General features: G+C 50.6%; 72 protein-coding genes, 2 tRNA genes, 1 rRNA gene and 1 riboswitch (1 of these 76 only partly in view). Of the genes, 16 read left to right on the plus strand and 59 right to left on the minus strand.

Going from position 1 to position 97,262, the window contains the following annotated elements; all coding sequences use genetic code 11:
- The 3 genes from H8B09_RS15715 to H8B09_RS15725 form a co-directional block, all read right to left on the minus strand.
- Window positions 1-599 carry the 5' portion of a fumarylacetoacetate hydrolase family protein gene (locus H8B09_RS15715; RefSeq protein ID WP_191204439.1) on the minus strand. Its footprint begins 295 nt before the window's first position, so the window shows 599 of its 894 coding nt (coding positions 1-599); the start codon lies at window positions 597-599; the stop codon falls past the left edge of the window.
- Between the two features lie 21 nt (window positions 600-620).
- On the minus strand, window positions 621-1,397 hold the full coding sequence (locus tag H8B09_RS15720; protein ID WP_191204440.1) for an SDR family NAD(P)-dependent oxidoreductase: 777 nt from the start codon (window positions 1,395-1,397) through the stop codon (window positions 621-623).
- Between the two features lie 236 nt (window positions 1,398-1,633).
- Entirely contained in the window at window positions 1,634-2,386 is a 753-nt protein-coding gene (locus H8B09_RS15725; RefSeq protein ID WP_191204441.1) for an IclR family transcriptional regulator, read from the minus strand.
- Between the two features lie 264 nt (window positions 2,387-2,650).
- Here H8B09_RS15725 and H8B09_RS15730 point away from each other — a divergent pair, with 264 nt between their 5' ends.
- Together H8B09_RS15730 and H8B09_RS15735 are read left to right on the plus strand one after the other, a co-directional pair.
- Window positions 2,651-3,526 (plus strand): sugar phosphate isomerase/epimerase family protein, encoded by an 876-nt coding sequence (locus tag H8B09_RS15730; RefSeq protein ID WP_191204442.1) that lies wholly within the window; start codon window positions 2,651-2,653, stop codon window positions 3,524-3,526.
- Between the two features lie 88 nt (window positions 3,527-3,614).
- Window positions 3,615-4,484 carry a polysaccharide deacetylase family protein gene (locus H8B09_RS15735; RefSeq protein WP_191204443.1) on the plus strand — a complete coding sequence of 290 codons (870 nt, stop codon included), beginning with the start codon at window positions 3,615-3,617 and terminating at the stop codon, window positions 4,482-4,484.
- A gap of 166 nt (window positions 4,485-4,650) precedes the next feature.
- On the opposite strand, the gene H8B09_RS15740 is transcribed toward H8B09_RS15735, so the two are convergent.
- The gene (locus H8B09_RS15740) at window positions 4,651-5,337 is read right to left on the minus strand and encodes a 3D domain-containing protein (RefSeq protein ID WP_191204444.1); all 687 of its coding nucleotides are present in this window, start codon (window positions 5,335-5,337) and stop codon (window positions 4,651-4,653) included.
- Between the two features lie 9 nt (window positions 5,338-5,346).
- A riboswitch (cyclic di-AMP (ydaO/yuaA leader) is annotated at window positions 5,347-5,528 on the minus strand.
- Between the two features lie 292 nt (window positions 5,529-5,820).
- Between H8B09_RS15740 and H8B09_RS15745 the strand changes: the two genes are divergently transcribed.
- From H8B09_RS15745 to H8B09_RS15760, 4 genes are all read left to right on the plus strand, one after another.
- Complete coding sequence (locus H8B09_RS15745; protein WP_191204445.1) at window positions 5,821-6,846, plus strand: mannose-1-phosphate guanylyltransferase; 1,026 nt, start codon at window positions 5,821-5,823, stop codon at window positions 6,844-6,846.
- Between the two features lie 7 nt (window positions 6,847-6,853).
- Window positions 6,854-7,831 carry a GDP-mannose 4,6-dehydratase gene (locus tag H8B09_RS15750; protein WP_191204446.1) on the plus strand — a complete coding sequence of 326 codons (978 nt, stop codon included), beginning with the start codon at window positions 6,854-6,856 and terminating at the stop codon, window positions 7,829-7,831.
- A gap of 73 nt (window positions 7,832-7,904) precedes the next feature.
- Window positions 7,905-10,058: a glycosyltransferase gene (locus H8B09_RS15755; protein WP_191204447.1), complete on the plus strand. Its 2,154-nt coding sequence runs from the start codon at window positions 7,905-7,907 to the stop codon at window positions 10,056-10,058.
- Window positions 10,010-11,380 (plus strand): glycosyltransferase family 4 protein, encoded by a 1,371-nt coding sequence (locus H8B09_RS15760; RefSeq protein ID WP_191204448.1) that lies wholly within the window; start codon window positions 10,010-10,012, stop codon window positions 11,378-11,380. Before H8B09_RS15755 ends, H8B09_RS15760 begins: the two co-directional genes overlap by 49 nt.
- A 417-nt stretch (window positions 11,381-11,797) precedes the next feature.
- Here the strand turns inward: H8B09_RS15760 and H8B09_RS15765 are convergent, their stop codons facing one another.
- The 3 genes from H8B09_RS15765 to H8B09_RS15775 form a co-directional block, all read right to left on the minus strand.
- Window positions 11,798-12,595, minus strand: coding sequence for a CAP domain-containing protein (locus H8B09_RS15765; RefSeq protein ID WP_191204449.1), 798 nt, complete (start codon window positions 12,593-12,595; stop codon window positions 11,798-11,800).
- A 172-nt stretch (window positions 12,596-12,767) separates the two neighbouring features.
- Window positions 12,768-13,541 carry an FkbM family methyltransferase gene (locus H8B09_RS15770; RefSeq protein ID WP_191204450.1) on the minus strand — a complete coding sequence of 258 codons (774 nt, stop codon included), beginning with the start codon at window positions 13,539-13,541 and terminating at the stop codon, window positions 12,768-12,770.
- Between the two features lie 27 nt (window positions 13,542-13,568).
- Window positions 13,569-13,949 carry a hypothetical protein gene (locus H8B09_RS15775; RefSeq protein WP_191204451.1) on the minus strand — a complete coding sequence of 127 codons (381 nt, stop codon included), beginning with the start codon at window positions 13,947-13,949 and terminating at the stop codon, window positions 13,569-13,571.
- Between the two features lie 136 nt (window positions 13,950-14,085).
- Here H8B09_RS15775 and H8B09_RS15780 point away from each other — a divergent pair, with 136 nt between their 5' ends.
- Both H8B09_RS15780 and H8B09_RS15785 read left to right on the plus strand, forming a co-directional pair.
- Window positions 14,086-14,712: a DUF1796 family putative cysteine peptidase gene (locus H8B09_RS15780; RefSeq protein WP_191204452.1), complete on the plus strand. Its 627-nt coding sequence runs from the start codon at window positions 14,086-14,088 to the stop codon at window positions 14,710-14,712.
- A gap of 162 nt (window positions 14,713-14,874) precedes the next feature.
- A complete protein-coding gene (locus H8B09_RS15785) occupies window positions 14,875-15,426 on the plus strand; it encodes a hypothetical protein (RefSeq protein WP_191204453.1) in 552 nt (183 codons plus the stop codon).
- Window positions 15,427-15,480: 54 nt separating this feature from the next.
- On the opposite strand, the gene H8B09_RS15790 is transcribed toward H8B09_RS15785, so the two are convergent.
- From H8B09_RS15790 to H8B09_RS15865, 16 genes are all read right to left on the minus strand, one after another.
- Complete coding sequence (locus H8B09_RS15790; RefSeq protein ID WP_191204454.1) at window positions 15,481-16,722, minus strand: HNH endonuclease; 1,242 nt, start codon at window positions 16,720-16,722, stop codon at window positions 15,481-15,483.
- Between the two features lie 117 nt (window positions 16,723-16,839).
- Window positions 16,840-18,321, minus strand: a complete 1,482-nt coding sequence (locus tag H8B09_RS15795; protein ID WP_191204455.1) for an alpha-L-fucosidase — start codon at window positions 18,319-18,321, stop codon at window positions 16,840-16,842.
- Between the two features lie 186 nt (window positions 18,322-18,507).
- Window positions 18,508-18,957, minus strand: coding sequence for a UPF0158 family protein (locus H8B09_RS15800; protein WP_191204456.1), 450 nt, complete (start codon window positions 18,955-18,957; stop codon window positions 18,508-18,510).
- Window positions 18,958-19,098 (minus strand): hypothetical protein, encoded by a 141-nt coding sequence (locus H8B09_RS15805; protein ID WP_191204457.1) that lies wholly within the window; start codon window positions 19,096-19,098, stop codon window positions 18,958-18,960.
- 338 nt (window positions 19,099-19,436) lie between these two features.
- Window positions 19,437-22,028 (minus strand): J domain-containing protein, encoded by a 2,592-nt coding sequence (locus H8B09_RS15810; RefSeq protein ID WP_191204458.1) that lies wholly within the window; start codon window positions 22,026-22,028, stop codon window positions 19,437-19,439.
- On the minus strand, window positions 22,029-23,729 hold the full coding sequence (locus tag H8B09_RS15815) for a molecular chaperone HscC (RefSeq protein WP_191204459.1): 1,701 nt from the start codon (window positions 23,727-23,729) through the stop codon (window positions 22,029-22,031).
- 202 nt (window positions 23,730-23,931) lie between these two features.
- Window positions 23,932-24,561, minus strand: a complete 630-nt coding sequence (locus H8B09_RS15820; protein WP_191204460.1) for a hypothetical protein — start codon at window positions 24,559-24,561, stop codon at window positions 23,932-23,934.
- 929 nt (window positions 24,562-25,490) lie between these two features.
- Window positions 25,491-25,925, minus strand: a complete 435-nt coding sequence (locus H8B09_RS15825; protein ID WP_224753627.1) for a hypothetical protein — start codon at window positions 25,923-25,925, stop codon at window positions 25,491-25,493.
- A complete protein-coding gene (locus H8B09_RS15830; protein ID WP_191204462.1) occupies window positions 25,913-26,872 on the minus strand; it encodes a hypothetical protein in 960 nt (319 codons plus the stop codon). Before H8B09_RS15830 ends, H8B09_RS15825 begins: the two co-directional genes overlap by 13 nt.
- Before the next feature lie 181 nt (window positions 26,873-27,053).
- Entirely contained in the window at window positions 27,054-27,620 is a 567-nt protein-coding gene (locus tag H8B09_RS15835; RefSeq protein ID WP_191204463.1) for a suppressor of fused domain protein, read from the minus strand.
- Window positions 27,621-27,626: 6 nt separating this feature from the next.
- Window positions 27,627-29,183, minus strand: a complete 1,557-nt coding sequence (locus tag H8B09_RS15840; RefSeq protein WP_224753628.1) for an RHS repeat-associated core domain-containing protein — start codon at window positions 29,181-29,183, stop codon at window positions 27,627-27,629.
- Window positions 29,184-29,427: 244 nt separating this feature from the next.
- A complete protein-coding gene (locus H8B09_RS30520) occupies window positions 29,428-30,213 on the minus strand; it encodes a barstar family protein (protein ID WP_224753629.1) in 786 nt (261 codons plus the stop codon).
- A gap of 90 nt (window positions 30,214-30,303) precedes the next feature.
- Entirely contained in the window at window positions 30,304-39,096 is an 8,793-nt protein-coding gene (locus H8B09_RS15850; RefSeq protein WP_191204465.1) for a S8 family serine peptidase, read from the minus strand.
- 44 nt (window positions 39,097-39,140) lie between these two features.
- A complete protein-coding gene (locus H8B09_RS15855) occupies window positions 39,141-45,059 on the minus strand; it encodes an RCC1 domain-containing protein (protein WP_191204466.1) in 5,919 nt (1,972 codons plus the stop codon).
- Between the two features lie 62 nt (window positions 45,060-45,121).
- Window positions 45,122-46,312, minus strand: a complete 1,191-nt coding sequence (locus H8B09_RS15860) for an RCC1 domain-containing protein (RefSeq protein ID WP_191204467.1) — start codon at window positions 46,310-46,312, stop codon at window positions 45,122-45,124.
- A gap of 426 nt (window positions 46,313-46,738) precedes the next feature.
- Window positions 46,739-48,022 (minus strand): Gfo/Idh/MocA family oxidoreductase, encoded by a 1,284-nt coding sequence (locus tag H8B09_RS15865; RefSeq protein WP_191204468.1) that lies wholly within the window; start codon window positions 48,020-48,022, stop codon window positions 46,739-46,741.
- 336 nt (window positions 48,023-48,358) lie between these two features.
- On the opposite strand from H8B09_RS15865, the gene H8B09_RS15870 reads away from it, so the two are divergent.
- A complete protein-coding gene (locus H8B09_RS15870; RefSeq protein ID WP_191204469.1) occupies window positions 48,359-49,189 on the plus strand; it encodes an AraC family transcriptional regulator in 831 nt (276 codons plus the stop codon).
- A gap of 35 nt (window positions 49,190-49,224) precedes the next feature.
- On the plus strand, window positions 49,225-49,809 hold the full coding sequence (locus tag H8B09_RS15875; RefSeq protein ID WP_191204470.1) for a thioredoxin family protein: 585 nt from the start codon (window positions 49,225-49,227) through the stop codon (window positions 49,807-49,809).
- A 72-nt stretch (window positions 49,810-49,881) separates the two neighbouring features.
- On the opposite strand, the gene H8B09_RS15880 is transcribed toward H8B09_RS15875, so the two are convergent.
- From H8B09_RS15880 to H8B09_RS15960, 17 genes are all read right to left on the minus strand, one after another.
- On the minus strand, window positions 49,882-50,796 hold the full coding sequence (locus H8B09_RS15880; RefSeq protein ID WP_191204471.1) for a hypothetical protein: 915 nt from the start codon (window positions 50,794-50,796) through the stop codon (window positions 49,882-49,884).
- 420 nt (window positions 50,797-51,216) lie between these two features.
- Window positions 51,217-52,560 (minus strand): UDP-glucose 6-dehydrogenase TuaD, encoded by a 1,344-nt coding sequence (gene tuaD / locus H8B09_RS15885; protein ID WP_191204472.1) that lies wholly within the window; start codon window positions 52,558-52,560, stop codon window positions 51,217-51,219.
- Between the two features lie 2 nt (window positions 52,561-52,562).
- A complete protein-coding gene (gene galU / locus H8B09_RS15890) occupies window positions 52,563-53,465 on the minus strand; it encodes a UTP--glucose-1-phosphate uridylyltransferase GalU (RefSeq protein WP_191204473.1) in 903 nt (300 codons plus the stop codon).
- A 674-nt stretch (window positions 53,466-54,139) separates the two neighbouring features.
- Entirely contained in the window at window positions 54,140-55,327 is a 1,188-nt protein-coding gene (locus tag H8B09_RS15895) for a DegT/DnrJ/EryC1/StrS family aminotransferase (RefSeq protein ID WP_191204474.1), read from the minus strand.
- Between the two features lie 75 nt (window positions 55,328-55,402).
- On the minus strand, window positions 55,403-56,062 hold the full coding sequence (locus H8B09_RS15900; RefSeq protein WP_224753630.1) for an acetyltransferase: 660 nt from the start codon (window positions 56,060-56,062) through the stop codon (window positions 55,403-55,405).
- On the minus strand, window positions 56,056-57,846 hold the full coding sequence (locus tag H8B09_RS31285) for a sugar transferase (protein ID WP_191204475.1): 1,791 nt from the start codon (window positions 57,844-57,846) through the stop codon (window positions 56,056-56,058). Before H8B09_RS31285 ends, H8B09_RS15900 begins: the two co-directional genes overlap by 7 nt.
- The gene (locus tag H8B09_RS15910; protein ID WP_191204476.1) at window positions 57,843-58,874 is read right to left on the minus strand and encodes an NAD-dependent epimerase; all 1,032 of its coding nucleotides are present in this window, start codon (window positions 58,872-58,874) and stop codon (window positions 57,843-57,845) included. The genes H8B09_RS31285 and H8B09_RS15910 overlap by 4 nt, the downstream gene beginning before the upstream one ends.
- The gene (locus H8B09_RS15915) at window positions 58,874-60,100 is read right to left on the minus strand and encodes a glycosyltransferase (RefSeq protein ID WP_191204477.1); all 1,227 of its coding nucleotides are present in this window, start codon (window positions 60,098-60,100) and stop codon (window positions 58,874-58,876) included. Before H8B09_RS15915 ends, H8B09_RS15910 begins: the two co-directional genes overlap by 1 nt.
- Before the next feature lie 88 nt (window positions 60,101-60,188).
- A complete protein-coding gene (locus H8B09_RS15920) occupies window positions 60,189-60,815 on the minus strand; it encodes an acyltransferase (protein WP_224753631.1) in 627 nt (208 codons plus the stop codon).
- Window positions 60,805-62,115: a hypothetical protein gene (locus H8B09_RS15925; protein ID WP_191204478.1), complete on the minus strand. Its 1,311-nt coding sequence runs from the start codon at window positions 62,113-62,115 to the stop codon at window positions 60,805-60,807. The genes H8B09_RS15920 and H8B09_RS15925 overlap by 11 nt, the downstream gene beginning before the upstream one ends.
- A complete protein-coding gene (locus H8B09_RS15930) occupies window positions 62,105-63,235 on the minus strand; it encodes a glycosyltransferase family 1 protein (RefSeq protein WP_191204479.1) in 1,131 nt (376 codons plus the stop codon). The genes H8B09_RS15925 and H8B09_RS15930 overlap by 11 nt, the downstream gene beginning before the upstream one ends.
- The gene (locus H8B09_RS15935; RefSeq protein WP_191204480.1) at window positions 63,232-64,623 is read right to left on the minus strand and encodes a polysaccharide pyruvyl transferase family protein; all 1,392 of its coding nucleotides are present in this window, start codon (window positions 64,621-64,623) and stop codon (window positions 63,232-63,234) included. Before H8B09_RS15935 ends, H8B09_RS15930 begins: the two co-directional genes overlap by 4 nt.
- Before the next feature lie 78 nt (window positions 64,624-64,701).
- The gene (locus tag H8B09_RS15940; protein ID WP_191204481.1) at window positions 64,702-66,057 is read right to left on the minus strand and encodes a flippase; all 1,356 of its coding nucleotides are present in this window, start codon (window positions 66,055-66,057) and stop codon (window positions 64,702-64,704) included.
- A complete protein-coding gene (locus H8B09_RS15945) occupies window positions 66,054-67,883 on the minus strand; it encodes a polysaccharide biosynthesis protein (protein ID WP_191204482.1) in 1,830 nt (609 codons plus the stop codon). The genes H8B09_RS15940 and H8B09_RS15945 overlap by 4 nt, the downstream gene beginning before the upstream one ends.
- Before the next feature lie 220 nt (window positions 67,884-68,103).
- Window positions 68,104-68,787 carry a CpsD/CapB family tyrosine-protein kinase gene (locus tag H8B09_RS15950; RefSeq protein WP_318152634.1) on the minus strand — a complete coding sequence of 228 codons (684 nt, stop codon included), beginning with the start codon at window positions 68,785-68,787 and terminating at the stop codon, window positions 68,104-68,106.
- Window positions 68,777-69,538, minus strand: a complete 762-nt coding sequence (locus tag H8B09_RS15955) for a YveK family protein (RefSeq protein ID WP_191204483.1) — start codon at window positions 69,536-69,538, stop codon at window positions 68,777-68,779. The genes H8B09_RS15950 and H8B09_RS15955 overlap by 11 nt, the downstream gene beginning before the upstream one ends.
- A gap of 759 nt (window positions 69,539-70,297) precedes the next feature.
- The gene (locus tag H8B09_RS15960; RefSeq protein WP_191204484.1) at window positions 70,298-71,611 is read right to left on the minus strand and encodes a homocysteine synthase; all 1,314 of its coding nucleotides are present in this window, start codon (window positions 71,609-71,611) and stop codon (window positions 70,298-70,300) included.
- A 285-nt stretch (window positions 71,612-71,896) separates the two neighbouring features.
- Between H8B09_RS15960 and H8B09_RS15965 the strand changes: the two genes are divergently transcribed.
- Window positions 71,897-72,787 carry a helix-turn-helix transcriptional regulator gene (locus H8B09_RS15965; RefSeq protein ID WP_191204485.1) on the plus strand — a complete coding sequence of 297 codons (891 nt, stop codon included), beginning with the start codon at window positions 71,897-71,899 and terminating at the stop codon, window positions 72,785-72,787.
- Between the two features lie 64 nt (window positions 72,788-72,851).
- Here H8B09_RS15965 and H8B09_RS30875 read toward each other — a convergent pair whose 3' ends face one another.
- Both H8B09_RS30875 and H8B09_RS31290 read right to left on the minus strand, forming a co-directional pair.
- Window positions 72,852-72,986, minus strand: coding sequence for a hypothetical protein (locus H8B09_RS30875; RefSeq protein WP_263576136.1), 135 nt, complete (start codon window positions 72,984-72,986; stop codon window positions 72,852-72,854).
- 122 nt (window positions 72,987-73,108) lie between these two features.
- Entirely contained in the window at window positions 73,109-73,348 is a 240-nt protein-coding gene (locus tag H8B09_RS31290; RefSeq protein ID WP_191204584.1) for a MerR family transcriptional regulator, read from the minus strand.
- A 417-nt stretch (window positions 73,349-73,765) separates the two neighbouring features.
- On the opposite strand from H8B09_RS31290, the gene H8B09_RS15975 reads away from it, so the two are divergent.
- The gene (locus H8B09_RS15975; protein ID WP_191204585.1) at window positions 73,766-74,992 is read left to right on the plus strand and encodes a glycoside hydrolase family 27 protein; all 1,227 of its coding nucleotides are present in this window, start codon (window positions 73,766-73,768) and stop codon (window positions 74,990-74,992) included.
- Between the two features lie 354 nt (window positions 74,993-75,346).
- Here the strand turns inward: H8B09_RS15975 and H8B09_RS15980 are convergent, their stop codons facing one another.
- The 4 genes from H8B09_RS15980 to H8B09_RS15995 form a co-directional block, all read right to left on the minus strand.
- On the minus strand, window positions 75,347-76,252 hold the full coding sequence (locus H8B09_RS15980; protein WP_191204486.1) for a M15 family metallopeptidase: 906 nt from the start codon (window positions 76,250-76,252) through the stop codon (window positions 75,347-75,349).
- Window positions 76,253-76,362: 110 nt separating this feature from the next.
- Window positions 76,363-78,207, minus strand: a complete 1,845-nt coding sequence (locus H8B09_RS15985) for a UbiD family decarboxylase (protein ID WP_191204586.1) — start codon at window positions 78,205-78,207, stop codon at window positions 76,363-76,365.
- Window positions 78,208-78,390: 183 nt separating this feature from the next.
- Window positions 78,391-78,957 carry a DUF4362 domain-containing protein gene (locus tag H8B09_RS15990; RefSeq protein WP_191204487.1) on the minus strand — a complete coding sequence of 189 codons (567 nt, stop codon included), beginning with the start codon at window positions 78,955-78,957 and terminating at the stop codon, window positions 78,391-78,393.
- 107 nt (window positions 78,958-79,064) lie between these two features.
- The gene (locus H8B09_RS15995) at window positions 79,065-79,454 is read right to left on the minus strand and encodes a hypothetical protein (RefSeq protein WP_191204488.1); all 390 of its coding nucleotides are present in this window, start codon (window positions 79,452-79,454) and stop codon (window positions 79,065-79,067) included.
- 61 nt (window positions 79,455-79,515) lie between these two features.
- Here H8B09_RS15995 and H8B09_RS16000 point away from each other — a divergent pair, with 61 nt between their 5' ends.
- Entirely contained in the window at window positions 79,516-79,947 is a 432-nt protein-coding gene (locus H8B09_RS16000) for a DUF4362 domain-containing protein (protein WP_191204489.1), read from the plus strand.
- Between the two features lie 78 nt (window positions 79,948-80,025).
- On the opposite strand, the gene H8B09_RS16005 is transcribed toward H8B09_RS16000, so the two are convergent.
- The 8 genes from H8B09_RS16005 to H8B09_RS16040 all read right to left on the minus strand — a co-directional run bounded on the left by H8B09_RS16005 (window position 80,026) and on the right by H8B09_RS16040 (window position 90,457).
- Complete coding sequence (locus H8B09_RS16005; RefSeq protein WP_191204490.1) at window positions 80,026-80,199, minus strand: hypothetical protein; 174 nt, start codon at window positions 80,197-80,199, stop codon at window positions 80,026-80,028.
- A 220-nt stretch (window positions 80,200-80,419) separates the two neighbouring features.
- Complete coding sequence (locus H8B09_RS16010; RefSeq protein WP_191204491.1) at window positions 80,420-81,928, minus strand: copper amine oxidase N-terminal domain-containing protein; 1,509 nt, start codon at window positions 81,926-81,928, stop codon at window positions 80,420-80,422.
- Between the two features lie 182 nt (window positions 81,929-82,110).
- Window positions 82,111-83,823, minus strand: coding sequence for an ABC transporter substrate-binding protein (locus H8B09_RS16015; protein WP_191204492.1), 1,713 nt, complete (start codon window positions 83,821-83,823; stop codon window positions 82,111-82,113).
- A 99-nt stretch (window positions 83,824-83,922) separates the two neighbouring features.
- The gene (locus H8B09_RS16020; RefSeq protein WP_191204493.1) at window positions 83,923-84,828 is read right to left on the minus strand and encodes a carbohydrate ABC transporter permease; all 906 of its coding nucleotides are present in this window, start codon (window positions 84,826-84,828) and stop codon (window positions 83,923-83,925) included.
- Between the two features lie 18 nt (window positions 84,829-84,846).
- Window positions 84,847-85,818 carry an ABC transporter permease gene (locus H8B09_RS16025; RefSeq protein WP_191204494.1) on the minus strand — a complete coding sequence of 324 codons (972 nt, stop codon included), beginning with the start codon at window positions 85,816-85,818 and terminating at the stop codon, window positions 84,847-84,849.
- Window positions 85,819-86,133: 315 nt separating this feature from the next.
- Complete coding sequence (locus tag H8B09_RS16030) at window positions 86,134-87,669, minus strand: response regulator transcription factor (RefSeq protein WP_191204495.1); 1,536 nt, start codon at window positions 87,667-87,669, stop codon at window positions 86,134-86,136.
- Window positions 87,670-87,671: 2 nt separating this feature from the next.
- A complete protein-coding gene (locus H8B09_RS16035) occupies window positions 87,672-89,462 on the minus strand; it encodes a sensor histidine kinase (protein WP_191204496.1) in 1,791 nt (596 codons plus the stop codon).
- 113 nt (window positions 89,463-89,575) lie between these two features.
- The gene (locus tag H8B09_RS16040; protein WP_191204497.1) at window positions 89,576-90,457 is read right to left on the minus strand and encodes a helix-turn-helix transcriptional regulator; all 882 of its coding nucleotides are present in this window, start codon (window positions 90,455-90,457) and stop codon (window positions 89,576-89,578) included.
- Between the two features lie 175 nt (window positions 90,458-90,632).
- Between H8B09_RS16040 and H8B09_RS16045 the strand changes: the two genes are divergently transcribed.
- A complete protein-coding gene (locus H8B09_RS16045) occupies window positions 90,633-91,103 on the plus strand; it encodes a DUF2269 family protein (RefSeq protein WP_191204498.1) in 471 nt (156 codons plus the stop codon).
- A 110-nt stretch (window positions 91,104-91,213) separates the two neighbouring features.
- Here H8B09_RS16045 and arfA read toward each other — a convergent pair whose 3' ends face one another.
- Window positions 91,214-92,719 (minus strand): arabinosylfuranosidase ArfA, encoded by a 1,506-nt coding sequence (arfA, locus tag H8B09_RS16050; RefSeq protein ID WP_191204499.1) that lies wholly within the window; start codon window positions 92,717-92,719, stop codon window positions 91,214-91,216.
- A gap of 232 nt (window positions 92,720-92,951) precedes the next feature.
- Here arfA and H8B09_RS16055 point away from each other — a divergent pair, with 232 nt between their 5' ends.
- The gene (locus H8B09_RS16055; RefSeq protein ID WP_191204500.1) at window positions 92,952-93,863 is read left to right on the plus strand and encodes an ArsR/SmtB family transcription factor; all 912 of its coding nucleotides are present in this window, start codon (window positions 92,952-92,954) and stop codon (window positions 93,861-93,863) included.
- 146 nt (window positions 93,864-94,009) lie between these two features.
- Complete coding sequence (gene lplA / locus H8B09_RS16060; RefSeq protein ID WP_191204501.1) at window positions 94,010-95,017, plus strand: lipoate--protein ligase; 1,008 nt, start codon at window positions 94,010-94,012, stop codon at window positions 95,015-95,017.
- A gap of 126 nt (window positions 95,018-95,143) precedes the next feature.
- On the opposite strand, the gene H8B09_RS16065 is transcribed toward lplA, so the two are convergent.
- From H8B09_RS16065 to H8B09_RS16080, 4 genes are all read right to left on the minus strand, one after another.
- A complete protein-coding gene (locus tag H8B09_RS16065; protein WP_191204502.1) occupies window positions 95,144-96,421 on the minus strand; it encodes an MFS transporter in 1,278 nt (425 codons plus the stop codon).
- Between the two features lie 159 nt (window positions 96,422-96,580).
- A tRNA-Met gene (locus tag H8B09_RS16070) sits at window positions 96,581-96,657 on the minus strand.
- 9 nt (window positions 96,658-96,666) lie between these two features.
- Window positions 96,667-96,741, minus strand: a tRNA-Glu gene (locus tag H8B09_RS16075).
- A gap of 297 nt (window positions 96,742-97,038) precedes the next feature.
- Window positions 97,039-97,262 (minus strand): 23S ribosomal RNA (locus tag H8B09_RS16080); the annotation flags it as partial.

The raw sequence follows: 97,262 nt of genomic DNA on the forward strand, positions 1-97,262 counted from the left end.
ACGAGATAAGGACCAAGCGGCGAGAAGCCGTCGCAGCTCTTGCCGAGCAGCCATTGTTGCGTACGCATCTGCAGATCACGTGCCGACAGGTCATTCACGTTGCAGTAGCCGAACACGTGGTTCAGCGCCTTCTCTTCTTCAACATCCTTCGCTTGTTTGCCGATGACGATGACGAGCTCTGCCTCATAGTCAACCTTCGTGCTCACCTTCGGAAGAAGAACCGTATCCCCGTGAGCTGCAATCGTATTGTTGAATTTATTGAATAAAATCGGATATTGCGGAATCGGAGCGTTCGTCTCTTCCGCATGGCGGCGGTAGTTGAGGCCAACGCAAATGATTTTGCCTGGCTTCGTAACCGCCGAAGCGTAGGTCACATCCGATTCCGGAATGATATAATCGCTCGACTTCAACTCGACTGCCTGTGCTGCAACTGCGCTTGCAGCTGCCATAGCTGCCGATCCGCCCTCGATGAGCTCATGAATATCGGCCGGGGCATTGATCTCGAATACATTCGCAGCAGCCGCAACGTCCACAACACCTACCGAAGTCAATACGCCGAGCTTTACTTGTCCGTTTTGTTTGAAATTAAGAAGTTTCATAAATGAGTACCATTCCTTTCTCTATGCGTTTTTGCCGAACACTACGCCGCCGTCGATATAGAGCGGCGAGCCCATCATAAACTTCGATTCATCCGATGCTAGGAACAATGCTGCGCGTGCAACATCATCTGGTCTGCCAAGTTCGCCTGTCAGCTGTCTTTGCTTGATCGAAGCGAATGCTTCCTCCGGATCCGCATAGGAGCTGCGGAGGTAGTTCTCAACGAACGGCGTCATAATCGTGCCTGGCAGCAGAGCGTTCACACGAATATTATAAGGCGCGTAATCAACCTGCATCGACTTGGTCAATGCAAGAATAGCGCCTTTTGTTGCCGAATAGGACGCACGGCGTGCAAGCCCCATCTCTGCGATACATGACGACATGTTTATGATGTTGCCGCTTTGGCGCTCCATCATATGCGGGACGATGTATTTGCAAGGTAAATATACACCGCGGATGTTAACGTTGATAACCCGATCCCATGCATCTGGCTCTATCTCATGAATGGCGCCAACACCGCTGATGCCTGCATTGTTGAACAAGACGTCGATGCGGCCGAACTGCTCGATTGCCTTAGCCGTCAATTGCTGTACCGACTCCGGGTTCGTAACGTCCGCATGGATGAAAGCAGCAGTGCCGCCCGCTTCGACGATCGATGCTACCGTCTCTTCCCCTTTGGCCGCATCAATATCGTTAACGATTACTTCCGCACCTTCTGATGCGAACAGCTGCGCCGTACATTGACCGATACCGGAGCCTGCCCCCGTAATAAGAATTGCTTTACCTTTCAAGCGCGTCATTACAATACCTCCTAAAAGCAATTTGCTTCATCCTTGAAACTGCTGCTTGCTGGCAAATTGCTCGCTTCGGAAGCATATGCTTAGCAATTTGCTTTCTTCCTCGAATCCACTGCTTGCAAGCAAATTGCTTGCTTCGAAAGCATACTCTTAGCTATTTGCTTCATCCTTGAAACTGCTGCTTGCTGGCAAATTGCTCGCTTCGAAAGCATACGCTTAGCTATTTGCGATCTTCTTCGTTATGCGAGACCGGAAATACGGTTCGCTGCGGCGGCTACCGCTTCGCGGATCGCCTCGCGTCTGTTTTCCCATTCAAACACACTAATTGAGCAGCTTATGGCTGCAACGGCATGACCGTCCGGACGAAACACAGGCGCGGCCGCACAGCAAATGCCGACGACACCTTCCTGCATCTCCTCTGCAACGCCGCTCTGGCGGAACTGCTCGAGCTGACGGAACAACGTCTCTCGGTCTGTAATCGAATAAGGCGTCGCTGAATCGCCGATCATCGGTTCTGGAAACAGCTCATATAAAGTCTGCTCGTCCAATCTGGACAGCAATGCCTTACCAAGCGCGGTTACGTGAGCAGGAAGTCGCGCGCCTGGCGAAGATGCAAGCCGAAGCGGCGTCTTCGCTTCCTCCATTGCCAGATAGATCACTTCACGGCCTTCAAGCCTGGCAAGCTGGAAGGTTGCGCCAACTTGTGCCGCAGCGCTGCGAGCCTCCCGATGAAAAGCAGCTACAAAATCGAACTGCCTGAAAAAAGCATTGCCGATCGCTCCCGCCGTCGAGCCGAGCGAGTACGTATCATCCTCGTTCTTCTCGATCCATCGAAGCGTCTCAAGCGTATACAGCAGCGAGAACATGGAGCTCTTGTTCACATCGAGCCTTCTTACGAGATCGATCAGGCGAAGTCGTGCAGGCTCAGCCGCAACGAGAAGCATCACATCGTTCGCACGCCGGACTGCAGGAACCTGATATTTGTCCGTCAAACGGTACTAGCCTCCATTCCAATAAATCTTATTCAGGTTCTATATACAGAACCACGGTTTTATATATCGGTATTGTATCATGATTTTCACTAATGGAGCAATATCCATCCATGACTTTCGAATGATACTTTCGGTTGATACTTTCGATTGATTGCTGCTGCGTTCAACCGCTGAATCCTATGTTACAATGAGCAAGTAAACGTTTTCCTAATTCCTTACTGTTATTCATCCTTAACAAATCTTATCCGGAAGGGATGTTACTCGATGATTTGTTCTGTCTTTACCGTTGCTACGCCGGATTTGTCGCCGCAAGAACTGCTTATTACAGCGAAGAATGCTGGAATTGACGCCATTGAATGGCGCTGCACCCGCATCTCCGATAGCATAAAGAATGATCCGCCTTCCTTCTGGGGTAACAATCGCTGCACGTTAGACCCCGAGAGCTCGCCAGAATTACTGGCTGATCTCCGTGCGGCTACCGATGCTCATGGACTTCGATCATTAGCGGTTGTGCCTTATTTAACCTGCGGCGATCTAGAGGAAACAGAACGGATTCTGACGGTAGCGTCCGCACTGGGCGCATCGTATATCCGATTGGGCGTTCCTGGCTACAACGGCAGCCGTCCCTATGGGGAACTGCTTGAGGAGGGCCGTACCTATATCCGCGAGGCTGAGAAGCTCGCCCGCCGCTACGGCATCAAAGGGCTTGTCGAGACGCATCACAACACAATCGCACCAAGCGCTTCGCTTGCACATCGACTGGTCGAAGGCTGTAATCCTGATCATATCGGCGTATTGTATGATCCGGGCAATCTCATCCATGAAGGCTTCGAGCAATATCGGATGGGCCTCGAGCTGCTAGGACCTTATCTAGCGCATGTCCATGTGAAAAATGCGGGCTGGACGCCTGTTACCGACAGCACAGATCCGCTCGAACCTGCATCCTGGCGTTGTGCATGGCAGCCAGTTGCGGGCGGCATCGTGCCGTGGAAACAGGTGCTTGCTGACCTGAAAGCCGTTGGCTACCAAGGTGCTTTCGGCATTGAAGATTTCAGCGGCGCTTTGGGCAGCAGCGAAATGCTGCAGCTGTTCGTCCGCCAGATGCATGCTTGGTGGGAGGAATTGCACACCAGCGAATAATCGAATCGATGTATAACATTGGCGTTCCGCGGAGAAAACAACGAGGATTGTATCTTTTTCCGCCCTCCGTTTGAAGGGAGAACGTCCAATGAAACGACAAGCTAGAACCTGTCTGCTGGTCGTCCTTGCACTTATGCTCGCCTATCCGACCGAAGCCGCGGCCTCTCCTTCTGCAGCCAGACACGAAGTAGAAGACCGTGCAGCTGTTTCGATCGAGAACGGCGATGCCTTGCACTCGACCGAGCAGCGCAATTCGTACGCCCGCCCCCGCAAGAAACAGCGGAAGCAGGCTGCCATGAGCTGGGTCTCGCTGGAGAAGCGTTACCCAGGCGCATTCGTCACGCATGGTCCGCGCAGTGTTCGGCGCGCCGCGCTTACGTTCGACGATGTGCCGGATCCGCGCTATACAGGCAAAGTGCTCGATGTGCTCGCACGTCATAAGGTGAAAGCAACCTTCTTCGTGGTCGGTTCACTTGCATCACGCTATCCTGCGCTCGTACGCCGGATGGAACGAGAAGGACATACGGTTGGCAACCATTCTTACAACCATGCGGTATTCTCACAGTTGACAACCGAACAGTACCGCCGCCAAATCACGCGCACAGATGCCATTCTAGCGCCACTCGTCGGATATAGCCCACGCTATATTCGGCCTCCTTATGGCGAGATCCGATCGACTCAGGTGCAATGGGCCAAGCGCAATGGCTACGTGGTTGTGAACTGGGACGTCGACTCCGTCGATTGGCGCAGCCTGCGGAGCCGTTCCGTCATTATCAACGTCAAGAAGACGCTCCAGCCCGGCTCGATCATTCTCCAACACGCCGGAGGAGGCTCTACCCAGGATCTATCGGGCACCGTTGAGGCGCTGCCTGTCATTATCCGCATGCTTAGGAACAAAGGTTATGAGCTCGTGACGATACCCGAAATGCTAGGTTCATCAGACGGCAGACGGCAGTAACCTAAGGAGAGAATGTACGAGCTAAGCTACAAGACCAGTGAATGCCAGGCACTAGTAAAATGGTGAATCCGTAATGCATTCCATGTAAACAACAAGAAAGCGGAGATGCAGCATTGTGCATCTCCGCTTTCTTGTTGTTGTAATGCGAGCCAATAAACTTTTTGAATTAAGATTCCAGCACGTACACCTTTACATATTGAATGCCGAAATTACTCACCTGCGCTGCCGTTCCTGGGACAAACAGGTCAATGCGATTGCCTTTAATTGCACTTCCTACGTCCAATGCGGTAGCGATCATTCCCCCCGTTGGGAGTCCTGCGTAGTCGTAACCGACTATGTACAGCTTCGTACCTAATGCAATCTGGGATGGATCGACTGCTACTGTACCTACCTTAAGCGAATTACCGAAGTAATCAAGTCCGCCCCAACCGCCATTCTCTGCCGGGTCTGCAGAATAGGCTGTCGCCGTCATCTGAATCGTTCTAGCGACATCAAACTGTTTGCCGCTGACAGTTACGCTGTCGTTGCTAACTGCACTTGCTGCTGTTGATACTGTCGTTGAAGGCGCAGATGCCAGCTTAAACGTATTGTTGATTGTCGGAATCGTAAGCCGCTGACCTTCGATAATATTGTTCGGGTTTACATTCGGGTTAGCCGCGGCAATCTGCCCCACCGACAGCCCGTAATATTGGGACAGCGTCCAGAACGTCGTCGTCTTCGTCGCTACATGAACGGATGCTGCATCAGCAGATGCCGAGGACCATGCGATCGAGACGCCAATAACAACAGCTGCGGCTGTGCGCGCCCACTGCTTCAAACTTTGTGAAAACGGTTTCACTGAGAATTGCGTCATTATGATATATCCTCCTGTTGTATACGCCTACGAGGTTAGTTGTCGGATTCGGTTAAGGAGTCACCCTACGCATCGAACAGTGGCAATGCCAGCTGTTTATGCGATTCACCCCGAGGATTCAGCACAGCGATATATGGCTGTCCTGATCTCCATGAATCTCCCCCGCACGTTAGTTTCGGCTCGCGTAAAACAATACCACATTAAACTGGCGCATGAAACTGGTAATTCCCGCCACGACGTGTTCCGCGCATCTCTCGCCCGACTCCAAATGAGCCGTCGAACGCTGCTTTTGTGAACGCTTGAAGCACTTCAAATCCGTTGAAAAATAAGCGCTTCAGGAAGCATGAACTTGTAAAGTCTGATATTTGTACAAATGCCGTTGCAGGCACGATTCCTGCGTGAATACAATGGCATAGCATTTGTATATGGAAGCTGTTTGTCCCGTCACACGGGATGGCTCGTGATTGGAGGTCGTTGCATTACATGATGAACATCATGATCATGGCCGGCGGCAAAGGTACCCGGTTCTGGCCCCGCAGCGTCAAAACGATACCTAAGCAATTCCTGTCATTCGGCTCGGGACCTACGCTCATCCAGCAGACTGTTGACCGATTCCGGCGCCTTGTGCCTGATGAACGTCTATACATTGCAGCGCCAACCGCGCACGTCCCGCTAGTTATCAACCAATTGCCCTCTCTATCTACTAATCAAATCTTCACGGAGCCGGAGCAAAAAGGGACTGCCGCCTGCATCGCCTATGCCGCTTACAGCATGCTAGCCAAAGGCGATGATCATCCGATCGTATTCGTACCAGCCGACCAATATATCGCTGATGATGACATTTATCTTGCCGCCATCGAGCGTGCTGCGCAGGCGGCAGCAGCAGATAATGCCATCGTTACGCTCGGTATTCGTCCGGATCGCCCTGATACAGGCTTTGGTTACATGGAACTCGAAGCCGATGAAGCCGGGGCGGATGCGGGAGATGTACTGCATAAAGTGAAACGGTTCTTAGAGAAGCCGGATGCGTCAACGGCGGAGATGCTGATTAAGCAGCACAACGTATATTGGAACAGCGGCATTGTCGCCTGGCGTCCTTCCTCGATTATGCATCATGTTATCCTCAGGGAGCCCAAGTTATGGCAGCCGTTTATCGAACATGACGGCGATGCCACCTTGGCTTATGCGGCTATTCCCGAGCTGTCGATCGACTATGCCGTATTGGAGAAAACCGATGAAATCCGCTGCATTCCAATCGACTGCGGTTGGGACGATATCGGATCGTGGGCTGCATTCCGCCGGCGTCATGCATCCGACTCATTCGGCAATGTCGCGCAAGGCGCCATTCGGTTGTTTGAAAGCGAGGGCAATACCGTCTACTCCGAGACAGAGACGCTGCTTATCGGCGTATCAGACCTGATTGTCGTCTCTACTCCACATGGTTTGCTCGTCTGCCATCGTTCCGAGGAGCCGCGTTTGAAACATTGGCTGAACGAGTCTACGAGGTGATGCAAGCATGAAAGCACTCCTTACGGGCATCACCGGGTTTGTCGGCAGCCACCTTGCATCCTTGCTGCTCAATGATGGCGTGGAGGTCATCGGCACCTACCGCGCCCACAACAGTCAGCAAGACGGGAAACGATTTGACATACCGTCGATCAAGGACGTTCGTCATGTGGAATGCGAGCTTCGAGACGCCGCTGCAGTCGATGCACTCCTTGCGGCCGAACGTCCTGATTATTTGTTCCATCTGGCTGCCCAAAGCTTCGTCCCCGCCTCCTGGGCATCGCCCAGCGACACGATTCATAACAACGTAGCAGGCCAAGTGAACTTGCTGGATTCCATTCGTCAACAGGGGCTGCCCACCAAGGTGCTCATTGCAGGTTCAAGCGAAGAATACGGCGAGGTTCATGCAGACGAACTGCCCGTTACGGAGCTTAACCCGCTTCGACCAATGAATCCTTATGCAATCAGCAAAATCGCACAGGACTTTCTAGCCGTGCAATATTATCGGCAATACGGCGTACCCGTCGTTCGGATGCGGACGTTTAATCATATCGGCCCCCGGCAGAACGAACATTTCGTTACGTCCAGCTTTGCCAAGCAAATCGCAGAGATCGAGAAAGGCCTCCGTCCACCCGTTCTCTATGTCGGCAATCTGGACGCCGAGCGCGACTTCACTGACGTCCGGGACGTTGTACGCGCCTACTGGCTAGCGATACAGCACGGTACGCCAGGTGAATGCTATAACATCGCATCTGGACGCAGTTGGTCCATCGGCAGCCTGCTGCAGCTGCTGCTGTCGCTATCGCCGATCACAGTTACGATTGAACAAGATGCCGCGCGGATGCGTCCATCGGACGTACCGATCGTTATCGGCGATGCAGCCAAGTTCTCCAGCCTGACCGGCTGGCAGCCTGAGATTCCAATCGAGACGACCATGCGTGAGGTGCTCGACTATTGGCGAGATAAGCTCGAGCTCGATAAGGGCTAGTGCAAGACATGACAAGTTCCTCCTTCCGATAAGTTGTATCCCACTCCGATTCCAAGAGGGCAGGTGAATCCTCATGCCATCCCGTTCAGCGAGAAGCTCAGCCCGCGCCAAATCCCGTTCTTCCCGCACACGCAAACGATCGATCCGTTCCCGCTCGAAAGCTTCTAAATTTTCTAAGGCCTCCAAGCTGCGGCGCAAACGCGGCACGATTAGAAAGCGCCGACGGCGCATCATAAGCAAACGCAGAAAACGTGCCACGCACGTTAGAACAATGCCTTCGCAAGCCGCTGTCTCCGTCTGGGAGCGTTATGAACGCGATCCACAATACGGCACCTTCGATCCCGGTCATGCGAATGAGCCGGTTGTCATCGATAAGAAGCCGCTGATCCGTCCCATTACGATTATCATCCTGACATGGAACGGTATTGACTATACGCGCAAATGTCTGGATGCCCTTCAACCTTCCTTGCAAGCGGGGATGACCGAGGTGCTCGTATTCGACAACGGCAGCACGGATGGTACGGTCAGCTACTTACAATCGATTCCATGGGTGAAGCTCATTCCCCATCCTTTCAATATCGGCTTCGTAGCAGGCAATAATGCCGCACTCCCGTATGCAAGGCCCGACAGCGATATCGTCCTGCTCAACAACGATATTCTCGCCGAGCAGCATGATTGGCTGTCGAAGCTGCAGGAGACAGCCTACCGGTCGCGTGACATCGGCATTGTCGGCTGCCGTCTGCACGGACCTGAGGGCCAGCTGCATCATGCAGGCACCTACATCCTGCCTGATGATCTAACAGGCCAGCAGATCGGCGGCGAAGAACATGACCTGCGCCAATACACGAGTATTCGCGATGTGCAGGGCATTATCTTTGCAACAGCATACTTGAAAAGAGAACTTATCCAGCGCATCGGCTTCCTCGATCCCGAATATTTCTCCTACTTCGAAGATACGGACTACTGCTTGAAGGCGATTATGTCGGGCTATCGCGTCGTATGCGACGGACGTGTCACCTTGCATCACTACCACAACACGTCCACGCGCGTAAACGGGGTCAACTTCTGGGATATGTACAACAGGTCTCGTGAAATATTCCGGAGCAAGTGGGCTGCCCCGCTTGAATCGCGCTACGAGAGCCGGGTGAACTGGCAGTCGCTCGCATTCCTATCCTTGTACGGATATACCGAAACATCAAGAAACCTGATGCTTGCACTCGACCGCAGTCATGTGAAAGTATCCTACCGATATGTGTACGGTCCAGGAACGCCGCTGCCATTCGGCGAACCCGAAACAGGACCGGACAATCGGATTAATTTGTTCAAAAAGCGGTCCACAGCGGGCGATCGCATCCATATCGTTTATGGGCAGGGCGACGTGTTCTTCAGAAATGACGGCGACTACAAAATCGGTTACACGATGCTGGAGGTCGACGGCCTCCCTGCAGACTGGGTACAACAATGTAATGCGATGAACGAGGTATGGGTACCGTCCCGATTCAATCTTCAGACGTTCCGCGACAGCGGCGTCCGGGTGCCGATTCATGTGATGCCTCTCGGCGTAGATCCTGAATACTTTCACCCCGGGATTCGCGGCAAACGGTTCTTCGACGACAAGTTCACCTTCCTCTCCGTGTTCGAGTGGGGTGAGCGCAAATCGCCGGAAACGCTGTTCGAAGCATTCGCCGCAGCGTTCCACGGGCGGGACGATGTTCGGCTCGTCTGCAAAATCATTAACAATGATCCAACGATCGACGTCCCAACTGAAATTCGTAAGCTGAGACTAGGCTCTGCAGCAGACCGCATCCTTGTGCTGCATAACGATAAAATCCCTTCCCACTGGATGGGCAGCCTGTATCGCTCGGCGGACTGCTTCATTCTGCCGACTCGCGGCGAAGGCTGGGGCATGCCGATTCTAGAGGCGATGGCAAGCGGTCTCCCCGTCATCGCGACCAACTGGAGCGCGCAGACCGAGTTTATGAACGAATCGAACAGTTACCCGCTGCGCGTAAAACGACTCGTGCCTGCAGAAGCAAGATGCGTCTACTACCACGGCTTCAACTGGGCTGAACCCGATCTTGATCATATGATCGAATTAATGCGTTATGTCGCAGATCATCCGCAGGAAGCGGCAGAGAAAGGTCGAATCGCAGCCGCCGATATGCACAGCCGTTTCACATGGGACCACGCAGCCGCAAGAATGAAGAATCGGCTGCTGATGCTATGAGCAAGCGGGCCGCACGTCATAGGCGTACGCGGCGGGCGGCCTCTCGCGCGCGGAAAGGTTCCCGTACGCGATCCCAGTGGAATGGAGCAGTCCGCAAGAGCGGACGTACACGGCGCCGCTATACGAGCGGCAGAGCCCGTGTAGTTGCAGGCGGCGGTGCGCAGCTTGCTCCGCTGCCTGTCGCTCCACCGCCGCCTGAGCTTGAAGGTATGCCCGGTGTACAGATCGTCGGCTTCAGCCGTTCCGACTCTGGGCTTGGTGAAGCGTGCAGGCTTCAGGCAGCTTCTTTATTAAGCGCCGGTGTACCTGCCTCCATCATCAGTTGTGATTCGTTATCAATGGGCAATGCGTCCGATTTATCCTGGGCTCATCTGGAGATTGGCGCTCCCGTTCACAAGTGTACGATTATGCAATTCAATCCCGATTATATGCTCCATGTGCTCGGACGGCTTGGACATCAGCTCGTTGATCGCAAACACACAATTGGGTATTGGCACTGGGAAATGACTGATATTCCGGACAGTTGGTCGGATAGCTGGCCTTATGTACGAGAAATCTGGACACCTTCCCGGTTCGTTCGAGATGTCGTTGCGATGAAAAGTCCGGTGCCTGTGCTGACGATGCCATATGGCATCGCGGTCCCGGCAGCCCGAGGCGTTCAACAAAGCAGTCGTGCAGCATATGGCTTACCGGACGATAGCTTCTTGTTCTTAACGATGTTCGACACCCACAGCTTCGTCGAACGCAAGAACCCGATTGGCGCACTTGATGCGTTCCTCCACGCCTTCGGAGCAATTAATCCAGCCGTCGGGCTCGTTGTGAAAGCCAACCATGCGAATGCTGGCGGGGCCGCGTTAGAGCTCCTGAAGCAGCGAATAGCCGGCTGCCGCAATGTGTATTGGATCGAGGCACCTATGACAAGGCAGCAGACAGCCGGACTCCTTGCATGCTGTGACGCCTATGTATCGCTGCATCGTGCCGAAGGGTTCGGCCTTGCCATCGCAGAGGCAATGGCGATGAGTAAGCCCGTCATCGCGACAGACTGGTCCGGGAATACAGACTTCCTCCAACTGGGCAACGGGTGCCCTGTCCGCTATACGCTCGTGCCGAATCCGGTTACGGTTGGTCCTTATCAAGCGGGAGGCTGGTGGGCAGACCCCGACCTGCGCCACGCAGCGTCCTATATGGAGCAGCTTGTGTCCAATCGAGGCATTGGCTATCGGCTTGGCGCAGCAGCTTCTCATACCATTGCCTCTCTCTACAACCCGGCCGTACTTGGTGCTGCGATGCGAAGTCGTCTGACAGAGATCGGAGTACTGTAACGAGCATCCGGCGTTGTTATGTTCGCTGTTGGGCAGCGCAAGCAGGCGGTTCGTTAAGTGGAGATCATGCATGCTATTCGCTCGATGCCGAGAGACCTCGCTTGCTATCCACTTGAACTGACGAATTTCTCTTCATTAATAAACTTTAATGTATCTAATGAAGGCTGGCATAGAGCGCTGCTTCGTTAGCGTATTTTAATGTATTTTAATGTATCTAATGGATTCTCATATCCAGAACTTTTCTAAAGAACCAATACGACGCTAATAAACAACTAATCAGCGGTTTTCCCGGGTAACGAACGCAGGCGGCACTATTTGCGACTTTTTTCCCGTCGAGGTGAGGATGCTAAGCCCAACGTCAAAAAGGCGCCGCAGGTTACCCTGCAGCGCCTTTCTTCATTAATATATAGTTCGGAATTAGCCCGTGAATTCTTGTACCCACTCGCCGTTGTAATAGCCAACGCCAATCTTTTTGAAGTTCGGGCTCAGAATGTTCGCCTTGTGGCCTGCACTGTTCATCCATGCATTCATAACCTCTTGCGGCGTCTTCTGACCAGCTGCGATGTTCTCGCCCGCATACGAATATTTCACGCCGTACGCGGTCATCATATCAAATGGCGAGCCATATGTCGGCGAAGTATGGCTGAAGTAATTGTTAACCGCCATATCCTTCGCTTTATCATAAGCAACGGTGTTAAGAAGCGAATCGGTAGTCAGCGCGGACAAGCCCGCCTTCGCGCGTTCTTGGTTCACAAGCGTTACAACCTGCTGCGCATATGTGCTTGTGCTCGTGTTCGTACCCGTGCTGGTACCTGTACCTCCCGTCGACGTACCTGTGCTTGGTTTCGTCGTCGTCGTTGTACCGCTGCCAGTCCCCGTACTTGGCTTCGTCGTTGTCGTCGTGCCGCTGCCTGTTCCTGTTCCTGTGCTCGGCTTCGTCGTCGTCGTTGTACCACTGCCCGTTCCCGTGCTTGGCTTCGTTACCGTCACTGTACCATTGCCGATCTGGTTCCAGATCGAATTCCAATCTATCGTGATCCCATACTGGGATGCGAGCTTGCTAAGCTCGGAGCTGTTGCTTACTACAATCGTTTGAAACTGTGATGGATTAATCGTAGCAGCGGAAGCTTGGCCTGATGCTGCCCCGATGCCTGCGAACGCCATCCCAGCGATAACGGCGCCAACGACAGTCTTGCGAATATATTGCTTGTTCATGCATTCGTCCTCCTCGGATTGTCAAAGATGTCATTTCGAGAGAAGACTGACGACTTCCCTTCGATGCCATTCATCTTAACACGGGGAGTATTCATAATCATGACGCAGATACTGGGAAAGATTAGATTGTTCTCACAGAAACCTAATTGTTTTCATATTCATTCTCATCGAATTAGCCTTTAAATGTGCAATACAAATCGACAACTTCGCGGCCGCCATGAAACATTGCCATCAGCTGTTCGAAGCTGACCAGTCGAGGTGCGGTATAGTTAAAGTCGAGAATATACAGATTGGGATACAATCGATTCAGCGTATTATACAATAGTCGCGGCTCTTCATCGAAGATCGTTTGCTGCGCGGTCGGGTTGAATTCAACAATCAGGTCTGGCTTGAACGATGCGATTGTCTTCTCCATCCCTTTCAATGCCGGCACCTCCGCTCCTTCAACGTCCAGCTTGATCAGATCAAGCGCCTTCAGGTTCCGTTCCTTCACCCAGTCGTCAATACGGACGCATTGGACCGTTTCTTGAAATCCCCGCTCCGCATGCTCCGTCGTTATATGTGACCAACCGCCGCCAAAATCAATATATGAAAATTGCATTTCCGTATTTTGATCAAACACACCTAGCTTGAGCGGTTCGACATTCGTCTTCCGGTTCTGAGACATGTTGTAGGCCAAGTAGTTGAAGTTCTCGGCCGAAGGTTCGAAAGCAAATACCTTGCCCTTCGAAGCATAAGTACTCATCCCTAACGAAATCGCGCCAATATTAGCTCCAATATCGAGACAAACTGCATTGGTCTTCACAATATTCCGCAGTGCATTCATAATGTGAGGCTCATAATAGCCGCCGCTCTTCTCGATGCCAGCCAATATCATATCTCCGTCATTCGAGCTGAGCGCATAAGGGGTTGGATAATTGGGCATCCGCAGCCAAGTCGTCTTCATGATCATATCCCTCCTGATGTATTCAAGCTATGAGTTAGATGCCTCATACCAATAAATCGGTCCATTAAGAATGGCACGTCGGCCAACTGACACTGCATTCATGTAATACGTATAAGTCCCCGCGACTGGAATCGCAACCTCGCAATCCATCGTCATCATCGCGTTCCAATGACACATCTCCGATTCGCGAAACAACTCAGTACCTGCGCCCGACGATTGACGAATCACAATCTCAAGCTCGCCCAGATCAGCGGTATGCGGCCTGCTCCAGCCTATCTCGAAATCAAGCTTCACCCGTCTGTTCGGCTGTGTTGTTGTAATCGTAAGCCTCGCAATCGGCACCTCCCAGTCGGTGAGCAGAAAAGGTACCATTTGATGCTTCTCGATTCGATACTCCGCCTTCTTCATCTTCTGCCCCTATCTCCTCTCATCCGTGATGCGGCAACTAATCGTTCTATTATATGAGTGATAGAGTTCGCCCGTACGGGCGATCAATCGCATTCATAGAATAGAGTAAGAAGAATAAGAAAGAGTGGAGATATGCATGGAGCTTCGCGAGATTGCAGGACAATACGATGCCATATTCAGCTTAGGGATGAACTGTCTCCCTGCCATTCAACTGGAACGCAACGGGATTCGGCCCTACACCGGGGTGCTGGACTGGGTCGATGTCATGCATCTGCCGAACGTCACTCGAATGATTCGCAGCCGATTCTCGAATTTTGCCCATCGGCACAATCTGGTCTACCATACGACGCTGAACAACTTCATCCTCCTCCGGGATGTCGACAACGACATGATCATCGTTCATGATTTCCCTTTTCCACGCAATACAGCTGCACAATGGCCCGACTATGATGGTTTCCGTACCAAAATGGACCGTCGAATCGAACGCTTCTTAAGCAAGGCTGCCAGCTCGAAGCGTATTCTGTTCGTTCGTACAGGCGGGTTGCCAGAGGAGGCGCTTGAGTTGGAGAAGGCGTTAGCGTCCATCGTAACAGGAGAATTCCACATTCTGCTCGTTAACCATAACCCTGTACCCAGTCTTGTCGAGAACCACTGGCCCCACAAGCATACATGCGGGGTCATGCTGCCCAGCCAGAATGACATCTGGCACGACAATGATGCCTATTGGAGGCACATCCTTCAGCATGTAAAGTACAAATCTTAACTGTCATTGATCTACAATTTTTCCCATAATCAGACCAGCGACCTATCTTTTTTTAATAGAATAGTGATACTATAGTTGTCAAATGAAGGAATTGGAGGGTGAACAAACACAATATTTGCAGGCTCGTGATGACCATAATCGAAGAAGGAAAGGAAGAATTTGATGTACAGACAAGTAGAAACCGCTCATGACCTGGTGCAATTCAATCAAGTATGGGAAACTGTTTGGCGTGAGAAAGGGTACGAGCTCGAATATTCCCGCAGCGTGCTTGCCCGCTATGTGGTTGCTACACCCGAAGGCCAAGTTGTCGGTACATCCGAGATTAAACCCTATGTCCTAGGTCACAGCACGATTGACGAGATTGCTCCGTTCGCCGAACACCCATCCATTATTGCCAACCAAGGAAGCATTGGTGAAATCGACAAATTCGCACTGCTCCATCAGTTCCGGGGACTCCGCTATTCGGGCGAGCTTGTGTCGACCGCCGTCCACTGCTGCCAGACTTTCAACCTCAAATATTGTGTAACGCTGCTCGAGCCCGTATTCTGTCGAGCACTTCGTGTGTCGTTCAAAGTACCGATGCAGCAGATCGCTGAGAAAACATATTACAAGGGTGACTACGTCATTCCCATTGTGTTCGATCTAGAAGAAATCTATAACAACGCGCATCGTTACGACTGGCTTACACTGCCGGACCTTGCCAATGCGCGCTAACGAACAACGCCTTCATCTCCGCAGCAGAAGCGGGTATGAAGGCGTTAATTGTAATTATTCATCTAATTCGTCCAGATCGTCCGGATATGGAAAATCGAGCTTGTCAGCCTTCAGCAAATTGCAGTCGCTGCAAGCGCAAACGCAGTTCATCGGCGACGACAAGCCGCCTTTGGACTTCGGCATCACGTGGTCGATCGTATCGCCGAATTGGCCGCAGTAGCGGCATACATAGTTATCCCGCTGCAGAATGAGCAGTCGGAAATCGCTCTTCGTATACAGCTTATGAATAAGCCTTGGGTGGATAATGCCCGCGGCTCCTTCCTGCACCATTCGAACCGCAATCTCTTTGTCGATCTCCGTATGCCAGCGCTTGCCGGTCTCACGCCGCCCGCGAAGCCGGATCATCCCTGTGCCCTTATCATTCAGAATCGTTGCATCAAAGGTGAAAGGCCCTTTGAACGGAACGATTCGTTTGTTCGGCGGTCGGATGGCTGGCCGCTTCGGTGCTTCAACCTCCGGAATCGGCGCTTCTCCTTCTGCGTTCTGCTTCCCTTTGCGCCGCCGACGCTTTCGTTTCCGCTTGCGCTTGGCAGGAGCCTCTTCTTCATTGTACTCCGCAGATCGCCCCTCCGAGTCAGCAGAAGGGTTGGCGCTAGACAGCAGCTCTGACGAGTCTTCATTAGAGGATTGCAACTCCGCCGTATGATCCTCTTCATCGGAAATACTTGAGACGCTGATTGTGCCCTTCTTCTTGCTGCGGCGTCTCCGTTTGCGCTTTCGTTTGCGCTTGTCGCCGCTCTCTTGCTCTGAAACCGCCGCGTCTTCGTTGGACCCTTCATAAGCAGCAATCTCATGGTCGTTCCGATCGGCATTGATGGATTCGGCAAGGTCCTTCTCATGCTCCGTGTCTACTGTTGTCTCCGCGACCGATGTTAATTGCGTATCTGCCGCTTCATCTATTCTCGCTTCCAGCGCAGCTTTCTTCTTCGCCCGCTTGCCACGCCTGCGATTCCTCTTGCGTTTGCGCTTCGGCTGCTCGCCCGCAGTATCTGCGGTGACGCTGGCCGCGCCCGCGGCATCGGCTGCTTGGGCGCCCGACTCGCTGGCAGCGGCCTGCTCGCCGTAAAGCGTTTGCGCTGCGGGCGGTTCCGCGTGCTCATTGCCTAATGCACGCAGCCGCTTGCGCGAACGCAGACAAGCGCGGCAAACTCCGCGCCGTGTCTGTCGTCCCGACCGCTTCGGATACGCTTCCGGCGGTTTCTCGGCGCCGCAGCCGGCGCATTGAATATTCGACATGCCCATTTCCGCTCCGTTCCCTGTGTGCTGACTGGACAAAGGCTAGTAGCAAACTTTCCTTCATGTTACCCAAAATCTACACTTATCGCAAGGAATCAATGGAAATGGTCACGGCCGTTAAGCCTGTGTGATGCGGAAAACAACGGGAAGTACGCCCTCCGTCTCAACACCACGAATCGTCAATGCTTCCTGCCCGCGCACCCATTGCACTTCGCCTTCCCAGCCAAGCCGATCGATGCGCGCGATGCTTTCTTTATACAATCCAGCCGCTTCCCCAAGCGATTCGATCACGATATCTTCGGCACCTGGATTGCGCAGCGTGATTGCGTACAGCACGTTGTCTTTGACCGTGAAACGAATATCCCTATGCGTAAATTTGTCCCGCTTGCCATCCGAGAACGCACCTTCCGGTACATCCGTCGGACCTTCGCCGTAGATCGTCCAATGCTTCGAATCATAGATCGCTTCCCCGTTAAGGGACAGCCACTCGCCAATCGTCTCCAGCATCGCGATCTCTTCATCCGGCAGCGTTCCGTCTGCCTTCGGTCCAATGTTGAGCAGAAGCGAACCATTTTTGCTCACGATATCAACCAAGTCGCTCACAATGTCTTCAACCGGTTTGTAATGCTGCTCCTTCACATAACACCAGCTGTTGTACGACACGGCCGTATCCGTCTGCCAGAAAGGTTCGCGAATGCCCTTCAGTTGACCGCGTTCAACATCATAGATAGCCGTGCCTTCCGGGAAGCTCTTATATTTGTAGTTAATCGCAACCGGCTGGTTCCGCTCCGCACTTAGGTTATAGTAATAGGAAGCGAACTGCTGCAAGTACGGCTCGAATGCATGCTGTTGAATCCACCAGTCAAAATAGACGATGTCCGGCGCATACTTATCTGCTAGCTCGCACGTCCGTGCCAGCCAATCATCGAGGTAAGCGGCATCAGGAGGAGCCAGCGACGGATCATGATGGTCCTCCGGCCCCTCGGCTGCGGGTCCGTAGAACGATTCGAATGCCGGATCCTGCACATCCGAAGGGAACTTGCGGCCGCCATCGAAGAACCACCAGTGCTCTGCACGGTGACTCGATACGCCGAACTTCAAGCCGCGAGCGCGCGCCGCAGCGCCTAGCTCTGCAATAATATCTTTACGTGGTCCCATCTGCACGGCGTTCCATTCCGACAGCTCGCTGCCGTACATTTGGAACCCATCGTGATGCTCCGCTACAGGGATGACATAACGCGCACCCGACTTCACGAATAGATCGGTCCATTGATCGGCATCGAATTTCTCCGCTTGGAACATCGGAATGAAGTCCTTGTAGCCGAACTCCGTGTGAGGTCCAAACGTCTCCGCATGGTGCTTCCACTCCGGTGTTCCCTCTTGATACATGTTGCGTGAATACCATTCATTATTGAAGGCAGGCACGGCAAACAAGCCCCAGTGAATGAAAATGCCGAACTTCGCCCGCTCGTACCATTCCGGTACTTGGAATTGCTTCAGTGAATCCCATTCAGGCTGGAACGGTCCCTGCTTCGACACTTGACGCGCCTGCGATAGTATGGACTGCTGCTTCGATTGCTGGTGTTCCGATAGCTTCATATGGTCTGCAAACCTCCTGCATGTGTGATCGATATTGGATAGCTTCATTATATCCACTCCATCCTCGCTTCCGACAGAAGCGTTCTTTGCACAAGCGTGTCCAATCTTGATATTGTGATGATATGCGTAGAATGCGAAGACCCCGGTCAGCGGATGCTTAGGCGGGGTCTTCATTTTGAATCATATTTAATCCACTAGCATGAGCTGAATCCCAATCGCTTCTAACCAGTCGAGAATACGCTCGCGGTTCCGAGACTCCAGATAACGATAATAACGCTCCAACTCTTCTTTATTCGATGATAATTCATCCTTGAACCGACGGAATATTCGACGGCCGCCGTCTAGAACTTCATACAGCTCTGATTGCAGCGCTCGATCCTTGATGGTGTCTGTAAAATAAACCATTTCCTTATATCCTTCATGTGAATCCCGATGAGGCACTCGGAAATAGGTTATATTGAATCCCTCTTCAACCAACTCGTTTAACTGTTCTTGCTCCTCGTCATCGCCGTAGTCTGATAACATAACAATTTCGCCCGTCTCGATATTCAGGAAGAACTCCATGCCCTCGACATTGTCATCGTATGTATCTACCAGCTCTTTAAATTGCATCTTCGTTACTTTCAATAGTTTCATTCAGTTCTCTCCAGTTCCATCTAACTGAGCATGAAGATCAGCCAGCACCTCTTGAAACCCCCAGCCGATATCATACGTTCCTGAAACGATCGCTTCAAGCCGATCCTCGTATTCCTTGAACCATGACACCCATTTCAACATAGGCCAACTTTAGTTCAAGACTATGCTTCCTGCTTCCCGTCAACCTTTCGAAATCCGTGATCGCCTTCTTAGCTTCCTTAAGCCGCAGTTTACCGTGCCCCGGTCCGGGAAAAACTCCTGTTTAACTTTTTTGTAATGCTCCTCATACAAAGCGTCAATCGCTTGACTGCCCAGTATTCTAGCTGCAAGAAACTTCTCCATCTCTTTGCTTGAGCTATAGCATTCCTTAACTAGCTCGATAAGCTGCTCGTTGCTTAGTTGCTTTAAATGTTTATTAAGAGCGGATTTCGTTACTTCACCATCGTATAGCCTCCACTTGTTGATTTATCACCGTTTGCCTACTTGCTGATTAATCGTCTGAACAAGGAGCGGCCGCCTTTCTCTTCCTTCTCAGGCTCCTGAGGCTGCAAGCTTTCGATAATCTCATTCGTCTCCTTATGCTCCGGATCGATCTCCAGGATACGATCACAGACGATAAGCGCCTCGCGGGTAAGGCCATTCTCACGCAGCAGCACCGCTTTGAGATGAAGCAAGCTTACGAATCTGCCGTCCAACAGCAGACCTTCCTGTACGATACGCTGCGCTTCTTCCATGCTGCCAAGCTTGAACAGCGCCCATGCTTTGAAATCGATAGCGAACATATGCTCAGGCTCTAATTCCAGTACCGTATTGCATAGATCCAGACAACTCGAATAATCCTCTGTGATGAAAAAGTGTGCGTGTATCTTCGACTCATACGCCCTTACCATAGAAGGATCAAGCTCCAAAGCTGCATTCAACGCTTCGAAACATTCCTCTATTCGATCGAGACTGCCGCGCAGCAGCTCGCCAATCTGACAGTAATAAATCGCTCTATTCGGATTATAGGCGATTGCCATCCGATATTCGCGAACCGCATTGTCGCGCTGGTCCCAGTGGCGGTAGATATCGCCCATTAAATCATGGAAATGATCTTTATTGCCGATGTCGAGCGTAATCGCATGACGAGCCTCCTGCAATGCCGCCTCATCTTTATCGCTATAGTAGAGACTGAGCCCCTTGTGATAACGCGCCTCTTCCGATCCATTGGCCGCAATCACATCATCGAAGCTCGCACAAGCCTCCTCATACCGGTTGAGGTGGAAATAGCTCAGCGCAAGCGTGTAACGGATTTCTGCACGGCTTCCATCCGTCTCCAGCGCCTGCTCGCAATGGAGGATCGCCTCTTCATAGTTTCCGCCAAGACGAAGAGCCTCCGCCATTGCGCCTTGTAGCCGGACATCTTGAAGGCCCAGCTCCTGCGTCTTCTGATAGACAGCGTGCACGTCACCGAGCTGGCGTGCGCTGGTCAATATTTTCATTTTGGTAACGTAAGCATGCGTATATTGAGCGTTCAACCGCAGCGCTTCCTCGCAAGCCTCATAGCTTTCTTCCAATCGATTAAGCCCAAGAAGCGCTTCTGCCTTGGTCCGATACCCATTCGGCATGCTAGGTTCGATGGCTGATACCCGGATCGAATAGGCCAATGCTTCCTCGTATCGGCCAAGCCGATTAAGGGAGTATGCCTTGTTGTTAAGCAGCGTTGCGTGATCAGGCTGCACGGCTTCCGCCTTCTCGTAATAGCGGATCGCTTCCTCGACTTGTCCAATGTCGTCCAGATGGCCGCCATAGAAGAGATTCAGCTCGAAGTCGTCCGGGAATTGACGAATCGCTTCGGTCAATGTCTGCTGAGCCAGCTCTGGCTTGCCCAGTCGGTACAATACACTGCATAACATATCATATAGCTTAGCCGACCTACGTTTACGCTCCATTTGAACTAAGAGCTCATAGCACTCCTCGTTCCGGCCTGTTTCCAAATAAGCCGTTGCCAGAAGCATGGATTTGATCTCATCATCCGCGCCCTCATGAAGTTCCTTCTGAAGCTGACCGATTTGGAATTGGTAGGCAGACACTAGCAGCCATTGGACTTCTGAGTCATTAGGCAAAATTTTACGCAACCTGTTCAAGTATTCGATCGCTTTATCGTAAGCAGCTAGGCTAACGCCGCATTTGCCAAGCGAGAAAAGAATGTCCACCATGTCAGGACGAATCGGAATAATTTGCTCGAACAGTTCCATTGCCGCCTCGTATTGTCCCAGCCGATAATGCAGATTCGCTCTGTAATAACGGGTATAGAAGTCGTCTGCATCTCTCTCGATTTGTGCGGATAGCAGACTTTCTGCTTCCTCCAGCCTGCCGATCGCCATCAAATATCGAGCCATTAGAATCAATAAGTCCGCGTGATCCGGCTGTATCGCCTTCGCTTCCTCAATCGCGGCATATGCCCCATAATAGTCGAATGCTTCAAGCGCATTCGATCCCGTATGAATAGCCCGGATGAAAGCATCTGCTTGATCGGCAGAGAGACCGATCAACTGCTCGTAACGGAAGAAGTCGTCCCGTTCAATGCGACGGAACAAATAATCGATGAAATTCGAATTAAACCGTTGCACCAGCGCAGCACGCTGCCCGCTCCACTCGAAATGCTCATTCATAACGACCCACACCGATTGCGGCAAGAAATAGTTATCCATTAAGAAACCAAGCAATTGTTCGCTGATTTCACTCCGCGTATCTAGATGGTGGCAGATATCTTCCGCTAGAAGCCGCTCCCATACGCCGGCATCCATCCTTAGACGGTAGTTGTTGTAGATCGCTTTGACTCGTTCCACAAACTGCTCGACAGTCGTAATCGGACCGGCGGCTGCTTCTTCTGATTCTATTGTGTTTCGCGCTTCAGCAGAGGGCCGCTCCGTTACATGCTTGATCGCTGCCTCATAGGCGGTGCGCAATCGCTGAAAGCCTTCCCTATCATGCTCTGGCGAGTGCATCGGAAGCAAACGGGCGTAAGCTCGTTTAATCTCTTTCAAATCCGCACCTTCGCTAATGTTCAGTACCGAATAGAAATCCATCTACAATAAGCCTCCTCGCTCGATTTGATCCAAAGCTTCTTTGAACTGCACCCGTGCCTCTTGAATGCGACGCGGCTCCTGTCGGTCGAGCGTATCCTCGAACAAGCGAAGCAGCCGAGCGATCTCGTTGCGCTCCTCACCGATTCTTTCTTCGTACAGCCGCTCGCTGCGGGCGATTAACCAGCGGTTTTCCTGCTGATCCCTTGGATGCACCTTAAGCTTGGACAGCGCCTCGATTCGGCCTGCGATTTCCGCCTGCGACATATGACCCGGATGCTTCTCGATGATGATCGACTTCTTCGTGCCTGTAGAGAGGACCATCACTTCGACCTCCAACAGTCCATTCACGTCATACGTATATCGGACATCCACCGCTTCCTGGCCCGCGGGCTTAGGGGGCACAGGCACGTTCAGCTCGCCTAGCGAAATATTGTCTTTGGATAACCGCGATTCGCCTTGGAGAATATCGATCCGAATCCCCCGCTGGCCATCGTTCATCGTGAAGAAACGTTCCACCTTGCTCACCGGAATAATCGTATTGCGTTCGATGATCGGGAAGAAATGACCCTCTTCGATGAACCCTTGGCTCTTGCGGATGGAGATCGAAGTGCCAAGCGTATAGGGACAAACATCGGTCAGAATGATTTCCTTGAATGCAGCTTCCTGACCAAGGAGATGAGCTTGTACGCCGGCTCCCATCCCGACGATCTCATCTTGATGATTGTTCGAATAAGCCAGTTGACCGAACAGTCTGCTGACGAAGGAACGGATCAGCGGCATTTTGGTCGCACCGCCAACAAGCAGAATCGCCTCCAGATCCTTCACCTTAAGCGATGCATCGCGCAGCGCCCGTTCGATCGGCTCACGCAGCCGGTTCAGCAGAGGTTTGGCCGCATCCTCATATTGCTCCATTGTGACGGTGAATGACTTCTGCCCATCCTCGAACGCGCAAGTAAGCGTCGCTACGCGCTCGCTGCCGAGCGACCGCTTCGCCAGCTCCGCCTGCCGGTACAGCAGCGCAGATTGTTTAGGATCGAGCGATGCAGCCGTTAGCGAATGATGCTTCAAGTACAGCTGGACGAGCATCTCTGTAAAATCCTCGCCGCCTAAGTAATTGTCGCCCGCGACTGCACGAACCTCCATGACCTTGTCGAACATTTCGAGAACGGACACGTCAAACGTGCCGCCACCTAGATCGAATACAAGGAATTTCGTATCGGCATCCTTCAGATGGATGCCATAAGCCAGCGCCGCGGCAGTAGGCTCCGTTACTAACCGATCGACTCGCAGACCCGCAAGCTCGCCCGCTCGCTTAGTCGCCTTCCGCTGAGCATCGCTGAAGTAAGCAGGAACACTGATAACCGCCTCACGAACGGGATGCCCCAGATAATGCTCCGCATCCGCCTTCAGCGATTGAATGACGAGCGCCGACAATTCCTCCGGCACGAAATCGCGCGTACCGAGACGATACGTTTTCGAAGTTCCCATGTATCGCTTGAACACTGCTGCGCTCCGATCAGGATGCGTAATAAGCCGTTCAAGCGCGATTTGACCAACGATCACCTCGCCGTCATCGCCGAGACTAACCGCCGATGGCGTTAAGTGCGATCCAAGTGCATTCGGGATCAGCTGAATGCCTTGCTCCGTCCAACAAGAAACCAGACTATTCGTTGTTCCAAGATCGATGCCAATAACCGTCATATGTCCCTCCGCTACCTACCATTGTTCTATGATTAGAGACTGATTTCTATCTGATTCGACTAATTCCTTCCTACTGCAAGAGAGGATTACAGAGAAGTACCAAAAGATTAGGTAAAGAACACGTAATAGAACAAAAAGGCTGACCATGGCAGGACCATAATCAGCCTGTGCAGTCTTCACGAAGAAGCTTACTGGCTTAGCATCACTTATCAAGCTGCATCCGCTTCAAATACATCAGCACCTCAGCGACGTTATTCGTAATCCCTTTCTCATTAAGCTCCTCATCAATGCTGGCAACGGATGTGAATCCATCCTCCGTCTGGAAATACACGCCTGTAACCGGTAGATCGACTGCGCCGCTCTTCTCATCGCCAGTCTTATACTGTGCAATGACAATTACATCCTTAAGGGCATCCCCATTCACATCCCGCATATACACATGTGAAACGTGATCGAATCTACCGTATGATTCACCGATAAAATCAGGCAGTTCATCAACGATGTTCTCCTTTTCATCTACTATAATAAACTTCAACTCATCATAACCATTGTCCGAACGTTCGGCTGTTACGAACTTTACTGGCCCGTATCGGCTCATGATCAGGTCGTACGTGAAGTCAGAGTTGGTATAATACCCTTGTTGCTGAAGCTTCAAGCCATCTACAATTAGTCCATCTGGCTGTTCCAAGCTACTCGCCCTGCTAGTCGATTCATTCGTTCGCGGCGCATGAACAACCGTTGTTCCCTCTCCTTTAACCGGAAGCCATTGCACCACCGCTAATGTTACTGCAATGGTGATCACGAATGTGCCGATTGCCTTCAACACTTGCACTACTCCATCTCCTGACACTCTCTATATCTATATACCCTTGTAGGAACATTCTTCCATTATAACAGTTGGGTGTAAGAGGAGGCTATCGGAATGGGTTTTGGTACCCGAATAAAACCGTAGAATACGAAGCTAACAAAAAAACAGGTCGATCATGGTGAAATCTGACCATAATCGACCTGTTTGTGTATTGGCAAAGCGTTATTTAATTATAAAAATAAAGTATTGGCGTGCATACAGAGAGTTCGAAAAATCTTTATACGGGTAGAAGTCATTGAACTTGGGCGGGAATTGAATGATGCTCTCTAACGGAATCTTTTCAGCAGGTCTGTAAACCAATCCCACTCTCGTACATTCCCCCACTACTGCCACCCCTTTACTGAATTGTTCAGCCTTCTTATCGTAATTACGGCAAAAGGCATGAACCATGCTTTCCTCTTTCGTCCCGTAATATCGGCTACCCTCATAGACCTTCATATTCCGCCCGTATTGGATGCGATGAATACATTGCCCAACGGATATGGAGAGTCATATGCCAACTAATATTTTCAATTTAGACGTCCCTACTGTTAATTGTCGTGCCACACTTACTAAAAGTTGCGATTAGTTTCTCGTCCTTCCTATCGGGGTGGCATACTTTACAGTTGCGATGAATTTTAGAAAAACCGCAGAAAACGAAGATAACAAAAAACAGATCAATCATGGTGGTATCTGACCATAATCGACCTGTTCAATGTAGTATCGGCATAGCGTTGTTTAGGTAATAAAATTAAAGCGGCATTACGTGCGTACAGCGATTTCGAGAAATCTTTATACGGGTATTACATGGGTTAGATGTGTTATTGGTTGAATAGTGAGTTCATTCGGCACTGGGTTGCCCCCTCCAAAAAGAAAACCTCGAAAGGCACGAAGCCAATCAAGGTTCATTAATCCTAAGAAATATACGGATGAAAAGCTAGTTTTAATTTTTCTGCAACGATAGAATTTTTCAAATAAACTTCATAATAAGTTGTATCGAACGCACGAATCTCTATCTCTGCTTCATCAATTTGAAACCCTTCATCTTCTTCCGTCTTTGGAAGGTTCTGTAAATCCCACTTGGTGATATCATTCTCAGATGCAATAAATACCCCTGATAAAAATTGCTCAACGTTTCTCGTTGCAATTATTAAGTCCTTCGTATGTATAAATCTACTGATGGGAGTATTAAATATTCCGTTTGTAATTTCATAATAATCCACATCTAACCCATACCATAACAATGGCTTTGAATCCTCATTGATAACTGAAAGAATATCTTCCAATTGCTCACCTAGACATGAAAACTGTTGGGATTCTCTCGTTTTACTTATTCTCAAGATATCCATTTATCACCTCGAGGTTGCCCCTCCACGTTTTTTTCTTCCACCTGTTGGGTTATCTTCGTAGTAGTGGTCATGTGGATTAGTGTGGTCCTTTCTACCATGGTCTGTCCAGTCGGTATCCTTGGTATAATCACCATTTTCTCCCCACTCCCTTTTCTGACAATAATTCCCTTTTCGCCCTTCTTGCTCCCCAATTTGAGTGTGAGGATTTGGACTGTCGGGCTTTGGGTTCCATTTTCATTTCTTGGCAGTTCCCTATTAACTCTGTACTGACCACTACCCGCAGTTTCACCCGCACCCTGAGTATTGCTACTTGAACCAGAGCTACTAGAATACCTATAGTCATCACCTACTAAATGACCAAAACTATTAGTAAGTACAGCACCAGAAGCAGATGCTGCAGCAACTCCTGCTACAACTAAAGTAGTTGAAGCTCCAAAGGTAACGCCTTCTGCAGCCACCCCTACTCCTGTTAATGTTATTGACGCAGCCAACCCAATAAACGCTGCAGTTGTTGTAAGTATATTTCCAGCAAGCTTACCAACTTGATAAGACTTCGTCTGTTGCTGTGATAGAGGCGGTTGTCCTGCTATTATATGACCAATACCAAACGTGACGTCATTATCAATTGCCGTTAATCCACCTGCGACAAAATTTAAGCCCGCTGTGCTGGTATTCGCCAGAGTCGTGTTACTAGTCGTTGTAGCTTTCGCATTAACGGTCGTTGTAGATTTTGTTGTTGTTGTCGGTTTAGGTGTTGTTTTTACACCCGTAATCTGAACGGTATTATTAACAACCTTAGTCTGTACAACCGCATTTGACTTGGTTACCGACTCGACTTTTGCTCTCGTTTCTTCTATTTGACTAAGTGCTTTCTTAAAGGTTTCTCCAGACATTAAGATCGTATCGGAGCTAATATCATTTGATTTGGCTTTCTTCGCATCTGCCAACGCAGTCTGCTTCACGTAATCAGGTGCATTTGCGTACAGCGATTTCGAGAAATCTTTATACGAGAATTAATTGGTTAGATGTGTTATTGGCTGAATATGGGTCTATACGGCACTGGGTAGCCCCCACCAAAAAAGAAACCTTGAAAGGCACGTGAAGCCATTCAAGGTTTCTTTTTACATCCTAAGGGATAATACTAGAACGATTAAAATCTACCAGGTCAGGATTTATATCAACTAATTTATCCTCAAATTTATCCCAACCATTATTGGCAATAAAATTAGCCTCATTGGCGGTAATCGGTACCAACCAGGTTTGTACTATAGGACTTCCTTCAGTAGGATTAAAAGTATGAAATGAATCCGAAAAATACACTGGTTTCGTCACATACAGTGCCTCTAGTTCAGTTACATCAAATAATTTGCCGTAAGGTCCAATAACATCTCCCCTCAGGTAAGGATGCTGTTTATTTAGCATCCGAGCACCTACTTGTTGAAGCAATCCCGGAATATTTTTGTCCCCAAAATTTGAATAAGAAACAAAAATCAACTCCTGCCTAATCAACTTTTTTGAAATAGGAGAAATAAAACCCACATTGCTTAATCCTAGGGTTGAATATGTTACAGTACCCGAAAACGGACCGCCGCTATATTTCACAACCTGAAAAGGCGTATTATTTCCTTCCGAATCTTTACTCCAACCATATTCAATATTACCTAAATGATGTTCTAAGTACTCTGTATATTTCATAAAAAGCTAGTCCCTCCTATTTCCTCCGCTCCTATTGCAACTAGGACATTCTAATTCTGTTCCTTCCTGATAATTATCCAATACTTCTTTTCGTGTGACGTTAGGGCCAAACTCCCTATTCGTCCACGCAGGAGTATGGTTAACATCCCAATCTCTTTTCTCTCCCGAATTAGGTGGAACATTTACTTCTTTCTCGCATGTTGGACATAGTCTTCCGCCATTCGGTCCAGGTTGAGCATTATCCCAAGCATCCTGCACCGTATCCTTCCTAAAACCTCCACGGCTAGTTACTTGCCCCTTTTCGTTGGTACCTTTTAAGGTATTTTCACCCGCACCCTGAGTATTACTACTCGAACCAGAGCTACTAGAATAACTATAGTCATCACCTACTAAATGACCAAAACTATTAGTAAGTACAGCACCAGAAGCAGATGCTGCAGCAACTCCTGCTACAACTAAAGTAGTTGAAGCTCCAAAGGTAACGCCTTCTGCAGCCACCCCTACTCCTGTTAATGTTATTGACGCAGCCAATCCAATAAACGCTGCAGTTGTTGTAAGTATATTTCCAGCAAGCTTACCAACTTGATAAGACTTCGTCTGTTGCTGTGATAGAGGCGGTTGTCCTGCTATTATATGACCAATACCAAACGTTACGTCATTATCAATTGCCGTTAATCCACCTGCGACAAAATTTAAGCCCGCTGTGCTGGTATTCGCCAGAGTTGTGTTGCTAGTCGTTGTAGCCTTCGCATTAACGGTCGTTGTAGACTTTGTTGTTTTTGTCGGCTTAGGTGTCGTTTTTACACCCGTAATCTGGACGGTATTATTAACAACCTTAGTCTGTACAACCGCACTTGAATGGGTTACCGCTTCGACCTTTGCTCTCGTTTCTTCTATCTGACTAAGCGCCTTCTGGAATGTTTCTCCTGACATCAAGATCGTATCCGAGCTTATATCGCCTGATTTGGCTTGTTTCGCACTTGCTAACGCTGCTTGTTTCACATAATCAGGTGCATTAGCCGTCGTGCTTGCTGCCCCAAGTATGCTTAACGTCTGATTTCCTACAACGCCATCAGCCTTTATTCCCATGTCCTTCTGAAATTGTTTGACCGCAGCCGCTGTCTTCGGTCCAAACTTGCCATCTGTGCTAACATCGTAACCAGCTTTGACGAGTTTCTCCTGAATCGCCTTGATAGCGTCTCCGCTTTGTCCTTGTTTAATTGTAGTGTGACCTGTCGGATCTGTATACATAATCGGTTCGTTATTAACATAAGTATACAGATTCAAAGAAAGCGGATCGTCCATTTGTCCTCGATACGTATCTTCAGACAGGAACCTTGCGATCTTCGGATCATAATATCGAGCGTTCAGATAGTACAACGCGCTCTCCTGATCATACTGATAGCCCGCATAACGAATTGGGTTCGATATCGTACCGGTCGATTCCAGCACAACACCGAATGCATCATAATAGTATGAAGCCTTAATCTCCCCAGCCGTATTCACGAGAGCCGTTACATCAGCATGACCATTGTAGAGATAATAGTACAGATCTGTTCCCATCGTACGCATCAGCAAGTTACTACTAAAGAAAAAACCTTGAAAGGCACGTGAGGCCAATCAAGGTTTTCCGTTTACCTCTACTCAATACGAATTGACCAACTATTATCTCCTTTTTTACTAACAAAGACTACTTCATAGTTGGAAAGCCACTAGAGATGGCTCCCGTTCAGAAGCCATCTTCTACTGCCTAAGACTAACTATTTTAAACCGTTGTTTCACGGACTACAAGACTGTAACTCAAAGTTTAGTCGCACTGTGATCCATTAGAATTCAATAATAAAATATCGCCCATTTTAAATATTTCTACTATGTCTATATAGAATCCGGATAAATCTTCAGAATCATTTAATCTATTCGGACCTTCCCAGTAAATCGTAAATGGTGTAACAGCCCCAAAACCACCTCGTAGACAATCAATGAGACTTGAGATATTAAAACCGAAGTAACCACCTGGTCCATTAATAGCCTCTCCCAGTGCACAATAAAATGATGAGTGGTCAACTATATTATTTCCATCTAAATGAAAAACACCATTTCTAACATCAGTTTTATTCATATGTTTTTTATTGTGATACAACCTAACAACTTCTAGCCATCCTTCTTTTTCTTTTTTCGATAGCGGCAACCATTTGTTTGTTATTCTTGGAACAGATTTCCTCCACGAATTCCAGATTTCTAACGCTTCAGGTGATGCTTTTTCGTATAAGTAACCACATAACTCAAAATCAAGTTTATTCAAGGTATAATCTAGCATTTTATGAAAGTACATGTGCTCCTTTAGGCTGAAATAATATGCCCCTAGTTCCGTATGATCATAACTTAATATATTCAAATATAAGTTTGAGACTGAAACTTTAGTTTTCTTCAAATATGATAGAAAATTATCATCAAACCTAAAGCCAATAACTTTAATTATTATTGAGTCTTCATCGATTTCTAGGGTGTTTTTTACAAATAATCCAATTAAATCATTACAGTAACCTACTAACAAATTACTATCGTCATCCGTAATTGAATATAAGTAATCCATGACATCCTCCTATTATAATTGTTAGTAATTGATTCGATTTAAAGTGCGTAGCCAGTAAGAAGAGTAGATATGCACTTTCGTATTTATTAATTACTTGGTTGGACCATCAGGATACCATGGTCCAGGAAATAATCTTGGTTTAGAATAATCGTGATTTAAAACATACCCTAGTCTCCCATCTGGTCTTTGTAATATCCTATGACTTGTGCCCGGTACATCCCACTCTAATGAACCTGACCAAACGTTATTAGGGGCACCTTGCTTAAGTTCATTTGCATTAAATATTGTTTGTTGCCCCGTAGTAGAATCAATTCTCGGAGTCCCGTTTCCTAGGTTAATCTCTTCATATTGATTACGAATTGACCCTGGAACGGGGTTAGGTGATGAAAGTTTACAGTTAGTATTATGAACCCAAATACCAAGGTCGCTCACAAAGTACGTATGAAACTCATCTACAGTCATGTTGTAAACTGTGACATACTTGTGGACTAGTTCTTTACTGTCTATTTTGAGTGTATTTCCATCACTCTGAACAAGTAAATCACCAGGTCTGAGATCTTTGACGAATGTCCATCCTTTGCCCATTACATAGAATGGATGATTGAATGTCGCTTCGATCGTTTGGTCACCCACATGAATCCGGTAAATATTATCCGTTTCATGATTAAACGTCGCGGTAACCTCTTTATAGGCTACCTCGCCCGTCTCTTCACTTTTGGAAAGAACCTTATCTCCGACTTCAATGTCTTCGATATTCTTCTCCCCTTCAAGAGTAATGACCATGGTTCCCGCTGTAAAACATTCGCATGCATTGATTAGCTGTTTAGTCGTACTACCAACTTCCTTAGCAGCAGGTTTAGATAACACTTGAACCGTTTCTTTCTCCGCAACTTGCACTACTTCTTTTCCCGTTGTTTTTAGTAATGCCTTCCCGCCAATCTTCGCGAGTTGTCCTTCACCTGGAATAAGATTCAATCCAATACTTACCAGCGCAACTGTTTTTAAGCCCCACGATGCATTTGGATCGTTAATAGTATTAAGGTCGTCACCTATCAGAAAATCATAAGCATACGAAGCGCCTGTGGCCAGAGTTCCTAAAATATTATTCCCTAGACTAGAACCATTCGCATTAGCAGTACTTGATTTTCCCGTCGTTGTAGCCTTCGCATTAACGGTCGTTGTAGACTTTGTTGTTGTTGTCGGCTTAGGTGTCGTTTTTACACCCGTAATCTGGACGGTATTATTAACAACCTTAGTCTGTACAACCGCACTTGAATGGGTTACCGCTTCGACCTTTGCTCTCGTTTCTTCTATCTGACTAAGCGCCTTCTGGAATGTTTCTCCAGACATCAAGATCGTATCCGAGCTTATATCGCCTGATTTGGCTTGTTTCGCACTTGCTAACGCTGCTTGTTTCACATAATCAGGTGCATTAGCCGTCGTGCTTGCTGCCCCAAGTATGCTTAACGTCTGATTTCCTACAACGCCATCAGCCTTTATTCCCATGTCCTTCTGAAATTGTTTGACCGCAGCCGCTGTCTTCGGTCCAAACTTGCCATCTGTGCTAACATCGTAACCAGCTTTGACGAGTTTCTCCTGAATCGCCTTGATAGCGTCTCCGCTTTGTCCTTGTTTAATTGTAGTGTGACCTGTCGGATCTGTATACATAATCGGTTCGTTATTAACATAAGTATACAGATTCAAAGAAAGCGGATCGTCCATTTGTCCTCGATACGTATCTTCAGACAGGAACCTTGCGATCTTCGGATCATAATATCGAGCGTTCAGATAGTACAACGAGCTCTCTTGATCGTACTGATAGCCCGCATAGCGAATCGGATTCGATATCGTACCGGTCGATTCCAGCACAACGCCGAATGCATCATAATAGTATGAAGCCTTAATCTCCCCAGCCGTATTCACGAGAGCCGTTACGTCGGCATGGCCATTATAGAGATAATAGTACAGATCTGTTCCCATCGTACGCATCAGCAAGTTAGTACCATACAGGTTGAATGCGGTTTGCTTGCCGCTTCCATCTGTCTCTAATACAATCTTGTCAGCCTCATAAAGATACAACGACGTGACGCCATTAACCTTCTTACTCGTCCGATAGCCCTGTGCATTATAAGCATACTCCGATGTCGAGCCGGCCGAAGTTGTCTTAATCATCTGATTCCAGACATCGTACTGGAAGTAAGCAGTGCCTCCAACAATGTCTGAGATTCTTGCATTCTGATTCTCCTGACCAGAGATGAAGGCTCCAAATGTAGGGGCTACAATATTGTTAGGATCGAACGCTTTGGACTTCTCAATGCTCTTCCCTACCATGTTGCCGTTGCTATCATACGTATACGTATAAACTTCAGCTTCACCAGTAGCTTTCACCGTACGTGTAGAGGTCAACCAATTCTGATTATTATACGAGTACTCCGTGTTACTGTTATTCGCAGTGCCTGATACCGTCTCATTCAGGCGGTTGCCTGCACCATCGTATTGATAGACTGTCTTCTTGCCGCTCGGTTCTTGTAAAGAGGCCATGCGATTTAACTGGTCATACGAATAAGTGGTCGTCCCTTTGCTGACACCGTTGATCGTTTCCGTCTTCGTCTTCTGATTACCTGCAGAATCGTAAGTATAGGAATATGAATCCATTACTGTACTGCCATTTAAATTCTGTAGTAAAGTCAACTGCTTATTAGCTGAATAGGTGTACGCTTCCTTCAATCCACTCGGATACTCCACAGTCTTACGAGTACCATCATTGTTGTACGTGTAGACGACCGGTTGATTGCTGCCAGAAGCTGCACTGACAAGACGATCGACTTTATCAAAAATCTTGGTCGTTACATTCCCTTTCACATCCGTTGTAATCTCCGAGCGGTAACCTGCGGTTAGGCCTGTTACTACATCGTACCGATACGTGCTCGTCCCTAACTTCGGCACAGACTTGGTGATATTACGATTGCGTTCATCATACGTACGTGTTGTGGTACCCGTCGCGTCCTTCATCGTAAGCATGTTGCCGTTATTGTCATAGGTGTAACTATGCTGTCGCTCTACAATTGGAACATTATTAAGAGTCGCCCCCGTAACAGTCTCGGACAGCATCCGTCCATGAATGTCATAAACGTACTCTGTTATGTTCCCGTTTCGATCCGCCTTTTTCAACAACGAACCGTTTGGTGTATACCAATAGCTTTCAATCTTGGTTGCATCAGAGACTGCCTTCCCTGCAGCATCAATCATACTGCCTCCATCATCGATTCGACGAGCAACTTTATTGCCCGCATTGTATTCGAACATCGTGATGTGGCCGTTGCCATCGGTTTGGCTTAGCTTATTGCCATTCCAGTCATACGTATAACGAGTTTGATTACCCAGTGGATCGATCACTGTAGATAGGCGATTAAGAATATCATACTGGTATTGAGTTGTATTTCCTGCACCATCCGTTTTAGCCGCCATATTCCCAACATAATCATAGGAATTGAATGACACATTGCCCAATGGGTCCGTCGTGCTTAAGAGTTTGTTATTCCGGTCATAACTGAATTTAGTCAGATTATTAAGTGCATCTCTGGAATAGATTTGTGAATCATTAAAGTTATACTCTAGCTTCTCGATAACCACATTGTTCGCATCTGTAGTTTGGTATAAACGATTCTTATCATCATAGGCGAAGCTGGTCTTATTCCCTCTCCAATCCGTCTCTGTCAGCTTATTGCCATTCTTATCGTACGAGTAGCTAGTGGTCTGAATAGCAGCTCCGTTGACTAAATCGGTTACCGTTACCTTCTGTTGGAGGAGTCTATTTAGGTTATCATAAACATATTCGGTTTGATTGCCGTTCGCATCCTTAACAAATCGTTGATTGCCATTCAGATCGTAAGCAGTCGATGATTCTATAATGTTTCTACCATTCGCGTCCTGTTCAGACTTGCCTATCTGATTGCCGACCTGATCGTAGGTGAATAGATTAATCTTACCGTTCGAGTCCTTCTCGGATGTTAATCTCCCTCTACTGTCGTACTGGCGATAGACAGTATAGCTGCCGATTGTACTGTCACCAGGGTCTGTCTGAGATTGAACCAGATTAAAGCTGTTATACGTATATTTTGTGATATTGCCATTAGCATCAGTAGTACCAATTAGTCGACCTGCCAAATCATACGACTTAGCATGTAACATAATTTCTGGTGCCGAGGCTGCGTTGCGAATTCCTTCTTTAATAACTCGCCCCGCGTCGTCATACCCTTTCGTCTTAACAACGCCGTTCGCATCCGTTTCTGTTAATTGACGTCCCATGCCATCATAGGTATATGCCTTCGTATACTTAAGCCCGCGCTCTCTGGATACTGGATCAACAACAGTAATCGGCAAGTTAGCTGCATTGTATCGAGTGGTTGTGCCATAGCCGCTTTGAATACGTGCATCAATCGTCTTACCGACACCAAAGGCATATCCTTCACCATCAAGTTCTTTGATAACGTTCCCGTTCTCATCGTATTGATACGCTTTCGTCACTGCTTCCGTCCAGACACTGCTCCAGGCGGAGCCCGAGTATGTCTTGTTATTAAACTTCTCGATTACCGCCTTGATCCTTCCCATGGTGTCATAGACCGTTTCCGTTCGAGTCATCTGATCCAGCGTCTTGGTCGAGTCATAATTTAATGCTGATACTTCATTGGTTCTGCGACCAGCATTGTCATAAGCATAGAATGAGACGCCGCCCTGCGGATTGGTTTCTTTCACTAGCAAACCCTTCTCGTTATAGCTCTTGGAAGTCGTATACCCTAACGGATCGGTAACAACGAGCGGATTCCCCTGCCAGTCGTAGGTCGTAGTCGTCTTCTTAGTAGCTGGCATTCCTTGCTCATTCGTGGCAGAGACGCTCATGCTGATCTGACGATTCAACGCATCATACGTATAGGAGGTCCTTACACCATCTGGTGCTATTACTGCCGTCAGATTGCCATTCGCATCATACTCCTTGCGAGTATCAAGCAGAATGACACTATTATCAGCGTATGAGCTTCCAGCCAAATCTCCTGCCCTTATCGCCTGCTTCTGCGAAACTTCAAGTCCAAGCTCGTTGTAAGCAAAATAAGTTGTCGAAGCTTCAGACTCGCCCGTATACTCGTCCTTGCGCTGCATATTGCCATCCGGGTCGTACTTGTACGCCGTCTTGGAACCCGATGAATTCGTCATACTCGTCACATGACCATTGCCATCATACGTATATAGATCGCTGATAAGACGGTCGGAGACGGGTACGTTGAATAAAGGAACCGAATCTTTGCCGCGCTTGACCGCGAGCGTGTGCCCGCTGCGATCATAAGTTGTATGGGTATACTGATAGCTTCCCTTATCGAGCGGTACCCAGGCATCTGTTTGTCTCTTCAGGCCATCGTAAGCATAACTGGTCGTATTGCCCCGAGCATCCGTCACCGCACGGACCGTCTTATTCGGATTATAGATCGTTTTAATACTGCCGCCGTCAGCGTTCTGCCTCTCGATTTCGTTACCATTGTAATCACAAATCCAGGTTGTGACCGCAGTCTCTGTATCATTCAAATAGATCGTTTCTTGTTTTTGCCAATTACCGTTCGCAAGGATGTCATAGGTATATGTCCGTTGCAAGACCGAAATCGCGTCAGGACTTGTCTTGAACGAGATACTTTTCTGCCGATTCATCACGTCGTATTGGTAGACATATTGACTATTATTCGGGCGTGTTTCATACGTCAGGTTGCCATAGATATCGTACTCATAAGAGGTCAAGTTGCCTAACTCATCCGTTGCCGTCTTCATTTTGCCACTCGGATAGTACGTGTATCGGGCACCAGCCGTCGAGCTGTAGACATTCGTCGGTGTCGCATTATTAAGCTGATCGCTGGCATAGACATATTGGTTCGGTTTTGTCACTTGAATCGTGCGACCAAGCGAATCATATAGCGTACGGGTCGTCTGGCCTTGGTCAAGCGTCGTGCGGATCACCCTGCCGTTTAAGTCATAATCGCTTGTAGTCACATTACCTGCCGGAGAGATAGACTGTGTTAACCAACCGAGTACATTATACTTCTGTGTCGTTACGTTGCCTTCCGGATCGGTAATTGTCGCGACGTTGCCATTTACATCATAGGTGTAGGAGGTTACGTTGCCCTCTGGATCGGTCTCAGACTTCAATAATCCCTGTACTTTATAACCAAGCCTTTGCGATTCCGCAGCCGAGTAGTACGCTTTCGTTGTGATCGCGAATTTCGAGGTGTCTGCCGACATATCGTACTCGTCCGTTCCGTTTATCGGTTGTACCTGTTGAAGGAGATTGATCCCGTTGGCATCATAGATCCAATAGGTCATGTTCCCCATCTCATCCTTCTCCGATGTTTCGTTGTTCTTAGCGTCATACGTATATGCGGAGACACTTCCATCCGGATTGACAATGTTTGTAATGTTACCGCTCGCATCCCTTACGTATTCCCACTTGTTCCCATAACGATCTGTGATAAAGTGCTCGAGGCCGTATTTGTTGACGCCACTGGCATCGCGGTAATAGTCCACGGTTGCGATTTTGCCTTCAGCGTCCTGTGTCTTGATGACATACATTTCGCTGTCATACCATTTCACCGTCGTACGGTTGTTAATATCTATGATCGTCGTTTTACGGTTACTGGCATCATACGTGTATGTCTTGACATTTCCATAGACATCGATGTATTTGGTAACCTTATTGTTGTCAGTGCTGGAAGCATTATGATTGTAAGTAATCGAATCTGTTAAGGTCTGTGCATTATCCTTGATCGAGTTCAAGAAGCCGGATCCATCGTATCCGTAGGTCGCCGTTACTTGACCGAGCGGGTCGGTGACCGTCGTCAACCTGTTCTGCGTATCGTAGGAGTAGGTAATCTTCCTCTTCATCGGATCGGTGATGCTCACGATATATCCAGCCGGATTATAGGCGATTGTAAAAGTACGGCCAACCGTATCCGATACATTCGTAATTCGCCCGTTACCGTCCACTCCGATCGATATCATATTGCCGTTCCGGTCCTTCATCCATGACAGAATACCCGCTGGACTGAAGTTGTACGTGTAAGAATCCATCGTGGTCATAATATGACTGCCGTCGCTTTGCTTCTCCAACGTGCTGATCGAATCGTTGGCTGTATACGTGCCATTCGTGTTCTTCACGAACATCTGGGAGCGACCGTTCGGCAATCTCGCTACCATTAAATTAGCGTTAGTGGTATCAGGCTTCAGGCTGCCTTCGAATCCGAACGTCCAGCCTCTGCCCATCGAGCTCGTCGTTCGATCATCCTTGGAGTTGTAGGTTCGACTGAGATCGACTGTGAAGCCGGGAGCCGACAACGACATATCTACAAACATCTTCGAGTAATTGCCAGTTGTAACGGATACGCCTTCCTCGCCATAATGAATTTGCTCTTGAAGCTTCGGGTCGATCGAAACAGCGAGCGTATCAAGCAATCCATCAGCAGTTGGCGTTTCTCCGTCGATGACTTCAGCAGTTCCTTGCTGTATCGTACTGTTCTCCAGTGCTTCGATCGCCTTGTTGACCTGTACAATGCCTCCAGTTGCCGTCTTGCCCGTAAGTGCAGCCAGTGGAGTCGTACCTGCCTTCACGCGGCCTGCAATCTGCTCAGCGGTGAGGTCTGGGAACTGGCTTTGCACAAGCGCGGCAATGCCGGCTACCATTGGCGCAGCTGCAGAAGTTCCACTCTGGAAGCCGTACTGCTCTTCCGGCAGCGTGCTCAAGATACCTTCTCCTGGAGCCGCAACGTCGATATTCGCTCCATAGTTCGAGAATGATGCCAGCTTTCCTGTATTGTCTAATGCAGCGACCGACACCACATTAGGCAGTGAATAAGCAGCCGGATATACAGGATTGATCGTACTGTTCTGTCCGTTATTGCCTGCTGCGGCGATGAAGAGAATGCCGCTTTGCATGATTGCATCCTTCAAAGCAGGGTTCGCATCCGTACTGCCGAAGCTGGCATTTATGATTTTGACACTCATCTGCTTCGCATAAGCAATCGCTTCGATGGCATCGGATGTATAGCCCGTTTTGCCGGCGATGAATTTCAGCGGCAGCAGCGTTACATTAGGCGCAACGCCGCGAATGCCGATTTCATTCGCGCTTGCGGCGATAATGCCCGCCGTATGCGTGCCGTGCTTGTCATCGGATGCGCTGTCGTATACGGTATTATCGTCGTTGGCGAAGTCCCAGCCGTAGACGTCGTCGATATAGCCGTTGCCGTCATCGTCGATTCCATTGCCAGCAATTTCGTTTCGGTTGACGTATATCCGTTCGGACAGATCAGGATGTTGAATATCGATTCCCGTGTCAAGCACACCTATTAGCGTCGAAGCCGTTCCAAGCGTCGTACCCCACGCCTTCGTCACGCCGATATCAACGCCAGGTACACCTTTGCTGTAACCGACGCTTTGGCCTGTGTTGGACAAGCCCCATTCCTCAGCAAACCGCTCGTCCGTCGGCACATCAGCAGCCGTGAGCAAATAGTTCGGCTGCGCGTAGACGACATCCGGGTCGCTCTTCAGCTCTGCTATTGTCTTATTCAGATCGTCAGTCTCACCGATCTCGATGACTTCTGCACCGGACTGGCGCAGCTTGCGCTTGGACTCCATCTTGCCGAGCTTCAGCTTCGACTTCACTCTTGACCGGACATTCTGCCCCTTTTCATTGCTCTTATATTTCACGATGATTTCAGTTTTCGAACGCGCTGCCGGCTTCGACGAGGAACTGGCATTTTGCGCGTAGACATGGCTAAAGTCTTGGAGCGGCAGCCCGCAGACGAGTATGAGCGCGAGCACTGTCGCAAGTATACGCTGGAATAGATTCATAGTTTCCTCCCATAAATAACAAATAATTGCATGAAGATGCTACATTACCCGTTGATATATACCGTGTAGGAAAGCGATGAGCCTCCCGTATACTTGGCTTTCATCTTAATACTGTTAATAACGCCGCTCCACGATTCGCCAGGGTTAACGACCTTGTTCGTTGTGAATGTAATTTCGCCAGGCTTGAATTCCGTTACGACGATATCCGTCCCTTGAATTGGCCCGGTTGTGAGTTCTGGCGCACCAGTCAGCGTCGACAAGTCGATGATATCGATAGCATTGGCATCATACGTCACCTTCAAGGTGTAATGGCTGAAATCGATAACGTCCTTCGCCACTAAACCAAGGTCGACCGTATTCGCCTTGGTCAATCTGGCAGTGAGCGCGTTGTTGATAATAAGTCCCGTCCATGCCCCCGTACCTGCTTGGTTGCGAACGCGTACGCGGTACTTGTGCTCGGAACCTGCCGCCAAGCGGCGATGCTGGTACTCATTCTTCAGTCCAAGATCGATGACTTGTCCGTCTACCTCGATATCGTAGCCAATAGCTGTCGGATCGACATCCCACTTCACGGTGGCGATGCTGCCTGCCGATGTGATCACGACATGCGCAGGGAGACCCGGCGATTCTGGCAGTGTTCTCATCGCGATGACCGCGGTCCAGTCCCCTACGACTGCATCCGTCTTCGAGCGAACTCGATATGTATGCGGGGAGAACGGATCGAGCATCGCATCCGTATATGTCGTGGAATTGAAATTATCGATTACCGCCAAGCCGTCTATTTCGATATCATAGCTGGCCACCCCCGATACGGAGCTCCAACTGATCGTGATATAATTGTTGCCTGCGAGAGCATTAACCCCGCTTGGTGCAGCCGGCTTGGCAGGCAGTGTCTTCGTTGACACAGTCTTGCTCCATCCACTGAACCCTGCGTTTCCTTGCGCTCGTACACGGTAGGTGTGTGTTGTTTCCGGAAGCAGGCTATTCTTCGTAAACGCAGGTGAGCCAAGCCCAGAAGTCGCAACACCATCGAACTCGACCGTATAACTCGAAGCGCCTTCGACTGGCGTCCATACAAGCTGAATCGACGTATCCTGCACATAATCGATGACGCCGCTTGGTGTTGGAAGCTGGTTAGTCGTTAGAGATAGCACCGTACTCCATGCGCTAGTGCCGATTTCATTCGCCGAGCGTATCCGATATTGATGCGTCGAACCGGGGATGAGACTTGTCATTTCCGAGAAGTTAGCGTTGCTATTGTTGTAGACGATGCCGTCCGCTTCCACCTCGTAATAAACAGCATCGGGAACCGCGTTCCAGGTCAGATTCACTTTCTTATCAGACGCTTCACCCGCTAGTCCGCCTGGCACACTCGGTGCGCTAGTTGTCGTAGTAATCGACTTCAGCGCAGTCCATACGCCGTTACCTCCAGCATTAAATGCCCTGATTCGGTATACATGCTGCGATCCTGGAAGAAGATCGACAGCTTTGAAAGACAATAAGTTTCCGTTGTTCTGAATCTCTCCATCCCATTCGACTTCATATCCAACCGCTCCTGTAACACTACCCCATTGGATCGTTGCCGTCCGAGCGGTAGAAGTTGCCGTAATGCTTGTTGGTGCAATAGGTACAGCGATTAAAGTCCGAGCGGTCACCAACCCGCTCATCGCACCAGTGATTGTTCCATTCATGGCGCGAACGCGATACGTATGCACCGTATTGGCGGTCAATCCGCTATGAACATATGACAGATTCGAGCCGACATCTACTAGCGTTGCGTTCCCGTCCACCTCAATCTGATAACCCGTAGCATCGCTTACCGGCTGCCAAGAGACTATCACGGAGGACACGGCCGGTTTCGCCTTTACGTTCTTCGGCGCTGCTGGAGGCGCAGCCGAAGTACCTGTCGAGATCGTTGTGATCAAAGGACCAGACTCGACGCCGTCTTGGTTTCTAGTCTTGATTTGGATTTTGTATGATTTCATTGCCGTTAAGCCGGTGATGGTGATCTTCTTGCTCGGGATCGTGATCCAGACGTCACCGGAGCCCAGCTTGCCATCGCTCGTTAAACTTTTGTTACCGACAAGAATTTGATATTCCGTATTCGTCGGGTTCGTATCGGACAGGGTCAACTGTACGCTACTCGTCGACAACAACGATGTTGAAAGCGTTGGAATTGCCGCAAGCGTGTACGTGGTTAGAGATTCGGATGCTATCGTACCGTCTGCTATCTTATATTCCAACTTAACGGGAATCTTTTGATTTGGACTAAACCCGCTTATGGTATAGGTGGCTTGGTTGTTATACCAGCTTGATACGCTTGTGTTAATCGTAATTCGAATCGGAACGGACGAATCTGCAGTTGTCGCCGTTACTTGAATACTGCTCGCTGTTGGTGTAATCTCGTATTTGCGTTGTTTACTCACGTTATCAACCGAATAGGATTGGGTCTTTGTCAGTTTCTGCAGCCCATCGCTCACTTGAAACTTTAACGTGTGAGCGCCATCCGAGAGCTGTCCGGCATCGAATCGTTCGAAATTGATTTGATCGACTGATCCCGTAAGCTTAACGTTTCTCGTCTCTCTTGGTATTTGCTCATTGTCGACATAATAGCTTACCGAGACGGTCGTTCCGACCGTGCCTGATAGCCGTACACTTGGCGCGACAATGCGTTCGGTGAACTTCACAACTTCCGGGCTTAAGCGATTACCCGAATAGTCGTATCCCCATTCCTGTATAGTTCCGTTATTAAGTAAAGCCAGCGTATGTGATGCGCCTGCATCTATTTGGGCAACATCAGACAAGCTCAGAACCGTTGTCGGAATACTCTTCGTTGTTGTGTCTCCGAATCCCAACTGTCCATAAACGTTAAAGCCCCATCCCTTAACAGAACCATCATCTAAGATAGCAAAACTATGCGAATTGCCCGCAGCGAGTTGCTTTACATTACTCAAATTAGTTAGGACAGTAGGTGTCGTACGTTGTAACCCATCGCTAATTCCTAATTGATAGGATCCGTTATATCCCCACACCTTAACCGTACCATCATAGGCTAATGCCATGGTATAGTTCGATCCAATTGCAAGTTGTTTCACGTCGTTCAAGCCCGCAATAACCGTCGGTGAGGTTCGTACGGAAGTATCACCAACTCCAAGCTGACCACTCTCATTGCTCCCCCATCCTTTGATCGTTCCATCCCCCATCCATGCAAAGGCAATAGATCCACCAGCGAAAATTTGCTGAACACCGATCATTCCTGTCATTACTACAGGCACGTTTCGGTTAGTCGTGTCCCCTAGACCAAGCTGTCCTGAGGCATTATATCCCCATGTTTTTACAGTTCCATCACTCAATAACGCAACGGAAAAGTTTGTTCCTGCAGCAACGGCTTTGACATTGGAAAGACCGCTAATCTGTATGGGCGATAGTCGACTCGTTGTATCGCCCACTCCAAGCTGGCCATACGAGTTATTGCCCCAAGCCTTTACGGTTCCATCTGATAACAGCGCAAGCACATGGGAGGAGGAAGCTGCAAACTGCTTAACATTTGCTATTCCTGTTATGGTTGTCGGACTTAACCGATTGGTTGTATCGCCAAGCCCTAGTTGACCGTCGGAATTTAATCCCCACACTCGAATCGATCCGTCACTCAGCAAGGTGTAGCTGGAGTTACCTGTAGCCAGCATTTGCTTGACTGTCCCGTCAATGGCAATTTTCACCGGATTCTTACGACTAGAAGTATCGCCGAGTCCTAACTGACCATAACCGTTATCTCCCCAAGATTTAATTTGTCCGTCCGTCGTCACGGCGACTGAGAAGTTGTATCCTGCAACTGCCTGTTTTACATTACCCACATTCGGAATGGATACTGGAGATAATTGCTGTGTTGTATGACCTAACCCTAATTGACCACTGAAATTGTCTCCCCATCCCTTCATAGAACCATCCATTAGCACTGCTAGAGCGTAATAGTTGCCCGCTGCGATTTGCGCGACACTCGTTAATCCCGATAAAGTAGTTGGGTTTAATCGATTAGCCGTATCCCCCAATCCTAACTGACCATAAACGTTATAACCCCACACCTTAACGGTCCCATCAGCAAGAATTGCATACACAGACGATTCCCCGGCATAAATTTGGCTAACACTTGTTAGCCCGGGAATGTTGGTCGGTACTAAACGCGATGTTGTATCGCCCAGTCCCAATTGACCGTTAGTGTTGTATCCCCATGCTTTGACCGTTCCGTCCTGCATGAGCGCCAGCGAGAAGTTTCCGCCGGCCGCAATCTGCTTTACTCCGCTTAATTCAATTGCTGTAGGCGAATAACGGCTTGTAGTATCATTAATCCCTGCTTGACCATAGCCGTTAAATCCCCACGACTTCACTGAACCGTCTTGCATGAGAGCCAACGCGAAGCTTGTGCCAGCGGCCAGCTGCTTCACACCGCTTAAGCCCGTTACTACAGCCGGCGCCGTCCTATTAGTTGTATCACCTAAACCCAGCTGTCCATAAGCATTGTATCCCCAGCTCTTAACGGTGCCATCTTCAAGCAGCACTGCCGTAAAATAAGCACCTTCGACGATTTGCCTAACATTCCCGATTCCTGATACGTTCACGGGGGTGCTCCTGTTCAGCGTATCGCCGATTCCTAGCTGCCCGTAATTGTTATATCCCCAAGTTTTCAAAGTTCCACCTGCATATAACGATGCATGATAAGAGGAGAAACCTGCGTAAACATTCATCGTATTGAGTCTGTCCGCATCAAGAACTTCCATTTGGAGCGGAACGCCAATCAACTGCAAGTTAGGGACCAGTGTTGGAACTAACCTATTCGTAGAATCTGACAGTCCAAGTTGATAGTAGCTGTTATATCCCATCGCCTTGACGGAATAATTACTGGAGACTAGGAAGGAGAAGCTATTATACATGCTGGTTACCGCATATTTAATATTAGACTCCGATGCTAGAGTGATCGGCGTATAAGAGGTCGATGTGTTTCCTGTTCCTGCTTGACCATAATAGTTATAGCCCCAGGTTTTTACGGTACCATTAGACAGTGTAGCGATGCTGTTATAATTACCGCCGGTAATTTGCGTCACACCTGTCAATCCAGGCACGACAGACGGCGTGTTCATTGCCGTCGTATTTCCAAGCCCAAGCTCTCCGTAGACATTGCTCCCCCAAGTCCTTACCGTTCCATCATTGAGAACAGCGAGGCTGTGGTAGCTTCCAGTTGCAACCTGCATGACGTCCGTCAGTCCAGGTACAAGTGTCGGTGTCATTGACATCGCATTATGACCTAAGCCTAATTGACCATTGCCGTTATATCCCCAACTCCTAACTGTCCCGTCATTTAACAGAGCAAGCATGAAATTGTTACCTGCCGCTATTTGTTTGACATCGGTCAGACCAGGAACCAATGTAGGCGATGTCGCCGTATACGTCGTTCCTAATCCAAGCTGTCCATAGCCGTTATTTCCCCATATCTTGACCGTTCCATCACTCAGCAGCGCAGCGGCGAACCCGTTTCCTGCCATGATCTGAACAACATTCGACAATCCCGGAATGGTCGTTGGCGTGTATCTTGTTGACGTATCGGGAAATCCAAGCTGATAGCTACCTCCATATCCCCATGATTTGACGGTGCCATCGTTAATTAATGCATATGAGGAAGTCCCACCCGAAGCTACAGAAACGACATTGTCTAGATTCGGAATCTCTTGTGGTGCCGTAATGTACGTTGAATTTGTTCCAAGCTCATAATTATTGCCATAACCGACAGTTATGACTTTTCCATCATTGCGAACGAACAGCGTGTAATTGCTACCGGCAGCTATTCCGTTCGGTTGTACGAACTTTCCGCTGATTGCCGCTTCTGCTCGATCTGGTTTGGCAAAGAAAGACATGCTCTGAACAATTACTAGTATAGCTAGTACCCAACTAATCGATTTTCTCCAATTCAAATGACTCAGCTCTCCTCTGCACCTATTTCGTTCATCAATAGTTCACCTCAAGCGCTTTATATCTATAGAGGAACGCCGATTAACTGCAAATTCGAGACCAGAGTCGGGATCAACCGATTCGAGGAGTCGGATAATCCAAGCTGATAATTGCCGTTGTATCCCATCGCCTTGACGGAATAATCACTAGGGACCAAGAAAGAGAAGCCATTATACATGCTCGTTACTGCATATTTAATGTTAGATTCCGATGCTAGAAGGGTTGGTGTATAGGAGGTCGATGTCGTACCTGTTCCAGCTTGACCATATGTGTTATATCCCCAGCTCTTAACGGTACCATCGGACATCGTCGCAATACTGTTGTAATAACCACCTGTAATATGCGACACACTCGTCAAACCAGGCACGACAGTCGGCTTGTACATGGTCGTCGTATTCCCGAGTCCGAGCTCTCCAAAGCTGTTGCTTCCCCATGTCTTCACTGTTCCGTCATTGAGAACGGCAAGGCTATGATAGGCTCCTGCAGCAATCTGCATGACGTTCATAAGTCCAGACACTGCTGTCGGCGTCAGCCTCATGGCACTATCGCCTAATCCCAATTGACCTGAACTGTTGTATCCCCAACTCTTAACTGTTCCATCATTCATTAACGCGAGCATAAAGCTATTTCCCGCCGCTATCTGTTTGACGCCAGTAAGGCCTGGAATCGCAGTAGGAGATGTCACCGTGCTTGTCATTCCTAATCCGAGTTGTCCATAGCTGTTCTTTCCCCATACTTTGACCGTTCCGTCGCTTAGCAGCGCAGCGGCGAATCCGCTTCCCGCTGTTATCTGAACGACATTCAATAAGCCCGGAATGATTGTCGGCGTGATTCTTGACGCAGAGTCTGGAAAACCAAGTGCATAATTGCTATTGCCGTATCCCCACGATTTGACGGTGCCGTCGCTCATTAATGCATAGGAAGCATACGTCCCTCCGGAAGCAACCGATACAACATTGCTTATATTAGGAATTACTTGCAGGCTGGATTGAGATGAATTCCCTGTTCCAAGCTCATAATAATTACCGAGGCCGACTGACATGACTGCCCCATCGTTTCTTAAGAATAGCGAATAATTGACTCCAGCCGCGATTCCGTTGGGTTGTACGAACTGCAAAGCAGACGCATCCGCGCGCCCGGATTTTGCATGAACAGACATAACCTGCAAAATGATTAGCGCCATCAGTACCAAACCTATCGATCTTCTCCAACTCATTGAACTCAACTCTCCTCTATGAATTATTTCTATTACTAATGACGCCATAACTTCTCTGTCTTAACGTAACCCCACCACCCACCTTATTTCACGGGATTAATTAACTTTAATTGACAAATTGCCAGATAATACTACAAGAATTCGATATTTATGTAAATCGATATTTTTGTAATATTTTGTAGAATGTCATTAATTCTCTCCTAAATTTCATTGAGGAATCCCATTTTCATTAATAATCCGACAAATAATTGAGCTTTTCATTCCCGAAACGAAGTTTTTACAATTGGTAGAGTACTTATTTATGACACCTGACCGCATATTGCTTCTCACGACAAAAAAAGCCCAAAGAAGCACCTTACGCTTCTTTGGGCTCTATATTTAACCTTCTACCTATCCCCTATTGACACGATCCTTTATCTCTATCTTCTACTTCAACAAGTCCGCCACCCGTACCGGGAGGCCGGTGCGGATCGATTGGTTCGCGGCGATGCCGGTCATGATGGACATGGCGCCGTCGACGTGCGATGCTGCGCGTTTCAATGGATCCGGTGCCGGAACGCCGAACAGGTCGTTCAGCAGGACAGGGTCGCCGCCGCCATGGCCGCCTGCGGCTTTCTCGAGTTCAACCGAGTAAGGCTCTCCGAACATTGGGAACACGATGATGCTCGAACCAACCGCCGCGCCTTCGAGCGCTTTGTCGCCGCCGCCGTTTACGTAGGAAGTTTCAACAACCTTGAGTTCGATCCGGCCTTTGCTGCCGTTGAACGCAACGTTGAAGCCTTCCCACGGCATGTATGCATTAAGCGAGTACGTAAGAATCGCTTTATTACGATAGCGCACCGTTACGCCCATCGTGTCTTCGATGTTGATGCCATCGCCGAATACGCTTTGATCGCGTTGGTAGCCGTCCTCATGCTCCGCATCGAGGTACATCGCTTTCAGATTCTCGTTCTGGTCGAGATGCAGCGCGAAGTGATCTTCCTTCGCTGCTTCGCTGCCATATGCGCGTTGATAGAACTCCGTTACACCACGCTTCTCCGCGTTCTCGCGGCCATAGAAGCGTAGATCGCCGAATGCGAATACGGTCTCTGGATACGTGCCGAGCCAGAAGTTAACGAGGTCGAAGTGGTGCGTCGACTTATGGACGAGCAGGCCGCCGCTGTTTCTTTTGTCACGATGCCATCTTCTGAAGTAATCCGCGCCGTGCACCGTGTTGAGCAGCCACTCGAAGTGAACGGAGTTGACGTCGCCGATTACACCCGACATAATCAGTTCTTTGATGCGGGAATGGTACGAAGCATAACGATAGTTGAACGTGACACGAAGCTTGCGGCCTGTACGCTCAACCGTCTCCATAATTTCACGACACTTCTCGTCGTCGACCGTCATCGGCTTCTCGCTAATAACGTCGCAGCCCGCTTCCATTGCACGAATAATATAGTGATGGTGCAGACGGTCGACCGTCGTCACGATAACAACGTCCGGCTTCTGCTCTTCAATCATCGTATCGAATGCATCCGCACCGTAGGTCGCGACTTCTGGGTGATCGTACTTCTCGCGCAGGTAACGGTTCGCAAGCGCCATTCTCGTTCGGTTAATATCGCAAAATGCCAGAAACTCCGACGTCTCGCGGAAATCGCGTGCCAGCGCACCATAGAACATTTCGCTGCGGCTACCGCAGCCTACCAGTACGTACTTCTTCTTCGTCATCTCGGAGACCCTCCTAAAGGTTTTGCGTATGCTTCATCCGAATCTATCGGATGGAATGCAGCAAAAGCCGCATCGGAAGCGTTCGCTTAGGTTTTGCGTCTGCTTCATCCGAATAATTCGGATGAGATGCAGCAAAAGCCACATCGGAAGCATTCGCTATAATTTCATTTCTAATATGCATTCGCTTTCATTACCTTCATCCTAAAGCATATATGAACCATTTTCTAATCGTATTCCGCTCAAATAATTAAGAAAGTGTGTTATTATGCTCCTATGAGAGAGAAGTTGTAATTCTATTTATTTGTTTGCAGTTCATTCGCGCAAGGGAGTGTCACCATGAACGAGCAGTTACTGTTCGTCGAACGGATCGCGCGTCAGCACCCGTTCACGATGGCGAACCAAATGGAAGATACATTCGAAATGTATTATCTCATCTCCGGCGGTCGGCGTTATTTCGTTCGCGATCAGACCTATGGCGTCACGCCCGGCACGCTTGTGCTTATACCGCCGGGCGTCATTCACCGCACGATTGATGATCCGGATGCATCCGGTCATGAACGAATTCTTGTTCAATTCTCGCTATCTTTCCTGCAGCTCAGCATGCATGTCATGCCGCTGCATCTCGAGGCTTTCCGCATGCCGTCGCCGCTGCTTCCGCTCATCGGGGAAGATCAGGTAGAGATTGAACGCTTACTCGTGCAAATGTGCGACGAATTCATCAGCCGCAAGCCTGCACGCGAGCCTATGCTGCATGCCTTGTTGTCGCAGCTGCTTCTGACCGTCGGACGTGCAATGAAGCGTCATAGCGAAGAACATGCGCTGCATCCGGTCCCGGCAACTGTAACGGAAGGCCGCATCCAGCCCGTCATTGATTATATCTTAAGCCACTGCGAGGAACCGCTAGGGCTTGATGAGATTGCCCAACAGTTTTACTTCAGCCCTTCGCATCTAAGTCGGCTATTCCGTCGTTCGACCGGCTTCACCTATTCCGAATTCGTCCAACTCGTCCGTATTCGGCGCGCACAGGAATTGCTTCGCACAACCGACCAGAAGGTGCTCGAGATCGCCGAAGCTTCGGGCTTCGGGAACTTGTCCCATTTTCAACATACATTCCGTAAGCATACAGGGATGACTCCGCTCAAATACCGGAAGGAATTACAGCGATAAGGGTCGAATACGAATGGGAAAAGGAGGGATTCACAATGTCATTCACCTTGCAGCTTGGCCAACAAGCACCAGATTTCACACTACCTGCAACAGACGGCAATACGTATTCGCTCGCTGATTTCAGAGATGTGCCGGTGCTCGTCGTCTTCTTCACCTGCAATCATTGTCCTTATGTCGTCGGCTCTGATGAGGTAACACGCGCAACCGCCGAGAAGTATGCGGACCTCGGTGTCGCATTCGTCGGTATAAACAGCAACAGCGTCGCTACGAAACCGCTCGACTCGTTCGAGCATATGGTGGCACGGATGGAAGAGAAACGGTACCCATGGAAATATCTGCGTGACGATTCGCAGGACGTAGCCAAATCGTATGGCGCGCTGCGAACGCCGCATTTCTATGTGTTTGATCAGGAACGCAAGCTTGTGTACACGGGGCGCGGCGTCGACTATCCGCGCGACACGACGCGCATGACGGTCAACGACCTCGACAATGCGTTAGCTGAGCTGACAAGCGGACAACCGGTGTCGGTGGCATTGACGAATCCGATCGGCTGCAACGTGAAGTGGGACGGACAAGACGAGCATTGGATGCCGGTAGAGGCTTGCGATCTCGTGTTGTAATGCGATGTGTATTAGAAAAGGGATATCCATACAGCAACTGCTGTCGGATATCCCTTCTTCATGTTACTCCCATTACTTGCCGACGATGGCCTTCAACTGTGCACGACCCTCGACGATTTCTTCCTGATAACGCGTCTGCATTGGCTCCAACAGCGCTGGGTCTCCACCGATCGCTGAAAGCTTCGCGATGGCATCATCCATTACCGTGCGGTATTGGGATGTGCACGACGTGAACGCATCGCTTGCCGTTTTATACAGGACTGTCTTCTCGTGCGTGGTTGTCAATGTCGTGAATTGCACCGCATAATCGGTCAACTCCGCTTGGCACGCATTGCGCAGCTTAACGAGCGTATAGCCCGTGTCGTTATAAATCGCTTGCTCTTTCTTAATTTGCTCTAGATCATTGCCATTTCCGTTACCATTACCGTTGTTTCCGTTATTGCCGTTACCATTGCCGTTGTTACCATTGCCGTTATTTCCGCTATTGCCATTACCGTTTCCATTGTTGCCATTGTTTCCGTTATTGCCATTGCTGTTGCCATTACCGTTACCATTACCATTCCCGTTGTTTCCGTTGTTTCCGTTATTGCCATTGCTGTTGCCATTACCGTTACCATTGCCATTCCCGTTGTTGCCGTTGTTTCCGTTGTTTCCGTTGTTTCCGTTGTTTCCGTTGTTTCCGTTATTGCCGTTACCGTTGCCCTTGCCATTGTCCTTGCCATTGTCCTTGCCGTTGTCCTTGCCATTGTCCTTGTCCTTGCCGTTCTGCTTTTCCGCAGCGCTTTGCTTCAGCAGCTCAAGCGGAGACTGAACGCTCAGCTTCCCTAAACTAATCGATCCGAACACGATCGATCCAGTCGATGAGGCATGATTGGACACAACCGAAGCAATCACCGTCTTAAACGGCGAAGCGGCTTGCACCGACATCGCCGGCACAAGCGCTGCTGCAACAGTCAGCGCAATTAATCCGCGTATAGGTTTACGCATTGTAACCATCCTTCCTTGGAGTCCAAGGGGGGCCCGCTGCCATCGATAGCTTGTGCGTCGGTTCATCATTCGCTGCTATTGTCAGGCTGGATGCGCCCTTGCTCCATCCTTGTAATGCCTTGCAACGAGTGTTGTACCGCCCTTTCAACAACGCCTCACAACGTCAGGTGTGGCGTTACAACCCGAACGCCCCCTTACGGCGTCCTAATCTTCCAGCTCAACACAATTGCCCTCCATAGAAGACAACTGCTGCAATCGTTCACCCCCTTTCGGTGAGAAAACCTCTATTGAGGCCTTTCGAAGATGGGCGACCTACAGATTTGCGGAGCAAAGCAGCTTCGTAAGCATAAGGCAGGTTTTATCGCCAATAAGAATTTGACCTTTCCTAATAACACCGGAAACTTATAAATTCTTATGTGGTCAGAAATTAACCGACTGCCGCTCCGCATTCACGGCGCCGATCGGCCTGCGGCCAATGGAGTGGTAGACGAAGCCTTCCCGCTCCATCTCATCCAGGCTGAAGCAGTTGCGGCCGTCAATGATGATCGGCTTGGCCAGCAGCGTACGCACCTGAGCCAACGACATGCCAACAACGTCGCTCCATTCCGTCAGAATGACGCACGCATCGCAGCCAACGACCGCCGCTTCCACCGAATCGGCATACATCACCTCGTCCGACAGCAATCGGCTTGCCGCTTCGGCCGCGATTGGATCGTACGCCCGAATCGATGCACCCGCGCGCAGCAGCTCCGGCACGATCGTAAGCGAAGGCGCCTCACGCATATCGTCCGTATTAGGCTTGAATGCCAGACCCAGCACCGCAATGCGCTTGCCTGCGAGCGATCCAATCGCTTCGCGAAGCTTGTCCACCACTAACATCCGCTGCTTCTGATTCGTTCGAATGACCGACTTCAACAGCTCGAATTCATAGCCGGACTTGTCCGCGATGTGAGCAAGCGCATACGTATCCTTCGGGAAGCAAGAACCGCCGTAGCCGATGCCCGCTTGCAGGAATTTGCCGCCGATCCGGCTATCCATCCCCATACCTTCAGCTACATCGCTCACGTTCGCGCCAACCCGCTCACAAATGTTCGCGATCGCATTAATGAACGAAATCTTCGTTGCGAGGAACGTGTTCGCCGCATATTTGATCATCTCCGCGCTTTCGAGATCGGTCATGAAGACCCGCGTATTGAACGGTGCGTGCAGCTCAGCAATCGCGCTTGCCGCCTCAGGATTGTCCGAACCAACAACGGCGCGGTCCATGTTCATACAATCTGACAATGCGGAGCCTTCGCGCAGAAACTCTGGGTTCGACACGACATCGAACGTCGCCCATGGCGCCATCTTATTCGCCTGTACGACTTCACGCACGAGCTCGCCAGTCCCTACGGGCACGGTGCTTTTGTTCACGATAATCTTGTAGCCATTCAGATGCTCGCCAATCTTCTTCGCCGCTGACATGACGTACCGCATATCCGCTTCGCCCGTCTCCGACATCGGCGTGCCAACCGCAATGTAGACGATGTCCGAGGCTTCAATTGCAGCCCCTACATCCGTCGTAAAATGCAGCCGTCCCTGCTCCTTGTTGCGCGCAACCATATCCTCGAGCCCCGGCTCATAGATCGGCACAACGCCGCTTTGCAGCATGTTGATTTTGCGCTCATCGACATCGCAGCAGATCACTCGGTTGCCTACTTCCGCGAAGCAAGAACCCGATACGAGCCCGACATATCCCGTTCCGATAACCGTTATGTTCCGCATCGTTACTTCGCCACCTTATTCAGAATCGAAAAATGCTTCTCATAAACCGTTTGAACGTAATTGAGCACATCGTTCGACAGGTCCTCCCGCTGCAGAGCGAAGTCGAGCGTTGCGCGAATGAACCCAAATTTGTCGCCGACGTCATAACGGACGCCATCGAAGTTATAAGCGAGCACCGTCTTGCGGTCGTTCAGCTTTTTGATTGCATCGGTCAGCTGAATCTCGCCGCCTGCGCCCGGCTCTTGATTTTCCAAGATTTCAAAGATATCCGGCGTCAGCACGTACCGCCCCATAATCGCATAATTGGACGGCGCCGCCTTGCGGGACGGCTTCTCGACAAGTCCGTCGAGGAAGAAGACCGATGGTTCGATCGACGAGCCGCGCGGCGCGATAATGCCGTATTTGGAAACATCGTCATCGCTTACCCGCTGCACGCCTACGATCGACGAGGAGTAACGCTCATACACGCGAATCAACTGACCCAGGCAAGGCTCGTCCGACTGTACGATATCGTCACCCAGCAGTACGGCGAACGGCTCATCCCCGACGAAGCTGCGCGCGCACCAGATGGCGTGTCCAAGGCCGCGAGGTTCCTTTTGCCGAATATAATGGATGTTCGCCATCTCGGAGATGCGCTGGATCTGCTCCAGCTCCTTGGACTTGCCTTTCTTGGATAGGGCGTCTTCAAGCTCGAATGTTTTGTCAAAATGGTCCTCGATCGCCCGCTTGCCGCGACCGCTGACGATAAGAATATCCTCAATGCCGGAGGCGATCGCCTCTTCGATTATGTATTGAATCGTCGGCTTGTCGACGATTGGAAGCATCTCCTTCGGCTGTGCTTTCGTCGCGGGCAGGAACCGCGTGCCGAGACCGGCTGCTGGAATGATCGCTTTGCGCACTTTCATGGGAAGATCCCCCTTAGTTGGATTAGTTAGTTGATAGGATTCATCGCGTTCCCGATCGTAGGTGCATATCTGCACCTTCACAGACCGATTCGGTACTCTCGGCGATGCGTAGGTGCACTTGTGCACCTATGAGTGATGATTCGCCGCATTCGACCGATCGTGGGTGCATATCTGCACCTTCACAGACCGATTCGGTACTCTCGGCGATGCGTAGGTGCACTTGTGCACCTATGAGTGATGATTCGCCGCATTCGACCGATCGTAGGTGCATTTCTGCACCTTCACAGACCGATTCGGTACTCTCGGCGATGCGTAGGTGCACTTGTGCACCTATGTAAGATGATTCGCCGCATTCGGCCGATCGTAGGTGCATTTCTGCACCTTCGCAGACCGATGCGGTTCTCCCGGCGATGCGTAGGTGCACTTGTGCACCTATGTAAGATGATTCGCCGCATTCGGCCGACCGTAGGTGCATATCTGCACCTTCACAGACCGATTCGGTACTCTCGGCGATGCGTAGGTGCACTTGTGCATCTATGAGTGATGATTCGCCGCATTCGACCGATCGTAGGTGCATTTCTGCACCTTCGCAGACCGATGCGGTTCTCTCGGCGATGCGTAGGTGCACTTGTGCACCCCACCTATGTGGATTTATTCGCTAAATCGAGCTGAATTTAACCGCCATTCGCAGCAAGCATGCTTGCAAGTCTGTGGCTGTCCGACAGATGGCTCTGAATGCAATCAATAACGCGATTCTGCTGCTCCAGCGTTAATGACGATCCAGACGGCAAGCAGATTCCTGTGGCAAAAAGCTGATCCGACACGCTGCCCAGCGGGATGTCCAGATCAGGATAATAGGCATATTCACGAAGCAAAGGCTGCAGATGCATCGGCTTCCATACCGGCCGTGCTTCAATGTTCGCTTCCGCAAGCGCATGGACCAACGCTTCCGGCGTTGTGCCCGTTGCCTTCGGATCAAGCGTCATCGCCGTAAGCCAGCGGGTCGAGCGGCCGTAGGCAGCTTCCGGCATGAAGCTGACGCCCTCCGTATCAGAGAAAGCTGCAGCATAACGATCGAAGATGGCTCTCCTTGTTTCGATGCGGCTGTCCAGCACCTGCAGTTGTCCCCGCCCGATACCGGCGAGCACGTTGCTCATCCGGTAGTTGAAGCCAAGCTGCGAATGCTCATAATGAAGCGCCTGATCCCTTGATTGCGTGGCCCAGAACCGGGCAAGCTTCAACGCCTCGAGATCTTGCCCCACCAACATGCCGCCGCCGGAAGTCGTCATAATTTTGTTCCCGTTGAAGGAATAGATGCCGAACTGTCCGAATGTACCGCTCGCAGAACCTCGGTATGTCGCACCCAGCGATTCCGCCGCATCCTCCAAGATCGGAACGCCGTAATGTTCGCACAACTCAGCGATTGCCCCCATGTCAGCGCTTTGCCCATACAGACTGACAACAATAACCGCCTTGGGCAGCTTACCTGCACGCTTCGCATCCTCCAGCGCGCGCTGAAGCGCTCGCGGCGACATGTTCCAAGTTGTCTCATCGGCATCGATGAAGACCGGCTCCGCCCCTTCGTATAGTACGGGATTGACACTCGCAATGAACGTAAGCGACGAGACGAACACGAAGTCGCCTCGCGAGACGCCAAGCAGCTTGAGCGCCAGGTGAATCGCCGCCGTACCAGAAGAGAGCGCCACGGCGCCTTGCGCCCCGACGTAGGAGGCAAGCTCCTGCTCGAACGCATCTACATTGGGACCTAGCGGCGCGATCCAGTTGCTCTCGAACGCTTCCGCGACGAAGCCCGCTTCCGCCTCCCCGATATGCGGCGGCGATAAGAAGATGCGTTGATTCATAAATAATCCCTCCATTGACTATGTCAAAGTAAAAGCCTTGCTGTTCGGATGCTCTGCAGCCGCTCACCGTTATAGCTAAACATTGTGTGGTATGGCCCGCGCCGGAACGCCAACGGCTGTCGTAGCATCCGGTACGTCGCGAATGGCGACACCGCCTGCACCAAGGACCGACCAATGCCCTAACCGGACGCCGGGGATTAGAACGGCTCCGCTCCCAACATGCGCGCCTTCCATTATGGAAGCGGCGCCGGCCAACGTTCCGTTCGGAGAAACATGCGCGAACGGACCAACGATCGCATCATGCTCGACTACAGCGCCGGAGTTTACGATGGCGTGCGCACCAATGACGGCGCCCGGACCGATGACCGCGCCTGGCATGACAACTGCGCCTGGTCCAAGTCGTACGTCACCCGCTACATGTGCGCCGGGATGAACAAGCGCCGCATAGCTGAGATCTGCAAGGCCAAGCCGTTCTGCGACCGCCCGGCGGATCTTGTTATCGCCAATGCCAATCACGACCTGAGCAGTTGGTTCATCCTCCAGCATGAGAGGAACTGAGCCAATCGGACCGTAAGGCAGACCGGCGCATAAGGTGACTTCCGAATAACGATCATCGGCGATAGCCGTCAACCGATATTGCGGCGATACACGCACGATCTCCATGATTACGCGCCCATGGCCGCCTTGACCGATGACGATTATGGGCCGCTTCTCCGAGTAATGATGCATTACCATCGCACACCGCCTACCTCGCGTTCGCCTGTGAACCGTGTCATCGTCGCCTTGCCCGGCTGTGCGATGCCTTCCCGCTTCAACACCTTAGCTACGGTCATGACAAGGATGCGGAGATCCAGACCTAGAGATTGACGATCAACGTAGTCGACATCGAGCTTAAACTTCTCTTCCCAGGACAGTTCGTTACGGCCGTTCACCTGCGCCAAGCCGGTAATGCCTGGCCGTACGTCGTGACGGCGTCCCTGTTCTTCGGTGTAAAGCGCCATATATTCCATCAACAAGGGCCGAGGCCCTACTAGACTCATATCTCCCCGAATGACGTTAAGCAGCTGCGGCAGCTCATCAAGGCTCAGCTTGCGAAGGATTCGGCCGAATGTCGTAAGCCGCACTTCGTCTGGCAGCAGCCGACCGGACGCATCGGTTGCATCGGTCATCGTACGGAACTTATGCATCATGAACGGCTTGCCATGCCTGCCGGGACGCTGCTGTCGGAACAACACCGGCGATCCAAGCTTCAGTCTGACGAGCAAGGCAACAATGCCATATACAGGCAGCAGCACAATAAATGCAGGTACGCTAACGACCAGATCGAAAGCTCTCTTCGCAGCTGCACGCAGTCGGTTGCGCAAGCCGCGCTCCCGTTGTTTCCTTCTGCCTGTTTCGCGGTACATGCGCAGCAATCGTTGCACAACGATCTTCTCGGTGAAGGCAGATGCAATACGCACTCTTCCAGCCGCACCGTACTGGCTGCGCTTGCTCTTCGAATGCATAACCTCACCAAGTGCTTGAGCTAGCTTGTCTGCGTCCCGGTATTCCGCCAACAGCCCGGTCTCTCCATGCACAACTAGCTCCCGTGTGCCAGGCACATCCGTAGCGACTACCGGCTTGCCCAGCGCCATCGCTTCCATGATGGAACGCGGAATCCCTTCCTTCTCCGATGTCAGGGCAACGGCATCCGCCATCGTAAGCCAAGGGATGATCGTAGACTGTTGGCCAACGATGACGATATCCTCTGCCAAGCCCTCTGACTGCAATCTTCCCCGTACCTGCTCCTCCAGCGGACCCTGCCCAGCAAGAACTGTCGTCCAGTGAAGCCGGCCTTCCTGCTTGACCCGCTTCAGCGCATCCAGCAGCAGATCGTGATCCTTGACGGGCTCGAAGCGGGCAGCGACGAAGAGCAGCGGTTTATCCGTTGATAAGCCATACGCTTCCCGAAGCATAGCCAGTCGTTCCTCGTCAGCTTGGGCAGCTGCGGCGTCAAGCCGGTCCAGATCTACGCCATTTCCTTCTGTGTAGACAGGCCGCCAAGGAGCCAGCTTACGCAGCGTATCTGCGTCTGCCCCGTTCTGCGAGGCAAGAGCGTCACAGAATCGCGCAGCCAGCTTCTCGAGCATGCGATAGAGCCAATAGGCACGTTTCGGCTGCCCTTCATAGAATGGCAAGCCATGGCTTGTATGCATAACGACCGGCACACGCGCCAGCTTCGCCGCAACTCGTCCGATTAAGCCCGCTTTGGCCGTATGGGTATGTACAACGTCGAAGCGCTCCTTCCGGAACAATCGATACATCGCGACGATAGAGGCAAGATCCGTGAGCGGCTTGATCGAGCGTTCCATCGCAATATGCTCCCACCGGAACGGGTAAGCCGCACGAATGCTCGAGTTCGTGCCTTCCGTCGAGGTAATGAAAGTCACATCCCAGCCTTCTTGCTGCAGCAGTCGCAGCTTATCGCCCATAATGTGGTGGCTGATGCCGGAAGTGCAAATATGGGCGACCCGTCTCATGAGGTTACCGCCTTCTGAACCGAAATGCCGTAGTAAGACTTGTACCAATCGACGAACCGGCCGATGCCTTCCTCGATCGTCGTTACAGGACGGAACCCGATAGCAGCGGACAGATCGTCGATGTCAGCGAATGTTGCCTGTACGTCGCCAGGCTGCATCGGCATATATTCAATCTTAGCTTTACGTCCCAGTGCTTCTTCGATCGTCTTAATGAACGTCATCAGCTCCACTGGCCGATTATTGCCGATATTGTAAATCTTATATGGCGCGTAGCTGGAGCCCGGGTCCGCCTTGAAGCGGTCCCATTCCGGATCAGGCTGCGGCGCCTTGTCGATCAGACGGCGGATGCCCTCTACGATATCGTCGATGTAAGTGAAGTCGCGCAGCATGTTGCCGCCATTGAATACTTGAATAGGCTGTCCTTCCGCAATACGCTTCGTGAAGCTGAAGTAAGCCATATCCGGACGGCCCCACGGTCCGTATACCGTGAAGAACCGAAGTCCTGTCGTCGGTAATCCATACAAGTGGCTGTAGGTATGCGCCATCAGCTCATTCGCTTTTTTGGTTGCCGCATATAAACTGACAGGATGGTCGACATTGTCATGTACGGCAAACGGCATTTTGGCATTCGCCCCATAAACCGAGCTCGACGAAGCATAGATCAGATGCTGAACGCCCGTCTGACGGCAAGCTTCCAGCACATGCCCGAAACCTGTCAGATTCGATTCCAGATAAGCAAAAGGATTAGTCAGGCTGTATCGTACCCCCGCCTGCGCCGCCAAATGGATAACCGTCGTTACGCCCTCTTCCTTCATCAGGGCAAGCAGCGGTTCATATCGAGCGACGTCAAGCTCGTGGCCGATGAATCCGTCCCGTGCCTTCAAGGCCGCATACCGGTCTCGCTTCAGGCCGACGTCGTAATAATCGTTGAAATTATCGATACCGATGACTCGCTGGCGCTCGTCCAGCAGTCGATGACATACATGCGAGCCGATGAAACCAGCCGCTCCCGTTACTAGAATCGCCATTACGCATTCACTCCTTCGGTTCGTAATTCAGATAAGGATTCTCCGCTTCGGACGTAATGTCCGAATGCACGCCAGAATACATGCCGCTTCACATCGAGCCGTTCTTTCGTATAAGCGCCTGCCAGGCTGAAATTGCGTTCTGCTTGTTCGACGCGCCAATCGACGCTCGCAGCCGAACGAATCAGCTGCCTAGCCAGTGCTGCGGCTTGACCCGGGCGATGCAGACATTCCTGATCCAGCAGTTCAGGGATGCCGCCCGCCGTCGATCCCAGCGTTGGGCAGCCGCGGCTCATCGCTTCGATCGTGGCACGCGGCAACCCCTCCTGGAAGCTTGGCTGGATGTACACATCGATGCTGTCCAGCCACTCATGTACCGCAGACCCGCTAGGCAGTACGCCATCGAACGAGACGATCCCGCCAATGCCCAGCTTGTCCGCGAGCTGCTGCCAGCGAGCAGCATTGCCATCCCCAAGCACACGGAACGAGATCGCTTCCGGCAGCTGCGCCTTCGCCATAGCGATCGCTCGCAAAGCGATATCAATCCCTTTGGAACGACCATTAAGCGAGCCGATCAAGCCAATGGTGAAAGGTCCTTCGCCACCCCGAATGCGAGCTAGCCGCTGCTGCAGCACCTCTTCGCCTACTGAAGGCAGCTCTACATTGGAGCAAGAAGCCGTACGCCCTTTTGGACAAGGGTATCTTTCCTGCAAGAAACGCTCCGTCACATAGACCGCGAACGGCGCATGCTTCACGAGCCTGCGATTTTTCCATAACGCGAGCGGGGCGTACAACTTGCCTTGCAGACTGCCATAATTCCACAGTCCGTCCCATGCGCACGCTACCATCTCCACCGCATAAGGCTTGCCAAGCCGCTTGGCGATTCGAATCGCCTCCGCCCCAATCTCGCTTGGCATGCGCGCAATGACTGCGTCCGCTTCGCGAATTTGATCCGTCAGCGTCTGTTCGACGTATGCTCGCTTCGTCAGCTTGTTAACCGGATTGCTGAGCGAAGGCAGAACGACGAAATCAACGTTGGGTCCGCTCGACAACGTCTTGCCCGACATATCCGCATCGACCGGCGTCCGCTTGCCTCTGCAAGCGACCGTCAGTCGGTCGAACACGTTCAAATACCGCTCCCATACTGTATAAGGCAGCTTGCCGCCGGAATAAAATTTGCCTGATTCATTGAAATAAAACGTATGGTCATGCGCCCAAACTACATGCATTTTGCAGCGCCTCCTTATTGGTTTGTATAAAAGGCAGTTCAAAAAGTCCGCTTTTGATCACGAAGGAACCATCCTTATACTTAAGTGCTTATTCCACGGCAGCTGTACCAGCAACCGAAGATTCGCCCGCCCGCTCCGTACAGCCAATCGACTTCACAGGCCGGGCCGGAATGCCAACCGCCAGCATGCCGGCAGGCACTGATTTCGTTACGACCGCGCCTGCCGCGACTACTGAACGGTTGCCGATGCTGACCCCGGACAAGATGCGGCAGCCGCAGCCGATCCACACATCCCGTCCGATTGATATCGCCGCACCAACCACCGGGTTGTCTCGAATCGTCAGCGACTCATCATTCCATGTGTGTTGGAACGAAACGATCGAGGTCTGATGTGCGATCGAGACCTCGTCGTCGATCGTCAAACCTCCATATGCATCCACATAACATTGCTTATGAATGCTGACGTTGGATCCGATCGACAGGCGTTCCGGATACCGCAGCTCCACCGCCCTTCCGATCAGCACATTGTCTCCGCATCGATGCGCCAGTCTGCGAAGCAGGCAGTAACGCAGTGCCATGCCCGGCAAGTCGGGCAGCAAGTCGCTGAGCGTCCACAGCCACTTCTGCAGCGGCCTCGGAAGCAGACCCAGCAGCTTCTCCATCACTCGGAGCAACGGACGGAACCTGCTAAACGCGTCTCTTCCTCTACCTTTCAATGGCAGCGCCTCCTTTGTGCTCTGACCCGCTTCTTGGCGGCAGCAGCCGATCGATGATGACGGCTTTCGATGATTTTGACAGAATCTTCAGACGTTTAAAGATGGACAAACCTCCGCTCCAAGCAAACGTATAGGCACACATCGTGTAGATGAGCGGAATAACCGGCAGTTTCTTGCGCACCATGTTGTCTCCGATCGTCCCTAATCCGTATTCGAGCGATCTCCCCATAACCGTTACATAACCGACCAATACGAGTGCACAGGCGTAAGTGAACATAAGGATGAATGCGATCGTATAGAATGGACGCGTCTCTTTGCGCCTAGCGAATTGATAAACCGATGCGATGAGCACGATCGTCATGAGCAGCGCCTCCGCCGTCCGCAGCATCAGCTCCGGCCCCCAGTTGCTGAGATTGATCGGGTTCGGGCTTATGAATAGAAAGATCGTCAGCATCCCCGCATTGATCAGCCCGAGCGGACCAATTTGCAATACGATCACCGCACAAGCTACGGCCATGACACCGATGGCAGCTTTCAGTCGACGAGAATACAGCCAGTAAAAGCACAGCGTATATACGATCGCATAATCCCGCAGTCCGGTTGCATAAGCGATGATGACAACGAAGAGCAGCCATTTCCTACGAAGCATAAGGCTTGCACCATACAAGCCAAGCAGGACGCAGGTTACATCCTTCGCGAACAGCGAAGACATGTACATCATGGACGGACTCGCCAGCAGTGTAAAAATAAGCGTCCGATCAAACGTCTCTTTGCCCTCTTCCGGAAGCGGGTATGAGAAGTAACGATCATTCAGCTGGAACGTACTGTTCACAGTCAGCATAAGCAGCACCGTGTTCAGCCATATGATGGCGAGCGGATCGTCGAGCTGCAGCCATTTGTAGAAAGGCATGTACAGCAATCCGAAGACAGGGTATGCCGATATGTTCATCCATTGGGTCTGAAAATGCTCCATCGCGTACGGCAGAAACTGCGACAGCCGCTCGAATCCCGTTACTTGCTCGTAATAATGAACTTCATCCGGCCCCGCCAGCGGATCCGTCGTAATCGCATAGGTCAGCTTGCCGACGAGCATCAGAATGAATCCCGTCATCAGCGCCAGCGGCGTATGAGGCCATCGAAGCAAGGCGAACATCGGCAGCAGCAGTGCGAAGAATGCAACAAGCGCCATCCGGACATCCCATTCGAACAGCCATCTTCCCGCTATCGGCAATACGATGACGTAGACGAGCAGCAGCATATGTCTGACCGTCGAGCGGGATGCAGCATAATCACCCTTCATACATCCGCTCCAATTCCGCTGTCGCGACACGAATATCATAGCCGCGTTGACCAAGCGCAAATTCCCGCTCGTACCAAGTCGGAACTTCATCTTGCAAAGCCGCCATTTGGACCATCACATCCGCCCAACTTTCGGGCGATTCCTCCGCTCCCAACCTTTGCAGCATCCCAAGCGACAAGTCCGCTTCCTTCGGCACGCTGCTAGAGACAAGGCAAGGAACACCTGCGGCCTGCGCTTCAATCAGCACGATGCCAAGCCCCTCGTACAGCGACGGCAGAACGAACAAATCCAGCGTGCCGAGCAGTTCAGGGATATCGCTGCGCAGACCGAGAAATTGTACGCGCTCCGCTAGACCAAGCGACTTTGCCTTGCGCTCCATCTCTGACCGAAGCGGACCATCGCCAACCAACAGCAGCCTGGCGTTAGGGCGAATGCGGACGAACTGCGCGAACGCATCCAGCAGCAGCACATGATTCTTCTGTGGACTGAACCGTCCGATATGCCCGATCAAGTAATCATCCGGCTCTGCACCGAAACGGCTGCGCAGTAAGGTGCGGTCAATCGGCAGCCCTGCGAATGGTGACAGCGGAATCGCATTGGGGAATACATCGACGCGTGCATCCTGCCAGCATTGCTGTCCGAATAGCGATTCGCATGCGTCTCTGGAGCATCCCAACATTCGGGTCGCGTTGCGGCGCATAAGCCTCCGCATATACATACGATAAATGCGACGCTTAAGAGATGTCTGCTTACTGTCGTTCGTATTGTGGCTGTGACCGATTCGAACCGGAATGCCCAGTCCTTTCGCCAGCTTGAGGATGTAGCCGCTAAAACCGAATACATGGCTGTGAATCGCATCATAAGGCCCGTTTTGCTCGACGTTCTCCTCGAAGGTGCGGCGGAATGCAGCCAGTCCTTGGCTAGGCGGCGGCTGGACGAACAGTCGGCCGCCAAGCTCGCGAATTTCCGCGTCATAGAACGCCGGCTCCGGGGACTGCACGGCGAAGTGGAACTCATACCGGCGCCGATCAATATGCCGATACACATTCATCAAGAGCGATTCAATGCCGCCTGGATGCATTTTGCCGACGACATGCAGCACTTTGCGTTTATTGTTCATGGCAGTATGCTCCCGATATGCTCGAACAGCTCCCGCTTCTTCCGTTCCAATGCAGGAAGGAACGCATCGGGCAGCAGGCCGTCGAGTCCGACTGAGCCTATCGTTCTCTCAGCGGGAATGCGGAAGTCTATCAACTGCTCCGCCAGATTGAGCTCTGCAAAAATATTTTCCAGCTTCCGGTCCCATATAATGCCGTAAGTCGGCTTGCCAAGCGCAAGCGCTGGAATGCAAGCATGCAGCCGCTGGGCAATGACCACATCGCAGTCCGCTATGCTGTCCATCAGTTGCCCAACCGTTGTTGGATAACGCATCACGGTAGTATGCTGTACTTCTTCGCACAACGGTTTCACATACTGCTCCACGAACGCGTTGTCAGTTGCCGCTCCATTCGTGAACAGCCGCACCTCACAGCCTCGCGCTGCCAGCGTCTCAGCGGCGCTTTGCCACCAGGCCGCGCAAGCCTCGCGCTCCCATCGATACGGACAGTGGCGGTTCATCTCGTTAGGGTCCATAATGCCAAGCCCTACGACAGGACGTCTGCTGGCGCCGCCTTTGGGCCAAGCAGATGATGGCTTCACCGGATGCGCTGCCGAACGCCCCATCGGATATCCTGCTTGCTGCTGTTGCGCACCTGCTGCCGGCAGACCAAACGTCTCCGGCGTATAGAGCGCGGGATCCGCCAGCGCAACCGTCTTGGCAGCTAGCGATGGATCCATTCCCAGCAGGAAGCTTAGCGAGTCCTCATCGCGCACCGCAATGGTCGCTGCATATCGGCAAGCGTCAAGCAGCCAACGGGATGCCTGACGACTCCAAGGCCCACGCGCTCCAACGAGCAGGAGATGCAGCGGCTTGCGCTGCCGCTTGGCCTCAGCCGCGATCCGGCGGATGGCAAGCGGGAACGTCCAGTAGGTGTCGATGAGCAGATGACCGCCTCCGATGAACACCGCATCAGCTTGCGCTACCGCCTTCCTTAGCGGCTCATTCAGCTTGGCATTGCGGCGCTTATCGAGCCAATAAGCCTTCCAGCGCCTAAGCGTATCCGGTGTCATCCGCTTGGACGCTCCCGACGCGTTCAAGCGGATTCGGGCATTCGCTTGGATATCGGCAAGTTGAGGCCGTCCCGCGGTACCTTCTTCCCTCGTCCTCTTCGGCAGCGATCCTGTCATCGAAGACGACGAGAACGTTTCTGCGCCAGACGCTGCTTGCAGCCGCGCCGAGTCCGCTGCGGCAATATGGCTCTCGTCTGCCTCCCATTGTCCATGAAGCAGATCGAAATGAATGACGCGATGGGTTCCCCGCATCGCGATCAGCCGATTCAGTGTCAGGGCGATGAGCCCGTCCCCCAAATTCGGCGATTGCGGAACGCCCGCAAGCAATACGGTCTTCATTGCTGTCGCTCCTCTCCTTATGTCTGTATCTATAACTTGCGGTGCATTGTTTCCGCACAATACCGCCTTACCTTACTGTTACTTCCCGCTTCGCATCGGCCAAGCCATCGTCTGGATCCCCAATTGACGCTTGACGATAACGACCATCGCCGTGTTCCACATGGCTACAGACAACGAAGCTGCGATCGCTCCACCCACCATGCCCATTGTTGGAATAAGCGCTGCGTTAAGCAGCGCATTGACGATAGCTGCGGCGATCAGCACCTTAGTCAGCGAGGATGTACGTCCTGTCATCGTCGCCACTGTACCGTTCTGCCCGCAGAAGGAGCTGAACAACTGGCCTGCGGCTAGAATGAGCAGCGGCACATACGCATCATGAAATGCCGGTCCGAACAAGCCGAGCAGCCATCGCCCACCAATCGCGAGGCCGGCGAATACAGCAGCCGCGAACAAGAATCCTGCGCGTCCAGATGTTTCGCATACACGTTGAAGCCCCTTCATATCTCCGCGAGCATACGTCTCGGATACGAGCGGCGACGCCGTCATGTTAATGGCAGTCAGCATGAATGACACAAGCGAGGCCAGACGAACAGCCGCGGAGAAAATACCGGTCGATGTCTCGCCGAGCATAACGCCCATCATAAGTACATTCAGCTGTCCAAGCACAAGATACATGCCCGCATTGATCATGAGCGACGTCGAAATCCGCAGCCAGCCTTTCGTGTCATAACGCGGCGCAAGTCCGGACGTATGCGGCAGAAGCCGCTTGCGAAGCACGACCGCTCCGATCACATAGGAGAGGATAACGGAGACAGCGAATGCAAGCATCGCGGTTCCTGCATCAGCCTTCCATCCTAGCGAAGCAGCGGCGCCAAGTAAGCCGATTGTCAGAATGGGACGGATGATCTTCTCCGGCATCTGTGCAAACAGCACATCCTTAAGCGCCTGCAGGGCGCTCTGCCGCAGTGTCGCAAGCGTCAGCAGCGGAACTGTCGCGAAGCCTGCCGCATAGGTTACCGTGCGCTCGGACATATCGCCTCCCGATTGTACAAGGACGACAGTAATCCCAATAACAGCCGCTGCGGACGACAATGCCATTCCGAATTGATTGCCTCTTCGCAGCAGCCCCGCAAGCAGTTCCCACTCGCCTTTCGCCCGATAGGCCGCCGCCATGCGCACAATCGTCGTATCGAAGCCAAGCTTGGCGGGAAAGACGACGAATGTCGTAATGGTCGTAACGAAAGCGAACAAACCGTAACCCGCCGCTCCCAGCATGCGAGCCAGCGCAACCTGCATCAGCATGGACAGCCCCATCCCCGCGGAATTGATCAGGAAGCTGATGCTGCCGCCGCGCGCTAGACGCTTGCGCATCGAAGCCTGCCCATCGGCACGATGCAAAGACGCCGCTTGAGCTTGCTGCGCTTCTGCACTCATGAAACGTTAGAGTACGTCGGCACGAGGTGCTTCAACACGGAGCGGATCGCTTCAGGCTCATGGGCGATAACCTGTTCTAGCTTGCGAATCTCGAATTCAAGCTCCGTTCGATTCAATTGAACCGGCTTCCCGATGAAGATCCGGTCATGCATCGTAGACGTAAGTCCTTCCTCGCTGGTCAGCAGCTCTTCATACAGCTTCTCGCCTTCGCGAATGCCAGAGAAACGGATGTCGATGTCCACATTCGGCTCATATCCCGATAGACGGATCAAGTCGACGGCAAGATCGTAGATTTTGACCGGCTTGCCCATGTCGAGAATGAACACTTCCCCGCCTTTCGCGAATGCGCCAGCTTGAATGACGAGTTGTACGGCCTCTGGAATGGTCATAAAATATCGCACCATCTCCGGGTGCGTCACCGTAACGGGTCCCCCTTTAGCGATTTGATCCTTGAACCGAGGAATGACGCTGCCTCGGCTGCCAAGCACGTTGCCGAACCGAACAGCAACAAACTTCGTCTTGCTATGCTTGTCCAGACTTTGAATAAACATCTCAGCGATCCGCTTGGTCGTCCCCATGACGCTCGTCGGGTTGACCGCCTTATCGGTTGAAATCAGTACGAATCGTTCGGCGCCATAGATGTCCGCGCATTCCGAAACGTTCTTCGTACCCAATACATTGTTCTTGATCGCCTCTGCCGGATTACGTTCCATGAGCGGTACATGCTTATGAGCCGCCGCATGGAAAACAACTTCAGGCCGATACGCTTGGAATACTTCTTCGATCCGTTCGCGGTCCTGCACATCCGCAATGACAGTCTCAATCGGCAGCGTTGGGAACAGCGCTCTCATCTCCATCTCGATGGAGTAAATGCTGTTCTCGCCATGGCCGAGAAGAAGCAGCCGATCCGGCGCGAACGGTGCGATTTGTCGGCACAGCTCAGAGCCGATAGAGCCGCCAGCCCCGGTAACAAGCACGACCTTGTTGCTTACGTAGCCTGCAATATGCTCCAGGTCGGTCCTTATCGGATCACGTCCCAGCAAGTCTTCGACCTGTACGTCGCGAACCCGGAAGGCGCCGCTGCGGTTATCGATCATCTCCTGCAAGTCAGGCACGATCTTCAGCTTCGCCTTCGTCTTTTTGCATATATGGACGATCTCCGAAATTTGCGTCTTGGAAACCGAAGGCATTGCGATAATGATGTCGTCGATATGACGCGAATCGCATACACACGGAATGTCGCGTCTACCGCCGAACACAGGCAAGCCAAGCACATGCATCCCCTGTTTATAAGGGTCGTCGTCGATAAAACCGACTGGCGTCATAAGCATGCCGTCATTCTGCTGCATATCGCGAGCGATAAGCGTTCCGCAGTTACCGGCTCCGATAATGAGCGTCCTTCGGCCGTTAAGCGGCTTACGTGCGCCGAATTTGTGACAGAATGCCCGCCATGCAAGGCGCGGCCCTGCAGACAACGCAATCATGCCAAGCGCATGATGCGTAAGCAGCAGCACCGGAAGCACCCGTCCTTCAGCCAGCGAGAAGAACACATAAGGTACAAGCGCTGCAGCAGCTGTCGCTTTGATCAGCGACACCGCTTCCTCGATTCCGGCATATTGCCAGATGCGTCTATGCAGCCGCAGCCCCACCATGCACCAACCGCCAATCAGCGCCGAGACTGCCGCGTAGAAGAGCCACTGCCAATCACCCGCCTTCCACACCGTCATCCCGGTGCTTTCCATCAGCATCTCAGCGCCATACAAGCTGAGCAGCACAGCTGCCAAATCCCAGGCCACGAACAATTTCATCCGTAGTGTCCCGAACATGATATCCCTCCAAACTTTTGCGATATTTGCAATTCATATTAGGATTGCATGGGGCAAAAGTTGAATCGAAAGCATTCGCTCAAACTTTTGTGATATTTGCAATCCACATTGAGATTGCATGGAATAAAAAGCAGCTTCGAAAGTTTTCGCTTAAACTTTTGTGATATTCGCATTCCGCATAGGTATTGCGTAGAGCAAAAGCAGCTTCGAAAGTTTTCGCTTACTTTTGCTCGCTGTATTCGTAATAGGAATATCCTTCCCTAGGAGGAGTTCCATTTAGCGCCACGCCTACGATTTTTGCTTTTACAAGCAGCAGCGCTTCACGCGCCTTAATCGTTTCTCTCCGTTTCGCCCCTCGGGCATTAACAACGAGAAGCACGCCGTCGCAACGCGTCGCCATGATCTGTGCATCGCTGACAGCAAGCACTGGCGGCGTATCGATTAGTACGATATCGTAATGCTCGCGCAGCTGCTCCAGCAGCCGATCCATCCGCGTGGCGTCCAGCAGCTCGGACGGATTCGGCGGCACCGGACCCGAGGTTAGCGCATGCACATTTTTGATACGAGTCGATTGGACCGCATCCCCCCACTCGGCTTGGCCGGATAGTACCTGGGAAAGACCGTTTCGGTTCGACAACGCGAACGTCTGATGGACGGTCGGCTTGCGCATGTCGCAATCAAGCAGCAGCACACGCTGACCGGCTTGCGCATAAACCGCAGCCAAATTGACCGCCGTCGTCGATTTGCCTTCCTTCGCCCCAGCCGAGGTAACCATGAGCACCTTCAGCGCTTTCTCGGACTCCGAGTATTTCAGATTCGTCCGCAGCTTGCGGTACGCTTCCGAGATTGGCGACATCGGATTCACTTCGGCAATAATCGATCTTACTTTTGGATCAGGAGACACGAGCTACACCTGCCTTTGCATCGCTTGCTTGCGGCGGCTGATTCCGCTGTTTCGGCGTCATATCGCCCTGCTTCATATACGGCACGGATACTAAAGCTGGAAGCTCTAAATAATGCTGCACATCGTCTTCCGTCCGAATGGAATCATCAAAGTAATCGAGCAGCAGCACCAATCCGATACCGACCAGTACGGAGACGACCGCCCCGATTGCCATATTGAGCGCAATATCCGGTTTCACCGGCAAAGGCATTTTGTTCGGATCCGCCATATCGAGCAGATACACGTTGTCGACCTTCATGATTTTCGGGATTTGCAATTGGAACACTTGGGATACGCTGTTGACAATATCAGCCGCCCGCTTGTAATCCGTGTCTTGATAATAGAGCGTGACAACCTGCGTGCCGTTAACCGAGCTGAAGCGAATTCCCTTCATCAGCCTCTCCGGGGTTACGTTAATCTCAGGGTGCTTCTCAAGCACAAGACTCATAATGGACGGTGTCTTGATAATTTCTTTGTACGTGTTAATCAAACTAAGATTCGTATTGATCATGTTCAGGTCAAGCTGGAACGCTCCGGCCTTAGCGACCGTCGAGTTGACGATTAGCTTCGTATACGCCTGATAGACCGGCTTCGTAAACCACGTGCTGTAAGCTCCTGCGGCAGCCATTCCGATCGCTCCGATGACGAGTACGATCCACAGTTTCTTCCGAATGAGCGATACGATTAATTTCAGATCTAGTTCTTTGGTCAATCGACATTAACCTCCATCCTTTTCCTTCAAGGCGTTTCATTCGATTCGACTCGATTATGTCACAATCTGTAACAAGCGAATGAGGGGACAAGGTAATGTTTTCAATTAGGCACGTACAATCAATTTATCCAATCCTCTTATGCGCTATATTTCCTAATGTTGACATGGCTGATTCTAGAAAAAGCACAATAAAACAAGCTTACTGCCCATCAATAATGTTATAATCTGTAAAAATAATTCGTTTTTGCGTGAACACCACTATGTTTGCGTTGTCCGACCATGGAAACATTTTTTACAAAACCCCCATAAATACCGGGAACCCCCTAGCAAAAAGGGCTTTTCCCCCGCTTCGATTGCCACGGAACGACGCAATCCCTATTGCGTGACCGCAAAGTTTGCACCAACACTGTGGGGACTTCCGAAGCACGTTTCCTTGCACACTAGGTCAAATGCCACCTTGCTATCCATTTATGCCTAATCGAACAGGCAGCACTCTGACTACACGCACTTCTCTACATGCCTTAAGCACCCGGTTTACTCCTCACCCAGTCCTACATTTCGTCCCATGTCGTCCCCTTAGAGGACCTATTCGCTCCTCAACGAGCTCCAATCTGTACGGTGCAGCAGGTATAATGATCAATCTCCTGCCCCAAATGTTCTACACATTGCTTCTAGTTGTGGGAATGAACGCAAAAACAGCCCCTGCACAAGGCAGGGGCTGTTTATCTTCATTTCATATAAGGTTCAATCAAGCAGCAATTAGTTCGGTTGTCCTGCTGCCGACACAGCCGCGCTGATCGCTTGGCCGAGATCGTCAAGAATATCCTCGATCGCTTCCGTGCCGATCGACAGACGGATCAGTCCTGGCGTTACTCCGGCTGCAAGTTGCTCTTGCTCGGACAACTGCTGGTGAGTTGTGCTCGCCGGGTGGATGATAAGCGACTTCGAGTCGCCAACGTTCGCAAGATGCGAGAACAGCTGCACGCTGTTAATCAACTGACGGCCCGCTTCGAGACCGCCGCGGATGCCGAACGTCAGAATCGCGCCTTGACCGCGCGGGAGATACTTCTTAGCCAGCTCATGGGACGGGTGGCTTGCAAGACCGGCATAGCTTACCCACTCGACCGCCTCATTCGCCTCAAGGAACTTCGCAACAGCCAGCGCATTGGAGCTGTGGCGCTCCATGCGAAGATGCAGCGTCTCAAGACCTTGCAGAAGCAGGAACGAGTTGAACGGCGACAGCGACGCGCCGAGATCGCGGAGCAGCTGAACGCGCGCTTTAATAATGAAGGCAATCGGTCCGACTGCTTCCGTATACACGACGCCATGGTAGCTTGGATCTGGTTCCGTCAGGCCTGGGAACTTGTCGTTCGCCGACCAGTCGAATTTGCCGCTGTCGACGATAACGCCGCCAATCGACGTGCCGTGGCCGCCGATGAACTTCGTCGCCGAGTGAACGACGATATCCGCACCGAATTCAATCGGACGAAGCAGGTACGGGCTTGGGAACGTATTATCCACGATGAGCGGAATGCCGTTCTCATGGGCGATTGCAGCAACTGCCTCGATATCGAGCACGTCGCCCTTCGGATTGCCGATCGTCTCTGCGAAGACCGCTTTCGTCTTCGGTGTAATCGCTGCACGGAAGTTCTCCGGATTGGATGCATCAACGAACTTCACGTTGATGCCAAGCTTCTTCAGTGTGATAGCGAATAGATTATAAGTTCCGCCGTACAGGGTGGAAGAAGAGACAATCTCGTCTCCTGCTCCAGCAATATTGAAGATCGAGTAGCTGATTGCCGCTTGTCCGGACGCAACAGCCAGTGCTGCTGCACCGCCTTCGAGCGCTGCAATCCTTTTCTCGAATACGTCACTCGTTGGGTTCATGATTCGCGTATAGATGTTGCCGAATTCCTTCAGACCGAACAGGTTCGCTGCATGCTCCGTATCACGGAAGCCATAGGACGTAGTCTGGTAGATTGGAACAGCCCGCGACAGCGTCGTCGGATCGATCTCTTGGCCGGCGTGCACCGCTTGTGTCTCGGGACGCCACTGTTTCTGTTCATTGGACATGGTTATGAAACCCTCCTAATTGTAGTTTACAGCTAGCTGACTAGATACAAAAAAACGAAATCGGAGTGCCTCCTTGGGCGTACTTCGATCTCGTCTCCAGTGTGTCCGGTCAACGGGTACTTCGCATTCCAAATATTTGGCGATTAGGCCTAATCTCATTGTCATGTACAACCATTCTGCTGTCAAGCCGAATACCGATTGTTCTTATCGATTTCTCAAGCTATTCTATTCTTAGTCCTATCTAAACATGCGACTACCCTTCAATTCCGATAGGAGGTTACGACTTTGTCAGCTTCAACAACCCGTTACGGTACCTATGGCTATCGCTTTGCAGAGCAGCAGATCGGCCCTTTATTCCGTCCGTTCGCCATCGGCTTCGATCGCGTGAAGGATATCAACTACGACTGGGACGGCATGAAGCGTGTCGACGGCCCGCTCTATCTCCTTCAATATACAGTCTCCGGACGCGGCGCAATCCGAATTGGTGACACTATTCATACGCTGGAGGCAGGACAAGCCTTCCTCGTCGACATTCCTGGCGATCACCGCTATTACTTGCCTGAGGGCAGCGAGCATTGGGAGTTTTATTTTGCCTTATTCCGCCAGCAGCATGCTGAAGGTCTCTGGAACGATATTGTCAGGAAGCTCGGGAATGTCCCGTCCCTTCCAGCCGATAGTCCTGTTGTGCGCACCCTTCGCAGCTTGTACGCCGATGCCCAGCACAATCGGCTGCAGGATGCTTATCAGGCTTCAACAGCCATCTATCAATTGCTGATGGATCTGCTGCGCTCGGCCAGCGCCGATCATCAAGCGCGCGACAATTGGCCGGACGTTGTCCGCCGCGCCGCTGAGCTGATTGAGCATGACTGCGTCTCCTACAGCAATCTCGATGATATTGCAGCAGCGGCAGGCGCGTCCAAATTCCATCTGTCTCGCGCTTTCACCCGATATGTCGGCATGCCGCCCATGACCTATGTAACGAAGCTCCGCATAGAGCGTGCAGCAGAACTTCTGCGAAGCTCCAATTATCACGCGTCCACAATCGCGCAGCAGCTCGGCTATTCAAGCGCCAGCTATTTTACGAAAGTGTTCCACCAATGGGTCGGCTGCACCCCAGGCGAATTCCGCGAAGGACGCGCCACTGCATCGATTGATCGGTTGAATATTTATACGTAGCAATTGTCTCAGGTTGTCCTGCCTTTCGATTCATTCATTGCTCTAGACTGTCCATTGTCCCAGCCTAACGGTTGTGGATGAAGACGTGCAGGACAACTTGCTGCTCACTATTGTTATCTTGTGACAAAATCAACTGATCATAAGCGTTGGTCGATTCCAATCCGCCCTCTCGCTCAATATGGGTAATGTCCATCTTCATCCGTTCTCTGCCAGCCCGCTCAACGCCAAGGCACTACCTCTTCCAACACCAACCACCTTCACTGGCAAATGATCTTTCTCGCATACCTTCGGAAAGCGATTGAAGAATGACTTGTTTCTCAACTATATGTCCATCTCTAACTCCATCTTCTTGTTTAGCTCGTCGATGATTTGCAGCATCGTCGATCTTTGATAGACGGCCAACGTGGTCTTGATATGCTGAAGCGAGAACCCAATCTTCCTTAGAAATATAATAATCCCGAGCTTCTCCCTCTCAGCCGTCCCGTAATACCGATAGTTCGCATCCGTCGTTCTGGCAGGCTTGATTATGCCTTGCTCTTCGTAATAGCGAATCGTTCGAATCGATTTCCCATGTCAGCAGACAATCGACCTATACTGATCAATCCGTCCATTACGTCGTTGTCCTCCCATCTATCGCCATCTCTTATCTATTCGCAGTATAAAGTCTTCCGCCACGGAAGAGTCAAGCACCCTATGAGAAACGAACTCTAGCAAGACATCAGCACCATCCTATTAGGGTCACAATTGAACTTGCTGACGTATCACCAATACGTGTCTATCTTCGTCGAATGCGCGCAAGATTTTACAACCCACTCGCAAGATGTTAGGATAGCCAATCCCGTTTCTTTGCAATATGATAGGGTTAATAGCATGACATGCAGTTGATTTCAGCTGCTCTACATTAAGCAAGAATCTAACAGAAGAGAGGTCACAACATTGACGAAACCTAACCATCATAACTTTGCAGAACTTCCTCCAATGGGCTGGAACAGCTGGGATTGCTACGGCGCAGCCGTAAACGAAGACGATGTACGCGGCAATGCGGACTACATGGCAGCGAACCTGAAGCAATACGGCTGGGATACGATCGTAGTCGACATCCAATGGTCGGAGCCAGGGGCCAACTCTTCGCACTATCGCAAATATGTACCGCTTGATATGGACGAATATTCCCGACTCATGCCGGCGGTGAACCGTTTCCCATCCGCAGCGAACGGCCAAGGCTTCAAGCCGCTGGCGGACTATGTACACGGACTCGGCCTGAAATTCGGTATTCACATTATGCGCGGCATTCCGCGTCAAGCTGCACACGCAGATACGGCACTGCTCGGAACGACGGCAACGGCGCGCCAGATTGCGCACCCGAACTCGATCTGTCCGTGGAATACGGATATGTATGGTCTTGATGTGAACGTTGAAGGCGCTCAAGCTTACTACGATTCGTTGTTCCAGTTGTATGCAGAGTGGGGCGTTGACTACATCAAGGTCGACGATATCGCCGACTCCCGTCTGTATGGTATCCATATGGATGAAATTAAAATGATCCGCAAATCGATCGACAAATGCGGCCGCCCAATGGTTCTGAGCCTGTCGCCAGGTCCTGCACCGGTTGATCGCGCAGAAGAGCTGATCGAGAACGCAAACATGTGGCGCATTACCGATGACTTCTGGGACATCTGGCATCTGCTGCTCGACATGTTCGACCGTTGCGAGCGCTGGGCTCCGCATGTTGGTCCAGGTCACTGGCCGGACTGCGATATGCTGCCGCTCGGCCATATCGGCATCCGCTCCATCGACGGCGGCGGCGCTGACCGCATGACGCGCTTTACGCGCGATGAGCAGCGTACGATGATGTCGCTCTGGTCGATCTTCCGTTCCCCGCTTATGTTCGGCGGCGAACTGCGCGACAACGACGACTGGACGAACTCGCTGCTGACGAACGAGGAAGTGATCCGCGTTCTGCGCGAAGGCTCCAACGCACGTCTTATCAGCCGCGAAGACGGCCGCGTCGTGTGGGCATCCGACGCTGCTGACGGCTCGCTCAACGTTGCGTTGTTCAACGTCGGCGAAGAGAAGCAAGTGGTATCGGCTGAATTCGCTGGTTCGGTCCGCGACCTGTGGGAGCGCCAAGACCTCGGCACGCTGGACAAGCTCGCGTTCGAGCTTGCGCCGCACGCTTCGATTCTGCTGAACGTGAAAGCATAATCGCCGTTAAATGAAGAAGGCACCAGGCCTGCGCTTGAAAGCGCGATGGCCTGGTGCCTTTTGTGTCTAACCCGGTTGGTTGCGAGTGTTGTTAGTTGTGACAATGGGTAACGTCGTGATGTGCAACGGTTGACATAGTGCTTATTCCATCTTAAACGCACCTATTCCAGCTGTAACGGTTGTACTTGAACTTATTGGCTGGGATTTACGTTGTATGGAGTGTTTTTGCCCCAATAGCCACCGTGGCATCCGTTACGTCCGATAACAAGCCGATTATATCGTAATAAGCTTTGTGACAACCGTAAGACGCCAAGGAACTTGCACGCATCGCGTTATCGCCATAGTCGGTGAATGTCACTTCGCATTCACTGGAGCAACGTTAAGGAATTCCTCCAGCGTAATGCCGCGGTCCCGAATCTCTATCGCCATCGCAGCAGGACCAATGTAACGGATATGCCAGGGCTCGTACTTATAGCCTGTAATCTTCTCCTTACCCTTCGGATAACGCACGATGAACCCATACTCCGCACTGTGTTTGCTCAACCATCTGGCTTCCTTCGTATTAGCGAAACAAGAGGACGCCGCGCATTTGCCGTCTTCTCCGCTTACATCAATCGCGAGTCCTGTCTGATGTTCGCTTGTGCCAGGAATGGCGCTATATTTGACCGCGGCAGCATAGCCGTCCCGATTCACATAATGCTGAAACAGCCACTGCTGCGTACTGTATGAACGATAAGCCGATACGCCGCTTAGATGGATGCCATCCTTCCGCGCTCCAGCGAACAAACGCTCCAGCGCTTTCGCCGCTTCCTTGCGCATCTTTCTTTTCTCCGTTTGCTCATTGGACAGAAACTGGACATTCGGATATACCAGATCACTCGGGGTATAACTCGCTGGCAAATATATGAATTTGTTCACGATCACCGCAATTGATGATGGGAACGGAGAAGGCTGCTTCGTATTGGGCTGCGACAGCCGATGGATATCACGAGCCTGCTCTTTCTTCCCTGGTTCCGTTACACGTGATGGTGTTGTTAGTGTTTTTGGTGCTATTGGTGATGGTTTAGATGGTATTGTTGGTGTAGTTGGTATGGTTGGACTTGGTGCCGGTATTGCATTCGGCGTTGGCCCGGGAGCTGGGACCGGCGCTGGTGTTGGTGTCGGCTCCGGTGACGACTTCGTCTTGCTGCCGCACCCTGCTGCAATACCTATACATATGATGACAACGACCGCCAGAACGACTACTTGCCGAGTCTTCATCCAGCCATCTCCTCTGTATAACATGATGTGGTTGCACGATACAATTATGCCCTCACTCGTTATACAGGATGTGCTTTCAGCAGCCTTCTCCCGCTTCCTCTATTTGCTAATCACTTGCTCCAATCGCCTAACACGGCACCGCGTTGGAACAAACGTTCAACTCGTTTCTCAACCTCTGGATCCGGGATGAGCGGCGGCGCCTGATGCGGCTTCACCCGCGCATCGATGATGACATTATCGCAGCCCCAATGCTTGAACTCGTACCCTGCATTCACGCCATAGATATCATGCGAAGGATTACTGCGCGTGAACGTTGCCCACAAGAAATTATTGATCGTCTTGCTGACGAACGTACTATCATCGCACAGAATGATCATCGGAACCGATGCGAGAGCATCCGCACCTACACTAGCTGCAACGAGCGCCTCGCTGAACTGCTTCATCTCTTCCGCTGCAGCCGCATAGCTCGTGAACGCCGACGACTGGATCGCAACGACGCCAGGCATAATAAGCTGCACATTCTCATAACCGCGAATGCTCTTCATGATTTCCGGCACCTGACGGCACAGCTCCCGCTTCTGGTCGCCATAAGCTGCGAATACGACTTTACTGCCCGTATTAAGCCCCGTACCTGAGTAGTCGAGCGTATCGATCGTCGTGTTCGTCTGAAAATGAATGTCCCTCCGCAGATCGATTCTTTCTAATATATATGTCAGAAAATCAACCTCATCGTGCGTATCGAGCGGCCGATTGTCCTCTGCTGTAATAAACAAGTACTTCGCAAGGCTCAGCTGGCCAGTCCCCAGAATCCGATTGGCAATCGTCAGAAGCTCAGCTGGCTGCTTCACCGGCTGGTATGGCGTGTAGCGCTCGCTGCCGATCGCGAACAAGAGCGGGTGAACGCCCGCCGCATCGACGGCATGAACTTCCTTCACCCCTGGAATCTCGCCTTTGATCGCATCGCCAGTCAGCTCGTGGATGAGTGCGCCGAACGAAGTGTCCTCCTGCGGCGGACGACCTACAACGGTGAAAGGCCAGATCGCATCCTTACGCGCGTACACCTTATGAATCTTCATAAGTGGAAACTCATGCGTCAGGCTATAATAACCAAGGTGATCGCCGAACGGACCTTCGGGCTTCGTCTCGCCTGGATGAATCTCGCCCGTAATTACGAAGTCCGCATCGTGGCTAATGCAATAACCATCGATATAGCTGTATCGGAATCGACGTCCTGCCAGCATGCCTGCGAACGTCATCTCGCTCAGCCCTTCTGGCAGCGGCATGACAGCAGACAACGTATGCGCCGGCGGTCCCCCGACGAAAATACTAACCTTCAGCGGCTCGCCCTTCCGTGCCGCCTTCTCTTGGTGAATGCCGATACCGCGGTGGATCTGATAGTGCAGACCGATCTCGCGGTTCATCTCGTATTCATTGCCGCTAAGCTGTACGCGGTACATGCCAAGGTTCGAATTCATGATACCCGGCTTCGCTGGGTCTTCGGAATACACCTGCGGCAGCGTAATGAAGGCACCGCCGTCCATCGGCCAGTGCTGGATGAGCGGCAGGTCGGAGATGTTGATCTCCTGTACCGCTACTGGCGGCGTACCGCCCGTCTTCGACGGCAGCGCATTGAAGGCAGCAAGTCCGGTGCTGACGTGCTTGAAAGGGTTCTTCAGCGCCGACATCGGATCGTTGCGAAGCGCAATGACGCGTTCGGCTGCTTCCCACGTCGAGCGGAAAATGAACTTGCTCCGCTCGATCGTCCCGAATAGGTTGGATACGGCGCGGAAGCGCGAGCCTTTCACATTTTCGAACAATAATGCAGGTCCCCCTGCCTCATATACCTTCAAGTGTATCGCCGCCATCTCTAAGTAAGGGTCCACTTCCTCACGGATGCGCACCAGATGGCCGTGCTTCTCTAGATCGTTTACACATGCTTCCAAACTGCGGTACATAGTCGTTGGCTCCATTCTATCGTCCTTGTGCTGCCTATATAAATCAAGTTAAAACCAAATGACGAGCTGTGTCAAACGACGAAGCTGTGCCAATTCCGCTTGCTCCCTAACAAAAAGGACTCTCCTGCCGGCTAACGCTTCGACCTTGATCGGGAGAGTCCTTATGTCCTTCAAACAGATAACTTATTGAGCGCTTTGTTCTGCTTCCTCTAACTGCTCATTCTGGAACCAGAACGTATCGCCCGTTTCATTATCGCAACCGGTCAGCTTATAGTAAGAGCCTCCGTGATCCTTATCTTCCGCAAGCTCAACGTCTCGGCAGCTTGTACTTGGACGCCCTTGATCGCTGCCGTAGGCGTCTTGCGAGTTGTCATATGTATACTTGATGACCTCCGCGCCATCGTAAACAAGCTCATAAAAGATCGGATCTCCTTCAATCGTATACTGCGTGATGCGCACCTGATCGGGTACGCCAACGTCGAGATTAGCGAGGAACAGCTTCCACTTGTCTAGATTGTACATTTTGCCATGGACATTGACGACGTCACCATTCGCAATTGCTTTCTCACGATCATAAGGGTCGGACACAGCTGGGAATGGCTCCGGTTTCGCTGACGGCGAAACCGTCTCTCCCGACGCAGGTGCAGTAGAAGGATTGCTCGTATTGCCAGTCTGGTTGTCAGTCTTCTCCCCGCAGCCCGACAGCAGCAGCATTACAGCCGTTATTGTTAGCATCCATTTGTTTACCATTTGATCACCTCACGTATATGAACGTGATAGAGAGTCTGAATGTTCCAGTGGAGAGCGGTATGCTATGGCAACAGAACCTCTTTTATGGAGAATTGATGCTCACAATATTAATTCTCCAAATCAATTGTTTCATCGTTCACTTTAATTGAAAACTTTGGTTTTATTGAAATCATATCAAATAGAAACAGATTCCAACTTTCCATTTCGATCAAATTAGATGGAGCACCTCTATCGAATTGCTTCAGAATAGAATCAACATACGCATCAGAGCTTTCCAAGTTATCAATTGGACGACCAATTCTCCCCAATGATGACTCTGATAGTTCAACATTCATAGACGATGTTTTACCTAACATGTTCTCGGCATATAAATCAAACGCAAAATATATGGGGTCTTCCATACCTGGAGGATCTGTATCTACTCCTTCTAAGCCAATGTTTTCAATTACTTCCAGTTGTGATACGTTTGTCTTATCGAGGTGATCGCGAATGATCAAATGGTTCTTATCCTTATCGATCCTATTCACATTAGTAAGATGTGACGGAGCACCATCTCATATGTTAGGCCCCTTGCCTACTGCTGATGAGGCTATTTCCTACACGCATGAGAAAGCGCTGGCTAATGGTGATGTCGTGCTGACGGTTGATCAATTAATGGGGCTTGAACATTGGGAGCGGTTCTATACGAACTACAAGCTCGGCACGCCTGATCGGGTTCGCATTACTATGTATTCACTCGAAGGTGCTCCTATCTACTTTGAATTAGCCTATGACGGTGATCATACGATTACCTATACATTTGATGACACAATGGATATATCCGGATTACGCGAGCGAATCAGTACCGCCTGCCGTTCCATTGTTAGCGACCCGAATGTGAGAAGCGGAGTGTCCTACGAGCTGGACGATTGTAAGGATGATAGGATCAGGCAAACGTTCCGATTCACGATTGATGATGTCCTCCCTCTCCCCGCCTACTTCCGCAACTAAAATATCCCCATAGCAGACGAATGCTCACTCGCATGCATCGCTATGGGGATTACGCTTATAGTGTGCTTCATTATTCTCTTACTTTAGTTCAACACGCATGGATGCGACTTCCCCGCAACTATTGCAATATGTCACATACACTTGTTTGCCGATGCTCAAATTTTTATCGACATCCTTCACATTGGCATGCCCACTACCGAGCACGCCTTCCGCGAAAGCTGCTCCCCCGCACTTTGTGCACAAATTGCTCATCTGTGTTTCCTCCTATCGGTTTAAATAGTAATGTCACTGCTTGTCCTTGCTAAGATAAGTACCGAAAAACTATTCTCCAGCCTCGGGAACGAATATAGAGAAGTTCAGGTCAACGCCCTCCTGCTGAATACAGGGAAGCAATCGCCGCAAGTCACTTCTCTTTAACCATCTGCTTGACGGGGATACGACAAGACCAGCTTCTTCGTTACTTACAGATCGCTTATGAGGGTACAACAAGATTAGAAATAACAGCCTTCCCATTCGTCACAACAAAGGAATCTGTGACTATATACTTGTCGCTCGAACTTCCCCCAGCGTAAGCCACTGAATACGTCCCATCAGGAAGAATAACTGCATATTTACCATTACTAAAGTCAACCATAGCAAGCCCTACTGTACCCTGACTTGGATCGCTGCTTAAGGAGAAATATAAAGTTCCGCCTTTCATAGGCGACCCTTCGCTGGACTGAAGCACGCCTTGCACCTTGCTGCCGATAATGTCGGTGACAACCGTCATAGGCACCTTGTCGTCCGTCACTTCAAACTGCTTGCGAGGATTAACATACAGAAACGAATCATTACCGGTCCAATATTCGGTCCATTGGTACGACCCCTGCGGCAAATAAACGGCAGCTTCTCCATTCACCAGCTTATAGTCGTAAAACCTCCCCATCAGCTGTGAATCGCCTATCATGATAGAGCCATCGACATTCTTTAGAACCCCATTCTGATTTACCTGCAGCCGTACATTCGCTCGATGCACAATAACGTCCACTACAGCGTTTAATCGTTCCGGATCTGCATCATAGAAAGCATATACATCCCATTGCTCGTTATTCGCATGATCGATCTCGATCCGATTGAAGAATATCTGCCCCTTCTCCTCTACAGAAAAGTCCGCTTGCCCCTTATCAATTGTGGCTCTTTCTTCTCCACCGCTTGTCATCATAACGAGAGTACCCGATTCTACGGGCTTACCGTCCTCATAGTGTACGTTTATCGTCAAATCCGGCTGAGGTTGAGATACCCCTAGAAATACGCGATCCTTATTCTTGACAGTAACCGTATAGCCCGAAAGATCGGTCGTCCGAGCGGGAACATTGTTCTTGTGCAATACTGTGGCTGAATAGGTGCCTTCTGGTACGTCGACACGATAATAACCATTCGTAACGCTGGCTGTATAACTAATAGGCGACGCCCCAAGGCTCCTGAATGTAATAAATCCTTGCTGCACAGGTCGCCCATTCTTATCTACTGAGTATCCATAGATGATAGCTTCATTATGCGAGGTCGTAAGGATCATTCTCTTATCTGCTGCGTGGTACACCGCATTGATTCCGAACATGCCGCTGACTGCTTTTAATGGTATGTAGAGCCTACCTTTAATCGTTGCAGCTACCTGAGGAAGGGGAACTGGCTCTCCGTTGATCGTCGCCTTCTTAGAACCACTCGTCAGCGTAACGATCGTCCCACCCCATTGTACATTCGTCTTTCCATTCGCATTCACCACTTTGCCGCCAATTGCTGCCGCAATCGGAGCTACAGGCACATAGGATGTTCCGTTCATTACATATGCCGTTTCCGACGAAATTCGATCATCGATGACTAGCTTTAATGCAGTTGTTGCATTGTTGCCGTTACTACTTTTAACTGCTGCCTGCGTACTTCCTTCGAACCCTAACAGTAAAGCTAACAGTAATATTACCGTACCAATAAACGATCGCTTCATATTATCAGTCCTTGTCTAGATTATTGTCATACATCAATTTATAAATATGAAATTACCTATCATATTTTAGTTTGGAAATTATGGTAGAACAACTAAAGTTTTTAGTAAAAAACAAAAAAAGAACCCCGAGAGCTCTACAGCTCTCAGGGTTCTCTTCGATTACGTCAACCGCTTTGCGTCAATTATTTGCCGCTCCACAGATCTACACGCTCTTGAATGTATTTCGTGTACTCGTCTTCGTATTTCGTAACGCCGTTCTTATCGAGATCTTTCATGAACGCATCCCACTTCGCATCGAATTCCGATGGCTTGGACAGGATGATTTCCGGAATGCTCTTACGAACGATTGGCGTCAGCTTGTTGTAGATGATGTTCGCGTCGGAGTCGCTTGGAACTGGAAGGTTCCATGCAGCGCCCCAAGGCTTAGGCGAGAATTCCGTTTCCGATGGATAGAAGTCTTTCCACGTCGTTTTGCCGTATTTCTCGAGAACTTTCTTGTCTTCAGCCGTGTACGATGCCACGATTTGCTCTGGGAAGTTCGTCGTGAAGTAGTTGCCCGTCGAGTCTTTTACGCCGTCGCCGTAGTGCGGAGCGTAGTTCGTCCACAGACCGATACCCGTCGTCTTATGGAAGTTGGAAGCGTCGTTTGTCTTCTTGTCTTGAACGTCTTGCGGAATTACGCGTTTACCGTTCTCGACCTTGTACTGCTCGCCTTCGAAGCCCCAGTTGAGCATGATTTGACCTTCTTCGGAAGCCAGGTAATCAAGCATTTGGATAATGCGCTCTGGGTTCTTCGTGTCTTTCGAGATCATGAGACCCCAACCGCCCATGAAGCCCGTTGGTTCGAACGAGTGGTCAACCGTCGAGTCGTCCATCTGTACGGAGTAGAAGCCGTACGCCTCATTGCCCTTGCCGTCTTTCTTCAGCGTATCGATTGCGGATTGGAAGCCCCACTTCTGGTCGATTACGCCAACGACGCGGCCTTGCGCGATTTTCGATTTGTATTGGTCTTCCTTCTGTACGAACGATTCTGGATCAAGGAGACCGATATCGTTCATGTGGTTCAGCCAGCGGAAGTATTCTTTCTCTTCCGGACGACGATAGTGGAACGTCGCTTTGTATGTCTTAGGATCGATGTATACTTCGCCGTCGTCGGATGCGCCCGTTGCTTGGAACGCAGGGTTCGTAACGGAGATCATGATGCGCCAGTCGTCCGCGAGCAGCGACAGACCGATCGTTTTCTTGCCGTCCGCCGTTGTTGGGTGTTTCGCAACATAATCAGCGATGACTTTCTCGTAGTCTTTAACCGTTTTGATTTGCGGGTAGCCGGCTTCTTCTACCGCTTGATGCTGCAGGCTGAATGCGCCGCCTGCGTCAAAATACGTTTGGTTTACGCCGTCATAAGTAGGAATAACATAGATCGCTTGATCGTCGTTGCTCCATTTCAGACGATTCCAATAGTCACCGTATACTTTCTTCAGGTTAGGACCGTATTTATCGATCAGATCCGTGAGGTCAAGCACTGCGCCTGCGTCTACGAACAGGTTCGAGCTGCCTTTAGCGGAGATGATGTCCGGATAGTCGCCGCTTGCTGCAACGAGCGATACTTTATTAGCATCCGTAGCGAAGTCCATCTTGAGCGTGATGCCCGTTTTTTCCGTAATCTTTTTGCCGATCTCGTCTTGCATTTGGTTCCAGTCCGGACTTGGATCTGCTGCCAACATCGTATACGTGATTGGCGTTGTATCTACTGCTGGAGTTTCCGTCGTTGTACCCGTGCCCGTCGTGCCTTCCGGCTCTTTCTCTTTGTCCGAAGAGCCGCATGCTGCAAGAGAACCAACGAGCATTGCACTCGCGAGCAGCAGGCCAGATTGTTTCAAGACCTTACCTTTCATACCGATACCCTCCCTAAGATAACAAATCATATATTGTATAACAGGACAACCTGTTCATACCGTAGGTCAGAGATGCTGAATGCAAGACGACGATTCGGCTTAAGATTTAACTGCGCCGAGCGTCATACCGCTAACGAAGTAGCGCTGCAGGAACGGATAAATAACGAGAATCGGCAGCGATACAACGATTGTGATGGCCATCTTGATCGATTCCGGCGATACGCTCGTCACGATGTCGGTAATGTTCTTGCCGCGTACGTCCGACGAGTTCGTCGTCGATTGCAAGACCTTCGTCAGCTCGTATTGGAGCGTCGTCAGGCTCGGCGTACTGTTATTGTACAGGTACGTATCGAACCAAGAGTTCCATTGACCGACCGCCAGGAACAAAGCGATCGTTGCAAGTACCGGCTTACAGAGCGGCAGAATGACGCGCCAGTAAATGGTGAAGTCATTCGCGCCGTCAATCTTCGCAGATTCTTGCAGCGCGTACGGCAAGCCGTCGATGAACGAGCGGATGACGAACACGTTGAATGCACTTACGATGCCTGGCAGGACGTACACGCCGAACGTGTTCATCATGTGCAGGTCGCGGAACAGCATGTACGTCGGAATCAGACCGCCGGATATATACATCGTCATCGCCAGGAAAGTAGAGACGAACTTACGGCTTTGGAAGTCAGGACGCGCCAAGCAGTAAGCGATCATGGAGCCGCTAAGCAGGCCGAGCAGCGTGCCGACAATCGTACGAAGAACCGATATTTTGAAGCCTGTGATCAGGCCGGAGTAAGCGAAAATGGTTTCATAGTTCTTCAGCGTGAATTCACGCGGGAAGATCGTGAGACCTCCCCGAACCGTATCATTCGAATCGTTGAACGAGATCGCAAGCACGTTCAAGAACGGATACAGCGTGATAACAAGAACTAAGCACATGACGAGGACGTTCGCCCAGTCAAACATTTTATCGCTCAAAGTTGCATTGAAAGCCGTACTTCTAGTTTTAGACATAGTAGATACATCCCCTTTCTACATGATGCTTTCTTTCGTTACACGCTTGAACACACCGTTGGCAACGAAGAGCAGAATGATGCTGACAACCGAGTTGAACATACTGATCGCAGTACCGAATGAATATCGGTTCTGCGTGATACCGTTATTCAAGGCGTACAAGTCAAGTACTTCCGAGTAGTCGATAACCCGTGGGTTGCCAAGCAAGAATTGCTTCTCGAAGCCGATCTGAATCAAGTGACCAATCGACATGATAAGCAGGATTGAGATCGTTGTTCGGATACCAGGCAGTGTAATATGCCAGATTGTCCGCCAGCGGCCGGCACCGTCGACGCGTGCCGCTTCATATTGTTCAGGGTCAATGCCCGTAATTGCAGCCAAGTAAATGATCGTGTTCCAGCCCATCTCTTTCCACACATCAGAAGCGGTTACAATCGACCAGAAGTATTTGCCTTCACCCATGAACAGGATCGGTTTATCAACGATATGAAGCCCTACAAGCATGTCATTGATAACGCCACCGTCGATCGAGAGCATCTTCGTTACGATACCCGCAACAACTACCCACGAAACGAAGTGAGGAAGATAAGAAACCGTCTGAACGAACCGTTTGAAGAACTGACCGCGAAGCTCATTGAGCAATACTGCGAATAGAATCGGTACAGTGAAGCCTGCAACCAAGCTCATGCTGCTCATCGCCAATGTATTGCGAATGACGAGGAAGAAGCGGTCGTCTGAGAATAAGTCAATGAAATGCTTAAAGCCGACAAAATCTTGTTTCCAGAACTTCCAGATGGTCCGCCCTGGACCCGGTCTGTACTTCTGGAATGCCATGATCCACCCATAAATCGGCACATAGCTGAATATGAATACCCAAATAACGAACGGAATGGTCATGAAGTACAAGTACTTCTGCTGCAGCGCCTTGTACCAAAAGCCTTTGTTTTTCGTTCCGCCGGACTTTTTATCGTCCCGAATTGTTGCCTCCATGCTAGCCCTCCTTCTTTCATAAACAACATCATACTGGATTCGAGCACAAGCTTTGCACCCGATATATTCGAACAAAAATCATATACAATTTCACTATCGAGAGACGGTCTGGTTTAATATGTAACCTTTGGTTTCGCAATATTCTGTAAGCGATTCCATCTCGTTTGCTTCCTAATCATACCCCTCGGCAAGCACTGAATCCTACCCGATAAATATGCACTGAAATACATGATAAATTAGACATGAAATCTCTTAAACAGACAAAAAACCGTCCAACGCAATCGTTGGAACGGTTTCACGGATTTTATCGGTATTTTAGGAGGGACGCCCCTTGAATGCAGATGGCGAAACCCCTTCATATTTCTTGAATTTCGTATGAAAATAGTCAACGCTCGCGTAACCGACGCGCTCTGCTGCCTGATGAACCTTCAGTCCTTGCGCGAGCAGCTCTTTCGCTTTCTCAATCCGAACCTTATCCAGATACGTGTTGAAATACTCGCCCGTATGCGTCTTGAACAGCTTGCCAAGATAGCTGCTGTTGTAGTTGAACAGATCCGCGATCGTCTCCAGCTTCAGGTTCTCGCTGGAATGCCGTCGAATGAAATCTTCGACCTGCTTAATAATCGTCTCCGGACTATGTTCTGCCGAATAGCGGACCGTCCCTTCAATGGCTTGATTCAAGTGGGTGATCAGCGACTGCAGACTTCTCTGACGGATCATATCCGAGATAATAGGTGCGAACGAATGCGCCGATGTGAACGTCTTCGGATTCGCGGCAGCCAGCTTATTGAACGCCACCGAAGCCATCTGGGCCATAGAAGACTTGACTGTCTCCTCGTCCAGCCTCGCCTCAGCCATTCGCTCCGCAATCGCTTCTACCGTCCGAAACGCGCTATCTTTATTGCCGATATCCATCGCCAGGAATAGCTGATCGGCATAGCTGTCCAGTTCGCCAGGTTCGATGGCCTGTTTATTCTCTCCCGCTTCATCCGTCTGTACAATAACCCCCATGCCAAGCACAAACCGCTGGCGCATTCCCTCCATCGCTTGCTCATACGATAGACGGACATCTAAGAAGGAGTTGACCTTACCTCCGACAGAGATGAATAAGGGCACTTTCTCATCCTTCAGCAGCTTCGCAAGCTCCTGGTGCCACTGTGCCTCACCCTGCTCATCCGCCCTCAACAGAATGCCGACATATGGCTCCGTCGCAAAAACAAAGCTCTGCTCCCTGTCAAGCTCACGGCTCCACTTGCTCTTAAGCAAGCCAACGCCTGCCGACTCCTCGTCTTCTGACAGGTCAGCCTCTATAAGTGCTACACGAAAGCTCGTCCAGTCCAATTCTAGCCGCTGCGAGATCGGACCCCACAGCTCTTCGCTAAGCGAATCGCCAGCGGTTCCCGTTACGACCGAAGCAATGAGCTGCTCCCCCCGCCAGGCTACCTCCGACTCTTGCTGACGCTTGTGCTCTTTCTCCTCAATAAGACGGTCCCGTATGCGCGCCAGACTCTCGCACAATTCTTTCTCGTCTACTGGCTTCAGCAGATATCCATCGACACGGAAGCCAATCGCTTTCTTTGCATAGTCGAAGTCCGAATAGCCGCTCAGAATTAGAAAATGACAGTCGCCGCCTTTCTCACGAATCCGCTCGATCAGCTCCAGTCCGTTTATACCTGGCATTCTGATGTCGACAAGCATCAGATCTGGCTCCAGCTCATCGGCTTTCGCGAGCGCTTCTCTCCCGTTGGCGGCTGTCCCGCATACCTCGAAGCCGTAATCTTCCCACTCGATCAGCGTCGTCATTCCTTCGCGGATTGATGGCTCGTCGTCTACGATCAGCACTTTATACATGCTTACCAATCCTCCCTTCCCGCCGGCAGCGTCATTCGGATGAACGTTCCTTCATCCGGTGTGCTCTCAAGCGTTAGGGCATATTCATCGCCGTAGGTTAGCTTGAGTCGCTGATGTACATTTCGCATGCCGATCCGGTAACCTTCCCGATCTTCCATATCGTCCAGCGACTGCATCAGCTCCTCCAGCCGCTCCTCTCTCATGCCTTGTCCATTGTCCGAGATTTCGATCACCAGTTTCTTGAAGTCGTCGGACATCGTAGTACGAATAACGACGCTTCCGCCCTCTTCTTTGCTCTCCAGCCCATGCACGACCGAGTTCTCAACAAGCGGCTGTATAATGAGCGGCGGCACGCGGACTTGCAGCGAACGTGGATCAATGTCCAATTCGAAGCCAAGTCGATCGCCGAAGCGGAATCGCTGAATTTCCAAATAGCAGCGGACAATCTCAATCTCATCGTCCAGCTTAATGCTGGAACCGCCGATTTCAAGATTTTTGCGCATCAGCGTGCCGAGCAGTTTGACCGTCTGCGCAATCTCAGTCTGCTTATTCATGTGCGCCTTCATTCGAATGGACTCCAACGCATTGAACAGGAAGTGCGGATTAATCTGGCTCGCCATCATACGAAGCTTAATTTCCTTCTGCTTGATCTTGAGCAAATTCTGCTGCTCATTGGACTCCCGCACTTCTTCCATTAGATCACGAATGCTATGCATCATCCCGTTAAACTGACGGGCTAATTGACCAACCTCATCATTGCCGTCTATCTGCAGCGTTACATTCAAATTACCGCTGGCTACTTTATTCATCTCTCGGCTAAGCCGAAGCATCCGGTTGGCCAGCAGCTTGGATACGAACGAAATCAATATAATCGCTACGATTAAGCTAAACAGCATAATCGTCAAGCCAAGCATCCCGATGCGATTCGCATCCTTCACAATGCCCTCAATCCCGATGACCGATACGATGCGAAGTCCGTTGCGGCTTGCAGTCGGCGTTATTGATTCTACGACTACCTTGGACCTCTTGCCATCGACCAGCGTATTCAAAGTTCCGTCCTTTAAGCCATCGAGCGACATCCCGACGTTCACATCGCTGAGTGCAAGCCCTTCATCCGAAGTGCGTGTGGACGCTACAATACGATTGTTCGCATCAATAATCATCGTATCGAACGGCTCATTCATCAGAATGTTCGTCAATTCGCTTCGATGGAGCGAGATAACCAGTATGCCGCTCGTTCTATATCCCAAGAAGTCGATACGCCGCACAAGGTTCAAGTATTTAGTCCCCGGATTCGTCTCTTCGTCGAAGTAATACCACATCGCCATCTGACTATCCTGTGCTTCCTTATACCAGTAGGCCGACTGTGTTGCCGTATCCGCCTTCATATATTCCCAGTTGTTCAGCATGGTCGGATTGTCGACATACAGTCGAATACTCCGAATTTCTTTATGGATTTCTTTAATTCTTTGGAATATCGGATATTCATTGTAAGCGAGGAATACATCCGCCGAACTAGAGAACGAAGTGTTCGCGATATTATACAACTTCTTATCATACATCAGGGAGCTCGCTACATCGATTGGCCCAGCTAGCAACTGGCTCATCCGCTGTTTAATCCGTTCCACATTGTTCAGCGATTGCGCAACTGCATCATCGAGCACCTTCTCCCGAAATTGAGAGGTGAGTATTAGGCCCACAATAAGCAGGGGAACGATAACGACGAGCACAAGCGACAGAAACAGCTTGGATCGTATTTTCATATTATTAAACCGATTGGAAATCCAATGCATCTGCTCTTCGTCACACCTTCTTATCTCGCACCGTCATATCGAAACGTGTCGATAATTGTCATCTATTATACGATAACTATGAAGTTCTAGTTTCGTCAATTTCATGAAGCTTTCTAATGAAGCTTGCGGAACTGCTCCGGTGTCATGCCTTCCGCCTTGCGGAATACCGATATAAAATGGCTCGCATCCCTATAGCCGACCTCTTGCGCAATCTGCATGATCGGCTTTCGCTCCAGACCGCTAATGAGCTCCTTCGCTTTCGACAATCTCAGTTGAATCAGATACGTATATGCAGTCATGCCAAACGCTTTACGGAACAGCATATTCAAATAACGGGCCGACACATTCAGCTGCTCTGCCATTTCGGGCAGGCCAACGGCAGGATCGCTGTAGTTGCTGTCCAACCAGGCAAGCAGCGGGTTAAGTCTTTCCATATGCTGAAAAAGCGATGAACCCGAGCTGACTTGACCATATTTTTTCAATAGAAGAAGAAACCGATACAATCCGCTTGAAGCGTCAAGACCCGATCGGTCGTCAGCCGTCTCAATCGCAATAAGCATCCGAGTCAAATGTCCGCTGAGCTCCGACGCTTCCTGCTCCCACTTAAACCATTCCGAATGTCTGAAACCAAGCGAGGTTACCATCGGCGCAGCCTGCGATCCATCGAAGGTGATATAGCTCGTTGACCATTCGTCTCCGGCCTTGCGGTAAGAATGCTTAATATGCGGATATAACAAAATGCCCGTATGCGGCGGGAGCGTCAAGCGCTGTCCAGCTACCTCGATTGTTCCTTCGCCGCTAACCGTCTCCAGCCAGTGAAAGCAAGGATAACCTTCTTCCCGGTCGATGGACTCCTGTTCTGGATTATAACCAATGCTCTCAACATAAATCGGCAATGCGGGCTGTGCACCAGTGAAGAGGAAATGGCGCTGACGGCTATCCGACAGACGGACTGGTCTTCCTCGCTGGTCCTGTTTTGATGGATTGATTCTCATACTGATCCCTCCGTGTCCTAGCATAGCACAATCGGCTCACAAGAGCATGACTCAGGACGATCGTACCAACTTTTAATGGGATTATTGGTTTTTATTGTTGTCAACAACTGTGCGCACATGTAATATCAAGGCCGGCTTATGACATTTGGTCTACATTTGAGGGGGATTCGGCACTATGGATGGCTATATGCTTCTGGTTGTCGTGCACGTAATGGCAGCAATCATCGGGATTGGTCCCACGTACTTCTCGCCTGTGCTGCTTCGTACCGGTCAAACGACAGAGCAGCTTCACTCATCGTTTCGTCTTGGCGCCATTCTGGAGCTGTTCCCGAAGTTCGGCGGCTCGCTTGCCGTGCTAAGCGGTCTTGCGCTCGTCATCATCGGTGACTATCAGTTCAAGGATGTGTGGATTTACGGCTCGATCGCGATCTATGTCATCATTCAAATTCTTGTCATCGGCTTTGTTGCCCCGAGGCAGAAGAAAGTACTTAATTGGTTGCTCGATCAAGCATCTGCTGTGCGGACATCAACGAATCCTCCTATTGAATACAACGCTCTCCTATCACAAGTAAGAACGATTCATTACATTGCAACGGTGCTCGGAATCGCACTTTTCGTCCTTATGATTGTTAAACCTACTTTGTAAATAATCCAGAATGGCTATTGTAATAATCGGCAGTATCACGCAAAGAATCTCCAAGTCCGCAAATGCGGATTTGGAGATTCTTTGCGTTACCGTGCAGGCATTCGCGCTGATTATACTTTCACGCGAATGACGTTCCACGAAGCTTTCGCCAGCGATGCTTGAATCGTCAAGCCGTCTGCCGTCGCATTGCCTTTGTTGTGTGGTGCAACGCGATTTGGCTGAAGTTCTGTGTTAACAGCTTTCAGATCATCCGATTCGAGTACGATGTGCTCAATAATCGATGCTGAGCCGAAGCTGCGCAGGTCGATCTCGAATGGAAGCGACTCTTCCAGATGGCGGTTAACCGCGAAGATCGTAACCTCTTCCTTCTCCTCATTATGAATCGCGATCGATTCGAGGTAAGGAACATCCGTAATTTCTTTCGTGTCATACTTGTCCGATTGAACGAGCGGAACAAGCGCTTTGCCGCGGCCAAATACCGAAGCGTGCATATATGGATAGAAGATCGTTTGACGCCAAGCGCCGCCGCCGGTCGATGTCATGATTGGCGCGATCACGTTAACGAGCTGTGCAAGACAAGCCATCTTCACACGATCGGAATGCTTCAACATAGCGATGAGCATCGTACCAACAACAAGCGCGTCCTCGTGGTTGTACACGTCTTCAAGCTGTGGCGGAGCGATCTGCCATGGATCCATCTTCCGGTCTGCTTCGTTGGAGTGGAACCATACATTCCATTCGTCGAACGACAGGAGCATTTTCTTCTTGCTGCGTTTCTTTGCTTTGATGTAATCGCAAGTGGCTGCGACCGTACGAATGAAGTCTTCCATTTGGAGCGAACGCGCGAGGAATGTCGGCGTATCGTTCTCATGGTTGCCGTAGTATTGATGAAGCGACAAGTACTCCACGTGGTCATACGTGTGATCCAGTACCGTTGCTTCCCACTCTGGGAACGTTGGCATACCGATTGCCGAACTGCCGCAAGCGACGAGCTCGATCGTTGGATCAACCCATTTCATAACCTTCGCCGATTCGAGTGCGATGCGTCCATACTCGACTGCCGTCTTGTGACCGATCTGCCAAGGGCCGTCCATCTCGTTGCCGAGGCACCACGTCTTGATGTTGTGCGGCTGCTCATAACCGTGGGAACGACGCAGGTCACTCCAATACGAACCGCTTGCATGGTTGCTGTACTCGACAATGTTGCGGGCATCGTCGATACCGCGTGTACCGAGGTTAACCGCCATCATGACTTGCGTATTTGCCTTCTTCGCCCAATCTACGAATTCGTTGAAGCCGAACTGATTCGTCTCAACGACACGCCATGCGAGCTCGAGTCTGCGCTTGCGCAGTTCTTTCGGTCCAACTGTATCTTCCCAGTTGTAGCCGGATACGAAGTTACCGCCAGGGTAACGAACGATTGGAACTTGCAACTCGTTGATCAATCCAAGCACGTCACCGCGGAATCCGCTCTCGTCCGCTGTTGTATGACCTGGCTCATAAATGCCGTTATATACGGCACGGCCCAGGTGCTCAATGAAAGAACCATAAATTCTGTCGTCAATCTCGGAGATTGCAAAATCTTTGTCAACAATCATTTTCGCTTTTAAACTCATGTAGACAACTCCTCTACCTTGAATTAATATTGATGTTAAGTAAATTAAGAATTATGTTAATCCTTATTTCAATTAAAAACGATATCGCTTTCATATGCAACATTTTTTTTAAATAAAAGCCTTTTCATTCGATTAGTTTATGTATATATTAATTATTATGCAAATACCGAATCAATTCACTTTCATATAAATAACCAGCATTCATATTCAATGTAGTAATGGAGGAACGATAATGATTAAAGCCAGTGCAGATGTCAAATGGCTTCCGCTATTCGAAGCGCTTGCGAGCGAAGTACGTCTAAACATATTGAAGCTGCTTGCGCAGAAGCCCATGAACAACAAAGACCTGGCTGAGCAGTTGAACTTAAGCGGTGCCATTGTCACCATGCACATTCGCAAGCTGCAGCAGGCAGGCCTCATTCGATCTGAGATGGTTCGCCTCAACGGTGGCACGCATAAACTGAATTCTCTAATGGAGGAGTGGATTGAAATCTCACTCCCGCAAGTTGAAGAGACGATTCGTCCGATGCACGAGGTTTCGATTCCGGTCGGACATTACACTTCATTCGAGGTTCATCCTACGTGTGGACTGGCAACCACCTCACAATACATTGGACATTTCGATGACCCGCGCTACTTCCTTGCGCCAGAGCGAATGCATGCGAATATATTATGGTTCGGCAGAGGGTACATTGAGTACAAAATCCCGAACTATCTGCTGCCATCTCAACAGCTGACTGAGATCGAGATTACGCTGGAGCTATCATCCGAAGCGCCGGGCGTTAATTCCAATTGGCCTTCAGACATCCGTTTCCATCTGAATCGGACGGATCTCGGCTATTGGACAAGCCCTGGCGACTCAGGCGGCGGACGCGGCTCCTTCACACCGGACTGGTGGACGGATAATATTAACCAATACGGCTTCCTGAAGGTGCTGCGCATCAATGAAGAAGGCACGTTCATCGACGGTGTTATGCTGTCATCCAACGGCATTAACTCGATCGAGCAGGAGCGCAATCAGTGGACGCTGCGCCTATCGGTTGATGAGGATGCTGCCCATGTCGGCGGCCTGACGCTGTATGGCAAAGGCTTCGGCAACTACAATCAGGACATCTTGTTCCGAACGTATTACAAGCAGCAGTAGACCCTCTATCGTTCACGTTTGTTTCTGTACAAACGCTGCATGGACTCGTCTCCACTCCTCAAATATGTTACGATCTAGACAGAGCATTATGGGTCGATAGTCGCGCCTACGTGCACAGAGAATAACCGTTTGGAGGAGGAACCGACATGCTTTTCATCGATAACCAAGGCATAACCGATCCGACCATTAACCTGGCGATAGAAGAATATGTGCTGCGTCAACTGCCGATGACAGACAGCTACTTGTTATTCTACATTAATGCTCCATCGATCATCATCGGCAAAAATCAAAATACGATCGAAGAAATCAACGCCGAGTACGTAAACGAGCGCAGCATTAAAGTGGTTCGCCGTCTCTCCGGCGGCGGTGCCGTCTATCACGATACCGGCAACCTCAATTTCAGCTTCTTAACGAAGGACGACGGCCAGTCGTTTCATAACTTCCGTAAGTTCACGCAGCCTGTCGTTGACACGCTTCAGGCGCTTGGCGTAGATGCTGAACTTAGCGGCCGCAACGATATTCAGATCGGCGAGCGCAAAGTATCCGGCAATGCCATGTTCGCCACACGCGGACGGATGTTCAGCCACGGTACGCTGCTCTTTAACTCGGAGATGGAGCATGTCGCGTCCGCGCTGAAAGTGAAGCCGATCAAGGTCGAGTCCAAAGCGACCAAATCGGTTCGTTCGCGCGTAGCCAATATTGCGGAGTTCCTGAAGGAGCCTCTTACGATCGAACAGTTCCGTGATGAGCTGCTTCGTCATATATTTGGAATGGAGCCTTCAGAAGTACCTCAATACCGGCTCACCGATGAAGACTGGAAAGCGATTCACGAGCTCTCAGAGAGCCGTTACCGCAACTGGGACTGGAATTATGGTCGATCGCCTAAATTCAACATCCAGAACGCGTACAAGTTCGCTGCTGGCATCATTGATGTGCGCCTCGATGTCGAGGACGGCCTCATTGCTGGCTGCCACATTTTCGGCGACTTCTTCGGCGTTGGCGACGTTGCCGATCTTGAGCAGGCGCTCAATGGCATTCGTTACGAAGAGCAAGCCCTGCAGGCAGCTCTGGCCGATCACGATATTAGCCACTACTTCGGCAATGTAACACTGAAGCAATTCATAGATCTGCTGCTGTTGAAGGAGCAAGTTTAAAATAAAGAAGCGACTTGTCGCATCGGCCCTCGTTCCTAGTCAGAACGAACCGGTGCTGCAAGTCGCTTTTTTCGTTATATAAATATAGGTTAGCAGGAATGTTAATTCTATATAGTGATCGTTATCCTAGGTAGAACTATTCGAAGGCAAGTGGTCATCTCTCATACGTCCGCGACTGCCCAATACGAAGAGTGCAGTACCGATCCAGCCACAGATGGAAGCTATAATCAGCAGGCTCGACAATGCAACCGATTCAGACAGTCCTGCACTTAGCAGTGGTCCAAGCGTTCCGCGGAAACCGAATAACATCAGGTGCACCCCGAATATTACGCCTTCCCGACCAGGCACCAGTCTGAAGATAAATGACAGAATGCCAATATCCCAGATCGCTTCTCCCATCCCCTGAATACCGTTGCCTACAATAACGGCGCTATAGGTTCCCCAAACACCATATAGCAGCGGAACAACCGCATACGCGCCAATCCCGACCATCAGCGTGTACCTGATATCATAGCGGTCAATCATCCAGCCAGCGATGAGATAAGTCAGTAATAGGCCCAAATAGTAAGCGATCCGCGCCACAGCAATCTGCACATTCGTTAAGTCAAGCTCATCAACCTGTATGATCTGATACAGTGGGTTGGCGAGCATATTACCGAATCCAGCGAAAGTCGTTGCTAACAGGAAGACGGCCAGAATCCGATTCCCTTTAACAAGACCCCACTGTTCCTTTAACGTTTCTTGGGCAGAACGCTTCTGCTTCTGTTTGCTGTCGTCCTGTACAACAGGTGTCTTCGGCAGCCGAATCGTATTGAATAACATAATGGATATGAAACCGAACAATGCTGCTGCAAACAGCGGTCCAGACGGCCCAGCATGGTCAGACCAGCTTCCCACGATGTACGCCAACGGAATCATTAATGCACCCATTGCTACGCGCACATACCCCATTATTCTGCCGCGAACATCCCAAGGATACATCTTAGGCAGCAGCGAAGCATACGCAGGCGCCTGAATGCCCATCAATAGCTGGAAGCTAACAGCCGTCACGACATAAACTGTAGGATGCGGGAATAATGCCGGAAACACAAGCAGCACCCTGCCGATCATATTCGGGAAAATAAAGAACAGTCGGTACTTTCCTGTACGCTCGATAAGGCTCGCCCATAAAGGCGAGAAGATAAGCCCGATCGCCGGTGCAGCCGATAATAGGCCAACCTGCAGGTTCGATGCGCCTTCTCGGATAGCGAAAGGCATAAAAAATTGATTCATTACAACGTTAAACACACTGAAAATCATCGATGCCCATACATCAATTTTGGCATTGTACCAGACTCTTGCTGGCATCGCTAATCCGAACCTCACAACGGCATGATGCCGTAGCTGCGGTTGTTGTCTTCCCATGGATGTCCTGTCCTTTCCTACTGTGCGCATTCTCTCGTAAGTGTAGTCCTCGCAGTCATAACGGTCAAGATATAATAGATTGGTATGCGCGGAAAACACAAATCTACCTACAAAAACAACAAAAAAAACCACCTTTGCAGGTGGTGTCGTTGAATGATTTGGTTGCGGGGGCAGGATTTGAACCTGCGGCCTTCGGGTTATGAGCCCGACGAGCTACCGAGCTGCTCCACCCCGCGATAGTATAATGGTGACCCGTAGGGGATTCGAACCCCTGTTACCTCCGTGAAAGGGAGGTGTCTTAACCCCTTGACCAACGGGCCCTAATGTGACTAAAAAACAGTCCGTTGATCACGATGGATCTCTTGAAGCTTATTCGACATCGAATCTTGATTGAGCTCTCGAACTCCGTTGCTCATTTAGCTTCCAGCTAAACTCCGCTACTCATTCTTCGATCTAAATCAACCTTCTCGGTGCTGAACAGTCTGTTTTTTACTCTGATTATAAGCAAAAGCACGATAGTGTCGCTCTGATGCTTGATGAAGGTTACACCTTCAAAACTGGATGCGAATGTTGAATCCTTAGCTTTAGCATTTGCTTTACCTTCCGAAGAAGGATTTTAGGATAAGCCCTCGATCGATTAGTACTCGTCAGCTGCACGCATTGCTGCGCTTCCACCTCGAGCCTATCAACCTGGTCGTCTTCCAGGGATCTTACATACTGGGAAATCTCATCTTGGAGGGGGCTTCGCGCTTAGATGCTTTCAGCGCTTATCCCGTCCGCACTTGGCTACCCAGCGGTGCTCCTGGCGGAACAACTGGTACACCAGCGGTGCGTCCATCCC

Origin of the sequence: Paenibacillus terricola, assembly GCF_014779765.1 — a bacterium.
In the GTDB taxonomy this organism is placed as follows: Bacteria; Bacillota; Bacilli; order Paenibacillales; family Paenibacillaceae; genus Paenibacillus_T; species Paenibacillus_T terricola.

Coding starts and splice junctions, on each gene's coding strand:
- H8B09_RS15960 (WP_191204484.1), bottom strand. CDS start 71,611: ATGTCCAATGAACAGAAACAGTGGCGTCCCGAGACACAAGCGGTGCAC.
- H8B09_RS15735 (WP_191204443.1), top strand. CDS start 3,615: ATGAAACGACAAGCTAGAACCTGTCTGCTGGTCGTCCTTGCACTTATG.
- H8B09_RS16005 (WP_191204490.1), bottom strand. CDS start 80,199: ATGAGCAATTTGTGCACAAAGTGCGGGGGAGCAGCTTTCGCGGAAGGC.
- H8B09_RS15815 (WP_191204459.1), bottom strand. CDS start 23,729: ATGACGGTTATTGGCATCGATCTTGGAACAACGAATAGTCTGGTTTCT.
- H8B09_RS16045 (WP_191204498.1), top strand. CDS start 90,633: ATGGATGGCTATATGCTTCTGGTTGTCGTGCACGTAATGGCAGCAATC.
- H8B09_RS16030 (WP_191204495.1), bottom strand. CDS start 87,669: ATGTATAAAGTGCTGATCGTAGACGACGAGCCATCAATCCGCGAAGGA.
- H8B09_RS15865 (WP_191204468.1), bottom strand. CDS start 48,022: ATGACGAAGAAGAAGTACGTACTGGTAGGCTGCGGTAGCCGCAGCGAA.
- H8B09_RS16025 (WP_191204494.1), bottom strand. CDS start 85,818: ATGGAGGCAACAATTCGGGACGATAAAAAGTCCGGCGGAACGAAAAAC.
- H8B09_RS15795 (WP_191204455.1), bottom strand. CDS start 18,321: ATGAAGCTATCGGAACACCAGCAATCGAAGCAGCAGTCCATACTATCG.
- H8B09_RS15940 (WP_191204481.1), bottom strand. CDS start 66,057: ATGAGTGCAGAAGCGCAGCAAGCTCAAGCGGCGTCTTTGCATCGTGCC.
- H8B09_RS15775 (WP_191204451.1), bottom strand. CDS start 13,949: ATGAAGAAGGCGGAGTATCGAATCGAGAAGCATCAAATGGTACCTTTT.
- H8B09_RS15990 (WP_191204487.1), bottom strand. CDS start 78,957: ATGGTAAACAAATGGATGCTAACAATAACGGCTGTAATGCTGCTGCTG.
- H8B09_RS15975 (WP_191204585.1), top strand. CDS start 73,766: ATGGGCTGGAACAGCTGGGATTGCTACGGCGCAGCCGTAAACGAAGAC.
- tuaD (WP_191204472.1), bottom strand. CDS start 52,560: ATGCGGAACATAACGGTTATCGGAACGGGATATGTCGGGCTCGTATCG.
- H8B09_RS15980 (WP_191204486.1), bottom strand. CDS start 76,252: ATGAAGACTCGGCAAGTAGTCGTTCTGGCGGTCGTTGTCATCATATGT.
- H8B09_RS15870 (WP_191204469.1), top strand. CDS start 48,359: ATGAACGAGCAGTTACTGTTCGTCGAACGGATCGCGCGTCAGCACCCG.
- H8B09_RS15900 (WP_224753630.1), bottom strand. CDS start 56,062: ATGGTAATGCATCATTACTCGGAGAAGCGGCCCATAATCGTCATCGGT.
- H8B09_RS15850 (WP_191204465.1), bottom strand. CDS start 39,096: ATGAATCTATTCCAGCGTATACTTGCGACAGTGCTCGCGCTCATACTC.
- H8B09_RS15720 (WP_191204440.1), bottom strand. CDS start 1,397: ATGACGCGCTTGAAAGGTAAAGCAATTCTTATTACGGGGGCAGGCTCC.
- H8B09_RS16055 (WP_191204500.1), top strand. CDS start 92,952: ATGATTAAAGCCAGTGCAGATGTCAAATGGCTTCCGCTATTCGAAGCG.
- H8B09_RS15765 (WP_191204449.1), bottom strand. CDS start 12,595: ATGAACAAGCAATATATTCGCAAGACTGTCGTTGGCGCCGTTATCGCT.
- H8B09_RS15745 (WP_191204445.1), top strand. CDS start 5,821: ATGATGAACATCATGATCATGGCCGGCGGCAAAGGTACCCGGTTCTGG.
- H8B09_RS16010 (WP_191204491.1), bottom strand. CDS start 81,928: ATGAAGCGATCGTTTATTGGTACGGTAATATTACTGTTAGCTTTACTG.
- H8B09_RS15755 (WP_191204447.1), top strand. CDS start 7,905: ATGCCATCCCGTTCAGCGAGAAGCTCAGCCCGCGCCAAATCCCGTTCT.
- H8B09_RS30520 (WP_224753629.1), bottom strand. CDS start 30,213: ATGGATTACTTATATTCAATTACGGATGACGATAGTAATTTGTTAGTA.
- H8B09_RS15825 (WP_224753627.1), bottom strand. CDS start 25,925: ATGGATATCTTGAGAATAAGTAAAACGAGAGAATCCCAACAGTTTTCA.
- H8B09_RS15860 (WP_191204467.1), bottom strand. CDS start 46,312: ATGAGTTGGAGAAGATCGATAGGTTTGGTACTGATGGCGCTAATCATT.
- H8B09_RS16000 (WP_191204489.1), top strand. CDS start 79,516: ATGTTAGGCCCCTTGCCTACTGCTGATGAGGCTATTTCCTACACGCAT.
- H8B09_RS16020 (WP_191204493.1), bottom strand. CDS start 84,828: ATGTCTAAAACTAGAAGTACGGCTTTCAATGCAACTTTGAGCGATAAA.
- H8B09_RS15810 (WP_191204458.1), bottom strand. CDS start 22,028: ATGGATTTCTATTCGGTACTGAACATTAGCGAAGGTGCGGATTTGAAA.
- H8B09_RS16015 (WP_191204492.1), bottom strand. CDS start 83,823: ATGAAAGGTAAGGTCTTGAAACAATCTGGCCTGCTGCTCGCGAGTGCA.
- H8B09_RS15785 (WP_191204453.1), top strand. CDS start 14,875: ATGTACAGACAAGTAGAAACCGCTCATGACCTGGTGCAATTCAATCAA.
- H8B09_RS15895 (WP_191204474.1), bottom strand. CDS start 55,327: ATGAATCAACGCATCTTCTTATCGCCGCCGCATATCGGGGAGGCGGAA.
- H8B09_RS16040 (WP_191204497.1), bottom strand. CDS start 90,457: ATGAGAATCAATCCATCAAAACAGGACCAGCGAGGAAGACCAGTCCGT.
- H8B09_RS15740 (WP_191204444.1), bottom strand. CDS start 5,337: ATGACGCAATTCTCAGTGAAACCGTTTTCACAAAGTTTGAAGCAGTGG.
- H8B09_RS15805 (WP_191204457.1), bottom strand. CDS start 19,098: ATGTTGAAATGGGTGTCATGGTTCAAGGAATACGAGGATCGGCTTGAA.
- H8B09_RS15910 (WP_191204476.1), bottom strand. CDS start 58,874: ATGGCGATTCTAGTAACGGGAGCGGCTGGTTTCATCGGCTCGCATGTA.
- H8B09_RS15760 (WP_191204448.1), top strand. CDS start 10,010: ATGGGACCACGCAGCCGCAAGAATGAAGAATCGGCTGCTGATGCTATG.
- arfA (WP_191204499.1), bottom strand. CDS start 92,719: ATGAGTTTAAAAGCGAAAATGATTGTTGACAAAGATTTTGCAATCTCC.
- H8B09_RS16065 (WP_191204502.1), bottom strand. CDS start 96,421: ATGGGAAGACAACAACCGCAGCTACGGCATCATGCCGTTGTGAGGTTC.
- H8B09_RS15780 (WP_191204452.1), top strand. CDS start 14,086: ATGGAGCTTCGCGAGATTGCAGGACAATACGATGCCATATTCAGCTTA.
- H8B09_RS15730 (WP_191204442.1), top strand. CDS start 2,651: ATGATTTGTTCTGTCTTTACCGTTGCTACGCCGGATTTGTCGCCGCAA.
- H8B09_RS15880 (WP_191204471.1), bottom strand. CDS start 50,796: ATGCGTAAACCTATACGCGGATTAATTGCGCTGACTGTTGCAGCAGCG.
- H8B09_RS15935 (WP_191204480.1), bottom strand. CDS start 64,623: ATGAAGACCGTATTGCTTGCGGGCGTTCCGCAATCGCCGAATTTGGGG.
- H8B09_RS30875 (WP_263576136.1), bottom strand. CDS start 72,986: ATGAAGATGGACATTACCCATATTGAGCGAGAGGGCGGATTGGAATCG.
- H8B09_RS15925 (WP_191204478.1), bottom strand. CDS start 62,115: ATGAAGGGTGATTATGCTGCATCCCGCTCGACGGTCAGACATATGCTG.
- H8B09_RS15945 (WP_191204482.1), bottom strand. CDS start 67,883: ATGTTCGGGACACTACGGATGAAATTGTTCGTGGCCTGGGATTTGGCA.
- H8B09_RS15770 (WP_191204450.1), bottom strand. CDS start 13,541: ATGAAGACGACTTGGCTGCGGATGCCCAATTATCCAACCCCTTATGCG.
- H8B09_RS15840 (WP_224753628.1), bottom strand. CDS start 29,183: ATGGGAACAGATCTGTACTATTATCTCTACAATGGTCATGCTGATGTA.
- H8B09_RS16035 (WP_191204496.1), bottom strand. CDS start 89,462: ATGCATTGGATTTCCAATCGGTTTAATAATATGAAAATACGATCCAAG.
- H8B09_RS15985 (WP_191204586.1), bottom strand. CDS start 78,207: ATGTACCGCAGTTTGGAAGCATGTGTAAACGATCTAGAGAAGCACGGC.
- H8B09_RS15790 (WP_191204454.1), bottom strand. CDS start 16,722: ATGTCGAATATTCAATGCGCCGGCTGCGGCGCCGAGAAACCGCCGGAA.
- galU (WP_191204473.1), bottom strand. CDS start 53,465: ATGAAAGTGCGCAAAGCGATCATTCCAGCAGCCGGTCTCGGCACGCGG.
- lplA (WP_191204501.1), top strand. CDS start 94,010: ATGCTTTTCATCGATAACCAAGGCATAACCGATCCGACCATTAACCTG.
- H8B09_RS15875 (WP_191204470.1), top strand. CDS start 49,225: ATGTCATTCACCTTGCAGCTTGGCCAACAAGCACCAGATTTCACACTA.
- H8B09_RS15835 (WP_191204463.1), bottom strand. CDS start 27,620: ATGAAATATACAGAGTACTTAGAACATCATTTAGGTAATATTGAATAT.
- H8B09_RS15930 (WP_191204479.1), bottom strand. CDS start 63,235: ATGAACAATAAACGCAAAGTGCTGCATGTCGTCGGCAAAATGCATCCA.
- H8B09_RS31285 (WP_191204475.1), bottom strand. CDS start 57,846: ATGAGACGGGTCGCCCATATTTGCACTTCCGGCATCAGCCACCACATT.
- H8B09_RS15915 (WP_191204477.1), bottom strand. CDS start 60,100: ATGCATGTAGTTTGGGCGCATGACCATACGTTTTATTTCAATGAATCA.
- H8B09_RS15750 (WP_191204446.1), top strand. CDS start 6,854: ATGAAAGCACTCCTTACGGGCATCACCGGGTTTGTCGGCAGCCACCTT.
- H8B09_RS15800 (WP_191204456.1), bottom strand. CDS start 18,957: ATGAAACTATTGAAAGTAACGAAGATGCAATTTAAAGAGCTGGTAGAT.